This is a genomic window from Pseudoalteromonas sp. SCQQ13 (assembly GCF_015864415.1).
Taxonomy (GTDB): Bacteria; Pseudomonadota; Gammaproteobacteria; order Enterobacterales; family Alteromonadaceae; genus Pseudoalteromonas; species Pseudoalteromonas nigrifaciens.
In genome coordinates this window covers 115,344-230,686 of record NZ_JADYXG010000003.1, presented here as the reverse complement: position 1 = coordinate 230,686, position 115,343 = coordinate 115,344, and the positions used below count along the sequence as shown (strand labels likewise).

The window sequence follows — 115,343 nt, the reverse complement described above, 5'->3', positions numbered from 1 at the left end:
AATGATAAGCAAAAATTAGACACAGGAGTACCGGCTCGAATGAGCGAGCAGGATCAAGATTTAGCGCTAGTAAAAAGGGTTCAGCAAGGAGATAAAAACGCCTTCAACCTATTAGTAAAGAAGTATCAAAACAAAATTGCCGGTTTGATCTCACGTTATGTGTCAAATCAGGGTGATATTGCAGATGTAGCACAAGAAGCGTTTATAAAAGCTTATCGTGCGCTTCCTAACTTCAGGGGCGATAGTGCCTTTTATACTTGGTTGTACCGTATTGCAGTAAATTGTGCTAAAAATTATTTAGTAGCTCAGGGGCGTAAACCGCCAGCAAGTGATATAGACGCACAAGATGCCGAATTTTATGACTGCGCGGACTCAATGCGTTCTAACGCATCTCCTGAAAATTTACTGCTGAGCGAAGAAGTACGCGCTGTTATTTTTAATACGATTGATAGTTTGCCTGAAGATCTTAAAACCGCAATCACCCTCAGAGAAATTGAAGGGATGAGCTATGAAGAAATAGCTGTGGTAATGGATTGCCCAGTCGGGACGGTACGTTCGCGTATATTTCGTGCCCGTGAGGCAATTGATAACAAATTAAACCCATTAATAGGCGAGTCTTAGTATGATAAAAGCACACGTTAACAGGTTAGATGACGAATCGTTATCTGCATTACTTGACGGCGAGCAACAACTAGCAGATGCAAAAATTGCAGAGCAAGACGTTGCTATCTTTGGCCGTTATGCGTTAATTGGTGATGCAATGCGAGCTCAAAAAGATCACAGCGATATTCATATTGATATTAGCAAGCGTGTTGCGTTAGCACTCGAAAGCGAACCAGTATATGCAGATTTCAGTCAGTCTAAAGCGCAATCTGCGCCGCAAAGTGATACTATAAACGACAATAAAGTTGTGGCATTTAATTGGCGCAAGCCAGTGGCACAACTTGCGATTGCAGCAAGTGTTGCTATGTTTGCTATTGTAGGCGTAAATATGTTGCCACAGGGCGATGGCGCGCAACAAAGCGAAATTCCATTGCTGCAAACAACACCTTTTACAGGTACTGCATCACCAGTGAGTTATTCATCGGAGCCCGCGCTTAAAAACGCAGAAAATGGTTTGCGTGAATTGCAGCAGCAACGTATTGGCGCACTTGTTTTAGAGCATCAACGCCAAGCTCGTGTTGCACATTCATTAGAGGCTGCGCAAACGGATGCAAAAAAACCAGAGGAAAACAACTAATTAAATGAAAGTAATTACTTTTATTCTGTCGCTGGCAATCAGCTTTAATACCTTTGCCAGCGACACCAATCCTGCCAAAGATTTACTGCTTAAAATGGCTAATGCCGTTCATACCCGTAACTTTGACGCCTCGTTTGTGGTTGTTAAAGGTAAAACCATGGAACCCTACCGTTGGTTACATGCAAAACAAGATGACATTGAGATAGAACACTTAAGTTTACTCAATGGCGCGGGCCTAGAAATGGTACGCGTTGACAACCAAGTTACTTATTTTGAGCCGCAATCAGAGCCTTATTCACTTACAACTGATTCAATTGCAGGGCCAATTCCTGAAGTACTGTTTAAAAACGTTGAGCGTTTAAGTGGCCATTATGACTTTGTACTTGGTGGAAAAGGGCGTATATCAGGACGAGCAGCTCAGTTAGTACGTATAGAATCTAAAGATGAAGACAAATATAACTACTGGATTTGGCTTGATATGGAATCCTCTTTATTACTAAAAGCGGCCTATGTTAATCATCAAGGCGAAGCTTTAGAGCAACTGCAACTTACCCACATAAGTGTTACAGAGCAGCCTGCTAGTATGTTGCTGGAAATACTTAATCGCAACTTTCCAACCCCGTTACCAAATAACTCACTCGAAACATTGGACAGTAATACGGCAAAAACGTGGAAAATAGACTGGTTGCCAGCAGGCTTTGAATTATTAAAATCAGACCGCCATAAATTAGATTTAAATAATGAATTAACCGACTACTATTTATTTTCAGATGGCTTTGTAGAAGTGTCGGTATTTATACAAAGACCTTTGCCGGGTAAGCGCTTAAGTGGCTCACTCACCTCTGGGGCAACCACAGTTTATGTGCACAACGGAGGTAATTTTGATGTTTCGGTGGTGGGTAATATTCCTAGTTTAACGGCCAAAAAAATTGCAGAGTCGGTGACCCGCGCATTATAAACGATTTATAAAGAGTTGTTATGATAGAACAAACCTTAAAAGTTGTGGCCCTTAGTGGCCACATTGCACATTTAGAGGCACAACAAAAACAAGCATGCGAAGGCTGTAATGGTCGTTGTGGATCGCAGGTGTTTAGTAAGTTATTTGGCAGTGCTAAAAAAACCTTTCCCTATAAATTTGACACGCCCGTAGTGGTGGGACAAAAAATTACCTTGTCGCTCGATGACAGCCACGTTGTTAAACACGCATTTACTGTATATATGTTGCCGCTATTTTTAAGCCTAGGCTTTGCGCTAGTTGCCGCTGAATTACTGTTAGTTACCGAAGGATGGCAAATTTTAGCTGCTGCTTTGGGTGGCGGTATTGGCTTTTTAATGGCTAAAATGTGGGTTAAATCATTCAGGCATGATATCAAAGTGATAAAAATTCATCCAATTAGCCTTCCTTTAACTCAAATAGATGGTGATTGATGCCAATTAAATGTAAAATTGCCCGCTTACGCCACAACAACTTGAAAATATAAAAACAAATATTTTCAAGTTGTTTAGGTATATCTACTTAGTCCATTAAAATAGAGTTTAGAATCCATTTTATGAAGCATATCCGTAATTTTTCGATCATCGCCCACATTGACCATGGTAAATCGACCCTTTCAGATCGTTTGATCCAAGTTTGTGGTGGTTTAACCGACCGTGAAATGCAAAAACAGGTTTTGGATTCAATGGATATTGAGCGCGAACGTGGTATTACCATTAAAGCGCAAAGTGTAACCTTGAATTATAAAGCCAATGACGGCGAGATCTACCAGCTTAACTTTATCGACACCCCAGGGCATGTTGATTTTACTTATGAAGTATCACGCTCATTAGCAGCATGTGAAGGTGCGTTACTCGTTGTAGATGCTGGTCAAGGTGTTGAAGCACAAACACTGGCAAATTGTTACACTGCCATTGAAATGAACTTAGAAGTTATTCCTGTACTTAATAAAATAGATTTACCACAAGCCGATCCGCTTCGTGTGGCTGAAGAAATCGAAGATATTATTGGTATTGATGCCCTAGATGCAGTGCAATGTAGCGCTAAAACTGGCGTTGGTATTGCCGAAGTACTTGAAATGATAGTTAAAGATGTACCGCCACCGGTTGGCGATAAAGATGCTCCTCTTCAAGCACTTATAATTGACTCATGGTTTGACCCATACCAAGGTGTTGTATCATTAGTGCGCATTAAGCACGGTGAACTGCGCGCGGGCGACAAAATTAAAATCATGTCGAACGATCACGTACACACAGCCGATCAGGTAGGTGTATTTACACCAAAGCAAACTAACACAGGTATTTTAAGAACCGGTGAAGTAGGCTTTGTAATTGCTGGTATTAAAGAAATACATGGTGCACCTGTTGGCGATACTATTACTCATCAAAAAAATGCGGCACCATTGCGTTTACCTGGTTTTCAAAAAATAAAACCACAAGTGTATGCAGGTATGTTCCCAATTGCTTCTGATGAATATGAATCGTTTCGTGATGCGCTTAATAAATTAAGCTTAAACGATGCGTCGTTATTTTTCGAACCAGAGAACTCAACAGCACTTGGTTTTGGTTTTCGTTGTGGCTTTTTAGGCATGCTACACATGGAAATTATTCAAGAGCGTTTAGAACGTGAATACGATATTGATTTAATTACCACAGCACCAACCGTAATTTATGAAGTAGTGACTAAAAAAGACGGGACTTTCCAAATTGATAACCCATCTGATTTACCTGCGGTAAACGATATTTTAGAAATTCGTGAACCGATTGTAGAAGCCAATATTTTAGTGCCGCAAGAATACTTAGGCAGTGTTATTACCTTGTGTGTTGATAAGCGTGGCATGCAAACTAAAATGTCATATCATGGTAAGCAAGTTGCGGTAACTTACGAACTGCCTATGGCAGAAGTAGTTATGGACTTTTTTGATAAGTTAAAATCAACCAGTCGTGGCTTTGCATCGCTTGATTACAACTTTAAGCATTTCCAAACATCAGATATGGTACGTGTTGATATTTTAATCAACTCAGAGCGCGTCGACGCGCTGGCGATCATTGCTCACCGCGATAGTGCGCAATCACGTGGTCGCCAATTAGCCGATGCACTAAAAGAGCTAATTCCACGTCAAATGTTTGATATTGCGATTCAAGCAGCTATTGGCGGACATGTTATTGCCCGTACTACGATAAAACAGATGCGTAAAAACGTAATTGCTAAGTGTTACGGCGGTGACGTGAGTCGTAAGAAAAAGCTACTTAAAAAGCAAAAAGATGGTAAAAAACGCATGAAGCAAGTAGGTAACGTTGAAGTGCCTCAAGAAGCGTTTTTAGCTATTTTAAAAGTTGGTAAATAAAAACAAAGGATTATAAATGGCTGGCTATTTTTCAGTTTTATTGGTGCTATTAACCTTAGGCTCAGGTCTAATATGGTTAATAGACCACTTAATGTTTGCGCCGAAACGAAATGCGCATTTGGCTATGGCAGAGGCTTCTGCTGGTGGTAAATTAGATGAAGAAACTGCCGCATTAATCGCACCAGAGCCTATGCTTACTGAAACAGCAAAGTCGATTTTTCCGATGATTGCTGCTATCACTATATTTAGATCGTTTATGTTTGAACCGTTTCAAATACCTTCAGGTTCAATGATGCCTACTTTATTAGTAGGAGATTTTATTTTAGTGCAAAAGTATTCGTACGGGATTAAAGACCCTGTATGGCGCAGCCAATTAGTTGATGTAGGTGAGCCTGAGCGTGGTGATATTATTGTTTTTAAATACCCGCTAGACGAAAAGGTCGATTTTATTAAACGCACAATAGGCTTGCCTGGCGATAAAATTGTTTATCGTGATAAGCGTTTATATATTCAACCAAATTGTAAAGCTGGTGAAACCCAGCAGGGTGAGCTGCTTTGTAATGAATTTAATAAAATTGATTTTAAATTAATTAATGATGACGAATTTAAGCAAGGCTCAATGGCATTAGCGCGTTTAAATGAAAACTTAACTACGTTAAACCATGATATTTTAATTAACCCTCAGGCGCCTGAACGTAAAGGGCGTTATTATCAGCAACCAGGTACACCTACCGATGAATGGGTTGTTCCTGCTGATCATTATTTTATGATGGGTGATAATCGCGATAACAGCCAAGATAGTCGCTTTTGGGGTTTTGTGCCAAAAGAAAACTTGGTGGGTAAAGCTGTCTTTATATGGATGAGTTTTGAATTTGATAATGGCCCAGATGACATTTTACCAGGATGGGTTCCAACTGGTGTTCGTTTTGAACGCCTAGGTAATATTCAATAGCAATGAAAAAAAATGTAACAGAACTATACAAAACAATAGACTACATATTTGCAGATCAAGGCTTGCTTGAGCAAGCAATGACGCATCGTAGTCATAAAGGTCAGCATAACGAGCGACTAGAATTTTTAGGCGATTCAATTTTAAGCTTTGTGATTGCAAATGCGCTGTATGCTAAATTTCCTAAAGCGCGTGAAGGCGATTTAAGCCGTATGCGCTCTACCTTAGTGCGTGGTCAAACATTGGCTGAATTTGGCTTAGAGTTTGGCTTAGGGGATTATTTACGCTTAGGTCCAGGCGAGCTAAAAAGTGGCGGCTTTCGTCGCGAGTCAACACTTGCCGATGCCGTAGAGGCGATTATTGGCGCTGTGTTTTTAGATTCGGATATTGAACGCTGTGGCGAATTAATTTTATCTTGGTATGAAGAGCGTTTAAATGCTATTTCACCAGGGCTTAATCAAAAAGATCCTAAGACCCTGCTGCAAGAGCATTTGCAAGCTCGTAAACTATCGTTACCGGGCTATACAGTTGTTGATACAAAAGGCCAGGCACACAATCAAACATTCACGGTTGAATGTATTGTTGATGGCATGGATAGCATTATTTCTGTTGGTAGCTCGCGTCGTAAAGCCGAACAAAAAGCTGCTGAAAAAGCATTGAAGATACTTAAAAATGAACCTTGATACCTTAATACAACCACACGATGGCGATATAGATACGTTTTGTGGCATGATCGCAATAGTAGGGCGCCCTAACGTAGGTAAATCTACTTTACTTAATAAAATTATTGAGCAAAAGGTTAGTATTACCTCACGTAAGCCACAAACCACACGCCACCGTATTATGGGTATTCATACCGAAGGTAAGCATCAAGCTGTTTACGTTGATACACCTGGGCTACACGTTGAAGAAAAACGTGCTATTAACCGCTTAATGAACCGCGCAGCATCTAGTTCAATTGGTGATGTAGAGCTTATTATATTTGTAGTTGAAGGCACCCACTGGAATGCCGATGACGACATGGTACTTAATAAAGTATCGCAAAGTGGTAAGCCGGTATTATTGGTGATCAATAAAATAGATTTAGTAAAAGATCGCGACCTAGTACTGCCTCATATGAAGTGGTTAGGCGACAAGTTTGACTTTATTGGTATTATGCCAGTGTCGGCTGAGCAAGGTAAAAATATCGACTTGATCAAAGCTGAAGTAACTAAACGCCTTCAGCCAAGTGAATTTTATTTTCCAGAAGACTACGTAACCGACCGTTCAATGCGCTTTATGGCAGCAGAAACCATTCGTGAAAAGCTAATGCGTTTTATGGGCGAGGAGCTACCGTATTCTGTTACTGTTGAAATAGAGCAGTTTAAATGGCAAGAAAACGGTATTTGGCATATCAATGGTTTAATACTCGTTGAGCGCGAAACACAAAAGCGTATGGTGATTGGTAATAAAGGCGAAAAGCTAAAAACCATTGGTCGCGAAGCACGTAAAGATCTTGAAGAAATGCTCGATAATAAAGTGTTTTTAGAGCTTTGGGTTAAAGTTAAATCGGGTTGGGCTGATGACGAGCGCGCATTAAGAAGCCTAGGTTATGGTGAAGACTAATAATCTGCTAGCAGTTTAAATTATGGATAGCGACTTCTACAGAGCGTATTTATTACATCGGCGTCCTTATAGTGACTCCCAAGTAATGCTTGATATGCTAGTAGAAGGCGTTGGCCAACTTAGAATGCTAGCCCGTATTAGTGGCCGCCAGGCCACTAAACATAAAGCGCAATTACAACCTTTCCAAGCCTTGTTGGTACATTACAACGGCAAGTACGATTTAAAATACATCAACAAATTTGAACTGCACGGAACGCCACTTTTTTTAAAAGGTGATGAGCTTTATTGCGGCTTTTATTTAAATGAATTAACTAATCGAATTGTGCCAATTAATGAACCGATTGATCAGGTTTTTCAGCTTTATAATACGCACTTAAAAAACCTTAATAGCGGTGCTAATTTACAAGCAGTACTGCGTTCTTACGAATTTCAACTATTAGAACTATTAGGTTATGGCGTCGATTTTAGTTTTGACGCCAGCGGTGAACCCATAGATGAAAAGCGAACGTATAGCTATTTTGCAGAAGTTGGCTTTTTAGTACAAGACGATCCGCGCTCTGGATTTAGCGGTTTGCAACTTAATGCCATAGCTAATCATGACTTTAGCCAAGCAGATGTGCTATATATGGCAAAGCAATTAAGCCGCTACTTATTAAAGCCACTACTTGGTAATAAACCATTAAAAAGTCGTGAGTTATTTGCGGCCTCTCAATAAACGTAATTTTACAGGTAAAATAATGAAAGATATTCTTTTGGGTGTAAACGTTGATCATATTGCAACACTTCGCCAAGCACGTGGCACTAGCTACCCTGATCCAGCACATGCAGCAAGTGTAGCTGAGCATGCAGGAGCCGACGGTATCACTATTCATTTACGTGAAGATCGCCGTCATATTCAAGACCGTGACGTGTATGTAATGGCTAAAACCATACAAACACGCATGAACCTTGAAACAGCCGTAACCGATGAAATGATCAATATTGCACTTGAGGTAAAACCTGAGTACGTATGCCTAGTGCCAGAAAAACGCGAAGAGCTAACCACCGAAGGCGGACTTGATGTGGCGGGTAATCTTGAAAAAATTACCGCAGCAACAAAAACCTTGAGCGACGCAGGTATTAAAGTTTCGTTATTTATTGATGCCGATAAAGCGCAGCTAGATGCAGCTAAAGCAACAGGCGCTCCGTATGTTGAAATTCATACCGGTGCTTATGCAGATGCTACAACCGATGAGGCAATAAGCAAAGAGCTTGAACATATTCGCCAAGGCGTTAAATACGCAGCCAGTATTGGCTTAATTGTCAATGCGGGCCATGGTTTGCATTACCATAATGTAAAACCAATTGCCGCAATGGAAGAAATTTATGAGCTTAATATTGGTCACGCCATTATTGCTCGTGCCGCCATTGATGGGCTAGATAAAGCCGTACGCGATATGAAACGCTTAATGCTTGAAGCGCGTGCCTAAAGCCTCGCTTTAAATAAGCTACTTGAAGCTTCTTGCTACTTAGTTATATTAGGTGCATGGAGCTTCTAATTTTGAGCCCGGCTGTTATGCAAGTTAGCAACTAGCTTGGGTGAGTACAATTAAAGCCACTAAAAGTTAAGAATACACTGCCAAAATAGCGCCACTTGGATCGCGAATAATAAAATAGCTTTCGCCACCATATTCAGTCGGCCCTTTAATAATTTCGCCTCCTAACTCCAGCGTTTTTTGTGCGCTAAGCTGAGCATTTTCTACGCGAACATACATTAACCACTGTGCTGGTAAATCGGCGTTATCGCCCTTAGCATGGCAAATGCCTGCTATTGTCCCTTGTGCGTTATTCATATTAAAATCATTGTAACTGCCCATATCTACAGGCTCTTTTTGCCAACCAACAACGTGTGCATAAAAGTCGCTGATTTGCTGTGCATCAGCCACAGTAAGATCGCGCCATTCAATACTACCAATTACTTTGTTATTGCTCATAAAGTCTCTTCCTGTTTATTGTACTGATGGCGCAATAGCTATCGTTTTATAGTTTCGAGCCTTTAATCTTTAGCATCAAGTAGTAAGTTCTCTAGCTCGTCTTGTAGTTCAAATAACTCAGGTTCAATAGTGGCTAATACGCAGTTACTTTTTAACGCGGTTTCGATTGTTTCGGCCAGCGACTTTAATTTAGGTACGCCAGTGTAGCAACACGCACCATGTAACTTATGAATAATGCTCAGTACTTGTTTGCAGTCTTCATCGGCAATAGCTTGTGCTAATAGGCTAAGTGTTTCGGGCACGCTGAGTAATAACATATTGAGCATTTCTAATGCCAGCTCACTTTTACCGCCAGCATGTTGCAGTGCTATGCCCCAATCAAGGCGCACACTCTTAAAAGGGGGCGGGCTTTGTGGCATGTTTTTTAGTTTATCGCGGCTAACCGGTAGTTGCGGGCTGTGATCGCAAATAATTTGATTGAGCATGTCCTCATCAATCGGTTTAGTTAAATAGCCTTCAAAACCGTCTTTTAATAACTGCTCTTTTTCGCTGTGCAGTGCATGTGCGGTTACGGCAATGATGGGCGTATCTTCGTTTAATGATGATTCTTTAATTAACTTACAGGCAGTAATACCATCCATAATTGGCATTTGTATGTCCATAAATATTACGTCGTACTTATGGCTTTTACTTAAACTGTAAGCTTGCGAGCCATTGTGCGCTGTGTCTATTAGCTCAACCTGCTCATTAAGTAAGGTGTAAATTAATTTTAAGTTAGCGTCATTATCGTCAACTACTAATACTTTTAACGGCAAGAGTGTTTGCTCATTTTGCTCAATGTTGTGCACCGGGTGATCTAATCGATACGGCGCGGCAAGTAGTTCACACAATTTACGATGGTTAAGTGGTTTACTTAAGCAGGCATCAGCGCCACTGCCAATAAAGGCTTCACGCATACTATGCGATACCGTGTTGAGCATTAAATATAAATAGTCGGTTGATTCACGCACCGCTTTTACATGAGCCTTTAAACGCTGCATATCGTTAACCGAGGCCATATCACCAATGATACAAATATCATATTGCTGCTCTTTATTGTCGATTGCAGCTAAAAATTCTGCATCGCTAAAGCAGCCGGTCACACTTATTTGCCATTCGTTAAGCAAAGATAAAACAGCATGATGGGTGTGCTCGTGTGGCTCTAAATATAAAACATGCTTACCGAGCAAAGGTTTAGTTGGTAAGTCACTGGCAAACACATGATTAGGCAGTCTAAATACGCCATTAAAGGTAAAGCAGGTGCCATTACCAGGGGCTGAGTTAAGTGTAATTTTACCACTCATGGCCTCTACAATATGCTTGGTGATAATTAGCCCCAAGCCAGTGCCACCAAATTTACGGGTAATACTTGAATCGGCTTGGCCAAAGGCGGTAAATAATGCATCTTGCTTATCAACAGGAATACCTACGCCTGTATCGGCCACTGAAACTAAAATTGAGGTGCGCTCATCATCGAGTAGTCTATGGCTAATGTCGACTTTTATAGCGCCTTTTTCGGTAAACTTAATTGCGTTACTTAATAAATTAATTAAAACTTGTTTTAATCGCGTAGGATCACCGGTTAGGTGATCGGGCACTTGCGGGCTAATATAAATAGACAGCTCAAGCTGCTTATCATGGGCGCTTGGGGCTAACAGCGTCATTACTTCGTTAACGGTATCGCGCAACTGAAACTGAATAGACTCAAGTTCCATAGCGCCCGCTTCTAATTTTGAAAAGTCTAATATATCGCTAATAATGGTCATTAAACTATTAGCCGACAGTTCAATGGTATCTAAGTAATCTTTTTGGTTTTTATTTAATGGCGTTTTATGCAGCTGACGCGTAAAACCAATCACGCCATTTAAAGGGGTGCGTAGCTCATGACTCATTTTTGCCAAAAAGTCAGATTTAACTCGGTTGGCATCTTGAGCTTCTTTTTTTGCCATAGTGAGCTGAATATTTTGCGTTTCGTACTGCTCTAATGTTTCGCGGTAATCACTGGTGGCTTGATCAATGTTTTTTTGCATTTCATCTTTTTGCATCACCATAGAGTAAGAAATAGTATTTAACCCTTCGCGGAGTAACTCAAACTCACCAATCATGGACTCGTTTAAACCAGTTTCTCTTTTACCTTCTACGAGCCTATCGGTTGCCAGTACTAATTTATTAAGAGGGGTCATAAACATATGGCTAAGTTTAAGTGCTAAAATAGCAGCCAGTACTAGGGCTAGTATAATAACAATACCACTGACCAGTAAGGCTCTTTGCTGGCCAATAACCGCTTGATCTCTATTTAACTGTAATACCACAGTTCCTAGTGAGGTTTGAAATATCGATTTATCCCATTTTGTATCAGGACTTGTGTGATTAATAATGGGTGTAAAAAAGGTAATTAAATCATCTGTTTTATGGACTTGAGTGGCATTAAGATTATTTAGTTGCTCGTTGTTGAGCAAGTCATCAAACGAGCGATGATAGTTACTGGTTATTATTAGCTTATTATTGTCGTCAAATAATGCAATCGCCTTTACTACCGGGGAGTGCTTATTGTGTGTATAGCTAATGACACGATTTAGTAATTGTTTGTTTTTTTCAAGTAATGGCTGCTCAAGCGCAATAGCAAGGGGCTCTGAAATAGTCGTCCCTTGTTGATATAAAATTTCATCAAGCTCAATGTAACGATTTATTGTAAAATAACCACCGAGTAACAATCCAATGATCACCGTGGGGATCAGAGTGAGTGTTAAAACAGAATCGCGTAAGCCTAATTTAGTCATATTGGGAGCGTTATTATTGTTATTAGCATGCTCAGAGTATATACGGATAATGAGGTATTCTGCAATTGGAGTCGATTCATCAAATGTTTAAGGTAATGCCTAATGGCGCAAATATTTAAAGCAACAAAAAAACCGCTAAAACAACAGTCTTTAGTGCTCGATATCACCGCCATGGATCACCATGGTCGCGGCATAGCTAAACATAATAATAAAGTGTGCTTTGTAAGTAATGCTTTGCCAAACGAGCAAGTAAAAGCCACCATTATCGCCGACAAAGCGCGTTATAGCGAAGCGCAAACGCATAAAGTATTACAGGCGAGTGAATATCGCGTAGCGCCGTTTTGTGAGCATTATAATCAATGTGGTGGTTGTCAGTTGCAGCATTTAGATAGCAGCCAACAGGTAGTCGAAAAGCAAATAGCAGTGAGCAAATTATTTGAAAAGTTTGCCAAGCTTGATGAATTAAACTGGCAAGCACCCTTATTAAGTAAAGCCACTCATTACCGACGAAGTGCTCGTTTAGCGGTAATGTTTGATAAAAAAGCAAAAAAAATGCATGTAGGCTATAGAGCAAGTGGCTCTAAAAGTATTATTAGTATTAATGAGTGCCCAGTACTAAGTGAAGTATTTGCAAATGTATTTACTGTATTTGATAACTTAATTAATCAACACAAGGCATTGCACAGTGTATCTCACTTGCAATTGTGCCAAGGCGATGAGCAAAACTTTGTTATTATTCGCCACACAAAACCTATTTCAGAGGATATAAAAGCACTGGTAGCACAAAGTGCCGCTGAGCAACAATGGCAATTAGTGTGGCAAAGCGAAAGTGAAGTGATTGAACACTCACATTTAGCCATGCCATTTTATGCACTTGAAGAGTTAGGGTTAAAGTTTGAATTTGGCTTAAATAACTTTATCCAAGTTAATGCTAGCGTTAATCAAGCAATGCTTAAACAAGCACAAAATTGGCTGGCACTAAAAGGCGACGAAAACGTATTGGATTTATTTTGTGGTATTGGTAACTTTTCACTAGTGCTGGCAAAACAAGCAAAAACAGTAATTGGTGTAGAAGGGGTTGCTTCAGCGGTTGCAATGGCAACGCAAAATGCGCACACTAACTCAATCACTAATGCTCAATTTAATTGCTTTGATTTAACAAATAAAATTGAAACGGCTTCGTGGTTTAATAAAAATTTAGATGTACTGGTGTTAGACCCCTCACGTACTGGGGCAATAACGGTATTAGAACAACTTCCTTTAAAGCAGTTTAAAACTATTTTATACGTCTCATGCGACCCTGTTACTTTAGCCCGTGACAGCGCTATTATTTCGCAAGCAGGCTTTGAACTGCATAAAATTGGGCTAATGAATATGTTTCCGCACACCGGACATATTGAAACTATGGCGTTATTTCAACGGAGGTAAAGCGCATTATGGTAGCTACACGTCAATCACATCAACAGGATGAAACCGGGGACTTTGCTAGTCGCTTAAAGTTGCTTGCTCTGTCGGCAGAAAAAGTAGAGCTGCTTAATAAAGCACAGGCACTTTGTTTAGCGTGTGACAATACCACCCGACAAAGCACTGCCATTGAAATGGTCGAAATTTTAGCCGAGCTTAATCTTGATGCAGACTCATTAGCTACTGCTTATTTAACGCCGTATTTTATAAATAACTTAGTCACCCTTGAAACTGTTGAAGAGCAGCTAGGTAGCAGTATTGCGGTATTGCTAAACGGGGTCGCACAAATGGCGACTATTAGCACTTTGGCGCATCAAGGAAAAGGCACGGTACAGGTTGATAATATTCGCCGTATGTTACTTGCTATGGTAGAGGATGTGCGCGCGGTTGTTATTAAGTTAGCAGAGCAAGTATGTCATTTACGCAATGTAAAAAATGCCGCAGAAGAAGAGCGCGTTATTGCCGCCAAAGAAACCGCCGACATTTTTGCACCACTGGCAAACCGCTTAGGTATAGGGCAATTAAAGTGGGAGCTTGAAGACTTATCGTTTAGGTATTTACACCCCAATATTTATAAAAACATTGCCAAACAGCTTGATGACAAACGCTTAGCGCGTGAAGCCTACATGGAAGACATGGTAGCGCAAGTTAAAAGGCGCTTAAGCGAGGCGGGCATAGAAGCTGAGGTTTACGGGCGACCAAAGCATATTTACAGCATTTATAAAAAAATGGCGCAAAAAAACTACGAGTTTGATCAACTGTTTGATATTCGTGCAATGCGTATTGTGGTGCAGCGCCTGCAAGATTGTTACGGCGCACTGGGCATAGTGCACACTAACTGGCGTCATTTGCATAAAGAGTTTGACGACTACGTAGCCACGCCAAAGCAAAATGGCTATCAGTCTATTCATACCGTGGTATTTGGCCCCGAAGGCAAAACGGTAGAGATTCAAATTCGCACTAGCGATATGCACCAAGATGCCGAGTTGGGTGTTGCTGCGCATTGGATGTATAAAGAAGGCGCATTGCCAGGGCGAGGCTCAGGTTATGAGCAAAAAATTAGCTGGTTGCGTAAACTATTACAATGGCAAGAAGAAGTGGTTGATGGTAGCGACCTAGCGCAAGAGCTTAAAAACCAAGTGGTAGAAGACCGTGTATACGTATTTACCCCCCGCGGCGATATTTTTGATTTACCACTGGGAGCAACACCATTAGATTTTGCTTATTATATTCACTCTAATGTGGGGCATCGTTGTATTGGCGCTAAAGTATTTGGCAAAATTGTGCCATTTACCCATCAGTTAAGCACCGGCGATCAGGTAGAGATTCTTACCCAAAAACAGCCAAACCCCAGCCGCGATTGGTTAAACCCGTCATTAGGCTATATAAAATCATCGCGTGCTAGAGCAAAAATACACCATTGGTTTAAACAGCTCGATCGCGACAAAAATCTTAGTGCCGGTAAAGAAATACTTGATAACGAACTGCAAAAGCTCGATTTAAATTATAGAGACTTAGCACCCGCTATTAAGCGTTTTAACTTTAAAGAGCTCGACGATTTAATGGTCGCCATTGGCGCAGGCGATATTCGCCTTAATCAAATGCTTAACTTTGTTACCGATCGCCCCGAAGAAGAGCCGGTAATACGCTTTAAAACCCCAACAAAAGTAACCGGCGATAATAACGGTATTGTGGTTGACGGCGTAGGCAGTTTAATGAGTCATGTTGCTAAATGTTGTCGTCCGGTTCCGGGGGATGAAATTATTGGCTATATAACGCAAGGGCGCGGTATTGGTGTACATCGTGATGATTGCGACTCGTTTGATAATTTAAAAACTCAGCACCCAGAGCGGGTTATTTCTGTAAGCTGGTCAGACGATATTCATAACTCCTATGCGCTAAGTATTAGAATAGAAGCCAGCGACCGCTCAGGTTTAATTCGCGACATAAGTGTAGTGTTAGCCAACGAAAAAGTGAATGTGCTAAATATGAATGTAAATACCGTTGATGATAATCAAATTGCTATATTTACTATGCAAATAGAGGTACACGATCTGTCGGGTACTAATAGAGTGCTTTCTAAGTTACACCAAATTGAAGGTGTACACAGTGCAAAGCGAGGGCAATAAATATGGCAGATAACGCCGCGCTTGCGCAACTACTAAATATAATGAAAACGCTAAGAGATCCTGAGCTTGGTTGCCCCTGGGATCGTAAGCAAACTTTTAGCTCAATAGTGCCGCACACTATTGAGGAAGCGTTTGAAGTGGCCGATTGCATTGAATCGGGCAATTTAGGTGAGCTTAAAAATGAACTTGGCGATTTACTCTTTCAAATTGTGTTTTATGCTCAACTTGCAAATGAGCAAAAACTATTTGATTTTAACGATATAGTGACACAATTAAACGCTAAACTTACGCGCCGCCATCCTCATGTGTTCGACAAGCAAACAGCGCTAAGCGATGCTGAGCTTGCAGCGCAGTGGCAAGCAATTAAGGCACAAGAGCGCAGCGCTAAAACTGCAAGCGCTACATCTTCGCTGTGGCAAGATATTCCCGTTAATATGCCAAGCTTAAGCAAAGCTAAAAAAATTCAGCAGCGGGTAGCAGCTCTTGGTTTTGATTGGCCAAGTTACCATGGTGCATTGGATAAAGTGAGCGAAGAAGTAGACGAAGTAAAAGAAGCACTCGCTCACAATCCGTATTCAGATCATAGTGCAGAAGAGCTGGGCGATTTACTGTTTGCTACAGTAAACGTTGCGCGCCATATAAAGCGCGACCCAGAGCAATTACTGCGCAGCGCCAGCGACAAGTTTTCAACTCGCTTTGAAAAAGTCCAAGCTTATTTAAATGCCCAAGGTAAATGTTTAGAGTCTGCCACACTTGATGAGATGGATGCAGCATGGGATGAGATCAAAAAAGTCAAATAGTTTGTAGTAAAATTATGGCTGTTTTTTGTGCTTACAATTTCTAATTTTAGCTGGATTGATTGGCTATGCTTTGGTACAATTTCTCCCCGTCCTGTTTATATTCCAAAATCACTTGTTTGGGTATTATATTCCTTTTAATTCCTGATATTCTAGGGTTCGCATGAGTACAAAATTTATCTTCGTTACCGGCGGGGTTGTTTCTTCGTTGGGTAAAGGTATTGCAGCAGCATCATTGGCAGCTATTTTAGAGGCCCGTGGCTTAAATGTTACTATCTTAAAGCTGGATCCTTACATCAACGTTGATCCAGGCACAATGAGCCCAATTCAACATGGTGAAGTATACGTTACAGAAGACGGCGCAGAGACCGATCTAGACTTAGGTCACTATGAGCGCTTTATTCGCACCAAAATGACAAGTCGCAATAATTTTACACAAGGTCGTGTATACAAAGATGTATTACATCGTGAGCGACGTGGCGAGTACCTTGGAGCAACAATTCAGGTAATTCCACATATTACCAACGATATTAAGCAACGTGTTTATTCTGGCGCTGAAGGTTATGATATAGCACTTGTTGAAATTGGCGGTACAGTGGGTGACATAGAGTCACAACCATTTTTAGAAGCAATTCGTCAAATGGGTACAGAAATAGGCCGTGAGCGTGCGTTATTTATTCACTTAACGCTAGTACCATTTTTAGGCCCTGCAGGCGAAGTGAAAACTAAGCCAACGCAGCACTCGGTTAAAGAACTACGTTCAATTGGTATTCAACCAGATATTCTTATTTGTCGCTCAGATCGTAAGCTGCCAAGTAACGAACGTGCAAAAATTGCATTGTTTACCAACGTAGAAGAAAAAGCGGTTATATCACTACCAGATGTAGACAGTATTTATAAAATTCCTGCGCTATTAAAGTCGCAAGATTTAGATTACTTTGTATGTCGTCGTTTTCATTTAGATGTCCCTGAAGCTGACCTTGTTGAATGGGAACAAGTACTTTATCAAGAGTCTAACCCTACAGGTGAAGTAACTATTGGTATGGTAGGTAAATACATTGAATTACCAGATGCGTATAAATCTGTAAACGAAGCATTAAAACATGCCGGTCTGAAAAATCGTTTAACGGTAAATATTCAATACATTGACTCACAAGACTTAGAAACCAAAGGCGTTGATTCGTTAGCTCATCTAGATGCTATTTTAGTGCCTGGTGGTTTTGGTGGTCGTGGCGTTGAAGGTAAAATATTAGCGGCTAAATACGCGCGTGAAAACAAAGTGCCTTACTTAGGTATTTGTTTAGGTATGCAAGTGGCGTTAATTGAATACGCTCGTAACGTAGCCGGCCTTGTTGATGCAAACTCAACTGAATTTAACGCACAATCTGCAAGCCCTGTAGTTGGCTTAATTACCGAATGGCTAGATGCTGAAGGTAAAGTAGAGCAGCGTGATGAAAAATCAGACTTAGGTGGCACTATGCGTTTAGGCGCACAAAAATGTCATTTAACACCGGGTTCTAAAGTGCATGCAGTATACGGTAGCGATGAAATAGTAGAACGTCATCGTCATCGCTACGAAGTTAATAATAACTTTGTAGAGCAGCTAGAAAAAGCAGGTTTAAGCTTTACTGGTTTATCAGAAGATAAAAAACTAGTAGAAATTATTGAAAACAAAGATCACCCTTGGTTTATTGCAGCGCAATTCCACCCGGAATTCACTTCAACACCACGCGATGGTCACCCGCTATTTGAAGGGTTTGTAGCTGCGGCTCACATCCACCAAAAAGCGTCTTCGTAATATTAATAGGCCGTGCATATTGCACGGCTTATTTGTTTTAAATGCCAACCAAATTAGTTTAAATTAAGTTGGCAGTAATTCACCATTTTGGGAATATAGAGGAATCAAGATGTCAGTAATCGTAAAAGTAATTGGTCGCGAAATTATGGATTCGCGTGGTAACCCAACTGTTGAAGCTGATGTACATTTAGCTGATGGTTCATGGGGCCGTGCTGCGGCGCCGTCTGGCGCATCTACAGGGACTCGCGAAGCATTAGAATTACGCGATGGTGATAAATCTCGTTATTTAGGTAAAGGCGTATTAAAAGCTGTAGGTTTTATTAATAATGAAATCGCAACCGCTTTAGCAGGCCAAAATGCACTTGAGCAAAGCACTGTTGATCAAGTAATGCTAGATTTAGATGGTACCGAAAACAAAGAAAAACTAGGTGCTAACGCAATCTTAGCAGTATCGCTAGCAACGGCTAAAGCTGCTGCACAATCTAAAAAAGTTGAGCTTTATGAACATATCGCTGACTTAAACGGTACTCCGGGTGTTTACTCTATGCCATTGCCAATGATGAACATTATCAACGGTGGCGAACATGCAGATAACTCTGTAGATATTCAAGAGTTTATGATCCAACCAATTGGCGCTAAAAACTTCCGTGAAGCTCTACGCATGGGCGCAGAAATATTTCACAGCCTAGCTAAAGTACTAAAAGCAGACGGTCACTCAACAGCGGTAGGTGATGAAGGTGGTTTTGCACCAAACCTTGCATCTAACGAAGCGGCACTAGCTGCAATTAAAGTAGCTGTTGCAAATGCAGGCTACGAGCTAGGTAAAGACATTACATTAGCGCTTGATTGTGCTGCCTCTGAGTTTTACGACAAAGAAGCAAATATTTACAATCTTAAAGGTGAAGGCAAAAAGTTCACCTCTGAAGAATTTAACTTCTTCTTACAAGATTTAACTCAGCAGTACCCAATCGTGTCTATCGAAGATGGCCTTGATGAGTCTGACTGGGATGGCTTTGCACACCAAACTAAACTAATGGGTGATAAAATCCAATTAGTGGGTGACGATTTATTTGTAACCAATACTAAGATTTTAAAACGTGGTATCGACAACGGTATTGCTAACTCAATCTTAATTAAGTTTAACCAAATTGGTTCTTTAACTGAGACATTAGCTGCAATTAAAATGGCTAAAGATGCTGGTTTTACAGTTGTTATTTCTCATCGCTCAGGCGAAACAGAAGATTCAACCATTGCAGATTTAGCCGTAGGTACAGCCGCAGGTCAAATTAAAACAGGTTCATTAAGCCGCTCTGATCGTGTTGCTAAGTACAACCAATTGCTTCGTATTGAAGAGCAATTAGGCGATAAAGCACCGTACAACGGTTTAAAAGAAGTTAAAGGTCAGTAATTCTTTAATTAGAATATGATGTTTAAGCTTATAAATCCTCACTTTGGTGGGGATTTTTTTTGCCTAGGTAAAAAGTAAAACAGTAACCAGAAAATCAGAAGTGAGATAACTGTCAGTAACAGTTTAAATACGATTTTTAGGTGGGGTTTTCTATCTCTCTTTTTAGTTTAAATATGTTAAAAGTAGTGTGAAAAGACTTTAAGTGAATATATGCACAAAGAGGTTATGAGGCGCTACGCTTTAGAGAAGCTAAAAAGACTAAATAATATGTCTTGTCACTGCTCATTTACTCTCATTTTTTCTCTTTGTGCAAAAATTTTAAATGATTTACTCACAACGGAGTTTTTCAAGTTAGTTGCCGCCTCAAGTTAAATTTTATGCCGCCCTAATTTACTTCTATTTGTACAAATTAAAGTTGAAACTGCTGTTTTAAAATCTCGCCGGTAAAGCTGGTTTTTAAATAAAAGCCACGGGGCAGGGTTTTAATAATTTTACCATTAGGGCCAATAGCATCGGTTACTATTTTACTGTGCGCGGCTTTAGGGCGAATTTGAATTGCGTCACCTAAATGCCCCGATATTTCATCAATACGCCCTAGCGCAATAAGCTCCATTTGTTCTTCCCAATCGCGTTGCAGTAAAGCGTCTTGCTCAGGTGTGGGTTGCCATAAAAAGCCGCTGCCGATGATCCTATCAAACGGGGCTATGTCGCGCTCGCTGAGTATAGGTAACCAAAGTACATGGTTTAGTTTTTTACGCACGCTGCTTGCGTGCCAGGTCATGCCAGTAACGTTAATGAGTGGGGTTACCGACACAAAGGTGGTTTCTAGCGGCTTGCCTTTATAAGAAATTGGCAATGTTTTTAGCTCTATGCCTAAATCTTCAAAATCGGGCAGTGGTTTTGAGCCAGCAGTTGCGCCTAATACATATTCAATTAATTGCCCCGTCCAGCCTTTTTCACGGAGTAAATCGTCAGGCGTTTTAAAGTTATACTCATTGGCTAATTGGCCAAGGGTAAGCCCAGCAATATTATTAACACGCTGCATTAAGTCATTAATTGAATGTGGTTTTATAGGTCGCATACTGTTTATTTAAGTTGAATAAATACCATCGCCATGATAGCAAATCAGTCCAGCCGTGGATATCTTTGCCTTTGAGTGTTTTTTGTGCACCTTGGGTTTGGTGCAATTTCGCACACTTTAATAAACAGTTAAATAAATATAAGCCCATGAATTATAATGAAATTTAAAAATAAACTGTTCAGTTTTCATTAAGTGACACTAAGGTTGTTTGAATGAGTACACATATATAAACATGTTTATCCACAGAATCTGTGGAGAAATCCAGTTTTGCGATCTTATATTGTGGATTTGTTTGCTAAATGAGCGTGTTTTACAAAAGTTATGCACAAGCTGTGAGTAACCACAGTAAATATTCCAATATTGTTTGCCGTAAAGCAGGTAATGTGGAACAATCATTAAAAATCGACTTACAAATGAGGCACTAAGGTGATTGATGCCGAAGGTTTTCGTGCCAATGTCGGAATTGTAATTTGCAATAACCAAGGACAAGTGTTTTGGGCTAGACGTTATGGTCAACATTCTTGGCAATTTCCCCAAGGCGGTGTTGACGATGGTGAAACGCCAGAACAAACCATGTACCGCGAATTACACGAAGAAGTAGGCTTGCGACCAGAAGATGTAGAGATAGTCGCAAGTTCTAAACATTGGTTACGTTATAAGTTACCCAAACGATTAATACGCCGTGACTCAAGTCCGGTATGTATTGGGCAAAAACAAAAATGGTTTTTACTAAAACTACGCTGTAAAGATGAGGACGTAAATTTACTTAAAACCCACCATCCTGAATTTGATGATTGGCGCTGGGTAAGTTATTGGTATCCGGTAAGGCAGGTGGTGTCGTTTAAACGCGATGTTTATCGGCGTGTAATGAAAGAGTTTGCTCCTTTTGCTATGCCTTTTAATAAACGCGAACAGCAAAAAGATCATTGGCGAAATAAAAGGTAGTTAGTTTAGTAAATTAAAGGAGCAGGACATGCTGGCAACACTTAGGTCTATTGCAGAGTCGGTTTCGCAACAAGCGAATTTAGACAGTGCTTTAGCGTGCTTTGTGACAATGGTTAAAGAAGCCATGCAAACCCAGTGCTGCTCTATTTATTTTGCTGACTACAGCCAAGATAACTTTGTACTTATGGCCACCGAAGGGTTAAACCCCGATGCGGTGGGTAAGTTTAGAATTGGCTTTACCGAAGGCCTAGTAGGGCTGGTGGCACAGCGCGAGGAGGCAATTAATATTGCCTTTGCCAAATCTCATCCCCGCTTTAAGCTCTCCCCAGAAGTTAACGAAGAAGGCTATAACGCATTTTTGTCTGTGCCTGTGGTGCATCAAAAAAAAGTACTGGGTGTTATTGTAGTACAACAAAAAATGGCACGTGTATTTAGCCAAGATGAAGAATCGTTTTTAATTACTTTGTCGGCGCAACTTGCCTCACAATTAGCGCATGCTGAAATAAAAGAAGTATTGCGTCAAGATGAGTCTTCTCATCAAACCTCGGTATTAAAAGGGGTGTCGAGTGCTCCGGGTATTAGTATTGGCCATGCATTTGTAGTTATTCCTAAAGTTAACTTTAAATCAATTGAGCTTGAAAAAGAAAGCGATGTAAATGAGCAACGACGCTTATTTACCCAAGCCGTAGCGGCAACCCGAAAAGAATTTAATACACTATCAATGACACTAAGTGATTCTATTCCGCATGAGGCTTTGGCTGTTTTTGATGTTTATCAGCAATTACTCGATGCTAAAAGCTTAGGTCATAACGTTGAGATGGAGTTGCAACAAGGTTGGTGTGCAAAAAGCGCCTTAAAAATAGTAATTGAGCGTTTAATCGCTCAGTTTAATGCCATGCAAGACCCATACATAAAAGAGCGCGCGGTTGATGTTAAAGACATTGGCCTGCGAGTGTTGCACCACCTTGTTAATACCGAATTCGCAATAAAAGATTATCCACCCAATACCATACTTATAGCGCATACACTTACTCCAGCCATGCTGGCTGAGGTGCCTAACGATCGCTTAGTGGGGGTGGTGAGCATAAATGGCTCGGCAAACAGTCATGCGTCAATATTAACCCGTGCTATGGGCGTGCCTGCTATTTGGGGCATCGAAGATATTCCATTACTGCAATTAAATAGTAAACCAATGATTTTGGATGCGTTTTCGGGGCGGTTATATATTTCCCCATCGCAAATGCTAATTGATGAATACACAGAATTACAACACCAAGACAACTTACTTAATAATCGTTTTTTAGCCGAGCAAAACTTTACAGCGGTCACCCTTGATGGTGAACACATAAGTTTACTACTCAATGCGGGGTTGGAGTTAAACACGCAGCAAAACAGTGCCCATATTTGTGACGGCGTTGGCTTGTACCGCACCGAAGCCTGGTTTATGCAAAAAGGGCAGTTTCCATCGCAATCAGAGCAAGAAACCTGGTACCGAGAAGTACTTAACAGTTATTACCCTAATCCGGTAGTAATGCGAACGTTAGATATTGGTGGCGATAAAGTTCTCGATTATTTTAATATTACCGAAGAAAACCCCTTTTTAGGTTGGCGCGGTATTCGTATTAGTTTAGATCACCCTGAGCTATTTTTAGATCAGCTCAAAGCCATGCTTAAAGCAAATATAGGCTTAGGTAATTTAAAAATAATGCTGCCGATGATAAGTGGTACAGAAGAAGTAGACGAATCATTAGCTCTTTTTGAGCAAGCGTATTTTGAGCTGAACGAGCAATACCCAGAGCAAACAATTGAACGACCCGATATAGGTATTATGCTTGAAGTACCGTCGAGTGTATTTATGCTGGCAGACTGGTCTAAAAAAGTCGATTTTTGCTCAGTGGGCAGTAACGATTTAACGCAATACCTGCTTGCTGTAGACAGATCAAACGCGCGGGTTGCAGAGCTGTTTAACCCGTATCACCCTGCAGTGCTCAGAGTATTAAATAATGTGGCTCGTGAGTGCCAGCAATACGAGCTACCGTTTAGTTTATGCGGCGAGCTTGGCGGCGATCCTGAAGGCGCAATATTACTTATTGCCATGGGGTATCGTCGTTTAAGTATGAACTTATCATCATTAAATAAAGTTAAATGGGTGCTTAGGCGCTTACATGTCAGCGAAATGGAAGCATTACTTAAAGAGTGCTTAGCGCAATCGTCGGCTAAGCAAGTATTGCGTTTAACTCGCAGCTTTATGATAGAGCATGAGTTAGGCAACTTATTTTACACCCCAAAATAAATTCTCGTGTTAACTGTAATCAGAATCCATTAAGATACGCGCATAATAAAAGGTATATGGGATAACTATGTATGATCTAGGATTATTGGTTGCAAGTTGCGCGCTACTAGGCTGTGTTGTCGGATTTTTAGCCGGATTACTCGGAATTGGTGGTGGCTTAATTATTGTTCCCGTATTAAGTGCCTTATTACTCGCTTTTAATGTAACGGCTGTTGAAAACGTATTAGTTATTGCCATTGCAACATCGCTTGCTTCTATTTTGTTTACCTCTACATCTTCAGCGCTGGCTCATCATAAAAATGATAACGTGCCTTGGGTTATTGCACCTTGGGTTATGTCGGGCGTAGCTGTTGGCGCGCTAATTAGTGGCTTTGCTGCAAGCTTAATACCCGAGCAAATATTACGCACAGTATTTGCTGTAAGCGTGGTATTTATTGCTTTAAGAATGGTGTTATCAGCTCGCAATAAACCTTTGTCAGAAAAACCTTTACCGTCGGGTCCTATTCTAGGCAGCTTATGCGCCATTATGGGGGCACTATCTGGATTAATAGGTATAGGTGGTGGCGCACTAATAGTGCCTTTACTGCATTATTTTTCGGTTGATATTAAAAAGGCCATAGGCTGCGCTGCAGCATGCGGAATTGTTATCGCCTTTTTTGGCTCTATTGGTTATATCAGTGCCGGATGGCAGGTTACCGATTTAGAACACGGTTTTGCAGGGTTTGTATACTTACCCGCATTATTTGGGATTGTAATTACCTCGTGGTTTATAGCGCCTATTGGCGCTAAAGCAACCCACTATTTACCGGTTAATACAATAAAGAAAGTTTTCGCGGTGTTACTTGTTATCATCGCAATTAAAATGGTTTTTAGCTAAAGGTTTATTTTTATGGCACTGGAATTTCCTGTAATCGATCCGATCATATTTTCTGTCGGGCCACTGAGCGTACGTTGGTACGGATTAATGTATTTAATAGGTTTTGCATTTGCAATGTGGTTTGCAAATCGCCAAGCGGCAAAACCAAATTCAGGTTGGACTAAAGACCAAGTAGGCGACTTCCTATTTTACGGCATGCTAGGGGTAATTCTTGGTGGGCGTATTGGTTATGTATTATTTTATCAATTTAGCTATTTTATAGAAAACCCCCTATATTTGTTCAGGATAGATCAAGGTGGAATGTCGTTTCATGGTGGCACCTTAGGAGTGATAACCGCGGTTGTTATTTTTGCTTGGACACGTAAAAAGTCAATACTGCAAGTAGGCGACTTTGTTGCACCGCTTGTACCGGTAGGTTTATTAGCTGGACGTATAGGTAACTTTATAAATGGTGAGCTTTGGGGTCGAGTAAGCGATGTACCATGGGCTATGGTGTTTCCAACCGGCGGGCCGTTAGCACGCCATCCATCGCAGCTATACGAAGCATTTTTTGAAGGCTTAGTATTATTTTTAATTTTACAGTGGTTTATTAAAAAGCCTCGCCCTGCTGGTAGTGTAGCGGGTGTATTTTTACTAGGTTACGGCACATTTAGATTTTGTATTGAGTACTTTCGCCAACCAGATGCACAGCTGGGTTTATTTGCTGATTTTATCTCGATGGGGCAAATACTCTCGCTGCCTATGATAGTAGGCGGGTTAGGCTTATTAATTTGGGCTTATAAGCAAGCACCACAAAAAACAGCGGTAAAGGGTTAGAATAAATACCATGAAACAATATTTACAATTATGTCAGCGTATTGTTGATGAAGGCCAGTGGGTAGAAAACAAACGTACGGGCACACGCTGTTTAACCGTGATCAACGCCGATTTAGAGTACGATGTGGCGAATAATCAGTTTCCTATGATCACCACACGTAAAAGCTATTACAAAGCAGCTATTGCCGAATTACTCGGTTACTTGCGTGGCTACGATAGCGCGGCACAGTTTCGCGAAATAGGCTGTAAAACCTGGGATGCAAACGCAAACGAAAATAGCGCTTGGCTTAATAATCCGCACCGTAAAGGTGAGGACGACATGGGCCGTGTTTACGGCGTACAAGGGCGTGCTTGGCAGCGCCCAGATGGCTCAACGCTAGACCAACTAGCAAAAGTAATTAATAACTTAAAAAATGGTATAGACGATCGCGGTGAAATAATTAGTTTTTATAACCCAGGCGAATTTGAGCTTGGCTGTTTACGCCCGTGTATGCACACCCACACGTTTTCATTATTAGGTGACACACTTTATTTAACGTCAATTCAGCGTAGCTGCGACGTACCGCTAGGGCTTAATTTTAATCAAATTCAGTGTTTTGTATTACTGGCATTAGTGGCGCAAATTACTGGGCATAAAGCGGGTAAGGCGTATCATAAAATTACCAACGCGCATATTTATGAAAACCAGCTTGAGCTAATGCGCGATGTGCAGTTAAAACGCGAGCCATTTGCATCGCCGCAGTTAAAAATTAATCCAAACATTAAATCACTAAACGATATAGAAACCTGGGTAACACGCGATGACTTTGAAGTGACAGGTTATGAGTGTCACGAAGCTATTCAATACCCATTTTCGGTATAACAAAACAGATTAAGGAAAACACCATGAAAGCAGTGATCCCCGTAGCGGGCCTCGGAACTCGCATGTTACCAGCCACCAAAGCAATTCCAAAAGAAATGCTGCCGGTTGTTGACCGTCCACTAATTCAGTACGTAGTTAACGAAGCCGTTGCCGCAGGTATTAAAGAAATAGTACTGGTAACGCATTCAAGTAAAAACTCAATCGAAAACCACTTCGACACCAGTTTTGAGCTTGAAGCCACACTAGAAAAACGAGTAAAACGACAGCTACTTGCCGAAATACAGTCTATTTGTCCTAAAGATGTAACCATTATTCAAGTACGCCAAGGCGAGGCCAAAGGCCTAGGGCATGCAATTAACTGTGCAGCGCCAATTATAGGTAACGAACCATTTGTGGTTATTTTACCCGATGTAATAATTGATGATATGGAAAGCGATCTTAGTAAAGATAACTTGGCCGAAATGATCAGCCGCTTTGAGCAAACTCAACATAGCCAAATAATGGTAGAGCCAGTTCCAATGGCTGAAGTTGATCAATTTGGTGTTGTTGACTTAGGCAGTGTTGAGCTAAAACAAGGCGAAAGTTCGCCAATTCATAACATGGTAGAAAAGCCACCAGTTAATGAAGCACCATCAAACCTTGCAGTAGTAGGGCGCTATGTATTAAGTAAAAATATTTGGCCATTACTCGCTAAAACCCCGCAAGGAGCTGGTAACGAAATTCAGCTTACTGACGCTATTGCCATGCTAATGCAGCACGAAACTGTTGATGCATACGCAATTAAAGGGCGCAGCCACGATTGTGGTAGTAAAATTGGTTATCTTAAAGCAACTATTGAGTTTGCACTGCGTCGTGAAGAATTTGCTGACGAGTTAAAAACGTTTATTAAAACATTAATTTAACATACCTACTTTTTATAAAAGTAACTAAAAGACGCCTATATGGCGTCTTTTTTGTTTTATAGTCGTTAATATCGTAGTCTTTGGCGATAAAAACATTATAACTGCAGACACGCTGCAAAATATAATGTAACATTTGTGTTAATTGCTGTTTGATTTGTTGACTACTAAGCTAAAAAGTACATTAATTGCTTCAGTAATCATTGATATAAAATAAACTCAGTTATATATCCAAGCACAATTAATAAAGTTAAACGCTTACTTATAAGAATGTTTAACTGAAATGTAAGTGTACTTACACTACTTTCAGGGCAGCGAATGCATGTTTAAATATAAAAAAAATAATACTTTAATATTGAGTTTGCTTATACTCTTGTTTAGCACTGCTTGTGCAACTGCGCCCAACAAAACGCTATTAGCAGAGCCAATAAACGACTCGCCTGAATATGTGTCTATTACTGCATTAGAGCTGGCGCAATTAAAAGATGCTGCAATGCAATGGCAGCAAGCCCGCTCTGGGATTGAACGACTTTTAAAGCTAGAAAAAGATATTACCTATTTGGTAAACCATATAGATATTATAAATAGCAAAGCAATTGCGCAGTCTAATCAAAAAAATCACAACCAATATAATCGCCCCACGCGCAAACAACGCTACTCAAGTAAAGCTCAGCAAGCAATTAAACCAGCTTATAATACAAAGCCAACGGTAAAATTAAACACCCCAAAGCAAGTTTTTGCATTGCAAGTTGCGTCGCTCGATTCCGAAAAAGACTTAGTTAAAGCATGGCAAGAAATCAATGAGCAAGCTGCGCCGTTATTTAGAGATAAAATTCGCACCAATGTTGAAACAGCAAATGTTAATAATAAAACCTACTATCGATTAAAGTTAGGCGTGTATCAAAACTTTAAAAATGCCCAAGCCGATTGCAACGTGTTTAAACTTTATAAACTCGACTGCATAGTAAGTAACTACACAGATAAACCGGTAAAGCTGTAGTTATACCAACTAGCTTTAAATATAAAGTTGCTTATGCTTTATTTATCAATAGAATATGCAGCTTACCTAAGCTGCTTTTTATAAATTAATTATAAAAAAATAAACAAAAAAGGTTAATAATCCTAATGCTTTTAAAATGGAACTTTAAGCGCATTACACTAATACTAGGATTGTCATTAGTTATAAGTGCATGCAATACAACTAAGCAAAATGAAAGCGCAGAACCGCTTGTAAAACAAGGCGCAGTAAATGCGCCGCAAAGTATACTTATTAAAAAAGCAGATTTAGTTTTACTACAAGACTCTGCAAAACAGTGGAAAAATGCTCAAACTAATGTTGACAAAATAAGCCAGCTAGAACACAAATTAACGCAGCTAACAGCCACTCTTATGCAACAAATAGAGCAGTCAGAACCCCCCTTAAGCGAACCTAAAGAAACAATATTTAATTTAAATACTCGGTTAGATAAATCCCTAGCATTATTTTCTATACAAGTCGGTGCTTTTAAAAATCAGCCCGCACTTCATAGCGCATTAGCGCAATTAAAGTTAAAAGTCCCAAACATAATACATACTGAAACAGTCGTTAATATCGAGCCTGTAGTAGCTAACAAAGTTACTTTGTATCGATTAAAGCTAGGCTCTTATAAAAATAAAGCTGCAGCACAAAGCGATTGTAAAACCTTAATACAGCAGCAAGTAGCTTGTTTTGTGGGCAATTACACCCAAAAAATTTAGCGAAGTATGTTTTAGGTATTTAAAGCTGATTAGTTATAACGTTGAAACTCAATTTACCTGTGTGCTAACACATACCTATAAGTCGAGCTAAAATTAATACAGCAGTTAAAACCCAGCAATGCAGTTTGTAAGTTCAATGCTAATTTAATAGCCAAGTAAAAATTTAAAAGGCAAATAATATGATAAAACAACAGCTAATGAGATTGTTAAGTATTAGCCTAATTGTACTTTGTGGATGCAGTAGTAAAGTTAATGAAGCTCAAAACAATGTTACTACCACAAATAAGGTTAGTAATGAGGTTACTATTTCGGCAGAAGAATTAGCGCAATTAAGAGCATCATCTCAACAATGGCAACAAGCCAAAGCAGGCGTTAGACGTTTGCTTGTTATTGAACACGATTTAAAGTTACTTATTAGCCAATTAAATGAAGTAGCGCAACGAGAGTCGACAACACAAAGTAATCTAAAGCAAGAGGGGAGCAACCTAAATCAAGACACTACAGCGCCAGAAGAGGCTGTTAATGTGCAAGCCAAAGCAACCGTACAACCTAAAGTAATACAGCCATTGTTTGCCCTGCAGGTCGCATCTGTTACCGATTGGATACGATTAACCCAAAGTTATAATGAAGTGAAATCTAAGGCTACAAAACTATTAGCAAGTCCATTTATTGCCAACGTAGAAACCGCAAAGGTTAAAGGGGTTACTTTTTATCGCTTAAAAATTGGCGCTTATAAACTTCAAAAAAATGCAACGGCAGATTGCGATATACTAAAGCAGCATCAAGTGGGTTGTATTGTTAGTAATTACACAGAACAACCATTAAAATTATAAATAGGCATAGTAATTGCTTTGTTATTGTCATGTTTTTTGAGGATGGCAACTATGCGCCTTTTATTACCGTTATTATTAGTAAACTTAACAGCATGTAGCTTAACACCACAGCCTGAGCCAAGTGTGAGCACGCCTGCGCGTATAGCAACCATGGCACCTTATACGGTTAACGACTACGTAAATAACTTAACTTATCAGCTTAGTCACTTTAAAGGGCCTTTAAGCGGTAACTCTCGCATTGGGGTAAGCAGCTTTTATTACGCAAACGCGCTAGATTCAAAGCTTCCCAGCGGCCAAGCTGAGGGTTTAAGCCAGCAAATTCAAGAAAGCCTGCTAACACAATTCACTCAATTGGGATATAACACCGTTGAGTACCGTTTAAGTAATAATATAAATTTAGCATCTAACGCCGATAGCGCGCTTAGCAGAGATATAACTAAACTGCGCGAACGTCAGAATATTGACTTAATTATTACCGGCACAGTTACGCGCCAGCAACATGCTTACATTGTTAATGCCCGATTGGTTAATATTAATAATAAACACGTTTTATCAGCTGGCAGTACCGAAATCCCGATTAATGTAATGTGGGGCAGTGAAAAAGTTCAGCAACGCGATAATAATTTATATCGCAGCGAATACTAATTAGGAGCACAAAATGAAAAAGCTATTACTTACATTATGTTTGCCATTGGGCTTTGGGTGCTCACAAATGCTAACAGGCATGAACTCAGACACCACACAAAAAAATCAAAACAACTCAGTACAATTGGCTAATGGCGAGCGTGCAGTGGCAGCCCCAATGACCGACAATCAGGTATATCAGTCGGGGTTAGGGCAACATACTAATTATTCAAAATCGAGCACGCCATCACGTAAAAACATTAATCATTATGTGCGTGGCATAATGCAAAGCATGGTAGAAAACCTACAATATGTGAACGAAAAAACTCCACTGGCCGTTTCAAGTTTTGTGTTTTTAGATGATGATTACAACGACGCAAGTTTGTTAGGAAATCAAATTGCCGAAAGTTTCATGCATGAACTACACAGCTTTGGCATACCTGTTATCGACTTTAAAACTACCGATTATATGCGCGTAACCCCAAGCGGCGACTTTGTATTTAGCCGCGACTACCTTGAACTAAACCAAGATCAAAACTTTAACTATGTTTTAGCCGGTACTTTAGTAAGCCATCAAGGTGGTGTGCTTGTAAATGCACGTATTATTGGCTTAGCTAGTAAAGCCGTAGTAGGAACAGCGCAAGGCTTTATTCCTCAGTCAGTGGTTGATGCACTTAATAGTAGCTACAGAACCGATGGCATTATGCTTAAACAAGCCACTAAATGAGCGAGGCAATAATGGGTTACAAATTAAATAGCGTTACCGCATTATTTATCCTGCTAGGATTAGCAGGGTGCTCTACTGCGGGTAATAATAAGCAGGTTAAAACTAATAATGCAGACACTCATTTTGATGTGAATGCTCGTTATGAGCATGCACAAGGGCTGCAAACGCAGAGCGAATACGACTCGTCGCGACAATTTATGCCGTTAAAACATCATAAAACCTTGGTTAATTATGTAGAGCAAATGGCGCTTGATTTAGTCGACACCTTAGAGTCTGGTAGTGAGCTTGATGAGAGCATAAATATAGCGGTGACAAGCATAGTCGATTTAGATGCCACCCTAAATAACAGCAACCAGCTGGGTAACCAAATATCAGAAACACTCATTCATCAACTACAAAAGTTTGGTTATGGGGTGGTTGATTTTAAAACGAGTGATGCAATAAACGTAAATCGCCGTGGCGACTTTGTTTTTTCACGAGACATAAAAAACCTTAGCAAAAAGCATATGGCAAGCCATGTACTCGGTGGTACGTTAATATACCGCGCTAATGGCGTTACAGTGAATACCCGAGTTATAAACGTAAATAATAAACAAGTCGTTGCCAGTAGCCGAAAATTTATACCAATATACGTTTTAAACAAAGAAGATATCTACTTATCAAGTAATTAAACACAGTTTGCACTTGATCCAAAAAAGACAATGCCGTTATAATTTTAGCCTCAGTTTAGGCCTCTTAGTTAAATGGATATAACGGCCCCCTCCTAAGGGGCAGTTGCAAGTTCGATTCTTGCAGGGGCTACCAGTAAAATCAATGAGTTATGGGGTTGGTGCTTTGAAGTTCAAACTTTATCTAGCACATATGTAGCTGTGCTAACTCAGGCATTCATTTTCAAAAAAAGATTATTAATACTTCTGTATTTTAAACATCTAATTCAATTTATCACTTCAGTCGAATAAATATTACAGCACTAAGTTAAAGCTAGGCCGTGATATAAAAAACTTTATTCAGGTTTTGTCGCGCTGGCGAGTCGTGTTAAACGTAACATGGGTGGTTAATTTTTACGTAGGTTGGGTTGATCAAAGCGAAACCCAACGAAAAAGTATGTTATCAATTAATATCGCTGTTTTGCATTATCGATTGGCTGTCACTCGCTTTAAGTTGAGCATAAAAAAGCGAGTAAATAAATTTACTCGCTGATTATTTTTATTTGACCTTGTAAGCCCTAAGCCTATGCCCCTGGGCCACATTCCATACATGAATTTACAATATCTGGGCCAAATTTAAGTTTGGCGTTTAAGTCGCGCAGCGCTGTGCGTAGCCCTTCTTCGATCACTGGGTGGTAATAAGGCATTTCTAACATTTGTGGTACGGTCATTTTGTTTTGTACCGCCCATGCTAGTAGGTGAGCTAAATGCTCGGCTTGTGGGCCGATAAACTCTGCCCCTAAAAATAACCCTGTGCCTTGCTCTGCGTAAACACGCATGTGCCCTTTGTTTTTAAGCATGACGCGGCTGCGGCCTTGGTTTTCAAAGCTTACTTCGCCTATTTCAAAACAGTCGCAGCTGCCTAAGCGAGTGGTGATCTCTTTATAACTTTCGCCAACCATGGCTATTTGCGGGTCGCTAAATACGGCGGCAATTTTTGCTCTGCGTAATCCTGGTTGTACATCGGGGAAGCGTCCAGCATTTTGGCCAGCTATTAGGCCTTGATCGGATGCTTCGTGTAATAGTGGCAGCATATTACTGGCGTCGCCTGCGATAAATATATTTGAATCGCCACATTGCATTGTTTTAGCATTAGCAACAGGTACGCCGCGCTCATCAAGTTCAATACCGGTGTTTTCTAAGCCGAGTTTATCTGTGTTTGGGACGCGCCCCGTTGCGGCAAGTACGTAGTCAAATTGCTCGGTGTGTTTAGCACCTTGTTTGTCGGTGTAAGTAAGCTGCGCTTTGTTGTTTACTTGCATCATGTCGGATACGTTTGAGTCGGTATCAACAAAAAATTCTTCGGCAAATACGGTGTTTGCGTAGTCTTTTACTACTGGGTCGGTAAGGGGGCCAATTGCACCACCAACACCAAATAATTTTACTTTAACGCCTAAACGGTGCAGTGCTTGGCCAATTTCAAGGCCTATAACACCTGGGCCAAATACGGCTACCGATTCTGGAAGGTCGTCCCAGTCAAATACGTCGTCGTTTATAATTAATTTGTCGCCAAAATTATTAAATACGCCAGGGTATGAAGGGCGTGAGCCGGTTGCTATAACAAAGCGTTTAGCAGTAATTATGGTGTGATCATCTATTTGTATGCGGTTTGCGTCTAAAAATTTAGCATAGCCACGAATTTTGTCATCGCTTGGAAGCTCATCTACAGCTTCTACTACAAATCCGGCAAAGCGGTCGCGTTCGCTTTTAACGCGTGCCATCACTTCTTTACCATTAATACGTGGTGCAGAGCTATGTACACCAAATGCAGGTGCCATTGTGATTGAGTGCGCAGCTTCAGCAGCTGCAATTAATAATTTACTCGGCATGCAACCAACTCGTGCGCAGGTAGTGCCGTAAGGGCCTGATTCGATCATAAGTACGTTATTTGTAAATTGTTTAGCATTACGATAAGCACTTAAACCCGCAGTACCCGCACCAATAACAACAACGTCGGTTTGCAATTCTTTCATTATTTTTTCCTTATAAAATAGGGGCAACCAGTGCCCCTATTTATATTTACTAATTGAGCAAAATTATTAATTAAGCAAAGTATTTTTCTAAATCGTCTGAGCCACCAATGTGCTTACCGCCAATAAATACTTGTGGAACGGTTTCACGGCCAGATACTGCTTTAAGGCTTGTTAGTGATGCGCCTGAGCCCATAACAATTTCTTCAAATGCAAAGCCTTTTTCTGTAAGAAGCGCTTTAGCTTTTGAACAGAACGGACAACCAGGTTTAGTAAATACAGTTACTGGCTCTGGTTTAGCTTGCTTAGGGTTGATGTAATCAAGCATTGTATCTGCGTCAGATACTTCAAACGGGTCGCCTGGTAAATCTGGTTCGATGAACATTTTGTCGATCACGCCATCTTTTACAAGCATAGAGTATCTCCAGCTGCGCTTACCAAAACCTAGGTCGTTTTTGTCTACCAACATGCCCATGCCGTCAGTAAATTCGCCGTTACCGTCTGGTAGTAAAGTAATGTTTTGCGCTTCTTGATGCTCAGCCCATGCGTTCATTACAAAGGTGTCGTTTACCGATAAACATACAATTTCGTCAACGCCGTTTTGCTTAAGTACGCCAGCCAGTTCGTTGTAACGTGGTAAATGAGTAGACGAACACGTTGGTGTAAATGCACCCGGTAGTGAAAATACAACAACCGTTTTACCTTTAAAAATGTCGTCTGTTGTTACTGATTTCCATTCATCGTTTTGACGAGTTGCAAATGTAACGCTTGGGATTTTTTTGCCTTCAATATTGTTTAACATAATTTTTGTTCCTCTTGATTTGTTGATAGCCATTATGGCGGTGATTTAAATATAGTTCCAATCGTTTGTTTGTATTAAAGTGATAGGTATAAGCTATCAGCCTGGTAATGAATATGAACTTAAAAGATTTAGAGTATGTAAAAGCCATAGCGCACTTTAAGCACTTTCGTAAAGCGGCCGATGCGTGCTTTGTAAGCCAGCCTACCTTAAGTGGCCAAGTAAAAAAACTTGAACAGGAGCTAGGTGTTACTTTATTTGATCGCTCTACTAAGCAGGTAACATTAACCGCTAAAGGCGAGCGTTTATTAACACAAATTAATGTTATTTTAGAACAAACACAAATACTTAAAGAGCTTGCTGCTACGTCAAACGAGCCGCTACAGGGTAAGTTAACTATTGGTATTATTCCAACCATTGCGCCTTATTTACTGCCGGTATTACTCACTTCAATGAAAGAGGCGTTTATTAATAGTCGCTTTTCGTTTATTGAAATGCAAACCGCTACAATTTTAGAAGCGCTAGATAACGGTGAGCTCGACTTTGCAATTTTGGCTGATGTACCCGAGCTCAAAAAGTACCATAGCGTTAATTTATACAAAGAAGATTTTTTAGTGGCTGTATCACACGATAATTCATTAGCTCAGCAAAAAAAAGTAGCGCTGCGCGAATTACAAGGATGCAGCCTATTAATGTTAAGTGATGGCCATTGCTTTAAAGATCAAGCCCAACAGTTTTGTTTTTCGGCAGGAGTTAATGTGTCGAGCCAGTATCAGGGTAATAGTTTAGAAACATTACTGGCGCTGGTGGCTATGGATGACGGGGTTACATTTGTGCCTAAATTGGCTTGTACTGAGCGCGTAGGGGTTAATTATTTAGCTATTTATCCTAATCAGCAGCGCAATATAGTATTTGCATGTAGAAAGCATTACCCGCATTTATCGGGGGTTGAGCAATTGGGTGAATGGTTGTCGGCTCACCCTAATTTAAAGGCTAAATTAACTAAATCGTTGAATTAAAGGTTTTGGCTAACTATTTCGACTATATCGTTAATTTGCACGCCCGGAAGTGGTGCATTATTAATGCTTACCGCAATGGCACTTTGTTGATATAACTGCTCAACACGAATGCTATTAAGGGTAATTACTTTATGCGGCATAGTATTGCCTAAAGCGTCTGTTAGGTAATTGTGGTGTGCTATGCTAAGTAGTTGACCTTTTTTAAGGCCATGTGCTTTACCTAAGTTAATCACTATGTTGCCCTGATCAAGGTGCATAATTTTTCCTTGAGTAGGCAAGCAGGCCATAGCTGATTGTAAATCGTAACTTAGCGTTTGGTTTATATCGTTTATGCTTTGCCCATAGGGTGATTGCCAAAACATACTACTGTTAACATCAACAATAGCGGTTTTTTCAAATGGCCAAATAGCTTGGTTTTTATAGCTATTTTGCCAAAGCTGTTCATAAGTAGTGCCATCAAAAAGGGTAAACTCTATTTGGTAACTACGTTGATAGCTTTCGTCTTGCCAAAAGGCATAGTCGCTATTGAGCTTATCGCTAGTTGATAGGTTGGTTATTTGGCTTAATAAAACGTACTGCGCGTTACTACGCGAGGAAATATCTTCTAGTTGCGCATTAGAGTAGTCGTGTTGCTGTGAAAAATACTTATCGACCTTTATAGCGTTATTGTAATAAGCGATTGGTACAGCGCTCATTTTTGACTTTTGCAATGCGGTATAAATATTTTTGCTAACCGCTTTATCTATGTCAAATATTTGACCCATGCGGGCTTGTTCACGATGATTAAGCTGGCTTTGGGTAACGGCCACAAACTTTTTAAAACTACTTTGTGGGCATTGCTCTGTTTGCGCAAAAATATCTAAGCGTAGTGTAATAGCTAGCTGATTATTATGACGCTCTTCGCTCACAAGTTCTATTTTTTGAATTTCGCCATGGCTGCTTATTTTAAGCTGATCTTGCATTAGCACGCCGTCTACTAAGGTTTGTACCGAGCTTACCCGCGCACCAGAGAACACTAACGCTTGTGTAATGGCATCTTTAATTGCTGCAGATTTAGCTGCGCCTACATCGCTACTTTTAACTTGTGCATGGCCGGTCGATTCATACCACTGCGCTGCAGTAAAAGGCGAAAACGTTAATAAAGCAGTTGCGCTTAATCCTGCAAATACCGATGATAAAAACGAATTCATACATTTACTCCAGTTAAATTTTAGCTATTAGCATAAGTTATACAGCAAGGAGCGTACCAATATTATTTGTGAGTAAATACCACTTAAGTGTCAATGGCATTAAACCTGCATAAGTATCGTATAATTATTTAATTTGTTTTTTAGGGCTAGGTACTATGCGAGTAATGCCATTACTTATCACGTTAGGATGCATAACCTTAAGCGGTTGTAGCAATATGTTTGATAAGCACGTTGAATACAAATATGTAGAGCCAAACAACTACCCGGTATTAAAAGCCGTGGGTTATGCACCTATTAGCCTGCAATCGGGTGTTAATAAGTCGCAAAAGCAGTTAATGGCTATTAAAGCTTCTAAGCTAGAAGCGTATCGAGAGCTTGCAGAGCAAGTGTATGGGCAACAAATTACCGCAGGTACTACAGTTGCAGGTTCAATAGCACAAGACGATTACCTACAAAGCAAAGTGCAGGGCATTATTAAAGGCGCACAAGTTATAAAAGCCTACGCGGTAGACGACACCTATATAACTGAGCTTGAACTAAATATGAAGCGCGTGCACGACCTGTACATAGGCGAAATTAAACCCCGAGAAGTTAAAAAAGTAACTTATTACTAGGGTCTGTTGACCTTTGCGGATTAAAATTTGTTCAAGCTAGGGGCGATTTAATCGCGGCGCGAGATTTGTAACCTAGTGGGCTAAGTAAAAACCGAGCAACAAAGAGTCAATCGCTCCTAGGCAGAACCCTTCGGGCAGCGCATGTTTGGCATTAATGCTGCGTTATCGCCTATTTATGGGGAATAACCACACCACATAGGCTCTGCCTTGCCTTAATACCAAACACACTGCTGCAAAGACCCTAGTCCCCCTAAAAACGTTAGTAACTCTAAAAACAAAAAAGCCTTAGCTGATCAACAGTTAAGGCTTTTTTATTATGTAGGACGTTATTTTTAATTAAGTTTTTAAATTAAGCTTTTAAATTAAGCTTTTAAATTAAGCTTTTAAATTACGTACCAAATTATTATCGGTGTTTATTACACTACCGGCTTGGTCGTAGGTCATAGAAGAGGGGGCACCAATTAAAATATCTTTTAATTGTTTAACGCTTAATTGTGCTTGATGCGCTGCGTGGGCATTTACTTCATTTTGCTTTTGGCATTGCTCAAGCTTGCTGCGTATTAGTTTAATTAAATCGGTGATCTCGGTTGTTTGCTCATCGTTATTGGCAATCAACTTGTTGAGCTCTTTATCGAGGTTGCTTAGCGTGGTTAAAAAAGACATTTTTTGTTGGGCAATTTCTTTTAAACCTTCACCACGGCGCGAGGCAATAGATGTTAGCTCGTCATTTAATAAAATATTAAGTGATTCTAAGCAATTGTGTTGCTCATTTAGTTTAATGGTAATTAAACTATTGTGATCAGCCATAAACGTTAAACTCAAATTCAGCTAGGTTTTTTGCAAGTTTTTCGCTGTCTATTTGGTATTTACCCTCAGTGATTGCTTTTTTAAGCTCTGCCACTTTATCGGTATCAAAACCAGGAGACTGCTGCGCTTTATCTTGCAGGGTTTTTAGCTGTTTAGCTTGCGGGGTTAAGCTTACAGAGTCGCTGGCAGCTTTAGGCGCCGAAGACTGTGCAGCTTGCGTATTTGCATTATCTCTTTGTATATCAACTTTTTGCTGCTTAGTGTTAGTTAACACATTTGCTTGTTGATTACCTTTATTAACTTGACCGACCATAATAATAAACCTGTATATTACCCAACTAATGCCAAGTTATCGGCATATACATAAGATACTTTAGTATAAATTTAAATTATATATTAACTTGTACAGACTCTACACCATCTACGCGTGCATTTAAAACTTTACCGGTTTTTTTGTTTTTCACTTTAACTTGCTCGCCAAGGCTACCATCTTCAAGTGCAATACCGGTTGTTTTAACTTTTAAGCCCTTAATATTAGCATTAATATTTACAGCATCGCCTTTGCACACCATGCATATTTGGCTCAATAAAAGTGGCATTCCGCTGCGTATATTTCGTTTACTTCGGCTGCCTATTAATAATGCTGGGTTATCTAAATATTGTACTCTGATAAAGTGAGTTGAGCGCATTTCAATACTTAAATGCGCCGCAGTTATTACTTCGCCGCGAGCTAAATTTACATTAGCAACTACAACAGGAGCCGTTTCGGTTACTCTTACGTGTACATACTGGGCCCAGTTGTTAGTGTCGTTACATTTTATTTGTAATGTTACTTGGCGATTAAAAGGCGGATCGCTGGGGAGTAATAACTCAGGCTCTGATTCGCAACTGCGATCGGGAGTGCGGGGGTCGAGCGGTAACGCACTAAGCTGTATTTTATTTTCATCAAGGTTGTTAATTTGCGCAGCAACATGAGTTATAGCCATTTGTTGTAATATGTCTTTGCTAAATACTTTTGCCTCTAAAGGCAAAGTTAAACAGAGGCTAGTAAGAACATAAAAAACACTGTATCTTCTGATTTTTTTTAACAAACTCATAATGTTTCGGCTATGCTTATAGGTTAAAACAGGGTATAAATATTTAGCGTCAAAAAGTAGACGCTCCCGTTGTATTATGTGACTTTATAGATTCAAAGCAATTATCGTTCCGTATAGTTTGTTTTTTAGGAGATTTGAATGGCAGGTATTTTAGACTCAGTAAACCAACGAACCCAGTTGGTGGGGCAAAACCGCTTAGAGCTACTACTATTTAAACTCAGAGGGCGTCAGCGTTTTGGGATTAATGTGTTTAAAGTGAGAGAAGTACTGCAATGTCCTCCTCTTACCAATATGCCAAAATCAAATGCTTACATTCGTGGTGTTGCCCATATTCGCGGCCAAACTATTTCGGTTATCGACCTTTCTATGGCTGTGGGTGGGCGTCCAATTGAAAATATTAAAGACAGTTTTATAATTATTGCTGAATATAATCGTACCGTTCAAGGCTTTTTAGTTGGCGGTGTAGAGCGTATTGTAAATATGAACTGGGAAAAAATAATGCCGCCACCGCCAGGTGCAGGCCGGTATTCTTACTTAACTGCTGTAACTGAAATAGAAAACGAATTAGTTGAAATTTTAGATGTAGAAAAAATATTAAACGAAATTTGCCCAGTTAATACCGAAGTAAGTGCCGATGTTGCGGCTACACAAGGTGACATTAAAAAAGATTTAGGCGAGCGAATTGTTTTTATTGCCGATGACTCAGCAGTAGCACGAAACCAAGTTAAGCGAGCATTAGAGCCACTTGGCGTTCAAACTGAGCTTGCCAAAAATGGTAAAGAAGCACTTAAGCGATTAAAAGAAATAGCCGAACATGACTGCGTAAACGATATTACAGAACGTGTAGGGTTACTTATTTCGGATGTAGAAATGCCTGAAATGGATGGCTATACATTAACCGCCGAAATAAAAGCCGATCCTAAATTGGCACCATTACATGTTATTTTACATACCTCGTTAAGTGGCGTGTTTAATCAGGCCATGGTTGAAAAAGTAGGTGCAGATGACTTTATTGCAAAATTTAATCCCGACGAACTCGCAACAGCAGTAAGAAAATGGGTTCATTGTGATTAATAAATATAGGTGTTATTGATTTGAATAGTAAAGATTTACAGCAAAGTGAATACGATCAATTTCGCTTATTTTTAGAACAACAGTGCGGTATTGTATTAGGCGAAAACAAACAATACTTGGTTAAAAGCCGTTTAGCGCCGTTAATGAAGCGATTTAATGTTGAGTCTTTGTCACAGCTAGTAAATAAAACCTTGGGTTTGCATGAGCGCCAATTACGCGCTGCAGTGGTTGATGCAATGACCACCAATGAAACCCTATGGTTTAGAGATCAATATCCGTTTGAGTTATTAAAAACTAAACTGTTTCCAGAGTTTAAAGGGCTTAACAGACCATTAAAAATATGGTCTGCGGCAAGCTCTTCTGGTCAAGAACCATATTCAATTGCTATGTCGGTTGCTGAGTTTCAGACAAGTTCTCCTGGGGTTTTACGCATGGGAGCGCAAATAGTGGCTACCGATATATCAAATACTATGCTGGATATGTGTAAACACGCCGAGTATGACGCGTTAGCACTAGCAAGAGGGCTCTCGGCCGAACGCCGCAAAAAGTTTTTTAAAGACAGCGGCAATGGTATGGCTCAGGTTATCGATCCAATAAAAAAGCAGGTTAACTTTAGACACCTTAATTTACTCGACTCATACGCGCTTTTAGGCAAGTTTGATATTATATTTTGCCGCAATGTGTTGATTTACTTTGCACCAGAAGTAAAAGCAAAAATTATTGCTAAATTTTCTCAAGCACTTAATCCTAAAGGTTATTTACTTTTAGGTGCGTCGGAATCAATGAGCGGTTTAAGTAATGATTTTGATATGGTTAGATGTAACCCTGGTATCATTTATCAAAAGAAATAACTGCAAGTGTGGTGAAGTGCGAGCAGTTTGCACATTTTAAGCATTATTTTAAACGACGCATTTAGCGTCGTTTTTCGTTTTAGCGATAAGCAAGTAATTAGCCAAGCTTTGTGTATTACCAAGCACTGCGTATAAGTTATAGCTTCGCACCTCCCCTTATTTTAAGCGCATTGTGCCAATATGTTTAAGCGAACATACATATCCACAAAAAGGATATGAAGTGCTGCACTTTAGAGAGGTAAAACCACTAGATTATATGTTTAAGTTACTCCTCATTTCCCCTCATTGTTTTCTCTTTGTGCAAAATAATATTTAAATGCTTTATTCACAAAGAGGCTAAGAGGGCGCAGCGCTTTAGAGAAGAAAAAATAGATAAATTATCTGTTTAAATCACTGCTCATTTAGTCCCATTCGCATCCATTGTGCAAATGTGCTTTAGAGTTTTTAACTGCTGGCATTTTTTATAATAACTGTATTGGCTCATATCAATTTACTTATTGCCTTAAAATCTCCCTAAAATCTGCACTTTAAATAGCTATGTTTAATCAGCTTAGTAAATAACTTTAAACAAAAATTAGTTAAATGGCTTATTTCTTGCTTTGTTCAAGCTAAGTCAATTTTTTGGAGATGGTTATGGCTATCAGTTTTGATAAAGCGCTTGGTGTGCACCCGCACGCTATGTTGATCCGTTCGCAAAGAGCCGAAATGCTCGCTACCAATATCGCTAATGCTGATACGCCGGGCTATAAAGCAAAAGATATAGACTTTGCCTCTGCACTAAAAACGGCAAAGTCACACCAACAAGGCGGCAATAGTATGGTTAGAACCAACAGTAAACACATTGCCGGTGGTAGTAAAGAAGTAGGTGGTTCAGAAATGTTTCGTAATGCAAATCAACCAGATACAGGTGATGGCAACTCAGTTGATATACAGGTGGAACGAAACTTGTATGCACAGAATGCTATGGAGTATCAGGCCAGCTTGCAATTTTTAAGCGGCAGATTTAAAGGTCTGAAAAAAGCACTCGGTAGCCAAGGATAATAATTATGAGTTTATATAATGTTTTTGATATTGCTGGTTCTGGTATGAGCGCACAAAATGTGCGTTTAAACACCACCGCAAGTAATATTTCTAATGCGAATACTATTAGTTCTTCTCAGGATAAAACTTACCGAGCGCGACAACCTGTATTTGCTGCTGAGCTTACTAAAGCTTCAGCATCAGCAAGTAATCCACAGGGCTCCGCTGTTGGCGTTAAAGTATTAGGGATTGTTGAGAGCAACAAACCATTACAAATTGAATATAACCCAAACCATCCAAGTGCGGATGAAAATGGCTATATCTATAAACCCAACGTTAATGTTGTTGAGGAGATGGCAAACATGATTTCTGCCTCTCGTTCGTATCAAACAAATGTGCAAGTTGCCGATGCAGCAAAGCAAATGTTAAGTAAAACACTGCTGCTAGGCCAGCGGTAACAGAGGGTAGGTTATGAGTAACGATATTAGTACATCTTCATCCTATTTAGACTCTTTACGGTGGCAAGAAAAACAAGCAGCCAGTAAAGACAAGAGTGATGCGTTAACCCAAGAAGATTTTTTCTCATTACTAACGCAGCAACTGTCGTTTCAAGATCCGAGTAAACCGGCTGATAACGATCAGATGATTGCGCAAATGACTAGCTTTACTATGGCTGAGGGAATTTCAAATTTAAATTCAAACTTTGAATCTTTAGCTGCATCAATGACATCAAACTCAGCACTACAAGCTTCTACATTAGTAGGCAAGCAGGCGCTTTTAGAGTCTGACACGCTAGATTTAAATGCAGCAGGTGATGCACGAGGCTCAGTTGTTGCCGAAAAGCCAGTTGAAAGCTTAAAGCTTAGAATTGAAGACGAGTCTGGGCAGTTAGTTAGAACTATAGATTTAGGCTCGCAACCAGCAGGTGCAGTGCGTTTTGCATGGGATGGTAAAAATGAAGCAGGTGAGCGCCTACCCCCTGGTGAATATAAAATTAAAGCCGAGGGGAGTACTAATGGTGAGTTTTCGAGCCTGCCAATTGCTACCTTTAAAAATATTGAGAGTGTGAATATTAATGGTGCAAATGGCATCATTATTAACACTAAAGAAGGTGCGGTTAGGCTGACAGATGTTGCAGAAATCGCGTAAAAGATTCATTAGCCAGCGGGCTAAAAATTAAATAGTTTAGAGGTCAATTATGAGCTTCAATATTGCATTATCCGGCCTTGCTGCCGCACAAAAAGATTTAAACGTTACGGCAAATAATATAGCCAACGTAAATACTACGGGTTTTAAAGAGTCGCGCGCAGAATTTGCTGACGTGTATGCATCGTCGGTATTTAGTTCGGGTAAAACAAAAAATGGTGACGGCGTGCAAACGACTATGGTTGCACAACAATTTCATCAAGGATCATTACAGTTTACCAATAACTCGTTAGATTTAGCGATTACCGGTGAAGGTTACTTTGCAACCAGCCAAGACCTAGGCGCGCAAGATTTTACTTACACACGTGCCGGCGCATTTAAGTTAAACAAAGACAACTTTGTGGTAGATGCAAATGGCAGCTTTTTACAAGGCTTTCCGGTTGACCCTTCAACAGGCGATACTACATCAGTGAGTTTAAGTACTTCATCGGCTTTACAAATACCTGACTCGTCAGGATCGCCGCGTGCTACTTCGAGTGTGTATAGCTCGTTTAATTTAGATTCACGATCAATTGCACCTACAATTGCGTTTAACCCTTCAGAAAGTGCAACTTATAATTCATCAACCTCAACAACCGTATATGACTCACTCGGTGAGCCACATGTATTGCAGCTGTTTTTTGTAAAAAAAGAAGCCGAAGAATCTACGGATCCTGATGAAGACGCTAATAAGTGGGAAGTTCATGCAACACTAGACGGTAAATCATTTGGTAAAGATGGTGTTAAACAAGATGGTTCTGAAGACTTACCCTATACAGCTCTTAGTACACTTCAGTTTAGTGCTAATGGCTTACCATTGAAAACAGATGGTGAAGATAATCTAAGTAATACGTTTAATCCTATAGGAATAGAGTCTGGGGATGATGTTGCTGGTGGTCTTTCGGATTTATTAGGTAATGGCGCTACTTTCCCATCCGACATAGCTATAAATTGGCGCGATCAGACCGGTACAGCTAATAAAGTACCTACTCAATACGCGAGTCGCTTTGAAGTAAAAGCACTTGAGCAAGACGGTGCAACGGTTGGCCGTTTAGCGGGTATTGATATTGGCGCCGACGGTAAAGTTGTGGCTTCGTACAGTAATGGCGACTCAACATTTTTAGGCCAAGTGGCTATGGTGCGTTTTTCAAACTCGCAAGGTTTACAACAAGTGGGCAGCACAGGTTGGAAAGCGAGTATAGCGTCAGGCGAGCCTATTGCTGGTGAACCAGGTTCTGGCACCTTAGGTAATATCAACTCATCAGCGCTTGAGCAGTCAAACGTAAACTTAACTAACGAACTAGTTGATTTAATTAGCGCACAGCGTAATTTCCAAGCAAACTCGCGAGCGCTGGAAGTTAACTCAACAATTCAGCAAAGTATTCTACAAATTAGATAAAGCACAATTTATTAATTTGAATATTCAAGGCTGCTTAATTGCAGCCTTTTTTGTTTATAAGATCAGGTTTGAGGCGTCAGGTATCAGGTTTTAGGCAGAAATTTAAAGAGCAGGTTTGAGGCATCAGGTATCAGGTTTTAGGTAGAAATTTAAAGAGCAGATTTTAGGCGTCAGGTATCAGGTTTTAGGTAGAAATTTAAAGAGCAGGTTTGAGGCGTCAGGTATCAACCTAGAACCTAGCCCCTAGAACCTCATCCCTATAATTTCTGCAGCTACCGGCGGTATACCACATTGCTTGGCGGTGCAGTTTTACTGCTGTATTTAACAATGGCGCATATATTGCATTTGTTCTTACAGAGATTTTTAAGTGAGTCGATGTTATGGATAAAATGGTCTACATTGCCGCGTCTGGCGCTAAGCAAAGCTTAATGGGGCTTGCCCTTAAAGCCAATAATTTGGCGAACGCAAATACCACAGGTTTTAAAGCCGACTTTGCCCAAGCTCGATCTATGCAAGCGTTTGGTGAAGGTTTGCCATCGCGGGTGTTTTCTATGGAAGAGCGCCCAGGTTCAAACATGACATCGGGTGGCATACAGCAAACCGGTCGCGAGCTCGACATTGCCATGAGCGATAATGCCTGGCTGAGTGTACAAGACGCCTCCGGCAACGAAGCTTATACAAAAGTAGGTACGCTTAACATTACCGCCGAAGGCATGTTAGTCACCAGCGGTGGTCGTCAAGTAATTGGCGAAGGCGGCCCTATTATTTTGCCAGTCCCGATTGAAAAAATAGAATTTAGTAAAGACGGTGCCATACAAGTACGCCCACAAGGCGCGCCGGCTAACTTTTTAGAAGAGGTTGATCGTTTAAAAGTGGTTGAGGCAAATAACTCAACACTTGAAAAAGGTAACGATGGTTTATTTAGACCAAAACCAAATCAAACGGTTGAAACCTCAGCTAACGTACAAGTGATAAGCGGCGCATTAGAAATGTCGAACGTTAATCCGGTACACGAAATGGTCGATATGATCAGCCATCAACGCCAATTTGAATTACAAGTAAAGCTAATGAAAACAGCAGAAGAAATAGATCAATCGCAAGATCAGCTGTTGCGCATAGTTTAACTTTAAAATGAGGACACGATTATGAATCCAGCATTGTGGATCAGTAAAACAGGGCTTGACGCCCAACAAACCGACATTTCGGTTATTTCAAATAACTTAGCCAACGCCAGTACAGTTGGTTATAAAAAAAGCCGCGCCGTTTTTGAAGATTTACTATACCAAAACATTAATCAACCAGGCGGTCGCTCATCGCAAGATACCGAAATGCCATCAGGTTTAATGCTAGGTGCTGGTGCCAAAGTGGTAGCTAACCAAAAAAACTTTTCGCAAGGTAATATGCTAACTACTGAAAACTCACTAGATTGGATGATTTCTGGTTCAGGCTTTTTTGAAGTACTACAGCCAGATGGCAATATTGCTTATTCGCGCAACGGGCAATTTACTACCGATGGCGACGGGCGAGTTGTAACCTCGGGTGCCGGTTATGTAGTTCAACCAGAAATGAACGTACCCGACGACGCGCAATCAATAACTGTATCGCAAGACGGTGAAGTGTCTGTACGTGTTGCAGGGCAGGCCGATAACGTGGTTATTGGGCAAATTACCATTAGTGACTTTATTAATCCGTCGGGCCTTGAGCCTATAGGGCAAAACCTTTACACCGAAACTGCAGTAAGTGGTGCGCCGGTGCAGGGTAACCCTGGGGTTGATGGGCTAGGCACTATTATTCAAGGCTCACTAGAAACGTCAAACGTAAACGTAACCGAAGAGTTGGTAAACCTAATAGAAACCCAGCGTGTTTACGAAATGAACTCAAAAGTAATTTCGGCAGTTGATGAAATGATGAGCTACATCAATCAGCAATTATAATATTTTAGAGGTTATTATGCGCAATATTATATTATTTGCAGCGGGTACTTTATTGTTAAGTGGCTGTGTGTCTACACAAAATAGTGATGTAGTACAAGACGACCCTTACTACGCACCCATGTACCCAGAACCCAATGTTGAACCGGCAGTTGCTAATGGCTCACTGTTTAATACGTATTTATCGAACGACTTATACGCCGATAAAAAAGCACTGCGTACTGGCGATATAATTACAGTTAAATTGCAAGAATCTACGCAAGCCTCTAAAGCGGCAAAAACAGAAACTGATAAGCAGTCAGACGCAAAACTCGACCCCGTTATTGGTTTAGGCGGATTGCCGGTAAATATTGGCGGCGACAGCATTCAATTTGGTATTGGCAGTGACGCGTCATTTAAAGGCGACTCAAAATCAAATCAGTCAAATAGTTTAGCCGGTGATATATCGGTAAACGTAATGCGTGTTTTACCTAATGGTAATTTAGTTATTCGCGGCGAAAAATGGCTAACGTTAAACTCGGGCGAAGAATTTATTCGTTTAGAGGGATTAGTAAGGCCAGAAGATGTAACTGCAGACAATACCGTACAGTCAAATAGAATTGCTAATGCACGAATTCAATATTCGGGCAAAGGGCAAACTCAAGAAGCGCAAAGTGCCGGTTGGCTAACACGCTTTTTTAGTAGCTCACTTTTTCCTTTTTAGAGGACATTCATTATGAATGTATTTAAAGTTTTTTGTTTAATGGTGTTACTTGGCTGGCAACTTCCTGCCATGGCCGAGCGCATTAAAGATGTGTCTATGGTTGAGGGCGTACGCTCAAACCAATTAGTAGGCTATGGCCTAGTTGTTGGCTTACCTGGTACGGGCGAGCAAAGCCGATTTACCGAGCAAAGCTTTAAAGGCATGTTAAACAGCTTTGGCATTACGCTACCGGCAAGCTTAAAACCAAAAATTAAAAACGTGGCTGCGGTTGCTGTGCATGCAGAGCTACCGCCTTTTAGAAAGCCCGGGCAAACTATAGATATTACCGTATCATCTATTGGTAGTGCAGGTAGTTTACGCGGTGGTACTTTACTACAAACCTTTTTAAAGGGGGTCGACGGCAACGTATACGCTATTGGCCAAGGTAGTTTAATTGTAGGTGGTTTAGGCGCAGAAGGGCTTGATGGCAGTAAAGTCGTTATAAACACGCCAACAGTGGGGCGTATTCCAAATGGCGCAACCGTCGAGCGTGCAGTTAAAAGCCCATTTATGCAAAACGACTATATTACTTTTAACTTAAATCGCCCAGACTTTACTACCGCCAAGCGATTAGAAAAAACCATAAACGATTTAGTAGGCCCAAATAGCGCCCAAGCACTCGATGCAGCGTCTATTAGAGTGATTGCCCCAAGAGACGCCTCGCAGCGCGTGTCTTACTTATCAACGCTCGAAAACCTAGAGTTTACCCCAGCAGATACAGCGGCAAAAATTATCGTTAACTCGCGTACCGGTACTATTGTTATTGGTAAAAATGTAAAGTTGCAACCAGCTGCTATTACTCACGGTGGCTTAACAGTAACGATTGCAGAGCAGCTAAACGTATCGCAGCCTAATGCTTTTAGCGATGGCGATACCGTTGTTACCCAGCAAAGTATTATAGATATAAAACAAGACGACTCACGGGCATTTGTATTTAACCCCGGAGTGAGCTTAGATGACCTAGTACGCGCTATAAACGAAGTAGGCGCCGCGCCTGGCGATTTAATGGCAATACTAGAAGCCCTAAAAGAAGCCGGCGCAATAAACGGCCAGCTAGTTGTAATTTAAAACAACGTAATGCTATCGGTGGTCAGTTTTAAAAGCTGGTAACCGATGGCATCTTGCTTAATACCTTCCCCTCTGGCTCAATTTTTGCATTGCTTTATACATTATTCATTATTGTGTCAAAAAGCTGATGGAAACAAATCACCTCGATAAGCAAAACTTTTTTGATTTAGGTAACTTAAACGCTTTGCGTAAAGACGCCCTAAACAGTGGCGACGCGTCTAGTGATGCCTCAAAAGCGGCTCTCAAAAAAGCAGCGGCACAATTTGAAGCCATATTTACGCAAATGTTGCTTAAAAGTATGCGCAAAGCCAGCGAAGCCTTCGAAGACAAAGAAAGCCCATTAAATTCAAGTAGCGTAAAGTTTTTTGAAGAAATGCACGATCAGCAACTTTCATCAGAGCTCTCGTCTAATGGTTCATTAGGGCTTGCCGACTTAATAGTGCAGCAACTCTCTCCTACGGCAAAAAATTACACCCCAGCTTCAGTACTCAGAACCAGTAACGATCTTTTAAGCGATCAGCGTGCTGGCATAGAGTTGCCGCAGCAACAGCGTAAAAAAGCCGTAACCGAGCCTGTAGATAAAAGCGCTATGAATACCGAAAATCCAGAAGTAGCTAAGCCAAACTTTGAAACGGCCGAAGAGTTTGTAAGTTCGGTATGGGAGCATGCTAAAACAGCGGCTAAAAAAATTGGTTTAAACCCTGCCGTTATGGTGGCTCAAGCAGCGCTTGAAACCGGTTGGGGTAAGCATATTATTAATAAAAGCGACGGTAACAGCTCAAATAACTTATTTAATATTAAGTCAGATAAAAGCTGGCAGGGCGAAAAAGCCAACAAAGTAACTTTAGAGTTTGAACAAGGCGCTGCAGTTAAAAAACAAGCCAGTTTTAGGGCTTACGACTCAATAAAAGACAGCGTAAACGACTTTGTTGATTTTTTAACTCAAAACCCACGCTATCAACAAGCATTACAAAATACCGGCAAACCGGCAGCGTTTTTAGACTCATTACAACAAGCCGGTTATGCAACAGACCCAAATTATGCGGATAAAATAAAGCGCGTACTTAACAGTAGCGAGCTTAAAAATATTGCAACAAACGTGATCCGCCAAGGAGTAAAGTAACATGTCGTTTAATTTATTAAACATTGCTAATTCAGGAATAAGAGCAAACACTGATCTGTTGCAAACAACCAGTAAAAATATTGCCAATGTAAATACCGACGGCTATGTGCGCGAGCGTACAGAGCATGGCACCATGATCGACAATCAAGTTGGCAAAGGTAATACCTACAGGTTACTTAATGAATTTGCACAAAAACAATTAAACCGAGACACCTCAAATAAAACGTTTTTTGATCAGTTTGTAAGTGAAGCAAACCGGGTAGACACGTTATTTTCGCAAGAAGCGAATAGCTTATCGACTGGTATTAACTCGTTATTTAATAACGTGCAAGAAGCGCTTAATCAGCCATCGTCAACGGTTGCACGTTCGTTAGTAATGACTAACGCCGACAGCTTAATAAGCCAAATGGATAGATTGTCGGGAATAGTGCTGGATCAAAAAAATGTTGTAAATGAACAGCTCGAAATATTCTCCGATGAAGCCAACACCTTAATTCAAAAAATAGGATCGTTAAACCAACAAATTGCTGGTGTTAATGGTACTAACAACGCATCTGCTGCAAGCGGCACATATAACGAGCGCGACAAAGCGATTCGCGATTTATCAGAGTTAATCGACATTGAAACGCTTGACGGCCCCAATGGTGAAAAGCTCGTTTTTATGGGTAGCGGTGAAGCGGTTGTAATGCAAAACGGCTCGTTTAACTTGTTTTCGATGCGCGGCGACCCGGATCCAAATTTTAAAGAACTGCGCTTAGATGTAAATGGCGGCAAAGCTGTGCCGCTTGAAGTTGATGCCAGTAAATTAAAAGGCAAAATAGGTGGTTTACTTGCCTTCAGAGACGATATTTTAGTACCTGCGCAAAATCAAATAGGCCAAATGGGTTTAGCGTTAGCAGATGCATTTAACCAGCAAAACCGTTTGGGAATGGATGCTAACGGTAAATTGGGCGGCGATATATTCAATATACCTACGGCAAAAGGGTTTGCCTATCAAGCTAACACCGGCGGTGCGGGTGTTAGTGCAACAGTAGAACCCGGTAAAGGTAGTAATTTACCAGCCAGTGATTTTATTGTGACTTATACCGCAAACCCAAACGAAGTGAGTATTCAGCCAGTAGATAATAAAGGCGAGCCATTAGGCGCCGCTACAACAGCAACATTTGTAGGCGGTGAAATTAACTCGGCAAATAACCCAGGTGTTGATTTATTTGGTTTGCAGTTAACTATGGCTGGTGCAGGTAATGAAGGCGATAAATTTCAAATTAAGCTCAATTCAGAAGCCGCAGCAAATATATCGCTAACAACTGGGCGCGGTGAAGACCTAGCGTTAGCATCGCCAATACGCACCGCCGATGACATAAATAATACCGGTAGTGGCGCTATTTCTGCAGGCAGTGTGAGTAGTGTTACCGCTGGTGGCTTTACAACTACCACTCCACCTGCACTCGCTAATGGAGATATAACCATTGTTAAAGCAGCGGGTACAAATGATTACTTAATTAGCGATGGAAACGGCGCTAATGTGCCAATTGCTATTGCACCACCAGGCAAAAATGTTTTGGCTGGCCTTGGTGCTCCTTATGACGGTTATGGTTTTGACTTTGATATTGAAGGCTCGCCAGCCACAGGCGATAGCTTTACGTTAGAGTTTAACAAAGGCGGCTTTGACGATAACCGCAATGGCTTAAAGTTAGCCGAGTTACAAAACGGTGACTTGGTGCGTCAAAATGTTGTTTCAAGCTCAGATGCCGATAACCATAAAACGTTTAACCAAGCGTATGCCGGATTAGTAACCGACATTGGCGTGGTAACAGGCCAAGCTAAAACAAACGGCGCAGCATTCGACGCACTCGCACAGCAGTCAGAGGCATGGTACGAGTCGTTATCTGGGGTAAACCTTGACGAAGAAGCAGCTAATTTGCTGCGCTTTCAACAATCTTACGCGGCTTCAGCTCAGGTGCTTTCTGCTGCACGTTCTATTTTTGACACTTTACTTAGTGCCACGAGGTAATTATGCGTTTATCAAATAACTTAATGTATCAAAATAGCATTAATAAAATACTACAAAATCAAAATGGCGTAGCAAACGCACAAGAGCGAGTAAATACTGGGCAAAAGTATTTATCTACCTCAGAAGCGCCTGCCGATATATCGCAAGCTATGCTGTATACCAATAAAATACAAAGCAATGAGCAATATACAAAAAACATTAACCAGCTCAATGGCCGACTCAAAACCGAAGAAAGCGTACTGCAAGGTATTAACGAAAGTATTCAAGCAGCTAAAGATATTGCCTTAAAAGCAGGTAATGGCGCATACAGTAAAGACGACTTAAAGTCGTTAGCGTCGGAGCTAACCGAAATACAAAAAACGTTAGCTAATTTAATGAACACCCGTTCAGAAGACGGTAAATACATATTTTCAGGCTACCAAGACAGCACGCAACCGTATCAGTTTGATGCCGCTAGCGGCAAGTACAATTACCAAGGCGATCAAGGCCAGCATAAAATTACTATTGCCGAAGGTGTGTCGATTAAATCTAGCGACAACGGCTACGACACCTTTGAAAAAACCAATGCACGCCTCGATGTAGCATCTAACACAGGCGATGCATCAAGTACGCTTACGGGTTCTGTTTATGTAGATAAACAAGGTGTTTTCGATCAGTTTCATAAAGAGCAATATAACCCTGATCCAGACCCTTTAGTGTCAGCCACAGCAAATACTTTTAATGTAATGGTTACTGCTGGTACTAACCCAGGCGATCCACAGCAGTATGAAATTTTACGTGATGGAGTAGCGCAAGTACCACCTGTTAGCGGAAATGTAACCGACGAGCCAATTGAGTTTGCCGGAATGAAAATTCAGCTAACCGGCGCTGCACCTGGGCAGCAGCTCGATTTTAGCCTAGAAAAACCCCACAAAGAAAATGCACTTAATACGCTACAGGGCTTAATTACAGGTTTAAATAATGGCACGCTTGCGGGGGATGATTTTCAGCAAGTCCTTAACGATGGCGTAACGCAGTTACAAAATGCCAGCGAACAAGTTGTGTTTACCCAAGCGAGTTTAGGTGGGCGGATGAATGTACTAGAAAGAGTAACCGACTCTAACTCTGCGTTAGACATTCAAAATCAAAGTAATCGTTCAAGCCTTCTTGAAGTAGATATGGCCGCTGCAATTAGCGAACTCACTCAGCAAGAAACCGCACTCCAAGCATCGCAAGCCACCTTTGGCCGCTTAGCTAAACTTTCGTTATTTGATTATATTTAAAGGTTAAGAGCAGGTTTGAGGTGTCAGGTGTCAGGTATCAGGTTTTAGGCAAAAATTAACCAAGAACGGTGTGAAAGAGCAGGTTTGAGGTGTTAGGTATCAGGTTTTAGGTAGAAATTAGCCAAGCACGGTGTGAAAGAGCAGGTTTTAGGTGTCAGGTTTTAGGCAAAAACAAGCCAAGCTAGGCGTTTTTGTTGATGGAAGCGCGGTTTTATACCGCGCTTTTTGGTTTTCGACTATCTGAAATTTACTGTTCTTTGTGCAAATGGGTTTAGTAAATTTATTCACAAAAAGGTTATGAGGCGCTGCGCTCTTAGAAGCTAAATACACTAAAGTAAAAACATGTTATACCCCGGTAATCGCCCCCCGAATATCCCCACTAAACCAAGCGGCAAAAAACTGTCACTATTTATTAACCTTCCATTATAAAGCTCACTTTCGCTCTAAAACTAAGTTTAATATTTATATTTTGCTTTTAAAACAATGGGTTGGTTTTGTTGAGTTAGTTGGCACAAAACCTGCTTTATTAACAGCATCTAATAGTGGTTCCTGCAAAAGCATTTTGAACCACATCCTGTTCAACACTCGGAGATGGTAAAATGGCATTAACAGTAAATACTAATGTGTCGTCACTAAACGCACAACGTAACTTAACTAAATCAGGTCAGGGTTTAGCCACTTCAATGGAGCGACTGTCTTCTGGTATGCGTATTAATAGCGCAAAGGATGATGCAGCAGGTCTACAAATTTCAAACCGCTTAACATCGCAAATAAATGGTTTAGCGGTTGCTCAGCGAAATGCCAACGATGGTATTTCAATGGCACAAACAGCAGAAGGCGCGATGCAGACTTCGACTGATATCCTACAACGCATGCGTGAGCTAGCACTGCAATCAGCTAATGGCTCAAATTCGTCAGATGATAGAGAAGCGCTACAAAAAGAAGTCGGTGCACTACAGGAAGAATTAACTCGAATTGCTACGACTACTTCCTTCGGTGGGCAGCAGTTATTAAATGGTGACTTTGGTACTAAAGCTTTTCAAGTTGGTGCAAATGCGAATGAAACTATTAGTATTTCGTTAGGAAATATTGCAGCGGATACTATAGGTCAAGATGCTATAAAAACGGCTGGTACTACTTATACTAATACACAAAAATCAGGAACGAGCTTTACAGCAAACACTGAAGGTACTGCTACATTATCTGGCCCACTGGGGAATTCAGGTTCAATTAGTTTAGCTGCGGCGGATGCACAAGCAACAGCAGTTTTAATTAATGATAAAGGTACTGGTATCAAAGCTCAAACTAGTGTGACAGCCACAATTGCAGGCTTATCGTCTGGTGATACCGGAACATTAACCGTTGGTGAAGATACCTTTGATTTATCCTCATATAAAGGGGATTTAAAGGAGCTTGCATCAGATCTTGGGAAGTCAGGTGTTAATGCAACATATGATAAAGATACTAATAGTGTTAAAATTGAAGAAAACGATGTAGCGGGAGTGATGATTGTTGGAGGGGCTACGAATACGGTTACATTAAACGGTGACGTAGCACAAGCTGGTGGAGTTGTTATTGATTCTCAAATTAACCTAACAGCATCGGATAATTTTAATGTAACTGGAATGGGTCAGATTGTTGGTTCAACAACATCTACTTTGGATAGTGTTGCTAAGGTAAATGTAGGCACACCTGAAAGGTCTCAAAATGCACTAGCAGTTATAGATGCAGCCTTAGCTGGTATTGATTCACAACGAGCTGACTTAGGTGCGGCTCAAAACCGCTTTGGGCATACAATTAGTAACCTTGCTAATATTCAAGAAAACGTATCGGCGTCACGTAGTCGTATTCAAGATACTGATTTTGCTACTGAAACTGCACAAATGACGAAAAACCAAATATTGCAACAAGCGGGTACGTCAATACTTTCGCAAGCAAACCAAATACCGCAAGCAGCCATTAGCTTATTAGGTGGCTAATTATTTAGTTTACTAGTAACTGTTTATATAAACGCACTTCAATTTGAAGTGCGTTTTTTTGTTTTTTGGGATAGGAAAAATTATTTTAAACGTAACTTTATGCGTTATAAAAATTAATAAAAAACTATTTTTATTTTAAAACAGCTAGTTATGTTTTATTAAACAAATAAACTAATTTATTTTCAAAATACTTCTAAAGATAATTTACCTCCTGCCGTTAACTTAATCAGTACGGAGCTGAGCATACAATTTGTGACAGCTCTTGGTTAAATTAAAATAGCAACATTACGAAAGTAATCAGGAGTTTTATTATGATTTCAGTAAACACAAATGTATCTTCACTAAACGCTCAGCGTAACCTATCGCAATCAGGTTCTAATTTAGCAACATCAATGGAGCGTCTATCATCAGGTATGCGCATCAACAGCGCAAAAGATGACGCGGCAGGTATGCAAATTTCAAACCGTTTAACATCGCAAATTAATGGTTTGGGTGTAGCGCAGCGTAATGCTAACGACGGTATTTCAATGGCTCAAACCGCTGAAGGCGCTATGAGTGAGTCAACCAATATACTTCAACGTATGCGTGAACTAGCATTACAATCTGCAAATGGTTCAAACTCTACAGAAGACCGTGAATCACTGCAAAAAGAAGTATCAGCATTACAGTCTGAATTAACCCGTATTTCTGACACTACTTCGTTTGGTGGTCAGCAGTTACTAGATGGCACTTTTGGTTCTAGAGACTTCCAAGTTGGATCAAACGCTAACGAAATAATTAAAGTTAGCTTAAGTAGTACTGCAGCAGACAAAATAGGTTCGAATGTAGCTAGTACTGAACTTGCTGATGCTCGTACAGGTAATGTTGTTATAGGTGGTACGACAATAACAGTAGCCGCTAATGCTGACGGAGATACTGCTGTCGATGCTATAAATGCTGCAACCGCTGTACATGGCGTTACAGCTTCACTAACTTCAGCAGATGAAACTACTGCAACACTAAGCGCACTTGCTGATGGAGGTACTTTCAAATTAGACGATAAGACGGTGACTGCAGGTGTTGATGTTGATGCAACAGTTACTGCTATTAATGCAGCATTTGGTGATGGGAGTATAATAGCAACCAATGACGCTGGTACGCTTACATTAACTAAAGCTGATGGTACTGATATTAAATTCAGCGATTATGATGATGGAGATGGCACAACTACTGGTGCTACAGCAGAAACGGTTACATTTACTAATGCAAATGGTGTTGCAACTATAGTTACAGAATCTGACGCAACAACACCAACTCTTAGTGCGACGGGAGCTGCAAAAGAAACTATTACATTATCATCTGATACTGACTTTACCGTAACAGACGGTACTGAAACCGCTGTAACAGCTCAAGCGGTATTCACAAGTGTTGAAACAGTTAACTTAGAAACACAAGCTGGATCACAAAGCGCTATTGATATCATAGATGGTGCACTCGCCCAGATTGATGAGCAACGTGCTGACCTTGGTGCTGTACAAAACCGTTTTGGTCACACAATCAGTAACCTTGCTAATATTCAAGAAAATGTATCTGCATCACGTAGCCGTATTCAAGACACAGACTTTGCAACAGAAACAGCGCAAATGACTAAAAACCAAATATTGCAACAAGCGGGTACGTCTATCTTGTCGCAAGCGAACCAGTTGCCACAAGCAGCACTTAGCTTATTAGGTTAATAGCTAACTAATACCAAAAGTCAGTATTAGTAATTTAAAAAAGGAGATGGCTTTGTTCATCTCCTTTTGTCGTTTAACTTGCTAAATTAAGCTAATTTATAAATAGTGTACAATGTTTAAAACTATTTAGGAGGCGTTATGAATACAATTACCTCAGGCGCAGAAGCTTTAGTAACAGCAAGTAACGCAGGGCAAGCTAGCGAAAGTAAAGCAGGGCAAGTCAGTGCAGTATTAACTGCTGGCGCTATTGACGATGTTAAAAAAAGTGCTTCACAAGCACAGCAGTATCAAAGTAATGCAGACACTGCTACGCAGCAGCAACAACCGCTAGAGCGTGAACAGCTTGAAAAAGTGGCGCAGCAATTGCAGGATTTTATGGGCGAAATGAACCGTAGTTTGCAGTTTAAAGTTGATGAAGATTCAGGCCGCGATGTAATTAAAGTGCTCGATAAAGCCACTGGCGATGTAATTAAACAATACCCTTCGGAAGAAGTGTTAAGTTTAGTGTCTAAGTTGTCTGAAACTGCGGGTTTATTAATTGACCAAACGGTATAGGTATATAACTAAATAGCAGCTGCGTTTTTTAAGTTTTTTGTTTTTTATTTAATAGTGTAAAGGGGTATAAACATGGCTATTTCGTTTACTGGCTTAGGTTCAGGCTTACAAGTATCTGAAATTGTAGGTGCATTGGTTAATGCCGAAAAAGCGCCTTTTGAATCACGTTTAAATAGAAAAGAAGCTAACTTAACTACCGATATTTCCGCTGTGGGTGCGCTTAAAGCTGCCCTTGAAAAAGTACAAGAGTCGATGAGTGCATTAGGCGACGTTGATAACTATCAAAAACGTACGACATCGGGTAGTGATGATTTTATATCGCTTAGCTCAGATAAAGACGCCCAACCAGGTGGCTACTCAGTAAAAGTAAATAATTTAGCCACTGAGCATAAAATAATGTCGAGTGCATTTGATGCCACCAACCCTGTTGGCGCTGGCACCATGACATTAAGCTCGGGCGATAATAGTTTTGATATTGCAGTATCAAACACTGCAACACTTAGCGAAGTGCGCGATGCAATAAACAACAGTAAAGATAACAAAAGCATTAACGCCACCATAATTACCGATGATACTGGCCAGCGCTTAGTGTTTTCGGCTCAAAACAGTGGGCTTGAAAACCAAATTAAAATAGCAGTGGCCGATGACGATGCTAATAACACCGATACCCTAGGCCTTTCGCGTTTAGCGTTTGATCCTGCACCTGCAGGAATAAAAAATGTGAGCGAAGTAGTTGCCGCTGTTGATGCGTCAATAACTATTGACGGCACAGTAACAGTAACTAGTAGTACTAACGAATTTAAAAACGTGATTGATGGCGTGACTATTACCGCTAAAAAAGCACAAGGTGTTGACGATGACCTAAGTAAGCTAACCGTTAAAGAAAATAACAATAATATTAAAGCAGGGCTAGATAGCTTTATTAAAAGCTATAACGAGCTGTTAGAACTAAGTAAAAACTTAGGTAAATCTGGCGAAGATGGTGCTGGCGTAATGGCGGGTGATTCTCTGCTACGTGGTGTTATGTCAAAGTTAAGGCAAGAAATTACCAACAGTGTTGACTTAGGCGATGGTAACTCTTTATCGCTATCGCAGTTAGGTGTCGAGGCCGACCGCTATGGTAAATTAAGCTTAGATAGCGAACGCTTAGATGAGCAAGTAAAAAATGATGTTGATTTAGTGCAGCAGTTTTTTATTGGTGAAAATAAAGACGAAGGCGGCTTTGCCCAATCGTTTGATGAGTTAATGAACTTTTATACTAAGTCTGATGGTTTAATTCAAAACAGAATAGAGAGTAAAGAAGGTCAGCTTCGTGGGATTGATGACGAACGGGTATCGTTTGCACGTAAAATGGAGTCGTTAGAGTCGCGCCTTTATGCGCAGTACAACAGCATGGATTTATTGGTAGCAGGTTTAAACTCAACCAGTAGTTATCTTCAATCTCAGTTAGATAATATGCCAGGCGTAGTTAGAAAGTCTAAGTAGTTAAGGGTTAGGCTTTAGGGAATATACTGGGCTTTAGGCTAAGGCAAATACTGAGCTTGCGAAAAGGCAGTTTTTAGTTTTATAAGTGCGGTTTTATTTAATCACAACAATACCGCACTTTTTGCGTTAAAAATTATTATTTGCTTCACATTCCCCCCTTATTCGCATCCACTGTGCATATTTGATTTAAGTAAATATATTCACAAAAAGGCTAAGAGGCGCTGCGCTTTAGAGAAGAAAAGGCACTAAATTACTTGTTTAACTCACTTCTCATTCCCCGCGTCCTCTCCTCGCTATGCATATTTGATTTAAGTAAATATATTCACAAAGAGGCTAAGAGGGCGCTGCGCTTTAGAGAAGAAAAGGCACTAAATTACTTGTTTAACTCACTTCTCATTCCCCGCGTCCTCTCCTCGCTATGCATATTTGATTTAAGTAAATATATTCACAAAGAGGTTAAGAGGGCGCTGCGCTTTAGAGAAGAAAAGGCATTAAATTACTTGTTTAACTCACTTCTCATTTACTCTCATTGTTTTCTCTTTGTGAAAAATGATCTTTAAATAACTTATTCACAAAAAGAGATTAAGAGGCGCTGCGCTTTAGAGAAGAAAAAACAGATAAATTACCTGTTTAAGTTACTTCTCATTTACTCTCATTGTTTTCTCTTTGTGCAAAATGATCTTTAAATAACTTATTCACAAAAAGGTTAAGAGGCGCTGCGCTTTAGAGAAGAAAAGTATAAAACCATCGTTTAATTTACTTCTTATTATGCTAACTGTCTTTTTAAGTGCTTTTGTAAGCGCTGATCGCTTTGTCTGACTTTTTATGCTTTAACAAGGCTTTAAACGAGTCGTCTTTATGGATATTAGCTTGAGTTAAAATAGCATTAATATGCGCTTGTGTTGTTATAAGCTCGTCACTACTTGGCTGCTCAGCGCTTTCACACCAGCTTTTTAAACACGTATTTAACGCTTCAAGCTGTAAAGCTGCTGCGTCAGCATCGTTGTTATTTACCAGTGTTTCAAGCTCGCAGAGCAATTGTTTAATTTGCTCTGCTGGCTGTTGGTCAGTTATTAAAGGCATAATAAATTAAACTGCAGGAGAGCGTTCGCTAGCAGGAATATTATCCCACCCTTCTTTTATTTCTTTCACTATGCTAGAAACTTCCATAATTGCTGCTGTATCGTTATTTAAGTTAGCTTTAGTTAGTGTACGCTGGCAATAGTCGTATAACGCTAATAAGTTGTCTGAAATTTCTGAGCCTTGCTCAATGTCAAAATTAAGTGCGTCTTGTAATGCGCCAAAAAGTAAAATGCAGGCTGAAATGTTTTCGCCCTTTTTTTCAATTTCTTTGCGTTCAATAAAACCTTTGGTTGCAGCTAAGCGCCCAATAATGTTACTAAAAATTAGGTTTATTTGTTCGTAAGGTGTCATTTCGCTAATACTGCTTGCACGAACTTGACCGTATTTTTTAATTGATGCATGTGCCATGAGAAGATCCTAAATTTTGATAACTAAAAATATTAATACAATGCCAGCAATTATAATGCCAAGCATTTTATATATACTTACTTATCGGCATTTAAGGCAGCAACTTAAGTAAATATTAGTGAATATTTTTATTATAAAGTGACTTTATTCTCTAATTTAAGTATTAAGCTTTGCGATTAACTTATTATGCGAATGTAGGGGGCCTTTATAACCTTAATACTTAATGGTTAATCCTTAAGTATTGTTGCTTTAATTAAAGTGTCTGTTTTTTGGCGTTAATGTCAAAAAGTCGCCACTAGTGCTTGCATACAATTTCAACTGGCTTACAATTTGATTAACAAAATAAATTAGTGAAATGAATGGCCCGCTAAATATGATCTTAATTTTAGATAATAATAACAATCGCTCGATAGGATTATATGCCTCACTTACTTTTATTGGTGAAGCGGTGCAATTACAAACGGAAGCCGACTTTGAGCAAGCGTGTAGTAAGTATCAAAGTAAAGAATGTATTGTAATATTAGGTGCACTGCAGGCGCTCGATCACGAAAGTTTAATTAAACGCTACCCTACGTTTCCTTTTTTGCTAATTGGCGAAACACTCAAGCCTTTACTGAGTATTGCTAATGTAGTGGGGCTGATTTGTGAGCCATTTAGCCACGAAATAACCACGCAGTTATTACATGATTGCCAACAATATCAGCGCATGCTGCCTATTGAGCACAAACACAGTAAACCACACAATACTTTTGATGGCTTAGTGGGTGAAACATCGGCGGTTAAAGACCTGCGCTTTTTAATTGAACAAGTAGCCAAAACCGATGCTAATGTACTTATTTTAGGTGAGTCGGGCACAGGTAAAGAGGTAGTGGCGCGTAACGTACATTTATTATCTAAACGCCTTAAAGGGCCTTTTGTACCAGTTAACTGTGGTGCTATTCCGGGGGAATTGCTCGAAAGTGAATTGTTTGGCCATGAAAAAGGCGCATTTACAGGGGCTATTTCTGCTCGTAAAGGGCGTTTTGAACTGGCGCAAGGCGGTACGCTATTTTTAGATGAAATAGGCGATATGCCGCTGCAAATGCAAGTTAAGTTACTGCGCGTATTGCAAGAGCGCAGTTATGAGCGAGTAGGTGGTACAAAAGCGATTCAGGCTGATGTGCGCATTATTGCTGCAACCCATCGCAACCTCGAAACTATGATAGAGCAAGGCACGTTTCGTGAAGATTTATACTACCGATTAAACGTATTCCCTATTGAAAGCCCGTCGCTTACTCAGCGCGCCGATGACATACCGCTGTTATTAAAAGAGTTAATGCGCCGCGTTAATGAGCAAAGTGGCTCAACCGCTAAGTTTACTGAGCGCGCGGTCGAGAGTTTAAAAGAGCATAGTTGGCCGGGTAATATTCGCGAGCTTGCAAACTTAGTTGAGCGAATGGTGATAATGTTCCCAGAAAAAGTGGTCGATGTTCCCGATTTACCGGCTAAGTATCGCTATATTGAAGTTGAAGCCTATGAGCCGCAGTACCCAGAAGAGTTAATGGAGCGCGATGCTTTTAACGACATATTTAGCACCGACTTTAGCGATTATGACGATGAACCCGAACACTCTACAGCAGCAGATTCAGGCTTGTTACCCAGCGAAGGGATTGAGCTTAAAGAATATTTAGCCGAGCTAGAAATTAACTTAATTACTCAAGCATTAGAGCGCTTTGATTATGTAGTTGCCCGCGCTGCTGAAATACTCGGAGTACGCCGCACTACTTTGGTCGAAAAAATGAAAAAATATAACTTGTCGAGAGACTAAAAATTAAGGCAGCTATCAGGTTTTAGGTTTTAGGTGTCAGGGTTCAGGCTTTAGGTAAAAAATAACCAAGCACAGCGTTTAGCTTGCTGACGCGCGTACGTAGTGCGACTTAGTCTTAGTAACAATATTCGTTAAGAGGGTTAGAGACGCTGAGCTATAGAGACTTATAAATAGGTGTACTGTTCTTTTTTTGTGTTGTTATGCACAGCTCTTGGTGAAAATAAATTTCACTAAATGTAATAATTACAGAGGCTTGATTAAAAGCCTGAAATCAGACTGTTTGCCTAGCCCCTAGCCCCTAGCCCCTAGCCCCTAGCTTTTTAACTTCTTCTTTTCTAAAACAGTTATTACTGTGATCGTTAACCATACCGCAGGCTTGCATATGGGCGTATACGGTTGTTGGCCCTAAAAACTTAAAACCACGCTTTTTTAAATCTTTAGCAAATGCGCTTGAGGTAGGGGTAATTGCTGGGGTGCCATCAGCAGAATTTAAATTACTTACTTGCGGCTTATTGCCAACAAACTGCCATTGATAGTTACTGAAACTGCCAAACTCTTGCTGAATTTTAATAAAGCATTTGGCGTTATTTACAGTAGCAGCAATTTTTAAGCGATTGCGCACAATACCCGCATCAAGCATTAGTCGCTCAATATCTTGCTCGGTAAATGCTGCTACTTTGCGTACATCAAAATCGGCAAAAGCATTTTTATAACCATTACGCTTTTTTAAAATAGTGTACCAACTCAAGCCTGCTTGCGCCGACTCCAGCGTTAAAAATTCAAACAGTTTTTTATCGTCATACACAGGCACTCCCCATTCGTTATCGTGGTATGCAACGTAGTCGGGTTTGCTGGTGTCGAGCCATGAGCAGCGAGATTGCTTGGTCATTATAGTTCCTTAGTTGCGGTGCTTTTATTTGCGCGTCATTTTAATGTCGCGTATTTTTACTGTGTAACTCAATGATATACATGGTAATAAAAGGTGGTATAAATTGTGCATTTAAAGTTATATCTGCATCAATTAGAGATTTGATTATGGCACTTGCTAGTGTGTTAAAACCACAGTTTATTTCTGCAAATCAGTATAACCCATGTTTACTTCAAGAGGAGTATATAGGGGAGTTAAGCGATCTGCGTAAACAGGCTAGTTGGCTTTCGCATTTAGTAGATACTATGCCCGCAGGAGTAATTGTGCTTGATGGTAAAGGCATGATAGCGAAAGCGAATCAAATTGCGATTGATATGCTTGGCGAGCCGCTAGAAGGCGAAAAGTGGTTTAGTGTTATTCAGCGCTCTTTTCGGCCTCAGCAAGATGATGGCCACGAGGTGTCTTTAAAAGACGGGCGCTTAATAAAACTTGATATTACCGCACTTGCCCCAGAGCCTGGGCAACTTATCTTAATGACAGACTTGAGTGAAACCCGCCGCTTACAAAAGCGGGTTGCACATATGCAGCGTTTAAGTGCGCTGGGTAAAATGGTGGCATCTTTGGCGCACCAAGTACGTACGCCGCTGTCGGCGGCTATGCTTTATGCTGCTAATTTAGGTTCAAAACGCTTACCCGAAGCGTCGCGCGATAACTTTCAAACTAAATTAATGTCGCGCTTAAAAGATTTAGAAAACCAAGTAAACGACATGCTGCTATTTGCCAAAAGTGGCGATCAGCATGTGGTTGAGCAGGTGTCTATGCAGCAATTATTAAGCGAAGTAAAAACCGGTGCAGATGCCATGGTAACGCTTAATAACAGTGAGCTTGATGTAAGCTTACCTGAGCCCGACATTACTATTTTAGGGAATAAAACCGCGCTTGCCAGTGCGATTCAAAACCTGATTCATAACAGTATTCAAATTATAGGCGCTGGGGCACAAGTGCAAATAAGTGCAATGCGCGATTTGCAAACCTCAGATTTTGTACGCATTAGCGTGAGTGATAATGGCCCAGGTGTTGATCTACAGCAGGTAGATAAACTGTTTGAACCATTTTTTACCACTAGCAGCCAAGGCACAGGCTTAGGGTTGGCGGTTGTAAGCTCTGTTGTTAATGCGCACCAAGGGCGTATTGAGGTGACTAATAATGTACATGGCGGCGCTTGTTTTAACTTGTTATTGCCAATTAGCGCAGCATCTAAATTAGAGGAATCGTTATGAGTAATACTATTTTAGTTGTAGAGGACGACGCAGGGCTTCGCGAAGCATTAATAGATACCCTAGAAATGTCGGGTATTGAATGCGTTGCTGCCGACAGTGCAGAGCAGGCGATGTTACTACTTAAAAAAGAATCCTTTTCGTTAGTGGTGAGCGATGTGCAAATGGGCGCTATGAGTGGCCTAGATTTACTGCGCAGTATTAAATTAAATTACCCCGATTTACCGGTATTAATGATGACCGCCTACGCAACTATTGACGATGCGGTAGAGGCAATGCGCTTAGGTGCGATTGATTATATGGCCAAACCATTTGCACCTGAGGTGCTATTAAATATGGTGAGCCGCTATTTGCCCGAAAAACCCAAAGAAACCGACGGCCCTATTGTTGCCGACCCAACGAGTATTCAGTTGCTGGAGCTTGCAAGCAGGGTAGCTAAATCAGACGCCAGTGTTATGGTGCTGGGGCCAAGTGGCTCGGGTAAAGAAGTATTAGCGCGGTTTATTCATGATAAATCAGCGCGTGCTGCTAAGCCCTTTGTGGCTATTAACTGTGCGGCGATTCCTGAAAATATGCTCGAAGCCACGTTATTTGGCTACGAAAAAGGCGCTTTTACTGGTGCGATTCAGGCATGCCCAGGTAAGTTTGAGCAAGCACAGGGCGGTACTATTTTACTAGATGAAATTACCGAAATGGATTTGGGCTTACAAGTTAAACTACTGCGTGTATTACAAGAGCGCGAAGTTGAGCGCTTAGGGAGTCGTAAAACCATTGCGCTAGATGTACGCATACTCGCAACCAGTAACCGCGATTTAAAACAAGCGGTAGCGAATAATCAGTTTAGGGAAGATTTATATTATCGCCTTAACGTTTTTCCGCTAATGTGGCGGCCATTGTGCGAGCGCCCTGGCGATATAATTGTGTTGGCGAAGCACTTAATTGAACGCCATTTAATAAAAGCTAAGCAGCCGCTGGCTATTTTAGATAAGCAAGCTGAGCAAAAGCTGCTTAGCCATACATGGCCAGGTAATGTGCGTGAGCTTGATAACGTAATTCAGCGTGCGCTTATACTGCGCAGTGGTAACAGCATAGGTGAGCAAGCTATTTTTATTGAAAATTTAGCCCCAAGTAACTTTGTAGTAGAGCCAGCAATTAGTGAAAGTGCGTTAACTAGCGCCTATTACGATAGTAAAACAACAGCCGTTATTAATGACGAAAAGTCGGGTGATGAAAAGCTTGATGATCAAACACCGAATGAGCAAAAATCAGATTTATTCGCTCAAGATACAGGCAGTTATAAAGATGAGCTTAAAGATAAAGAGCATCGAATTATTTTAGAAACACTTGCGCGTTGCCAAGGCAAGCGTAAAGACGTAGCTGAAACTTTGGGTATTAGCCCGCGAACTTTACGTTATAAACTAGCGCAAATGCGCGACTTAGGTATTTCACTTCCTGCATAACCTTCAAAAAAGCCCTAAATTCAACACCTTGAATTTAGGGCTGTCAAAACTCTGACTAAGTAAAAACCAACTGTAACACCATGTATTTAAAGCTTTATTTATGTGGCACGTTTTGTGCTTTATTAACCTTAAGAGTTAACTGCATTGTTAGAGACAAATAATGAAAATTCAAAATAGCGCTGTATTTCAAGAAATGCAATCAATGGCCTTAGAAGCGGGCCGTAATAATCAAATTAATAAATTGCCTACGCAAGTTCAGTCTACGTCATCAGCACAATTTGGCGATATGCTTAGCAATGCGCTCAATACTGTGCATGAGTTACAGCAAGACACAGGTCAAAAAGTAAAAGCGGTTGAAATGGGCGACAGAAGCGTATCGCTTGCTGAGGCAATGATTGCTTCGCAAAAGTCTTCTGTTGCATTTGAAGCGACCGTACAAGTGCGTAATAAACTTGTTGAAGCTTACAAAGAAATCATGAATATGCCTGTTTAATCAGGTAGTGGAGAATAATTGTGGCGCAATCTAATCAATCTACAGATCTTGCACTTGCTAGTGGCGGTATTGAGCAAAGCGATAGTGACGATCAACAAGAACAAAAGTCGGGCTATTTAAGTGCGTTAAGCGGTGTTGATGTATTGCGTCAAGTTACCCTTATTATTGCACTGGCGATTTGTTTGGCAATTGCCATTTTTGTGATTATTTGGGCACGTCAGCCAGATATGCGCCCATTAGGTAAAATGCCCACCGAAGAGCTAATTCAAACGCTTGATTTTTTAGATGCGCAAAAAATAGACTATCAACTAGATGGCAACGTAGTGTCGGTTGATGAAAGCGAATACCAAAATATAAAATTACTAATGACTCGCGAAGGCTTGGATCAAGGTCCTACTTCTGGCTCAGACATAATAATGCAAGACATGGGCTTTGGTGTAAGCCAACGCTTAGAGCGCGAGCGCCTAAAGCATGGCCGAGAGCAGCAACTTGCCCGCACTATAGAAGAGCTTAATAACATCACTCGCGCCAAGGTGCTGTTAGCTATTCCAAAAGAAAACGTATTTGCTCGCAGAGAGAAAAAGCCATCAGCAACTGTGGTGCTTACGCTTAAACGCGGACGCTCGCTTAACAGCGAAGAAGTAGACTCTGTGGTGGATATGATAGCCTCAGCAGTGCAAGGGCTTGAGCCTGCACGCGTAACGGTTACCGATCAAAATGGCCGTTTATTAAATTCGGGCTCACAAAGCTCACTTTCTGCGCGCTCTCGTAAAGAGTACGACCTAGAGCGTAAGCGCGAGCAAGAATACCTAGAAAAAATTGATAGCATTTTAATCCCTATTGTTGGTTTGAGTAATTACACTGCGCAAGTTGATTTGAGCATGGACTTTAGCTCATTAGAAGAAACGCAAAAACGTTATAACCCAGACCTACCAGCGGTAAGAAGCGAAACCACGTTTGAGGAAAACAACATAGGCGGCTTAGCTGTGGGTATTCCTGGCGCGTTAAGTAATCAGCCTCCGGTAAATTCAGATATTCCAGAAGTGGCAGGCCAAGGCGGCGCAGGAAGTGCTACTTCACCGAGCCGCACGCATAAAGAAGCCACGCGTAACTATGAGCTCGATACTACTATTTCGCATAAGCGCCAACAAAGCGGCACGATTCGCAGAATTAGTGTATCGGTGGCGGTTGATTATTTGCCAACAGTGGGCGAAAACGGTGAAACCACCATGACCCCGCGCTCGGTTGAGGCACTGTCAAATATTCGACGTTTATTACAAGGTGGTGTTGGCTTTGATATACAGCGCGGCGATGCCCTAGAAGTAGTAACAGTTCCCTTTGTACGAGAAGCCGTAGATATGAGTTTTGAAGTACCTTTATGGGAACAAGACTGGTTTATGAAAATAGTACGCTTAGTACTGGCTGCATTGGTTATTATTGTGTTGATTATGGCTGTAGTTAAACCTATGCTAAAACGCTTAATTTACCCAGACAGCACGCTTGATGAGTACGATGAAGATGCACTTAGCTCAGGGGTTGATATTGGCGATAATAGCTTAGATATGCTAAATAAAGACTTTGATTCTGCTTCAGTTGGCTTCTCAAGCGATGGTACACTGCAGCTACCCGATTTACATGGTGACGAAGACTTACTTAAAGCCGTACGTGCCCTTGTAGCTAATGAACCAGAACTATCATCACAAGTAGTGAAAGCGTGGTTAACCGAAGATGACTGATCAAAACCAAAAACAACTCCCAGCAGCTTTCGATGTTGATAAGCTAGATGGCGTAGATAAAGCGGCCATACTGCTATTAAGTTTATCTGAAGAAGATGCAGCGCAAATACTCAAACACTTAGAGCCCAAACAGGTACAAAAAGTGGGTATGGCGATGGCCGGTTTGCAGGATCTATCGCAAGCTAAAATAAGCGCAGTACATAATTTATTTATAGAGCAAATTCAAAGCTTTAGTACAATTGGTTTTCAATCAGAAGACTTTATTAAAAAAGCACTTACCGCTGCATTAGGTGAAGATAAAGCCGCCAGCTTAATTGACCAAATAGTAATGGGATCGGGCGCTAAAGGGCTAGATTCGTTAAAGTGGATGGACTCGAAGCAAGTAGCTAACATTATTCGTAATGAGCATCCGCAAATTCAAACCATTGTATTATCTTATTTAGAGCCTGAGCAATCTGCCGAAATACTGGCGCAGTTTCCTGATAAAGTGCGCCTGGATTTAACCATGCGTATTGCTAACCTTGAAGAAGTGCAGCCAGCTGCCTTGCAAGAGCTTAACGAAATTATGGAAAAACAGTTTGCTGGCCAAGCGGGTGCGCAAGCTGCGAAAATGGGCGGCTTAAAAGCGGCTGCCGATATTATGAACTACCTAGATACCAACGTAGAAGGGCAGTTAATGGACTCTATTCGTGAGCATGACGAAGAAATGTCGCAACAAATTCAAGATCTTATGTTTGTGTTTGAAAACTTAATGGACGTAGACGACCGTGGTATTCAAGCAATTTTACGCGAAGTACAACAAGACGTACTAATGAAAGCGATTAAAGGCACAGACGATGCGCTTAAAGAAAAAATACTCGGTAATATGTCTAAACGTGCTGCCGAAATGCTTGCCGATGACTTAGAGGCAATGGCACCAGTGCGTATTAGTGAAGTAGAAGCAGCGCAAAAAGAAATACTCTCTACGGCGCGTCGATTGTCTGACTCGGGCGAAATACAGCTTGGCGGCGGCGGCGGCGAGGAGTTTTTATAAACCATGACTAAATCGTCAATGCACAAAGGGCGTCCACTGCACGCCGATGAAGCCGATGAACTATTAAAGCATTGGGATGTTCCTGATGTAGCACCCGATGAAAAAAGCTTTGGTAATCGCTCTACTGCCTTTGGTACACCGCTTGCTGAGTTGTATCGAAAAGAAATGGCTGAAGAGTCGCTAATTGAAGAGCCGCAAGAACCTGAGTTACCTGCGCTTACTATGGCCGAACTTGAGCGCATTAGACAAGATGCGTTTGAAGAAGGTGTAAAACAAGGACACGAGCAAGGTTACATAGACGGTTTTGATAAAGGTGTTACCGAAGGTAAAGAAGCTGGCTACAAAGAAGGCCTAGAGCTGGGGAAAACCCAAGGCCAAGAAGATGTAAAACCACTAATAGAAGAGCAGTTAACTGGCCTACGTAGTATTTTAGAGGGGTTAACCGCGCCGCTAAGTAAAGTAGATGAGCTAGCTGAAAAGCAATTAGTGCAATTAGCCGTTATGCTTGCAGAAGCTATTATTTATCAAGAAGTAAAAACCTCTCCTGATGTTATTTTACACACCCTTAAACACAGTATTGATGCGCTTAATACCGAGCAAGAAAAAGTACGCATTCATTTACACCCCGAAGATTTAGAGCTAATAAAGCAAAGTTATGGCGAGCAAACAGTGACAGATAATAACTGGCAGTTGATTGCAGAGCCAACGTTAGAGCGAGGCGGCTGCGAAGTTAAAACGGCGCAATCATCGCTTGATATGACACTTAAAACGCGTGTCAAAGAAACATTGGATAGTTTTTTGCATAGCAGTAGTATCTAACTATTTTATTGGTCTGTTATGTCTGCTTTAGATGTTTCATTAAGCGAACGCTTATCTCAATACAAACAGCATATTAAACCGCCAACACTTGCTGTAGCGGGTATTTTAACGCGAGTAGTTGGCCTTACCCTTGAGGCCAAAGGCTTACGTGCGCCTGTAGGTAGCCAATGTAAAATAGAAACCATGAACGGCTTTGTTGACGCCGAAATAGTTGGTTTTAACGACCAAACCTTATATTTAATGCCAAACGATCATATATCGGGGGTGCTCCCTGGTGCTCGGGTGATCCCCCAACTTAACGACACAGGTTTACCTGTAGGCATGAGTTTGCTGGGCCGCGTAGTTGATGGTTTAGGCCGCCCCCTTGATGGTTTAGGTAAAATTAATGCTGAGCACTATCTTAAGTTTGCCCAAAAACCGATAAACCCTCTTTCAAGACGACCCATAAGCCAGCCTATGGATGTAGGTGTGCGTGCTATAAATTCAGTAATAACAGTAGGACAAGGCCAGCGAATGGGCTTGTTTGCAGGCTCGGGTGTAGGTAAGTCGGTACTGCTTGGTATGATGACTCGTGGTAGTGAAGCCGATGTTATTGTGGTGGGGCTGGTGGGCGAGCGTGGCCGCGAAGTAAAAGAATTTATTGAAGAAATACTTGGTGTAGAGGGGCGTAAACGCTCGGTGGTTGTAGCAGCACCGGCAGATTCTTCACCATTAATGCGTTTAAAAGGCTGCGAAAGTGCGGTGACTATTGCAGAGTACTTTCGCGATCAAGGGTTAAACGTTTTGTTATTGCTCGATTCGGTAACGCGCTATGCCATGGCGCAGCGTGAAATAGCACTTGCAGTAGGCGAGCCACCGGCGACTAAAGGCTACCCGCCTTCGGTGTTTGCAAAACTACCAGCGCTGGTGGAGCGTGCCGGTAACGGCGGAGAAGGGCAAGGCTCTATTACTGCCTTTTTTACCGTATTAAGTGAAGGCGATGATATGCAAGATCCCATTGCCGATGCGGCGCGCGCCATACTCGACGGCCATATTGTACTTTCGCGGGAACTGGCCGACAGCGGTCATTATCCGGCAATTGATATAGAAAAATCTATTTCACGAGTAATGCCACAAGTGGTATCTGAGACGCATATGCAACAAGCGCGAGTGCTTAAGCAGGTATATTCTATGTACCAGCAAAATAAAGACATGATCACTTTAGGTGCGTATCAAAAAGGGACAGATCAAATGCTTGATCAAGCCATAAATATGATGCCAAGAGTAAATGCCTTTTTACAGCAAGGCATTCGCGATGTAATTAGTTACGACGACGGCCTGCAAGGGCTAGCGCAGTTATTAGGGCAAGCATAATGGCTAAAAACAAACTGCATTTATTACTAAAAATTGAAAACGATAAAGAAGAAACGCTGCGGATGAGCTATTTGCAGGCGAATAAAAATTTGCAGGCAAACCAGCAAAAACTCCAAGGTTTAAATAACTTTAGATTGGAATACACCCAGCAATTACACATTAAAGGGCAGTCGGGCTTATCAAGTGCTGGGTTTAGTCAGTTTCATGCATTTATTGCTAAAATAGAAGAAGCAATTCGCCAACAAGCCAATACAGTTAACACTGCAAAACAAGTGGTTAGCCAGCGTAAAACACTGTGGTTAAAGCAGCAAATTAAGGCTAAAGCAGTCGCTAAACTCATCGAAAAACAACAGTTAAAGGCTAATGTGCTAGTGGCTAAAAATGAGCAAAAAATGTTGGATGAATTTTCGGCTAATCAATTTTTTCAACGACACAACAATCGACTTTAGTAAGTAGCGAGTACTTTAACCGCTTTAACAAAAGCTTGTACCTTATAAACAAAGGCACGTTAATTGCTTTGTTGTTAAGTGAACTATAATTCTAGGCATTATTGGGTGGTTTGTTGCCGCTTTATATTAGGTGATTTATGACGATTAATGATATTTCAATGTTAGCGGTATCTGAGCAAGACGCTTACTCTAATAAACAAACGAGTAACTCAAGACGTAATGATGACTCTGATACTGGTTTTTTTAATCAGTTAGAAGATGCCAATAAAGCGGCTTACAATAATAACAGCAAAGCTAAAGCCGGCGCTAGCAATGCTAAGGCTGAGCAGCCTGAAACACAAGACGATGCTGTTTCGGGCGATAGTATGTTGGCGCAAATAAACGCTGCGCACACTATAGACACCTCAGTTAAAAAGAACGCTGATGCTAAAGCCGAGGCTTTAGATGAAGACGCTAAGCAATTAAAAGGGAAGCCTGATGATCAGCTTGCCCCTATTGTAATTGCACCGCAAAAAGGTGTGCTTAGCGATGTTGCAGCAAGCGCTGAAGCGGCAAATGAAAAGTTAATGCCCTTATCGCAAGGTATGGCTACGGCAAATAATAAAGGCGATACAACAGCGCAAAAACAATCGGTAGATGCCGCAGTAATGAACTTGCTAAGCAAAGATAGCGAGGCAATTAAATCAGATCCGTTACTTGCTAAACTTACACCCGAGCAGCATGAGCAATTAACTACTCAGCTGCAGGCAAGTAGCAAACCCAATAGCAACGACAACCTCGCAACGTTAAAGCAAATGCTTACTCAATATGTTGTTGAAAGTGATAAAGCAAGCGCAGCAGACACGGCTAAACAGGCTTTAAATTCTCAAATAAATGCATTAACCACCCCAGAAAAACAAGCGCTACTGAGCCAGTTAAATAGCTATATTAAAAATGAGCAGCCACAAGGTGAGCAGCTAGCAAGTATTAAGCAAACAATTGCAGAGCTAAGCGCATCGATTGATAAAAAAGTATTAATATCTGCAGATGATAAAACAGCATTAAATGCGCTTAGCGATAAAGAACTCACTAAATCGTTAGAGTCATTGCAAAAAAATAACACTGAACAGTTATCACCCCGAGCAGCACAATTATTGACGCAAATTACCAGTACGGTAAATGGTTTAGGCCTATACGATAGTGTAGGGTATGAGCAAACTATAATTGATATGCAAGCGTTGCAGGCTGGGCAATTACAAAGCACAGCGCAAGTTAAACAAGCAAGCTTGGACCCAGGTGTTATGCAAGCGCTTAATATTATAAAAAGTGACGCGGCAAAAATGTTGCAAGAGCGAGTGAGCTCTATGCTTAGCATAAATAATAAAGTAGCAGAAATTCGTCTCGACCCACCAGAAATGGGCAGTATGCAAATTCGCATCAGAAGCGATGCAGAGCAAGCACAAATAAACTTTGTAGTACAAAACCAGCAAGCTAAAGAAGCGCTTGAACAATCGCTTCCGCGCTTACGCGAAATGCTTGCCCAGCAAGGTATAGATTTAGGCGAAAGTACTATTTCTTATGGTGAGCCTGGAGGGCAAGGAGCAGAGCAAAATGATGACAACGATAGTCGTCGTTTAGCTAATAATGAATTGACTACTGATGAAAACGATGAGCAAATTAATACACAAATGCCAAGTTCTCGACAACAAACGTCATCATCAATAGATTACTATGCCTAAGTACTGCTATTATAATAGCTAAAACAAGCAAGTACCTTTGCTAATAAAGGAAATGTCATGGCTGAAGAGACTAATTTAGAAATAGAAGAAACAGGTAACAGCAAAAAGAAACTCATAGTAATTATTGCAGCTGTATTGCTTGTTATTGTTGCAGCTGTTGTTGGTTATTTTTTGCTTTCGGGCTCAGACACGCCAGCGGAAACGTTAAATGATGAAGCCGCTACAGCACAGCAAGCAAGCTCTTCTACAGGTTCATCGGCCAAAATAGGCAGCGCACTTTATGTTGCGATGCCAAGACCTTTTGTATTTAACATACCGGGCTCTAGTCGCGATAGAATTGTGCAAATTAAAGTGGAATTATTAGTGCGCGGCGAAGCAAACGAAGAAACCGCTAAAAAGCATATTCCACTAATAGAAAGTACATTATTAAGTATATTTTCTATGACCACGGCTGACGAACTAAGCACCAGTGTAGGTAAAGAAAACTTACGCTTTGCAGCTCTAGAAAAAGTACAAGCTAGCTTAATGGACGTTGAAGGCAGTAAAGTAATTGAGCGGGTATTATTTACCGGCTTTGTGATGCAATAAGGGGCTAGCGTGAGCGATTTATTATCCCAAGACGAAATTGATGCGTTATTGCATGGTGTTGATGACGTTGACGAGGAAGATATACCCGAAGGTGAAGACGGTGAAGGCAATACGCTTCAGTATGACTTTTCTTCGCAAGATCGGATCGTACGTGGGCGAATGCCGACACTGGAAATTGTTAATGAACGCTTTGCTCGTCATATGCGAATTAGCCTATTTAACATGATGCGCCGCACCGCTGAGGTGTCTATAAATGGCGTACAAATGATTAAGTTTGGCGAGTATGTGCATACTTTGTTTGTGCCAACCAGTTTAAATATGGTGCGTTTTAGACCTTTAAAAGGCACCGGCCTTATTACCATGGAAGCACGTTTAGTGTTTATTTTGGTTGATAATTTTTTTGGTGGTGATGGCCGCTACCATGCAAAAATTGAAGGGCGTGAATTTACCCCTACAGAGCGACGCATTGTGCAAATGTTACTAAAAATAATCTTTGAAGATTATAAAGAAGCATGGGCACCGGTAATGGATGTATCGTTTGAATACTTAGATTCTGAAGTAAACCCTGCTATGGCTAACATTGTAAGCCCAACCGAAGTGGTGGTTATTAGCTCTTTTCATATTGAATTGGATGGCGGTGGAGGAGACTTTCATATTGCTCTGCCTTATTCTATGCTGGAGCCAATTAGAGAGCTGCTTGACGCGGGTGTGCAATCGGATACCGAAGACACCGATTTACGTTGGAGTAAGGCACTACGCGATGAAATAATGGACGTAGAGGTTGAGCTATCTACTCAGTTATTGGAAGTGGATTTAACGCTAAAACAAATAATGGAACTTAAAGCGGGTGATATTATTCCGGTAGAAATGCCTGAGCATATAACTGTATTTGTTGAAGAGTTACCGACATTTAGAGCTAAAATGGGCCGCTCACGCGATAGTGTTGCGCTGCAAATTAGTGAAAAAATTAAACGACCTGATTCAGTTAAATCTGAGCTGCATGTATTTACCAAAGGCGGCAAGAAAATTGATTCAGATGCAGAATTAGCAGAACTAGAAGATGATTTACACCTCTCTGACGGTGTAGACTTAGACTGGTAATTGATTAAAAGGTTAAACGTATGAGCGATGATCAAGACACTATGGATGAATGGGCAGCAGCTTTAGCCGAAGCTGAGGGCACTGATGACAGTGGCCAAGCAAAAGTAACTGAACTCGATGAATTAAGCGATGCAAAACACGAGATCAGTGGCGATGAAAAGCGCAAGCTCGATACAATTTTAGATATACCTGTGACTATTTCTATGGAAGTAGGGCGCTCTAAAATTAATATTCGTAACTTATTACAATTAAACCAAGGCTCGGTGGTAGAGCTTGACCGTGTTGCAGGTGAGCCGTTAGATGTACTGGTTAATGGTACTTTAATTGCCCATGGCGAAGTGGTGGTAGTAAACGATAAGTTTGGTATTCGTTTAACCGACGTAATTAGCCAAGTAGAACGGATCAAAAAATTACGATGAGTATGGTTGTTGCTTTAACCAGCTCGGTATTTACAAAAGCAGAGCAGGTAACACCCACAGGCGATATTCTCTCTATGGTGTTATCGCTTGTTATGGTGCTGGTGCTAATTATAGTACTGGCATTTTTTGTGAAAAAGTTTAATCCAAATTTAGCAAATAGTGATGAGTTTAAAGTAGTGCGTAGTTTACCGCTGGGCTCGCGTGAGCGTTTAATGGTGGTAGAAATAGATAACGCACAACATTTATTAGGGGTTACCCCGCACAGCATTAACTATTTACATAAATTAGATACACCTTTGAGTGAAAAAGAGCTACCAGAATTAGCAAAACGCTTTAGTAAGCTTTTAAACCCACAAGCAAATCAAAATAAAAAGAATTAAAATTATGACTAAATGGCTGCTTCTTATTTTTGTCATGCTGTTTGTACCAAATGTTAGTGCAGAAGGAATAGACGCACTAACCATTACCACAAATGCAGATGGCACCCAAGACTACTCGGTAACGCTGCAAGTATTGGCTATTATGACCGCGCTGAGCTTTATTCCAGCGGCTATAATCATGATGACCTCGTTTACCCGTATAATTGTAGTGCTGGCTATTTTGCGCCAAGCCATAGGTTTACAACAAACCCCATCAAATCAAGTATTGCTAGGCATGTCGTTATTTTTAAGTATTTTTATTATGGCGCCTATTTATCAGCAAGTGAACGAACGCGCTATAGAGCCCTACCTAAGCGAGCAAGTCACTTCAATGGAAGCATTGGAGCTGGCAAAAGAGCCAATGAAAGCCTTTATGCTGTCGCAAGTGCGTATTAAAGATTTAGAAACCTTTGCCAAAATAGCGGGATACGATCAGTTAGACTCGCCAGAAGCCACTCCTTTAATTGTACTTATTCCGGCGTTTGTAACCAGTGAGCTGCAAACTGCTTTTATTATTGGTTTTATGTTTTTTATTCCTTTTTTAATCGTGGATTTAGTGGTGGCGTCGGTATTAATGGCCATGGGTATGATGATGTTATCGCCAATGATAGTGTCTTTGCCGTTTAAAATAATGCTGTTTGTGTTGGTTGATGGCTGGAGCTTAGTGATGGGAACCTTGGCAAAAAGCTTTGGTTTAGGCACATGACCTTACTTAACACTAAGCTAATTACGCACTAGGAGTATGCCGTGGAACCAGAAGTATTTGTTGATATTTTAAGTAGCGCGCTGTTTTTAGTAATTAAATTGGTTTCTGCTATTGTAGTGCCGGGCTTAATTGTGGGTTTAGTGGTTGCCGTGTTTCAGGCTGCAACTTCAATTAACGAGCAAACTTTGAGTTTTTTACCACGCTTACTAATTACTATAAGTGCGCTTATTGTTGGCGGCCACTGGTTTACCCAAGAGTTAATGGACTTTTTTACCCGCCTAGTATTACTTATTCCTGAAATTGCAGGCTAAGTATGGAATTACCGTTTGCTGTCGTTATTCAATGGTTGAGTGACTTTTTACTGCCATTAGTGCGTATTAGTTCAATGATTATGGTAATGGCTGGCCTTGGCGCTAAAAACGTACCCACACGTATAAAAATGGGCTTAGCAATTGTTATTACTTTTGTTGCAGTGCCTATGCTGCCGCCTGCTACCTTTACTAATTTGTTTTCGTTTGAAATGATTTTAGTGGTTATTCAGCAAATGCTAATAGGCATTGCGATTGGCTTTGCATCTACCTTATTGTTAAATACCTTTGTGTTAGCCGGGCAAATATTGGCTATGCAAACGGGTCTTGGTTTTGCCTCTGTAGTTGACCCCTCCAATGGTTTAAGTGTGCCTGCAGTAGGGCAGTTTTACCTTATTTTAGCGACCTTATTATTTTTTGTATTTAATGGTCACTTAATGATGATTCAAATGGTGGTACACAGCTTTGAAGTGCTGCCAATTGATGGTAATTGGTGGTCGGTGGATCATTACTGGGACATAGTAACTTGGGGCGGCTGGATGTTTACTACAGCGCTGGTGCTATCACTGGCACCGCTTACCGCTATGCTGGTAATTAATATGTCGTTTGGCATTATGACCCGTGCCGCGCCACAGCTAAATATTTTTTCTATTGGTTTTCCGTTTACTTTAGTTGCTGGGCTTATCATTATTTGGGCGACCTTAGGTAACTTTGTATCGCAGTTTGAGTTTCAGTGGCTAAAAATGGTCGAGTTAATGTGCTCATTAGTGGGCTGCTCGCCTTAGGAGGTTATTGTGTCTGAAGATTCTGGACAAGAAAAAACCGAAGAACCCACATCCAAAAAAATAGAGGATGCCAAAAAGAAAGGCCAAATAGCGCGATCCAAAGAGTTGGGTACTATGTTTGTGCTTATTTTTTCGGCTATTTCGTTGCTCATGTACGGTCCCGAAATTGGTAAAGGTTTGTATAACGTAATGGGTAGAATGCTTAGCCTAAACCGTAACGAAACCTACGATACCACCAAAATGTTTGCTGTATGGGGCGAAGTGGCCGATGCGCTGATGTTTCCTATGGCAATGTTTGTATTAATTATTGTATTAGCTGCTTTTATTGGTAACACCATGTTAGGTGGCTTTAATTTTAGCTGGCAAGCCGCTGCGCCTAAAGCCAGTAAAATGTCGCCTGCTAAAGGCTTTAAACGTATGTTTGGCCCACAAGCTGGGGTGGAGCTGTTAAAGTCGCTGTTAAAGTTTGGTTTAGTTGCCAGTTTTGCAGTGTTTTTAATTAATACCTTTTTTGATGAAATACTGCACTTAAGTGTAGAAAGCGCCCCAGGTAATATTATTCATGCCTTAGAAATATTGGCTTGGATGTTTTTAGGCTTGTCTTGTACCGTAATTATTATTGCTGCGATTGATGCGCCATTTCAAAGCTATAACCACAATAAACAACTTAAAATGACCCTTCAAGAAGTAAAAGACGAGTATAAAAACTCAGAGGGTGACCCACAAATAAAAGCGCGCATAAGGCAAACCCAGCGGCAAATGTCGCAAAAACGTATGATGCAAGATGTGCCCGATGCCGATGTTATTGTAACTAACCCTACCCATTACTCTGTGGCTTTAAAGTACGACACCGAACGCGCCGGAGCACCTATAGTAGTTGCCAAAGGAATTGATGAAATGGCAATGCAAATTCGTAAAATAGCGATTGGTAATGAAGTGCCTATTTTAGAATCGCCGTCGCTTACTCGAGCACTTTATCATACTGCAGAAGTGGGGGAGCAAATCCCGGATCAATTATTTACCGCAGTTGCGCAAGTATTAGCTTATGTGTTTCAGCTTAAGCGCTTTAATAAAGGGCGCGGAAAACGCCCCACCAAACTTAATAAAAAACTGCCTATTCCTGACGATTATCAGTATTAATTTAAATAACCTATAACTTGGAATAGTTATTGCAATTTCACAGTAGTGTCAATTTTTTGAAATTGTAGGGTTATGGGATTTAAAGCGGTATTACAACAACTTAACAAAGATAAAAAAGAGTATGCCAAAGGCGTAGGTACACCATTAATGGTACTTGCTGCGCTGGGTATGGTCATTTTACCTCTTCCTCCGTTCCTGCTTGATATATTATTTTCTTTTAATATTGCCCTTGCTTTGGTGGTGTTACTGGTAACTGTATACACCATGAAACCACTTGAATTTGGTATGTTTCCTGCTGTGTTACTAATCGCCACTATTATGCGTTTGGCACTTAACGTTGCCAGCACCCGAGTAGTATTACTTGAGGGCCACAATGGTGGTGACTCTGCCGGTAAAGTAATTGAAGCCTTTGGCTCTGTGGTTATTGGTGGTAACTATGCGGTAGGTTTAGTGGTGTTTTTAATCTTGATTATCATAAACTTTGTGGTAATTACTAAAGGTGCTGGGCGTATTTCTGAAGTGTCGGCGCGCTTTACCCTTGACGCTATGCCGGGTAAACAAATGGCAATTGATGCCGACATGAATGCGGGCTTTATTAGCGCCGAGCAAGCCCGAGAGCGCCGCGAAGAAGTTACCCGCGAAGCCGACTTTTATGGTTCTATGGATGGTGCCAGTAAATTTGTTAAAGGCGATGCTATTGCCGGTATTGTTATATTAATTATTAATATTGTTGGTGGCTTATTTGTTGGCATGATCCAACACGATTTAAGCTTTGGCAATGCCATGGAAATTTATACCTTGCTCACTATAGGTGATGGCTTAGTTGCACAACTTCCCTCATTATTACTCTCTATTGGTACTGCTATTGTTGTAACGCGTCAAAATGAGTCGCACAACATGGGCGATCAATTTAAGAAACAACTCGGTAACGAAAAGTCGTTATTTATTGCTTCAGGCATTTTAATTATTATGGGTTTAGTACCTGGTATGCCACACGTAGCGTTTTTAAGCTTGGGCGCACTATTAGGTTATTTAGCTTACTACACTCAACAAAATAAATTAAAAGCGGCAGCAGCACTTGCTGAGGAAACCGCTAATGGCAGCGCAGTAGGTACAGGCATTGCCAATAAGCAAGAACAAAAAGAGTTAGGCTGGGACGATGTGCAGCAAGTTGATGTAATTGGTTTAGAGGTAGGTTACCGACTTATTCCATTGGTTGATCAATCCCAAGGTGGTGAATTGCTAAACCGTATTAAAGGCGTGCGTAAAAAGCTCTCTCAAGAATTAGGCTTTTTAGTGCCCCCGGTACATATACGCGACAACTTAGAGCTAGACCCAAATGCATACCGAATTACCTTAATGGGCGTATCAAGTGGCGAAGGCGAACTAAAACACGGCGATGAATTGGCAATTAATCCGGGGCAAGTATTTGGTCCTATAAAAGGGATTGAAACTAAAGATCCGGCTTTTGGTTTAGATGCGGTGTGGATCAAGCCTGATCAAAAAGATGAAGCGCAATCGCTTGGTTATACCGTGGTTGATTCGGCGACTGTGGTTGCCACTCATATTAGCCAATTACTCACCAATAATGCGGCGTTATTATTAGGCCACGAAGAAGTACAAAACCTATTAGATATGCTAGCAAAAAGTCACCCAAGGTTAGTAGAAGGCTTGGTGCCTGATGTATTGCCATTAACTACCATAGTTAAAGTTTTACAAAATTTATTAAACGAAGGTGTAGCTATTCGTGATATGCGTTCAATAGTGCAAACCCTTGTAGAGTATGGCTCACGTAGCCAAGACCCAGATGTTTTAACCGCTGCGGTACGTATTTCACTGCGTCGATTAATAGTTCAAGATGCAGTGGGTATGTCTTCAGAAATCCCTGTCATAACCTTGGCGCCTGAGTTGGAACAGATGTTGCATCAGTCATTACAAAATGCAGGCGACGAAGGTGCCGGAATAGAGCCAGGACTTGCAGAGCGACTTCAAGTGTCATTAAACGAAGCGCATCAAAATCAAGAAATGGCCGGTGAACCTTCAATACTGTTAACGTCAGGAATGTTACGCACTGTGTTATCTCGTTTTGTAAAGTACACCATTCCAGGATTGCGAGTGATGTCTTATCAAGAGATACCAGACGAAAGGCAGATCAAGATTGTTAGCTCAGTAGGCCAACAATAAGATTTTAAAGGGGTTGAACCATGAAGATTAAACGTTTTTTTGCTAAAGATATGCGCACAGCACTTAAAGAAGTTAAAGATGAGCTAGGTGTTGATGCGGTTATTATGTCTAATAAAAAACTCGCAAACGGCGTAGAAATTGTCGCAGCGGTTGATTATGACAAAGCAGCCCCTAAAGCCGCCGCGCCACAACAAAGTGCGCCGCTGCAGCAGCGTACGGCACATTCTGCCCACTCGCAAAGCATGCATAACTTTGTAAAACCAGAGCCACAGCGTGCTAGACCTGAGCCACAAGCAAAGGTAGCCGACAGCTTACAAGCATTATTAGAGCGCCAGTCGCCGCGTCCACGTTCAGCAGAATTGGCCTCAATGTTTTCGCAATCAGGTATAGACACCTCAGAGCATTATCAAGAGCCGGTCGCTAAACAACGCCCTACAAATATGTTTGCGCGTGAAGAAGCTGCGCAAGCACGCCCACAAACGCAAGCTGACAGCTTAGGTTTTGATGACCTAGACCGTGATTTTGATGAATTAGACACGCCAGTTGCGCAAACACACACGACTAAAAATACCGAAAGTGAAGCAATGAGCACAATGCGTGAAGAAATGAACGCAATTCGCCAGTTATTAGAGCACCAAGTGTCGGGTTTAATGCAGCAAGATATGGCGCGCCGTGACCCAACGCGCGCATGCATGATTGACCGCTTAGTAGGCATGGGAATCGATAAAGAAGTTGCTGAGCAAATGGCTTGTTTTGTACCTGAAGATGTTCCGCGTCAGCAGGGCTGGAAAGCGCTGTTAACTATGGTTGAAGATCAGATGCAAACCACGAATAACGAAATTTTGCGCCAAGGTGGTGTTTACGCATTAGTTGGCCCAACCGGTGTGGGTAAAACCACTACAGTGGCTAAGCTCGCGGCATTAGGTGCACAAAAATATGGTGCTGATAAAGTAGCGCTAATTACTACCGATACTTACAGAATTGGTGCTTACGAGCAGCTTGCAACATATGGCCGTATTATTGGCTGTGGGGTTAAACAAGTTAAAGATGCGAACGAACTGGCTGAAGTGTTATATCATTTACGTAACAAGCGCTTAGTACTTATAGATACCGCAGGTATGAGCCAACGTGATTTACGTTTAACTGAGCAGTTAAATACATTAATGCGTAATCAGCGTGTGGATATTCGTAATTACTTAGTATTAAGTGCCACTGCGCAAATAAATGTGTTACAAGAAACCGTAAGACACTTTAAAAAAGTACAGTTAAGCGGTTGTATTTTCACTAAACTCGACGAATCATTAAGTTTAGGCGAGATAATTAGTATTGCGATTCAAAATCGCCTGCCAATAGGGTATCTTACTAATGGTCAACGAGTACCTGAAGATATTCGAGTTGCAAATGCAGAAAAACTAGTGAAAAAAGCTGAGCAATTATATTTAAAGAGAACAAAAGTACAACATTCACGACACCAATCAGTGGCGTCGAGCACAGTAGAGATGTATGATTAACACAGTATTAGATCAAGCAAGCGGCCTGCGTAAAATGAGCAAAAATAATAATAACGGCGTTAAGGTTATCGCCGTCACTGGCGGTAAAGGTGGCGTTGGAAAAACAAATGTATCGTTAAATACTGCGATCGCTTTAGGTCAGCAAGGCAATAGAGTGTTAGTGCTTGATGCCGATTTGGGTTTAGCCAATTGTGATGTAATGCTTGGACTACGTGTTGAGCGTAATTTATCGCATGTGTTATCTGGCGAATGTGAGCTTGATGAAATACTAGTAGAAGGCCCCGCTGGGATAAAAATAGTACCAGCGACTTCGGGTTCACAAAGTATGGTTGAGTTGTCGCCTGCAGAACATGCTGGGCTTATTCGTGCTTTTAGCGAACTCAATACTGATTTTGATATATTAGTTGTTGATACCGCTGCCGGTATATCGGATATGGTGCTGAGTTTTTCTCGCGCTGCACAAGATGTTTTGGTTGTGGTATGTGACGAGCCTACTTCAATAACCGATGCCTATGCACTGATCAAAGTATTAAGCCGCGAACATGGCGTGTATAAATTTAAAATTGTTGCCAACATGGTGCGTTCATTACGCGAAGGGCAAGAGTTATTTGCAAAGCTATCAAAGGTTACAGACCGATTTTTAGATATATCAATGGAGCTGGTTGCAACCGTTCCTTATGATGAAAATATGCGCAAAGCAACACGTCGTCAAAAAGTAATTGTTGAACTGTTTCCTAGTTCTCCTGCTGCACTTGCCTTTAAAACATTAGCAACAAGAATAACAAAGTGGCCAATACCGAACCAGCCTTCGGGTCATTTAGAATTTTTCATTGAGAAACTCGTTAACGGCTAACTATGACTACATTGGTGAATAGAGCTATGGGATATGAATCAACACAAAATTTAAATATGATTGTTGAAAAGCATGCTTCATTAGTAAAAAAAGTAGCATGTCATTTAATTGCTCGTTTACCCCCTAGTGTACAACTCGATGATTTAATTCAATCAGGAATGATAGGATTAATAGAGGCGTCAAAAAACTTTGATGCCACTAAAGGCGCTAGTTTTGAAACCTTTGCGGGTATTCGTATTCGGGGCGCTATGCTTGATGAAATGCGCCGTGGAGACTGGGCTCCTCGCTCAGTACATCGTAAAAGCCGCCAAGTTATAGAAGCTATTTCAGCATTAGAAAGCAGCCTGAATCGTGAACCTACAGACAGTGAAGTTGCCCAAAAGCTTGAAATTACACTAGAGCAATATCATCATATTTTAACCGATGTTAATTCCAGTAAAATCTTAGGAATAGAAGATTTAGGTATTGATGAGGATGTTATAACACCTGTTGGGCACGATTTAGCACTAGACAAACCCTTTAATAATGTTAAAAATGAAAGGTTTAATGAATCTTTATTAAGTGCAATTAACTCCCTACCAGAGCGAGATGCAATGGTGCTTTCGTTGTACTATAACGATGAAATGAATTTAAAAGAAATTGGACAGATACTCGATGTAAGTGAGTCGCGTGTAAGTCAGATACATGGTCAGGCGATGATTAAGCTAAAAGCAAAAATCAATGACTGGATAAATTAGAAGTAAGTAAATACAGGTTTAGGCCTCACTGGAGGATGTTTTGGATAAAAACATAAAAATTCTTGTTGTTGATGACTTTTCAACGATGAGACGTATTATTAAAAACCTATTGCGTGATTTAGGGTTTACCAATGTTTTAGAAGCAGATGATGGCTCAACTGCTTTACCTATGTTGCAAAATCAATCATTTGACTTTGTAGTAACAGATTGGAATATGCCGGGCATGCAAGGTATTGACTTGTTAAGAGCAATACGCGCAGATGACAAATTAAAGCATCTTCCGGTTTTAATGGTTACTGCAGAAGCTAAAAAAGAGCAAATTATTGCAGCAGCCCAAGCAGGTGTTAATGGTTATATTGTTAAGCCATTTACTGCGGGTACATTAAAAACTAAATTAGAAAAAGTGTTCGAACGCTTAGGTTAATAAGGGGAGAGGCTTATGTCAGCACCTGCTGCGCCTCAGATTACTTTAGAGCAAGCACGTCAGCTGGTCACTTTTTTAGAAAACGGTGAGCAACATAAAGCTGATCAGTTAATTTTAGAAACTGCTTCTCAAGAACAATCATATTTGTTTGCAGAAGTAGGTAAATTAACGCGCCAGTTGCACGAGTCTTTAAAGGGTTTTGAGCTTGACACCCGCATAACAGATTTAACCACTGATGCCATTCCGGATGCTAAAAAGCGACTTAATTATGTCATAGAAATGACAGAAAATGCCGCCAACAAAACCATGGATGCGGTTGAAGCGAGCCTGCCTTTAGCCCAGCAATTAGCTGATGATATTTCGCATATCAAGCCAACCTGGGATCGGTTAATGAGCCGCGATCTTGAACTTGGTGAATTTAAAACATTGTGTCATAGCATTGATAAATTTATGAACAGCTCGCATCTTAAAACCGATGAGTTGCAAGTATTAATGACTAATGTGTTAATGGCTCAAGATTATCAGGATTTAACCGGGCAAGTAATTCGCCGTGTTATTGAGCTGGTACGCGAAGTTGAAGAAAGTTTAATTCATCTGTTAACTGCGTTTGCAGCACAAGATGAAAACGATAACCAAGAGCAACAAAAAACAGAAAACTCGATTGCCGCACAAGCATTAGCAGGCCCAGAAGGCCCTATTATTGATAAAGAATCGCGTGATGATGTTGTATCTGATCAAGACGAAGTTGATGATCTTTTATCAAGTTTGGGCTTCTAATAGGAGAGTAACTGCATGAGCTTTGAAGTCGATGAAGATATATTACAAGATTTTTTAGTTGAAGCTGGAGAAATCCTTGAGCTTTTATCTGAACAATTAGTTGAACTGGAAAATAACCCAGAAGATACTGAATTATTGAACGCTATTTTTAGAGGCTTTCACACTGTTAAAGGTGGCGCGGGCTTTTTAGCGATGTCAGAGCTGGTAGATGCCTGTCATGGCGCAGAAAACGTGTTTGACTTACTGCGTCAAAAAGTGCGAACAGTTAACTCTGAGTTAATGGATGTTATACTTCAAGCACTTGATACTATTAACGAAATGTTTGCTACGATTAAAAATCGTGAGCAACCAGAGCCTGCCGATCCTCAGTTACTCGAAATATTACATAAATTAGGTTTACCCCCCACAGAAGAAGAGCTTGGTGGTGACACTATTGCGCCAGTAATAACGCAAGATGCTAATTTAGATGATGACCCTTTTGCATTTGATGAGTTGTTTGATGCACCCAGTGCAGCAACAAACGCTACAGCAAACGATGCGCACATTGATGAAATTAGCGAAGATGAATTCGAAAACTTACTTGATGAACTTCATGGCAAAGGTAAAGGCCCTGCAATAAAAGAGTCATTAAGTAATAGCAGCGACTTAAGTGGCGATATTACCGACGATGAATTTGATAGCTTATTAGATGAGCTTCATGGAGTAGGAAGTTTTGGTGCGGTAAATAAAACCCCAAAACCTCAAGCAGCTCAAAGTCCGGCTGCTAGCACTAACGATGATGAAATAAGTGACGATGAGTTTGAAGCTTTACTAGATGAGCTACATGGCAAGGGAGCGGCGCCAAAATCTAAAGAAAGCGCGGCAACACCTGCACCTGTAAATAAAGTTACGGCTCCTAAAGCAGCTGTAGTTAAAGCCTCACCAGTAGCAGTTGATAAAGTTAAGCAGCCACAAGCGGCTGTTGTAGCAGCAAGTGCTAATACCAATACCGCTGCGCCAGTTGCTAAAAAAGCGCCGCCTGCACAAGCTGAAACGACAGTAAGGGTTGATACTAAACGCCTTGATCAAATTATGAATATGGTGGGCGAGCTTGTATTAGTACGTAATCGTTTAGTGAGTTTAGCCACCAGTTCAGAAAGTGAATCTATGAGTAAAGCAATATCTAACTTAGATGTTGTTACAGCTGATTTGCAAGGCGCGGTAATGAAAACGCGAATGCAGCCAATCAAAAAAGTATTTGGCCGTTTTCCGCGTGTTGTTCGCGACTTAGCACGTACCTTAAATAAAGATATTAATTTATTGCTGGTTGGCGAAGAAACCGATTTAGATAAAAACCTAGTTGAGGCACTGGCCGATCCATTAGTGCATTTAGTACGTAACTCGGTTGATCATGGTATAGAAATGCCAGATGATCGTGAAGCTGCGGGTAAACCGAGAACAGGTACAGTTACGCTTTCTGCTTCGCAGCAGGGGGATCATATTTTGCTTACCATTAAAGATGATGGCGCAGGTATGGATGCTGAAAAACTAAAACAAATAGCAATTAAAAAAGGTGTGCTTGATCAAGAGCAAGCAAGCCGTTTGTCTAACACCGAAGCTTACAATCTGATATTTGCGCCAGGGTTTTCTACCAAAGAAGCAATATCTGATATTTCTGGTCGTGGTGTTGGCATGGATGTGGTTAAAACTAAAATCACCCAGTTAAATGGCTCGGTTAGCATAGAGTCAGAACTAGGTGTGGGCACTATACTTGAAATTAAAGTACCGTTAACTTTGGCTATTTTACCTACCTTAATGGTGGTAGTGAGTGAGCAAACATTTGCACTACCATTGGCAGGAGTAAGTGAAATATTTAACTTAGACCTTACTAAAACGAATGTGGTTGATGGTCAGTTAACTATTATTGTTCGTAAAAAAGCAGTGCCTTTATTTTATTTAGAGCATTGGCTAGTGAAAGGTGCCGATCGTACAAGCCGTAAAGCGCAAGGGCATGTGGTTATTGTGCAAATAGGTACACAACAAGTTGGCTTTGTGGTTGATTCGTTAATTGGTCAAGAAGAAGTGGTTATTAAGCCGTTAGACGCTTTATTACAAGGTACGCCTGGAATGGCAGGTGCCACTATTACTTCGGATGGTGGTATTGCACTTATATTAGATGTACCGAGTATGTTAAAACACTACGCAGGTAAATAATAAAGTAGACGTATACTTTATACGTCTACATAATAAAAATAAGAGAGCAAAATGGCCGTTAAAGTTTTAGTTGTTGATGATTCGAGCTTTTTTCGCCGTCGAGTGAGTGAGATTCTTGAATTAGATAGCGAGATTGAAGTAATTGGCTTTGCCGTAAATGGCCGAGATGCTGTAGAAAAAGCAGCTAGTTTACGTCCTGATATGATCACTATGGATGTAGAAATGCCGGTGTTGGATGGTATAAGTGCTGTAAAAGAAATTATGGCCAGTAACCCGACGCCAATTTTAATGTTTTCTTCGTTAACTCGCTCCGGTGCAACTGCAACTTTAGATGCACTTGATGCTGGTGCTATGGATTTTTTACCGAAAAAATTTGAAGACATTGCTCGCAATAACGAAGATGCCATTAAGCTGCTGCAAAGCAAAGTAAAAGAAATTGGCCGCCAACGTATTAGACGTGTTGCTAGCCCTAGACCCTCCAGTATAAACAAACCTTTATTTACACCTACTTCAGCGCCAAGCGCATTAGCAGCAAGGTTTGCACAAACAAATAAAACAGCAACAACAGTATTACAACCAGAGCGAAGCTTTAATAATTCGCCAGTAACTAGTCGCAGTGCAATAGTAACAAAGCGCGCGAGTGGCAAGCACTATCAACTAGTTGCAATTGGCACATCAACCGGTGGACCTGTTGCGCTGCAAACTATATTAACTCAGCTTCCTGCTAACTTTCCGCACCCTATATTATTAATTCAGCATATGCCTGCTGCGTTTACTCCGGCTTTTGCGGCACGCTTAAATAGTTTGTGTAAAATTCAGGTAAAAGAAGCGCAGCAAGGAGATCGACTGCAAGCAGGTGTGGCTTACTTAGCACCGGGTGGCCAGCAAATGATGATTGATGGTCGTGGGGCAAGTAGAACACTACGAGTTTTTGAAGATAACAGCGAGCGCATTAGTTACAAACCAAGCGTTGATGTAACCTTCGCCAGTGCCGCTAAAGCGTATCAAGGTGATGTATTAGCTATAGTATTAACTGGTATGGGCGCAGATGGGCGTGAAGGCGCTCGTATGCTTAAACAATCAGGGGCAACCATTTGGGCACAAGATGAAAAAAGTTGTGTTGTTTATGGTATGCCACAAGCAATTGCTAATGCTGGTTTAGCGAGCGAAAGTTTGCCATTAGATGAAGTAGCAATACGTTTAAAGACAGAGGTGGGCTGTGGATAAGCTTTCCGTACTAGGTTTACTTATTGGCTTAGGCGCCATTGCAATAGGTTACTCGTTAGAGGGCGGTGTGGTATCGGCATTATTTAACGGACCTGCGTTGATCATTGTACTGGGCGGCACATTGGGTGCTGTAATGTTACAAACATCAGCCAGTACTTTTAAAAAGATGCTAGAAATTACGCACTGGGTTTTTGTATCGCCTAAATACAATATTGAAGATGCCATAGAGCAAGTAAAAGGATGGTCACATAAAGCACGTCAAGAAGGTTATTTAGCCCTTGAAAACGAAGCGCTTACCCACCCAGATGCCTATGCTGCAAAAGGGCTTGGATTATTAGTTGATGGTTGCTCAGATCAAAAACTGCGCGATACGTTAGAAATAGATTTACTGTTAGAGCGCGAACGTCTGCTAGAGGCAAGTCGTGTTTATGAAGCTATGGGCGGTTATAGTCCTACCATAGGTATTTTAGGGGCCGTGCTTGGTCTTATTCAGGCAATGTCGTTTATTACAGATCCGCAAAAGCTTGGAGCCGGTGTTGCCACTGCCTTTATAGCAACTATTTATGGCGTGGGTTTAGCTAATTTATTATTTTTACCTATGGCTAATAAGTTAAAGCAACGGGTTGAGCAAAAAATGCTTTATCACGAAATGCTTGCCGAGGGCGTAATTGCAATAAGCCAAGGCGAAAGCCCAGTAAGTATTGAATTAAAGCTTGAAGCCTATCGGGTTGACCGCCCAAATGTCGTGGTTGAGTAGCAGCTATTATGTTACGTCGTCGCTTGCGCAACACCACTACTAAAAGTCAACACACAGAACGTTGGCTGGTGTCTTATGCTGATTATATGACGATTATGTTTGCCTTTTTTGTGGTTTTGTACGCAATAGCAATTAACAAAGAAGAGAAATTTCAAGTGCTGTCCGATTCGATTGGTTATGTATTTGATAAGTCAGCCCGTCAACATTCGCAGCAAGGAACTGGGGTTAATGGCGACGCAATATTGACAGACAGAGTAACCCCAGAGCAAGAAGTGCTCTACGGCGAAAGTATTTTAAAAGAAGAACACGGGCCAAAGCTGCTGGACGGACAAAGCGATACCAGTAATATTGATCAAAAACACCTTGGCAAACCACTCGATAGTTTGTTGGCTAAGCTGCAATCGTCATTAATAGATGAAATACGCGATGGTGAAGCAAGTTTAGAACTCAGCCAAGATTGGCTGATCATTGAGCTTAGTTCTGGCATGCTATTTTCAAGTGGCAGTAGTGTAGCGCAAGTTCGAGCTAAGCAAGTTGTTAAAATAATTAAAGATATTATTGCTCCGGTAGATAACTATATTAGAGTACGCGGCTATACTGACAACCAAAGCATAGGTAATGAAATGTACCGCTCGAATTGGGAGTTGTCGGTGGCGCGTGCAACAGCCGTTTTAGTTGAGCTTGAAAGCCTAGGTATAAATTCAGCGCGAATGGCGATTGAAGGATATGGTCAATATTCTCCTTTTGCCACTAACGATACTAAGCAAGGGCGTGCTGAAAATCGCAAAGTAGTTATTGCCCTATCTAAATATGGGTTGCCACCAACAGCAGAAGTAGTAAGCGTTGAGCCGCAACAAGTAGTCGTTAAACCTGAGCCTGAAGCAGAATTACCCTCTGACGATAATACAATAAAAATAATTCGTTTACCCCATGGCGGTATTCGTATATCGACTCGAAATGAACTGTAATTAGGATGCAATGTGAAGATTTGGACTGTAGCAAATCAAAAAGGTGGAGTAGGGAAAACCACAACCGCGGTTAGCCTTGCAGGTATTTTAGCATCTCAAGGTAAGCGCGTATTATTGATTGATACCGATCCTCATGCCTCATTAACCTATTACTTTGGCATTGATTCCGAGGATTTAGAGGTTAGCGTATACGATATTTTTGTACGCGGAACTAGCATGCAAAGCGAAGAAATACTCCAAGCATTATGTCCATCTAGTATTGAAAACTTAGATATATTACCCGCCACTATGGCTATTGCTACTCTAGATAGAAGTATGGGCAATAAAACCGGCATGGGATTAATATTAAAAAAAGCGCTTGCAAAAATAAGCGAATATTACGACTATGCAATCCTCGATTGCCCCCCAGTACTTGGCGTATTAATGGTTAATGCGCTAGCTGCGAGTGAACGCATTTTAGTGCCGGTACAAACCGAGTTTTTAGCGCTAAAGGGGCTCGACAGAATGATGCGTACTATGCAGTTAATGCAAACATCTCAAGCTAAAAGCTATGAATATACTATAATTGCCACCATGTACGATAAGCGCACGAAAGCCTCGTTAGAGGCATATAAAACACTGCAAAATACTTATACTGATAAAGTGTGGCCGGGCGTTGTTCCGGTAGATACCAAATTTAGAGACGCCAGTTTAGCGCAACAAGTTCCAAGTGAATTTTGCCCACGGTCTCGCGGGGTGTATGCCTACAAGGCATTGCTCGATTATTTAATAGAACAAGGTTAATCAATGAGTAAGCAATTATTTGCTAATGAAAAAGTAATGACTCAATATCTAGGCGCGTTATTGTGCGAAGACGAGCCTGTAGATAATCTTGAACCCGTTGCAAAATTACTTGAGCAAGTAACGGATAAAAAAACTGAACACCCAGATTTAGAAGCGCAGAGCACACAAAGTACGCCAGTATTTGAGCAAGCTGTGCCAGAAGTTATTAAAAAGCCGATAGCGCAAGAAGTCAAAGCTCTAGTTACCTCTGCTGAGCAAACACTGTCGGCCGAGCAAATATTAGCCGCACAAAGCCAAGCTGATTATTTTGACGGGCAGTTTCAAGCCTTATTTTTTGAAGTGGCAGGATTAACGCTAGCTGTGCCGCTTAAAGCGTTAGGCGGTATACATGAATTAAGTGAAGTAAATCATTTATTTGGTAAACCAAAGTGGTTTAAAGGCGTTATGCTCAATAGAGATGAAAAACTTAATGTGGTTGATACCGCACGTTGGGTTATGCCAGAAAAGTATGACGAAAAGTTAGAGGCGTCACTTAACTACAAGTATTTAATTACACTAGGCGACAGTCAGTGGGGATTATTGGCAGAAAAGCTAATAAATAACATTACATTGAGTAAAGAAGATGTAAAATGGCGTACAAACCAAAGTAAGCGCCCATGGCTTGCCGGTGTTATTAAAGAAAAAATGTGCGCTTTAATAGATGTAAATAATTTAAATGCATTATTAGAGAAAGGCCTAGACAGCCGTCAGTAGTAATGACCATTACGGGGAAACAGCATGAACCAAGATAAGTTACTGTCAGCAAATAAAAATGCAGATAATAATGATGAAATACTACAGTGGGTAACGTTTAAGTTAGAAGACGAAACTTACGGTGTTAACGTAATGCAAGTGCAAGAAATATTACGCTACACTGAAATAGCCCCTGTACCTGGTGCACCTTCGTACGTGATTGGTATTATTAACTTACGTGGCAATGTGGTTACGGTTATTGATACTCGTGCCCGTTTTGGTTTAGCCGGTACGGATGCAACAGATAATTCGCGAATTTTAATTATTGAAGCTGAAGAGCAAGTTATTGGTATTTTAGCCGACAGCGTATCTGAAGTGGTTTATTTGCGCAGCTCAGAAATAGACAGTGCGCCTAATGTAGGCACAGAAGAAAGCGCTAAGTTTATTCAGGGTGTGTGTAATCGCGAAAACGAGTTACTTATTTTAGTTGATTTAAATAAGCTACTTAGTGACGACGAATGGGATGAGTTGAGCGATTTATAAGCTTTACCACTAAAAATTATGTTATTACTCAGTTTAGCAATTATAGCGTTAGCTGTTGCCCTTATAGCATTGGCGATGATCATTCTATTTAAAAGCAGCTATGCAAGTGAGCTTACCTCTCAGCTGCAGCAATTTAAAGACTCGGCTGAGCAAATTAATATTTTACGCAGTGAGGTACAAGAGTTGCGCACTGGGTTATTAAGTATTGGTAAGCGAGTACTTGAAGTTGAACAGCAAAATGAAGAGCTAACTCAACAACAAGCAGCGCAAAAGTATGACGATCCAGATGCAAAAATTTATTCTCGTGCTGTAAAAATGGTCGAACTTGGAGCTGATTTAGAAGAAGTAATTCGTGAATGCGAATTACCTAGAGCAGAAGCAGAACTGCTGTTTTCATTGCATAAACAAAAAGGCGCTTAGCGTCTTTTTGCTTTTTAATGCTGTTAAAGCTACGCCTTAATATTTAACTTACCTTGAAAGTCTTGCCAGCCTGGCGGAAATTGCCCTCTTAATACATACGAAAATGCAATTAGCTCAGCAATTACATAATACAACTCTTTAGGTATTTCTTCCCCAAGCTCTAAGTGTGATAACGTTTTGGCTAATGCTTCATCTTGATGGATCATAATGCCTTTTTTTTCAGCCGCTGCTATTATTTCATCAGCTAATTTACCAAAGCCCTTGGTACTTACCATTGGCGAGTTTCCGGCTGCATATAAAAGCCCAATCGCAGATTTGTTGTTGGCTGAGTCACTCATTTTTATACCTTAATATTAATAATGGCATGCGATTTATAAAAAGCTTGATGGCTTGCATCGCCTTGCTTTAAAGTAAGATCACCTACTTGCAAACCATGCTTGGCTAATTTTGATCTTAAATTATCAAGATGCGGATGAGCCATAGCGGTCACTTCTTGGCTTGATGCAAATAACTGGCAATCAAGTGCTTTATCCATTAATTCGGCAGTAATTTGTAACTGACCAAGCTGTGCATAATCAAAGTTTAATCTAACAAACCAGACATTTTTTCCTGCTAGCTTATCGCCACTGGGCTTTTTATATTGGCCTAATGTTATTTCTGTTTGCGCCGCTTCTGGCGGTAATTTCATTGGTAATAAAAAGTTTACCAAGGGGTTTGAGTCGGCTAGCTGATTAGCAGGGGTAACATTTACTTGGCCAAGGGTATTTTTAACTTGTGTTAACTCCCCCGCAAGTGCTTGCACTTGGCTTTGTTGCAGTTGCTCAAGTAATTTAGCACCAGAGTTGCCGGTTTTAAATGTGGGTAATAACACCTGCAGTAGTGCATCTAAGCCGGTTTGATTATTAATGCTAATAGGTGTAGTTGTTTGGCTAATAATAGGCGCGGCTAAAATGCTTACTGCAAGTTGCTCTAATCCCTTACTAAAACTGCTTTGCAGCGTGTCGTTTGTCAGTTGCGTTGGTTGTAATGTGGCAAGAATTTCGCGCTGTATAGCTGTTGGGTGTAAATTATTACTAGAAACCATCCGATTAAATGCCTGATTTACGAGGCGCGTTAAGTCGGCTGGTTGCTGCGATAACTGCTGTGCAATATCTGCTATTTTGCTGCTTAAAAGCGGCGTGTTATTGGGTGTATTTATTGCGCTAGCTGCACTGAGTTGGTTTAGCAGTGGAGCGAGTAATTTAGCTTCTAAAGGATGTAATTGATTTTGCGAACTTAGTTTGCCATTGCTCGTTGTTGCAAAGAGCATGCTTGTTGGCAACTGCCATAGGCTAACACTTGATTTTATTAATTGGGTTAACTGCACTAAAGGTGGCAACTGGTTAGGTTGCTGGTTTAACTGCTCGGTGACATTTAGTTTATTAATACCTGTTACCGTTTGATTTATAGCGGCAAAAGGTTTGTTTTCGAAGTACTTTACTGCATCACTTATACGCGTTTTTAGTTCACCAAAACTACTTTTTAACCAAGAATCAATAGGGCTGTTATTAGCCGCTATTAATGGACTAGTAGGGTTATTTAAATTGCTTGTTGATACGCTGCTTTGCTGCGCCGAAATTAGTTGATTAAACGGTTTTGTGAACGAGTTTTTAAGTATGACAGTGGTACTGTTTATATTAGTTTGAATTAACAGTTTGTTGGCTTGGCTGCTCAAGTTTACGTTTGTTACGGTATGCGAAAGTTGGTTAAGTTGATTATTGTTTATATTAAGCTTAAATGAACCTGCTTGTTGTGCATGCGTTAAAATTGCAAATTTAGGGGTTGCTTGTAGCTGTGCATTTGGCAAATTTTGCGCAAGTAAACTTGCTAGTTTTGCTTGAGTTATGGGTTGTGTATGCACGGATTCAGCAAAGCGATTGATAACGTCTAGCTGCGCGCCTTTATTATTAGTGCTAATTATTATTTTTAATGGTTGCTCGGCGGCCAGTAGTTGCGCTACTTCTTTATTAATTGCAATGCTGGCATTAAGCTTTTCAATTACCAGCTTGGGTGTAGGCGTTAATACGACCTGCGCCGGCATAGGATTATTTTGTAACTCGCTTCCGGTATTTATATAATTTAAAAATTGCTGTAATTGCACCGGTTGATTAAGTGTAAGCCTTGTATTGTTGGGGGTAATTGCAAGTGACTTGCCCTCGTTACTGAGCTGTATGCTCGCACTGGCTATTTTGTCTAAGTTTTTTGGCGCAGTTGTAATACCAAGCCTGAGAGTTTGCCAGTGCTTATTTATTAATACATCTAGGGTAATCGATTCTTTAGAAAACTGAATGTTTTTTGCCGCAAGCATCTCGCCAGGAAGCGAGGTTAAGTTATGCTTAGGCGCATTAGAGGTTAGGTTATTAACCAATGAATTAGATAATGTAATTTGCGTAGGTGTATTCATTATTTTAAATCAAGTTTTCTTTATTTTTAGTGAATCGATTTTAAAGCAATATTCGTATTACCCTATCATTATGATAGACTAACGCCTAATTTTTGGCAGAGAGAATCGTCATCTTGTTACACATTAAGTCCGTCACCTGCATCAAGCAAGAACGTTGTTTGTTTGCGGATCTTAATTTTAGCCTTAATAGCGGCCAAATCATGCAATTAGCAGGTGCTAATGGTGCTGGTAAAACGTCTTTATTACGTATTATAGCGGGCTTTTCTATGCCTGATGAAGGCGATATTTTGTACCTTAATCAGTCGATTAAAAAGTACTATGAAGAGTACGCCAGAGATCTATTATTTATAGGCCATAAAACCGGGGTTAATGTGCAGCTCAGTGCGCTTGAAAACGTTAAGCATTGGCTGGCAATTAATGGCTACACTAATGAAGGTGATTTATACCCTTTATTAAGTAAGCTTGGCTTAGTAGGCCTTGAAGATGTACCGGTTAGAACGCTCTCTGCTGGGCAGCAACGCCGTGTCGCGTTAGCTCGATTATGGTTAAGTGAAGCTAAGTTATGGATTTTAGATGAGCCATTTACAGCACTTGATAAAAGTGGTGTTGCCTTTTTACAGCAACGTTTTGTTGAGCATTTAAAAATTGGCGGAGCTATATTGCTAACCACGCATCAAGATTTAACGGCTCATTTTAGCAACCTACAAACACTCACTTTGGAGTATCGTCACTAATGACCCGACAACACTCCTATTGGTTACTTTTTAAAGCCGTGTTTAGTAAAGATGTTAAACTTGCTTTTCGTCAGCGCGCTGAAATTATCAATCCTATTTTGTTCTTTTTAATTGTTATTTCATTATTTCCGTTAGCTATTGGGCCAGAGCCCGGTCTACTGGCAAGAATGGCGCCGGGTATAATTTGGGTGGCTGCTTTACTCTCAACTATGTTGGGGTTAGATAAGCTGTTTAGAGATGATTATAACGATGGCTCACTTGAACAACTTATTGCATCGTCGTATCCGTTATCGTTAACTGTGTTGGCTAAAGTAGCCGCGCATTGGGTGATCACTGGGCTTCCTTTAGTATTAATGACCCCACTGTTTGCACTACTATTGAATTTAGATAACACAGCATTAATGGCTACGTTACTAACGCTATTATTAGGTACGCCTTTGTTGAGCTTTATTGGCGCAATTGGGGCTGGGCTTACTGTAGGATTACAAAAAGGCGGTATTTTAATGAGTTTATTGGTGTTGCCTTTGTATATTCCGGTTTTAATTTTTGCAACGTCAGCTATCGATACCAGTACTATGTCGCTGGATTATAGTGGGCAGCTTGCCATTCTTGGCGCTATGTTAGTTATTGCTATTATTAGTGCGCCAATCGCCATATCGTCAGCATTAAAAGTGAGTGTAAGTTAATATGTGGAAGTGGTTACATCCCTATGCTAAAGCAGAGCGTGCATATAAGTTATGCAATACGTTATTGCCTTATTTTGCCGTAGTTACGGTTATTAGTATGTTAGTTGGTTGGGTATGGGGGCTTGGTTTTGCGCCTGCCGATTACCAACAAAAAGACAGCTACCGTATCATTTTTATTCATGTGCCTTCGGCTATTCTATCTATGGGTGCTTATTCATCAATGGCAATTGCGGCCATTATTGCACTGGTTTGGCAGTTACGAAACGCTGAACTTGCAGTTATTGCAATTGCGCCTGTAGGGGCGTGCATTACTGCGGTTGCACTTATAACCGGTGCTGCATGGGGTAAACCTATGTGGGGCGCTTGGTGGGTGTGGGATGCGCGCTTAACCTCAGAGCTAATTTTATTATTTTTATATTTGGGTGTGTTGTCTTTGTACCATGCCTTTGAAGATAAAAAGGCAGCGGGTCGTGCCGCTTCTATATTGGCTATTGTAGGGGTTATTAATTTACCTATTATTCATTACTCTGTTGAGTGGTGGAATACCCTACACCAAGGAGCCTCAATAACTAAGCTAGATACCAAAGCAATTGATCCCAGTATGTTTTGGCCATTAATGGTAAACATTTTGGCGTTTGCGGCTTTTGTTGGCACTGTTACTTTAATTCGTCTTAAAAATGAAATATTACAACGTGAAAAGCATCGCCCATGGGTGCGCCAGTTGTTAACTAAGAGGTAGTTATGCAGTTTGACTCATTTTCTGATTTTATTGCAATGGGAGGCTATGGATTTTATGTGTGGCTTTCTTTTGGTACATGCGCACTTATTTTATTAGGTATTTTATTTAGTTCACTCAGAGAGACTAAACATATTATGGCATCGGTAGAGCAACAAATAGCGCGAGAAGTTCGTATTAAAAATGCTAAGCAGGAGCAAATATAATGAACCCAAGACGTAAAAAACGCCTTTTAGTTATTGTTGCAGTGCTGTTTGGCATTGGTGCCTCAATAGGCTTGGTACTGTATGCATTACAAGAAAACATTAATTTATTTTATACCCCAAGTGAGCTTATTGACGGTAAAGGCCCCAATAAAGAAAAACCACAAATAGGCCAAAAGCTACGCATTGGTGGCATGGTTGTACCAGGTTCGGTAGAGCGCAATGAGCAAAGTTTAAAAGTAAGCTTTACTTTAGTTGATACAGGCCCAACCGTGGTAGTGCGTTATCAGGGGATTTTGCCTGACCTATTTCGCGAAGGCCAAGGCATAGTTGCACAAGGTGTACTTGTGGAGCCCAATGTAATAGAAGCATTTGAAGTACTTGCTAAGCATGATGAAGAATACATGCCTGCTGAAGTGGCAGAAGCGTTAAAAGGAATTAAACACGAGAAACCTAAATACAACCTAGATAGTGGTAATTAATAATGATCCCAGAACTTGGTTATTTTTCTTTAACGCTTGCCATGGTGCTAAGCGTTTTATTATGTGTTTTTCCGCTGTGGGGGGCACATACCGGTAATTTACGCTTAATGCGTGCTGCTCCTTCGTTAGCGGTAGGGCAATTTGTATTTGTATTTATTTCGTTTGCCGCCCTTATTTATGCCAGCCTTACAAATGACTTTACAGTTGCGTATGTGGCGTATCACTCAAGTAGCTCTTTGCCTTGGTATTATCAAATAACCTCGACCTGGGGTGGGCATGAAGGCGCTATTTTATTGTGGTTATTGATGCAAGCTGGTTGGACAGCTGTTGTTGCACTGCGCTCTAAAGCACTACCTTGGGTATTGCGTGCTCGTGTACTTGGTGTGCTTGGCTTTTTAGGTGTTGGCTTTATGATGTACACCTTATTGCTTTCAAGCCCATTTGAGCGTTTATTACCTTATTTTCCGGTAGAGGGGCGCGACTTAAATCCGCTGCTACAAGATCCGGGTATGATCATACACCCGCCGTTACTTTATATGGGTTATGTAGGACTATCTGTAGCGTTTGCTTTTGCAATTGCGGCACTTTTAACTGGCAAGCTAGATAATACTTGGGCCAAATGGTCTCGTCCTTGGACTATGACCGCGTGGGGCTTTTTAACTTTAGGTATTACCATAGGAAGTTGGTGGGCGTATTCAGAACTTGGCTGGGGCGGCTGGTGGTTTTGGGATCCAGTAGAAAATGCATCTTTAATGCCTTGGTTAGTAGCAACAGCACTTTTACATTCATTGAGTGTGACAGAAAAACGTGGTGTATTTAAATCATGGACAGTACTGTTAGCAATTGCAGCATTTTCACTTAGCTTACTGGGCACCTTTATTGTGCGCTCAGGTATTATTGTATCTGTGCATGCTTTTGCAACAGACCCTGATAGAGGCTTATTTATACTGGCCTTTTTAGCTATTGTTGTTGGCGGTGCATTAGCACTTTATGGCATGCGCGTATCGCAAGTGCGAAGCGAAGGGCGTTACAAGTTAGTATCGCGCGAAGTAGCACTGTGGCTAAATAATATATTCTTAGTGGTTGCTACTTTAATTGTATTACTAGGTACTTTATTGCCTATGGTACACAAAGAAATGGGCTTAGGCAGTATTTCAATTGGCGAACCATTTTTTAATAAGATGTTTGCAATACTGTTAGTGCCATTTGCTATTTTAATGGGTATTGGGCCGTTTTTACGCTGGAAGCAAAATAAATGGGCGTTTTTACAAAACAAAATACTAATGGGTGTATTAGTCAGTATTATTATTACCTTTGCTTGGTTATTTTCTAGCTATGATGTGATTGCACCGCTTACCTTATTAGCAACCACGTTAGCTGTATGGATTGTAATTACAACAGGTATTGATTTGTATAGTAAAGTTACCGTACATAGCACCTTTAAAGAAGGCTTTAAGCGCTTAGGTTTAGGTTATTGGGCTATGGTACTTGGCCATATAGGTATTGCCTTTGTAATTGCTGGCGTAACTCTTACTTCGGCATACTCGGTTGAGCGCGACGTATCAATGAAACCAGGTGATACGGTGCAGCTTAATCAGTATCAATACCGCTTTGAAGGAGTGAAAAATGTTCGCGGAGCTAATTACAGTGGCCATGCGGGTGTTGTATCGGTATTAAAAAATGACAAGCTAGTCACTCAGTTACATGCCGAAAAACGCCGTTACGATATTGGCATGCAGTTTATGACAGAAGCAGCAATTGATGCAGGCTTCACACGCGATTTATACCTAGCGTTAGGTGAGCAATTAAGCGAAGGCGCGTGGTCATTACGAATTTATCATAAGCCATTTGTGCGTTGGATGTGGATTGGCGGTATATTAATTTCGTTAGCAGGGTTTGTAATTTTATTTGATAAACGCTATCGCACCTCATCGCCTCAATCAACAAAAGAAACAGCGGAGAGCGAAGCATGAATCGTAAGCTTTTAGCTATAGCACCGTTACTGGTTTTTGCTTTTATTTGTGTGTTTTTATTCCAAGGGTTATTTGCTAACCCAAGGGAAATACAAACAGGGCGATTAGGGCAATCTATGCCAGAATTTAGCCTGCCAGATCTAATGCAAGATAATAAGCAGTGGAGCAATGAGCAGTTAAAAGGTGAGGTTTATTTATTAAATGTATGGGGTACCTGGTGCCCTACATGTTTAGCAGAGCTAGGCTACTTAACTAAATTGCGCGAGCAAGGCGTTAAAATTATAGGCTTGTACTATGTGCAAGGTTACGATGCCGATTTTGACGGGCCATTTGATATGCAAGCACTGCGTAGTGACGTAACCAATATGCTAACGCGTGCTGGCGACCCATATCAGTTTAATATTTTAGATTTACATCGCACACTGTCGTTAGATTTAGGTGTGTCGGGTGCGCCAGAGACTTTTTTAGTTGATAAAAGCGGCACCATTTTGTTGCACCATACCGGTGATATAAATCCGCGAGTGTGGCGTGCTAAGTTTGCACCAATTATGCAGGAGCTCAAATAATGAAGTGGTTGTTATTAACCCTTAGCCTTTTTGTCAGTATGGGGGCGCTTGCTCAGCAAGACCGTTACCAATTTGACAGTAACGAGCAAGCGGTTCGCTTTGAAGAGCTAACCAAAGAGTTACGTTGCCCTAAGTGTCAAAATCAAAATATTGCCGACTCTGATGCGGTAGTAGCAAAAGATTTACGCGAGCGAGTATTAGCTTTAGTAAAAGATGGTAAAACGAAAGACGAAGTAATAGATTATATGATCGATCGTTATGGCTACTTTGTACATTACGATCCACCAGTAACCCCTGCAACTTTAGTGCTGTGGGTTTTACCGGTATTGATTGTAATTTTTGGTTTTGGTTTTATTGTTATTCGCCAACGCAAAGCATCGGTAAAACAAAGCTGGAGCAACAACGACGAAGCAATGTTAGTTAAATTAATTGCTAAAAATAAACGTCAGGAGCAAAGTTAAATGATTTTAATGTGGGCGTCTTTTGCTTTACTCACACTTATTGCACTGTTGTTTGTGATGTTGCCTTTTTTAAAAAAAGAGCGTGTTAAAACCATTACGCACAATGCGAACGCAGAACTTATTAGTATTTATGAACAGCGTTTAGTTGAGCTACAAAACGACTTAGAAAACCAGCGAATTGATGCACAAAATCACAGTGAGTCAGTGATCGAGCTCAAACGTCGCTTACTCAATGAGCTCTCTCCAGAAAAGTCACTTAATAGCCGTGGTAATAATCGTATTTTTGCCTTAACAGGCGGTGCGTTTGTGATTGCCCTAACCGGTGTTTTTTACTCTATGACCGGTAATCAGCAGCAAATATCGGCTTGGCACGATGCTATGGATAACTTGGCAGAGTACGGTGAGCGAGCTGTTATGCAAAAAGGCGAGCCGCTGAGTGAAAACGAGCTGCAAGCATTTGCATTGGCACTGCGAACTAAGCTTAGCCAAACGGGGGATGACGAAATTGCTTGGATGTTACTGGGCCGTGTGGCTATGTCATTGAACGAATTTGATATGGCGCAGCAGTCGTTTGATAAAGCGTTGCAAATGAATCCTGCCAATATGCAGGTGCTTATTAGTTACAGCCAAGTGCTGTTACTTGAGGGCAGTGAAGCAAGCATGACACGTGCTGCAGGTATGCTTTCAAAAGTACTGCAAGAAGAGCCGCAAAATTTAGATGCTATTTCTTTATTGGCACTCATTGCTTACGAACGTAAAGATTGGGTACAAGCAAAAGCGGCGTTTGAAGTATTACTTGCCAGTATGGATAAAGCAGATACCCGCTATAATATGATTGCGCAGCGTATTAGTGAGATAGAACAACAGCAAGCACAAAATGTTGACGTTACAAAGAGTGCAGCAATTAAAGTGACAGTAAATATAAGTACAGAGCTTAAAAATAAACAACCTGAAAACGGAATTTTATTTGTTTTTGCAAAAGCGTTAAATGGCTCTCCAATGCCAATAGCGGTTGTTAAGCTTAACGAGTATCAATTTCCTATTACAGTTGAACTAAGTGATGCAAACTCTATGGTTGCAGGATTAAACTTGTCAAGCGCAGAAGATATAGTTATTACTGCACGTATCTCTAATGATGATTCAGTAATGCCAAGTAGCGGTGAGTTAGAAGGGCATTCAGCAGCATTAAAACGTGAAAGTACCCGTCAGTTGCAACTGCAAATAGACACATTAATACCTTAAGGATACGCGATGTTAAAACATGGTTTAATTTATATATTTTTGTTAGTGCTGGCCGGGTGTGCACAAGTACCTGATAGCCAAAAGGACGAACGCGATCCACTACAAAATATTAACCGCCCAATATACGACTTTAATATGGATGTTTTAGACACATACATACTAAGACCGGCCGCCGTAGGGTATATCACGGTGACCCCTGTACCAGTGCGTCAAAGCTTAGTGCATTTTACTAATAATATTAGTGCACCGGTAGATATGATCAACGCAGGCTTACAGGGTAAACCAGGTAATGCCAGTGTTAGCTTAGCACGTTTTTTAGTTAACTCGACCGTAGGTGTTTTTGGTATATTTGATGTGGCCAGCTCATTAGGGCTAGAACATGTAGATGAGGATTTTGGGCAAACATTAGGTGTATGGGGTGCAGGTGATGGTGCTTACTTGATGCTACCTGCTATGGGGCCTTCTACAGCGCGTAACTTAACCGGCGATGTAGTTGATAACTTTGTTTTACCTGAAATAGCGTTAACTACACCACAAACAATTTTAGTGTTTGCGTTAAAAGCTGTTGAGGCCCGTGCATCACTAATTGCGCAAGAAGGTTTATTGAACGATTCACTAGACCCTTACTTATTTATTAAAGATATTTATTTTCAACGCCAATTATACGAACTTTACGACGGTAACCCGCCAATCAAAGAAGAGCCTGATGACTTTGATGAAGATTTTTTAGAAAGTTTGTAAACCTATTAAAAACGCCAGCAATGCTGGCGTTTTATTTTCTTATTAGTGATTAGAAAGTTGTTATTAAACATTACTCATTAACTGCATTTGCTCGTTCACCCAGCTAATTGCTTCGTGGTAAGCATCGGGTACTTTATCATCTAAACCAAGTTGTTGGCTGATCTGATTAGCTGCCTGCCAGTTGCCTTGCTCATAAAACTTAACCAAGTTTAAGTAGCTTGCAAGCAAGCCCTCGTCATTAAGTAAAGCGGCTTTAATCTCATTAGATAATGGCAGCTTTTGCATCACACTTTGCATACTCTCATCTAATATAGCATCCATAAGCGACATCATGCCGGTTAAAAAAACCATTCCTGTGTCTTTAAACTTACCATGCGAAATAGCCAGTAACTCACTAAAACGCGCCCGAGTGAGCGATAACCTAATTAGCTCCATAGGCTTATCTGTTGAAACTTGCGCTGCAAATAATAAAGATAAAAGCTTTTTAATTTCATTGGCTCCAAGGGTGATAAGCGCTTGTTTTATTGTGCTTATTTTTGCACGTCTAGCAAATGCTGCAGAGTTTGAATAACGCAGTAACTTATAAGATAGATTTACATCTCGCTCAAATATATCGGTGATCTTTTTTAGATCCATATCAAGCGTTGAGGTCTCATAAAGTAGTTCGGCTAATGTCATACCAGAGGGGGGAAGCGCTTTACTTTGGATCATCTCTGGTTTTGAAAAGAAAAACCCTTGAAAATAATCAAAGCCAAGTTCCAATGCTTGGTTATACACCTCATGGGTTTCAACTTTTTCAGCAAGTAATTTTAGATGTGGATAAGGTTTTAAATCATCAATAATTGTTTTAATTGTTTCTATATTACAGGTTAAAAAGTCAATTTTTATAATATCAATAAATGGATAAAAGTGACGCCACACAGGTTGATGAATGTAGTCGTCTAAGGCTAATGTATAACCTTTTTCTTTTAAGTCTTTAACAATAGCAAGTAAACGCTTACCAGGTTGCACCGTTTCGAGAATTTCTACCACCACAGCGTCTTTACTCAGTAAAGTAGGGTAGCCTTTTAGTAAAGTTTCTAGGGTAAAGTTGATATATGCTGGTTTATTGTCGGTTAAATCCTCAAGGCCAAAATTAAACTGGCTGCCTTCTATTAGGCGTGTTGTTGCCTCATCTCCATCTATATCGGGGAACACATTATTTACACCATCACGAAATAGTAATTCATAGCCAATAAGCTTTTTATCGCGATCTAAGATAGGTTGGCGTGCAGCATAAAAGTACATAAAAAATTCCGTATAGATAAAAATAACTATTCATTGTAACAATATATGGCAAAACATTAAAAATAGCATGATGTAAATAAGCTTATCTTAGATTAATAACATATTTTTAATAAGTTACAGAGGTTTTGATTTAAATATATACGCTTTGTTTGTTTTTAATTCACTAAAGTTGACATGTTGGAATTTTAACTATTACCCATGCTATAGTGACAGAGAATGGTTTTTATCCCAATACTGTCTTAACTATAATATTTTAAGAGTCATTATTTGGATCAAAAGCCTGTTGCAATTTATTAGTGGAGGCGAGTTTGGAAACAGGAATGATTATTTCACTAGCATTATACTTTGTTGTAATGCTAGGTATAGGATTGTATGCATTTAAGCAATCAACCAGCGATGTTTCAGGTTACATGTTAGGGGGCCGTAATTTATCACCAAGTGTTGCTGCGCTATCTGCAGGTGCATCTGATATGAGCGGTTGGTTACTTATGGGCCTTCCCGGCGCTATGTATCTTTTTGGTTTGAGTAAGGTTTGGATTGCGATTGGTTTAGTACTTGGTGCTTGGGCAAATTACTTCTTAGTTGCACCTAGGCTTCGTGTTTACACTGAAAAAGCGAATGATTCAATTACGATCCCGGATTATTTTGCAAATCGCTTTGCGGACAATAAGAATATATTACGTGTTATTTCAGCTATTGTTATTATTGTTTTCTTCACACTTTATACCTCATCTGGCGTGGTCGCTGGTGGTAAGTTATTTGAAAATTCATTTGGAATGAGCTATGAAGTTGGCCTTTATGTTACTACTGGCGTTGTAGTACTTTATACGCTTTTTGGTGGTTTTTTAGCGGTAAGTTTGACCGACTTTGTACAAGGTTGCATTATGCTTATTGCGCTATTAGTAGTACCAATAGTAACGTTTACTATGCTTGATCACCCAGTAATGGAAACGCTCGCTAATGCAAGATATGACCTGTTACTTATCTCGCCAAAGGCCAGTGAAGTTCATTCTCTAAATATGCTAGATTGGTTTGCTGGTGGCTCTACCATCGCAATTATTTCTGCGTTAGCTTGGGGCTTTGGTTACTTTGGTCAGCCTCATATTATAGTACGCTTTATGTCGGTACGTTCAGTTAAAGATATTCCAGCAATGCGACGCATTGGTATGTCTTGGATGACATTATCTGCAATAGGCGCAGTACTAACTGGTTTATTTGGGGCAGCCTTCATACTAGAAAATGAAATGCCGATAAATGATAAAGAAACAATATTTTTAGTGCTATCTGAATTGGTTTTTCATCCATTGATTGCTGGCTTTTTATTAGCAGCTATTTTAGCGGCTGTAATGAGTACTATCTCTTCACAATTGCTAGTGTGTTCAAGCTCGTTAACTGAAGACTTTTATAAAATATACCTGCATCGCGAAGCCTCTCAAAAAGAGCTGGTTTTTGTTGGGCGTATTAGTGTGGCATTAGTTGCTATGTTTGCTATTTACTTAGCTTACGATAGAGATAGTTCTATTTTAGACTTAGTGAGTAATGCGTGGGCAGGCTTTGGCGCTGCATTTGGACCACTCGTATTGTTTAGCCTTTACTGGAGAAGAATGAACTTTGCTGGCGCCTTAGCAGGCATGTTAGTGGGGGCTTCAACAGTACTTATATGGATATACGCACCAATTACCATTAATGGTGCGAGTTTAAGTAGCGTTATTTATGAAATAGTCCCAGGCTTTATTTTATCAAGTATTGCGATTGTATTAGTTAGCTTAATGACCAATGAGCCAGCTAAAGAAATTACAACCTTATTTGATGAAGTAGAACAAGAACTATAAAAAGTTATAAACAAAAAAAGGGAGTAACTTAGGTTACTCCCTTTTTTTATGCAAAATTTATTAACTCGCTTTTTTGTCGCTATTTTCTTCTATGGGTGCAACATTATCTGCTTTTTTGCCTTTTACAGCAGCTTTAGGGGCTATAGGCTCTTTACCACCTTTTAATATTGTCATGAAGTCATCTTTACTTTTTGCCATTTCTAAAGCGAGTGACTCTACTTGTTGCTCACTTAATGGTACATCAACTTTTTCTAGCAAAATTTCAAGCGACTCTGCAATATCGAGCATTTTATCATAGGCATCAGCTTCTTTTTTGGTAGTAAACGTCATGCGCTCGACTCCGTTTCGTTCTACAACATATTTAACAACAACAGCCATGATTTCTCCTGCTTACTTGCGTGGCATATAGTATATATAAACCATTAGATTACTGTTTTTATGTACAGTACAAGTTTGTGCCTAAATTTGCAAGTCCCCTAATTAATATTAAGTGATAATAGTTGACAACAAAGATTAACTTTACTTTATTTAACTTAATCACTTTTGTGTACCGTTGCAGTTAAGGATCTCACAGGGAGTGAATGTTAGGTTTAAGTATTTAATAAAGTGCAGGTGTAAAAGCCTTTTGCGTTATGACTTAAACATATAAACAACAAAGTAAATGTTCATGTATGAACAAAAAAGGAAGAAAGATGAAAAAACTAAAATATAGTATTTTAGCTGCAGCTTTTTGTATGTTGCCAGTAACTCTTACCTACGCAAATGTTGATACCTCAGCAATAACTCAGCAAGTAAAACAGGCGGCTTTAAATATTAATACTGCTGATGTTAGCCAGCTATCTAAGCTCCCTGGTATTGGTAAGAAAAAAGCACAAGCTATTATAGATTATCGCGAAGCAAAGGGTAACTTTACATCGTTAGAGGATTTGAAAATGGTAAAAGGTATAGGTAAAAAATTAGCTGCAAAGCTTGAAGGTAAGGTTTCGTTTTAAGTTAAAAAGGGCGCGTTAAGCGCCCTTAGTATATTGGGTTAATGCTTCACATAAATGCTTTTTAGCAAAGTTAATCTCAATTGGAGTCGTTAGTAGTGGGTAACACAACCCACCGAGTAGTAAAAAAGGGATGAGTAACCAGCCTTCAAATACGGCAAATATTAAAAACAGCGGACTGAGTAATAATAATTTTATAATACGAAGTAGTACTTTATTAACAGGTGAAAGCATACTTAAAGAAATCGCTATAACAGCTTGTCTGTCACGTATTTTTAAATGTTTTAGAGCATTAATTTGGCTTGAAAAAAACACAAGCATTACAGCGACCTTTTAGTCATTAAGCGACTCGTTACCAGTAAAAATAAAGTGGCTGCAAACAGCGCAAATATTACTTCCATCCATGCCGGCATACTTAGCCCCGCAAATTGCCAGTCAATGTTTCCGCAATCACCAGTGGCTGCAAAAAAGCTTGGGATCCACTCATGTAATGGCATAAAGGCAGGAAAGTTAGGTTCAAACTCACAGCTAAATGCAAAAGGATCAGTGGTTGTTTGCATTTCGATATGCTCGCGGGCAATTATAAATCCCCAAACACTAGAAACAGCCCATACACTATAGGCGAGCAAGCGAACCCCTCTATGCTCTGGATTACTTGTACCAATAATACCTGCAATAAGTAAACCTAATACCGCAGTACGCTGATATATGCACATGATACATGGCGCCAATCCCATTTTATATTGAAAAAACAGTGCCGTTATTTCAAGCAGAAAAACAATACCACTAAACAAAAGCCAAGGAGTACGTTGGGTGGGTAATTGTGCAAGCCAGTTCATAATAAATCCGTATTTAAATAAGACGTTAGATTATGACGTAGGATAAAGTTAGGGGCAAGCAAAACGACTTAAAGCCTACCCATATGCATTTATGATGATTAAAGTTAAGGTTATAATTCTAAAAGCCAATAAAAATCCAATAATGTGAATAAAGAGGTAGCCCTTTAAACGAGTAAAGTATGTGTGTGAGGTGACTTTACGTAATAAGTTAATAAGGCAAGGCGCGAACTTAAAGTAAATAACTACTTAAAATGTATCTAGGGTGAATATATAAGTGCTTGCGACAAGTGTTAGTAAAAAATATAAAACATTTTATAGACACAAATATTTTAATCGCATACTGGCAGTAATATGGCGTACTTTACTTGTTACTTGAGCGTCGTCTGGTACAATCAGTCGGTTAATCGTATGTAGTAGTGTGAATTAATTCGAGTGGGAATTGGATGAGAATTTTTAAAGCGAAAAGCCCAGCAGGATTTGCTGAAGAATACATAGTAGAGTCTATCTGGAATGGCGATTTCCCTCCTGGATCTATTCTACCTGCTGAGCGTGAACTCTCAGAGTTAATAGGTGTTACCCGAACGACGTTACGTGAAGTATTACAGCGATTGGCTCGAGATGGCTGGTTAACTATTAAACATGGTAAGCCAACAAAAGTGAATAACTTTTGGGAAACGTCAGGACTAAATATTCTTGAAACGTTAGCACGTCTTGATGAAGATAAAATGCCAGAGTTAACCGACCAGTTACTCTCTGCACGCACTAATATAAGCGCAATTTATACGCGTGCAGCTATAAAGTTAAATCCAGAACGTGTGATTGAAATTCTCTCACAAAGCGATGAGTTAGAAGACAGTGCGCAAGCATTTGCTGATTACGATTATAAAGTGCATCACGAGTTAGCTGTTGCAGGTAATAATCGTATTTACGTGCTTATACTCAATGGCTTTAAAGGATTTTATTCAAAAATAGGTTGTCATTATTTTTCAGATCCGGGGACGCGTGAGTTGGCTCGCCAGTTTTATAAAGACTTAACTAAATTGGCTGAAAACAGAGAACACGACGGTGCGATCATGATGATGCGTAAATATGGTCATCAAACCGGTGAAATTTGGCAACAAATTCGTGGCGATATGCCCAGCGACATAATGGATTAAACCTATTTTAAAAGCCTGCATTTGCAGGTTTTTTTGTGTCTTCATTTTATTAATACTTTATAACCAAGAAACTGAGCTAATAAAATAAACCCCATCACTTTTTAGCGTTCAGTATTATCGATGGGAGGAATCGTTAAATACGATTGTCATTTCGCACCAGTTCTCTCTAGAATAATAATAATTATATGTGCGCTATTGGTTTTTAAGTTTTAGAGCCCATATAACTATCAGCATTGCATAAGCAATTGACAACAAACTCAAAATATTTGGAGAATAAAATGGGTGTATTAGTAGGCCGCCAGGCACCAGACTTTACCGCTGCAGCAGTTCTTGGTAACGGTGAAATTGTAGATAGCTATAACCTTCATGAAAAAATTAAAGGTAAAAAAGCAGTTATTTTCTTTTACCCACTAGATTTCACGTTTGTATGTCCTTCTGAACTTATTGCATTTGATAAGCGTTATGAAGAATTCCAAAAACGTGGCGTTGAAGTAATTGGTGTTTCTATCGATTCACAATTCTCACACAACGCATGGCGTAACACTGCTGTTGCAGATGGCGGTATCGGTAAAGTTAAATATGCACTAGTTGCAGATATTAAACATGAAATTTGTAAAGCATACGACGTTGAGCATCCTGAAGCGGGTGTTGCGTTTCGTGGTTCTTTCCTAATTGATGAAGAAGGCAATGTACGCCACCAAGTAGTGAACGACTTACCACTAGGTCGTAACATTGATGAAATGCTACGTATGGTTGACGCGCTAGCGTTCCACACTGAGCACGGTGAAGTATGTCCTGCTGGTTGGACTGAAGGTAAAAAAGGTATGGATGCAAGCCCTGAAGGCGTTGCTAAGTTCCTATCTGAAAACGAAGGCGATCTATAATTTAGCTCTCGTTTTAAATAAAAAAACCGCCAATTGGCGGTTTTTTTGTTGCTTCTAATTTAGAACGAGAAGCTTACTTTAGTATAAATATAACGACCGCGTGGGTTATGAACCCCAGACGCATAACCGTAAAGGTCAGAATCGCCATCACCAATTGCAAAAGGAGGCTCTTCGTCAAACAAGTTATTAATACCTAGTGATAATTTAGCTGACTCAGTGATACGGTACGACGTTTGTAAGTCAACCAACACTTGTGAATCAATCATACGTGATGTATTGCTATCAAAATCTAAGTTACCGTCAAAGTCGATATCAGGTGTGTCTTCAAACTCACCAACATAACTTAAGTTAACATTAGTATTAAAGTCGCCCACTTCCCAGTTAGTTGAGAAAATCCAACGATGCTCAGGGTAACCATATTCACCAGAGTAATCACGGCCATCTTTTTCAAATTTGTTTTGGTAAGCCCACTCTAAATTGAATTTCAATAAACCTAAATCATCCAATGAATGATTGTAATTTGCTGAAAAGTCGATGCCAGATACTTCTTGTGAAGAGACGTTTTCAAATGTGCTATAGATTTTTTGAATTGAACCTAAGCTTTCACCATTAGTAGGCGGTAAGCGAACACATACAGTACTGTTTTGGTTACCACACTCGGCAGCATAAATTGGACCAAACTCTTGTTCGTCAATTTTATTATCCTGTGTAATGCTCCACACATCAACACTTAAACCAAACTCTGCGCTAGGGGCCCAAATGAAGCCGACGTTCCAAGATTCAGACTCTTCAGGTTGTAAGTCTGCATTACCAGAGAATTGAATGTTGTAATCAAGTGCCTGACAGTCTAAGCCCGTTTGTTGACAGCGTTGAGTATCAATAAAGAACTGACTTTTTTCTGATGGACCTAGGCCAACTTGTGCTAAAGAGGGGGCTCTAAATCCTTGTGCCCATGAGCCACGAACCGTGATTTCATCACTAGGTGCCCAGCGAAGTGCAACTTTTGGATTGGTAGTTGTGCCAAAATCGCTATAGTCATCGTGACGTCCAGCAAGTTGCAATTCTAATGTATCAGCTAGTGGAATTGAAAATTCAACATAAGCAGCATATTGATCGCGCGATGCTGCGGCTGATACAGCTTCAGTACCAAAAATTAAACCGCGACGGAACTGATCATCAGGGATATCTGTAACGTCTTCTTCGCGGTACTCAATACCGGCTGCCATCATCACCACATCGTCGCCAAAGCTAAATGCTTCACCGCTAATGTTTGCGTCAAATGAGGTCATATGTGACTCACCTTGACGTACTAAGCTAGTAGTGATTCTGTCGATTACTGCAGGATCGTTATAAGTGCCGCCAAATGGGTTGTAATTACCGGCATCTATTTCTTGTTGTAAAAAGTCGGTACGCACCCAGCCTTGTGAGCGATCGCCAGTTTGCATTGATTTACTACGACCTTTTTGTACCGCTGTCTCCCAGCTCCAGTCGTTAAATTCGCCTCGTAAACCCGCTACAAAACGCATCGTATCTGATTCAATATCCCATTGGCGAGCACCGGCATCAACCGTTCTGTAACGGCCAATATCTATATCTTTACCAAATGGGTTATTAGGATGATTTGCTGGCACAGTAAGCCCTGCATCTTCATCTAGCGGGGTTGGCGCACCCATAGCCACAGAGCTATTGTGTTGTACTGCCATTTCTAAAAATGCGGTAATACCATTATCAAAATTATACTCAAACTGCGAAATAGCCCCAATACGTTCAGATGCTGGTGCAATATAGCCGTATGGGCCGTAATCGAACAAACAGCTGCCACTGGCAGTTGCGCTATCGGCTGGACAAGCAGGGTCAATGGTTTTTACACCATCAACGTAAAAGTAACCAGGGAAGCCACGTGATGAACGAAAGTCCTCACCACCTAAAGCTCTTTGATCTGCAGTGCCTAAACTGCCCATTTCACTTGACGATAAAGAGGTGTTTTTAAAGTAGTCAATAATAACGGAAGCACTGCTTTTTTCGTTACTTGTACCCCAAACGATGCTGGCTGATGTTTCTTCGTAATTAGGACCGTCAGTGCCACCGTAGCCTAAGTTTACTTCAATACCATCAATATCTTTTTTCAAGATAACGTTAACTACACCCGCAACAGCATCAGAGCCATAAATAGCCGATGCACCATCTTTTAAAATGTCGATACGTTCAATCGCTGAAACAGGAATACTGTTAATATCAACAAATGAGTTAGTAATACCTTCAGCGAATGCACTAATAGCAACACGGCGGCCATTAATAAGTACTAAAGTTGCGTCAGCGCCTAGGCCACGTAAACTTACCGCTGCAGAACCATTTGCAGTAGAGTCTTGGTTATTACCACGGGTAGAGAAAGTACCGCTACCTGCAACAGGCATTCTTTCAAGCAACTGCTGTAGGTTGTCATAACCCATGTTATCAATATCGGCTCTACTGATAGATTGAACCGGAGAAGGGCCTTCCATATCAGAACGTTTAATACGAGAGCCCGTTACTTCAATGCGTTCTACTTTTTTCACTTCATCAGCGGCGTATGTTGTTGTTGTAAAGCCAGCTGTTAATGCCAAAGTAGCCCCTGCAATTAAGCTAGGGGTAAATGCAAATTGCTTCATCCTTAAGTCCTTGTTAGTTTTGTTGAATTTGGTAGCTAAAAAAGCCTCCATATTAATATCATGTAACAAAGGTGTTAGCAATTGCGGTGTGGTGTGACTTTAGTCTGGGTGTTGCTGGTAAAATAGTCAGTGTGTTTTATTTACTTGGAGATAGAAGTTCGACGTAAAGCGGGGTTTTAATATAAATCTTGCGTTGCAATTAGTGGTAAGAATTAAATAGTTTAGTGAGCACTTATTTTGTAATAATTTATTCTTTTATTAACAGCCACTAAGTTGCAGTATATTTATGCAGTTTGGTTTAAAATTGTGCGTTAAATTATTTTAAAATAAATAAAAAAACGCCTAATAAATTAGGCGTTTTTATTTATGCTTTATGCTTCATTAAGCGTTCTTTTTCACGCGACCAGTCTTTATCTTTACCGTCTTCGCGTTTGTCGTGTAATTTTTTACCTTTTGCTAAATGAAACTCAAGTTTCACCCAGCAATTCTTCCAATACATAGCAGTAGCAATTAATGAATAGCCATCGCGTTCAGTCGCGCCTACTAAGCGATCTAGCTCGCGTCTGCTTAATAGTAACTTACGATAACGTAAAGGATCACAAATTACATGGGTAGATGCACTGTTAAGAGGCTGAATTTGGGCGCCTAATAAAAATGCTTCACCGTTTTTAAGATGGATATAAGTTTCAGTGATGTTAACTTTGCCAGCTCGGATGCTTTTTACTTCCCAGCCTTGGAGCTCTACACCCGCTTCAAACTTATCGTGTAAAAAATACTCATGTCGCGCTTTTTTGTTAAGCGCGATGGTATTGCTTGTCGATTTTGATGATTTATTCTTAGCCATAGTGCCCTATATTATACGTAATACGAGATGTTTTACATCGATTTTTTAATAATGCATTTAAAAGCTTAGTAATTAATTTAAGCAGCGTGAAAGTTTGGGGAAACGCGTAAAGCTTGCTAAAATTCCACCACACAGTTGGGAGTGAGTATGCCACAAATAAAAAAAAGTGCGCTGGTTATGTACAGCACTAAAGAGATGTTTGACCTTATTAATGATGTAGAAGCCTATCCTCAGTTTTTACCTAATTGCTCAGACTCAAAAATTATTAAGCAACACAATAATAGCATGACCGCGAGTTTAGAAATATCAAAAGCAGGTATAAAAAAGTGGTTTACCACAGAAAATACCTTTGTTGATGAGCAAACCGTGGTATTAAATCTTGTAGATGGTCCGTTTAAAATGTTGCAGGGGCGTTGGCACTTTCAACAACTTGACGCAAATGCTTGCAAAGTAGAGTTACAATTAGACTTTGAGTTTTCGAGTAAGTTGATTGAGTTAGCGTTTGGTAAAATATTTAATGATGTTGCAAAAAATATGGTGAGTGCGTTTACTCAGCGCGCGAAACAGGTTTATGGAGCGAGAGTATGATTGATGTTGAAGTTGTATTTGCACTACCCGAAACAGCAACAAGCTTAACAATAGAAGTTGTTAAGGGAACAACGGTAGAACAAGCTGTTATTCAATCAGGAATTATCGAAAAACACCCAGAAATAGATGCTACAGCACTAACACTCGGTGTTTGGAATAGAACTGTAAAGCCTAATCAAGAGCTAAAAGAGGGGGATAGAATTGAAATTTATCGTCCTTTAATTGCCGATCCTAAAGATGCGCGTAGAAAACGAGCTGAAAAAGCGAAAGAAGAAGGGCGAGCAAATAAAGTAACCGGTGGCCGTCCTATAGAGCGATAGCATAAGGTTTTAGCTATTATAAAGGTGAGCTTAACTCACCTTTATAATTTTATAAGCGAGGGTGCTTATTGTTCGAGTGGAGTAGTAAAGTTTTCTGGCTGTTCGTAATCACCTGAAATAGAAGCAAGCTTTTCATTTTCAAAGTTAATAACCAGTGATTTGTACTGCTCGTTACTACGGCCTTTATTAAAGCTATATACATAACGCCAAGTGTTATTATCAAATGCATTTTCGGCGATAGGCTTGCCTAATACATAAACAACTTGCTCACGAGTCATGTTTACACGCAGTTTATCAACATCAGATTGTTCTAAAAAGTTACCTTGAGGGATGTTGATTCTGTATACCCAGCTAGAACACCCAGCTGCTGAACTAAGCGTTAAAGCAACGATAAGCCAAAGAGAAAAAGTTTTTAACGACTGCATTGTTAGTTGTGATCCTTATTTTTTATAATCTGCATGATACCGATTAGTCACTGAAGGTAAAACCCTTTTAAGCAATTGTTTTTTGTTAAGGGCATTAAGTTAAGGTAGCGATTTGACCACTGATAATCAAAAAAGTTTAAAATGCAGTGATCAGAGCTGCTTAAAAAAGCCATCTATCTGGTATTTGTATATAGTACAAACCCGCTACGGCCATTGGTATACGGGTATAACGACCAATGTTGAGCAACGTCTTGCTACGCACCAAGCGGGTAATGGTGCAAAAAACCTTAAAGGTAAAGGCCCACTTTTACTTATTCATCAGCACAGTGTTGGCAATAAAAGTGCAGCAAGTAAATTAGAA

Annotated in this window: 116 protein-coding genes, 1 tRNA gene and 1 pseudogene (1 of these 118 only partly in view); 97 read left to right on the top strand and 21 right to left on the bottom strand. The window is 40.5% G+C overall.

Features of this window, described 5'->3' with window-relative positions; genetic code table 11:
* Nucleotides 1-39: 39 nt before the first annotated feature.
* The 10 genes from rpoE (at nt 40) to pdxJ (ending at nt 8,604) form a co-directional block, all read left to right on the top strand.
* On the top strand, nt 40-621 hold the full coding sequence (rpoE, locus tag I6F41_RS04425; RefSeq protein WP_011327422.1) for an RNA polymerase sigma factor RpoE: 582 nt from the start codon (nt 40-42) through the stop codon (nt 619-621).
* A gap of 1 nt (nt 622) precedes the next feature.
* The gene (locus tag I6F41_RS04420) at nt 623-1,240 is read left to right on the top strand and encodes a sigma-E factor negative regulatory protein (RefSeq protein ID WP_197107750.1); all 618 of its coding nucleotides are present in this window, start codon (nt 623-625) and stop codon (nt 1,238-1,240) included.
* Between the two features lie 4 nt (nt 1,241-1,244).
* Nucleotides 1,245-2,198, top strand: a complete 954-nt coding sequence (locus I6F41_RS04415; RefSeq protein ID WP_011327424.1) for a MucB/RseB C-terminal domain-containing protein — start codon at nt 1,245-1,247, stop codon at nt 2,196-2,198.
* A 20-nt stretch (nt 2,199-2,218) separates the two neighbouring features.
* Complete coding sequence (locus I6F41_RS04410) at nt 2,219-2,668, top strand: SoxR reducing system RseC family protein (RefSeq protein ID WP_011327425.1); 450 nt, start codon at nt 2,219-2,221, stop codon at nt 2,666-2,668.
* A gap of 122 nt (nt 2,669-2,790) precedes the next feature.
* Entirely contained in the window at nt 2,791-4,581 is a 1,791-nt protein-coding gene (gene lepA / locus I6F41_RS04405; protein WP_011327426.1) for a translation elongation factor 4, read from the top strand.
* 16 nt (nt 4,582-4,597) lie between these two features.
* Nucleotides 4,598-5,533 carry a signal peptidase I gene (gene lepB / locus I6F41_RS04400; protein WP_011327427.1) on the top strand — a complete coding sequence of 312 codons (936 nt, stop codon included), beginning with the start codon at nt 4,598-4,600 and terminating at the stop codon, nt 5,531-5,533.
* A 2-nt stretch (nt 5,534-5,535) separates the two neighbouring features.
* The gene (gene rnc / locus I6F41_RS04395) at nt 5,536-6,213 is read left to right on the top strand and encodes a ribonuclease III (protein ID WP_041454353.1); all 678 of its coding nucleotides are present in this window, start codon (nt 5,536-5,538) and stop codon (nt 6,211-6,213) included.
* Nucleotides 6,203-7,135 (top strand): GTPase Era, encoded by a 933-nt coding sequence (gene era, locus I6F41_RS04390; RefSeq protein ID WP_011327429.1) that lies wholly within the window; start codon nt 6,203-6,205, stop codon nt 7,133-7,135. The genes rnc and era overlap by 11 nt, the downstream gene beginning before the upstream one ends.
* Nucleotides 7,136-7,157: 22 nt before the next feature.
* Nucleotides 7,158-7,850, top strand: coding sequence for a DNA repair protein RecO (gene recO / locus I6F41_RS04385; RefSeq protein WP_011327430.1), 693 nt, complete (start codon nt 7,158-7,160; stop codon nt 7,848-7,850).
* A 22-nt stretch (nt 7,851-7,872) separates the two neighbouring features.
* Nucleotides 7,873-8,604 (top strand): pyridoxine 5'-phosphate synthase, encoded by a 732-nt coding sequence (pdxJ, locus tag I6F41_RS04380; RefSeq protein WP_011327431.1) that lies wholly within the window; start codon nt 7,873-7,875, stop codon nt 8,602-8,604.
* Between the two features lie 135 nt (nt 8,605-8,739).
* Here the strand turns inward: pdxJ and I6F41_RS04375 are convergent, their stop codons facing one another.
* Together I6F41_RS04375 and barA are read right to left on the bottom strand one after the other, a co-directional pair.
* On the bottom strand, nt 8,740-9,108 hold the full coding sequence (locus I6F41_RS04375; protein ID WP_086995046.1) for a VOC family protein: 369 nt from the start codon (nt 9,106-9,108) through the stop codon (nt 8,740-8,742).
* Between the two features lie 62 nt (nt 9,109-9,170).
* Nucleotides 9,171-11,927, bottom strand: coding sequence for a two-component sensor histidine kinase BarA (gene barA / locus I6F41_RS04370; RefSeq protein WP_197107748.1), 2,757 nt, complete (start codon nt 11,925-11,927; stop codon nt 9,171-9,173).
* Nucleotides 11,928-12,029: 102 nt separating this feature from the next.
* Here barA and rlmD point away from each other — a divergent pair, with 102 nt between their 5' ends.
* The 5 genes from rlmD (at nt 12,030) to eno (ending at nt 19,523) form a co-directional block, all read left to right on the top strand.
* Nucleotides 12,030-13,355 (top strand): 23S rRNA (uracil(1939)-C(5))-methyltransferase RlmD, encoded by a 1,326-nt coding sequence (rlmD, locus tag I6F41_RS04365; protein ID WP_011327434.1) that lies wholly within the window; start codon nt 12,030-12,032, stop codon nt 13,353-13,355.
* An 8-nt stretch (nt 13,356-13,363) separates the two neighbouring features.
* Nucleotides 13,364-15,520 (top strand): GTP diphosphokinase, encoded by a 2,157-nt coding sequence (gene relA, locus I6F41_RS04360; protein ID WP_197107747.1) that lies wholly within the window; start codon nt 13,364-13,366, stop codon nt 15,518-15,520.
* A gap of 2 nt (nt 15,521-15,522) precedes the next feature.
* Nucleotides 15,523-16,320 (top strand): nucleoside triphosphate pyrophosphohydrolase, encoded by a 798-nt coding sequence (mazG, locus tag I6F41_RS04355; protein WP_197107746.1) that lies wholly within the window; start codon nt 15,523-15,525, stop codon nt 16,318-16,320.
* A 160-nt stretch (nt 16,321-16,480) separates the two neighbouring features.
* Nucleotides 16,481-18,115 (top strand): CTP synthase, encoded by a 1,635-nt coding sequence (locus I6F41_RS04350; protein ID WP_011327437.1) that lies wholly within the window; start codon nt 16,481-16,483, stop codon nt 18,113-18,115.
* A 109-nt stretch (nt 18,116-18,224) separates the two neighbouring features.
* Nucleotides 18,225-19,523 (top strand): phosphopyruvate hydratase, encoded by a 1,299-nt coding sequence (eno, locus tag I6F41_RS04345; RefSeq protein ID WP_011327438.1) that lies wholly within the window; start codon nt 18,225-18,227, stop codon nt 19,521-19,523.
* A gap of 409 nt (nt 19,524-19,932) precedes the next feature.
* On the opposite strand, the gene mutH is transcribed toward eno, so the two are convergent.
* Entirely contained in the window at nt 19,933-20,604 is a 672-nt protein-coding gene (gene mutH, locus I6F41_RS04340; protein ID WP_192531827.1) for a DNA mismatch repair endonuclease MutH, read from the bottom strand.
* Between the two features lie 426 nt (nt 20,605-21,030).
* Between mutH and rppH the strand changes: the two genes are divergently transcribed.
* The 13 genes from rppH to I6F41_RS04275 all read left to right on the top strand — a co-directional run bounded on the left by rppH (nt 21,031) and on the right by I6F41_RS04275 (nt 32,021).
* Nucleotides 21,031-21,549 carry an RNA pyrophosphohydrolase gene (gene rppH / locus I6F41_RS04335; protein WP_008111786.1) on the top strand — a complete coding sequence of 173 codons (519 nt, stop codon included), beginning with the start codon at nt 21,031-21,033 and terminating at the stop codon, nt 21,547-21,549.
* Between the two features lie 28 nt (nt 21,550-21,577).
* Nucleotides 21,578-23,842, top strand: coding sequence for a phosphoenolpyruvate--protein phosphotransferase (ptsP, locus tag I6F41_RS04330; RefSeq protein ID WP_089367852.1), 2,265 nt, complete (start codon nt 21,578-21,580; stop codon nt 23,840-23,842).
* A 67-nt stretch (nt 23,843-23,909) separates the two neighbouring features.
* A complete protein-coding gene (locus tag I6F41_RS04325) occupies nt 23,910-24,719 on the top strand; it encodes a sulfite exporter TauE/SafE family protein (RefSeq protein ID WP_089367853.1) in 810 nt (269 codons plus the stop codon).
* A 12-nt stretch (nt 24,720-24,731) separates the two neighbouring features.
* Nucleotides 24,732-25,535: a prolipoprotein diacylglyceryl transferase gene (gene lgt, locus I6F41_RS04320; RefSeq protein WP_089367854.1), complete on the top strand. Its 804-nt coding sequence runs from the start codon at nt 24,732-24,734 to the stop codon at nt 25,533-25,535.
* A gap of 10 nt (nt 25,536-25,545) precedes the next feature.
* Nucleotides 25,546-26,397 carry a thymidylate synthase gene (locus I6F41_RS04315; RefSeq protein WP_011327444.1) on the top strand — a complete coding sequence of 284 codons (852 nt, stop codon included), beginning with the start codon at nt 25,546-25,548 and terminating at the stop codon, nt 26,395-26,397.
* 23 nt (nt 26,398-26,420) lie between these two features.
* Nucleotides 26,421-27,299 (top strand): UTP--glucose-1-phosphate uridylyltransferase GalU, encoded by an 879-nt coding sequence (gene galU / locus I6F41_RS04310; RefSeq protein ID WP_011327445.1) that lies wholly within the window; start codon nt 26,421-26,423, stop codon nt 27,297-27,299.
* 319 nt (nt 27,300-27,618) lie between these two features.
* Nucleotides 27,619-28,296 (top strand): SPOR domain-containing protein, encoded by a 678-nt coding sequence (locus tag I6F41_RS04305; RefSeq protein ID WP_197107745.1) that lies wholly within the window; start codon nt 27,619-27,621, stop codon nt 28,294-28,296.
* A gap of 125 nt (nt 28,297-28,421) precedes the next feature.
* Nucleotides 28,422-29,033 carry an SPOR domain-containing protein gene (locus tag I6F41_RS04300; RefSeq protein ID WP_197107744.1) on the top strand — a complete coding sequence of 204 codons (612 nt, stop codon included), beginning with the start codon at nt 28,422-28,424 and terminating at the stop codon, nt 29,031-29,033.
* A gap of 179 nt (nt 29,034-29,212) precedes the next feature.
* The gene (locus I6F41_RS04295; protein ID WP_011327448.1) at nt 29,213-29,866 is read left to right on the top strand and encodes an SPOR domain-containing protein; all 654 of its coding nucleotides are present in this window, start codon (nt 29,213-29,215) and stop codon (nt 29,864-29,866) included.
* Nucleotides 29,867-29,917: 51 nt separating this feature from the next.
* Nucleotides 29,918-30,511, top strand: a complete 594-nt coding sequence (lptE, locus tag I6F41_RS04290; protein ID WP_197107743.1) for an LPS assembly lipoprotein LptE — start codon at nt 29,918-29,920, stop codon at nt 30,509-30,511.
* A 13-nt stretch (nt 30,512-30,524) separates the two neighbouring features.
* On the top strand, nt 30,525-31,217 hold the full coding sequence (locus I6F41_RS04285; protein WP_197107742.1) for a FlgO family outer membrane protein: 693 nt from the start codon (nt 30,525-30,527) through the stop codon (nt 31,215-31,217).
* 11 nt (nt 31,218-31,228) lie between these two features.
* The gene (locus tag I6F41_RS04280; protein ID WP_193038488.1) at nt 31,229-31,888 is read left to right on the top strand and encodes a FlgO family outer membrane protein; all 660 of its coding nucleotides are present in this window, start codon (nt 31,229-31,231) and stop codon (nt 31,886-31,888) included.
* Between the two features lie 58 nt (nt 31,889-31,946).
* Nucleotides 31,947-32,021, top strand: a tRNA-Arg gene (locus tag I6F41_RS04275).
* Nucleotides 32,022-32,448: 427 nt separating this feature from the next.
* Here I6F41_RS04275 and I6F41_RS04270 read toward each other — a convergent pair.
* Nucleotides 32,449-33,897, bottom strand: coding sequence for a dihydrolipoyl dehydrogenase (locus tag I6F41_RS04270; protein ID WP_197107741.1), 1,449 nt, complete (start codon nt 33,895-33,897; stop codon nt 32,449-32,451).
* Between the two features lie 70 nt (nt 33,898-33,967).
* Entirely contained in the window at nt 33,968-34,696 is a 729-nt protein-coding gene (locus I6F41_RS04265) for a glutathione peroxidase (RefSeq protein WP_179807089.1), read from the bottom strand.
* 113 nt (nt 34,697-34,809) lie between these two features.
* On the opposite strand from I6F41_RS04265, the gene I6F41_RS04260 reads away from it, so the two are divergent.
* Entirely contained in the window at nt 34,810-35,712 is a 903-nt protein-coding gene (locus tag I6F41_RS04260; RefSeq protein ID WP_041454354.1) for a LysR substrate-binding domain-containing protein, read from the top strand.
* Here the strand turns inward: I6F41_RS04260 and I6F41_RS04255 are convergent.
* On the bottom strand, nt 35,709-36,902 hold the full coding sequence (locus I6F41_RS04255; protein WP_011327455.1) for a flagellar assembly protein FlgT: 1,194 nt from the start codon (nt 36,900-36,902) through the stop codon (nt 35,709-35,711). The genes I6F41_RS04260 and I6F41_RS04255 overlap by 4 nt on opposite strands.
* Before the next feature lie 155 nt (nt 36,903-37,057).
* Between I6F41_RS04255 and I6F41_RS04250 the strand changes: the two genes are divergently transcribed.
* On the top strand, nt 37,058-37,516 hold the full coding sequence (locus tag I6F41_RS04250) for an LPP20 family lipoprotein (RefSeq protein ID WP_011327456.1): 459 nt from the start codon (nt 37,058-37,060) through the stop codon (nt 37,514-37,516).
* 375 nt (nt 37,517-37,891) lie between these two features.
* Here I6F41_RS04250 and flgN read toward each other — a convergent pair whose 3' ends face one another.
* The 3 genes from flgN to flgA all read right to left on the bottom strand — a co-directional run bounded on the left by flgN (nt 37,892) and on the right by flgA (nt 39,420).
* Nucleotides 37,892-38,323, bottom strand: coding sequence for a flagellar export chaperone FlgN (flgN, locus tag I6F41_RS04245; RefSeq protein ID WP_011327457.1), 432 nt, complete (start codon nt 38,321-38,323; stop codon nt 37,892-37,894).
* Nucleotides 38,316-38,636, bottom strand: coding sequence for a flagellar biosynthesis anti-sigma factor FlgM (flgM, locus tag I6F41_RS04240; protein ID WP_011327458.1), 321 nt, complete (start codon nt 38,634-38,636; stop codon nt 38,316-38,318). The genes flgN and flgM overlap by 8 nt, the downstream gene beginning before the upstream one ends.
* A gap of 76 nt (nt 38,637-38,712) precedes the next feature.
* Entirely contained in the window at nt 38,713-39,420 is a 708-nt protein-coding gene (gene flgA / locus I6F41_RS04235; protein ID WP_011327459.1) for a flagellar basal body P-ring formation chaperone FlgA, read from the bottom strand.
* A 138-nt stretch (nt 39,421-39,558) separates the two neighbouring features.
* Between flgA and I6F41_RS04230 the strand changes: the two genes are divergently transcribed.
* From I6F41_RS04230 to fliD, 18 genes and pseudogenes are all read left to right on the top strand, one after another.
* Nucleotides 39,559-40,494, top strand: coding sequence for a chemotaxis protein CheV (locus I6F41_RS04230; protein WP_011327460.1), 936 nt, complete (start codon nt 39,559-39,561; stop codon nt 40,492-40,494).
* Between the two features lie 20 nt (nt 40,495-40,514).
* The gene (locus tag I6F41_RS04225) at nt 40,515-41,345 is read left to right on the top strand and encodes a CheR family methyltransferase (protein WP_011327461.1); all 831 of its coding nucleotides are present in this window, start codon (nt 40,515-40,517) and stop codon (nt 41,343-41,345) included.
* A gap of 633 nt (nt 41,346-41,978) precedes the next feature.
* A complete protein-coding gene (gene flgB, locus I6F41_RS04220) occupies nt 41,979-42,386 on the top strand; it encodes a flagellar basal body rod protein FlgB (RefSeq protein WP_041454356.1) in 408 nt (135 codons plus the stop codon).
* Nucleotides 42,387-42,391: 5 nt separating this feature from the next.
* Nucleotides 42,392-42,823 carry a flagellar basal body rod protein FlgC gene (flgC, locus tag I6F41_RS04215; RefSeq protein ID WP_011327464.1) on the top strand — a complete coding sequence of 144 codons (432 nt, stop codon included), beginning with the start codon at nt 42,392-42,394 and terminating at the stop codon, nt 42,821-42,823.
* 13 nt (nt 42,824-42,836) lie between these two features.
* Nucleotides 42,837-43,514, top strand: coding sequence for a flagellar hook assembly protein FlgD (locus I6F41_RS04210; protein WP_197107739.1), 678 nt, complete (start codon nt 42,837-42,839; stop codon nt 43,512-43,514).
* Nucleotides 43,515-43,563: 49 nt separating this feature from the next.
* Complete coding sequence (gene flgE / locus I6F41_RS04205; RefSeq protein ID WP_182684556.1) at nt 43,564-44,949, top strand: flagellar hook protein FlgE; 1,386 nt, start codon at nt 43,564-43,566, stop codon at nt 44,947-44,949.
* A 380-nt stretch (nt 44,950-45,329) separates the two neighbouring features.
* A complete protein-coding gene (locus I6F41_RS04200) occupies nt 45,330-46,073 on the top strand; it encodes a flagellar basal body rod protein FlgF (RefSeq protein WP_011327467.1) in 744 nt (247 codons plus the stop codon).
* 21 nt (nt 46,074-46,094) lie between these two features.
* On the top strand, nt 46,095-46,883 hold the full coding sequence (flgG, locus tag I6F41_RS04195; RefSeq protein ID WP_011327468.1) for a flagellar basal-body rod protein FlgG: 789 nt from the start codon (nt 46,095-46,097) through the stop codon (nt 46,881-46,883).
* A gap of 16 nt (nt 46,884-46,899) precedes the next feature.
* Nucleotides 46,900-47,583 (top strand): flagellar basal body L-ring protein FlgH, encoded by a 684-nt coding sequence (gene flgH / locus I6F41_RS04190; protein ID WP_011327469.1) that lies wholly within the window; start codon nt 46,900-46,902, stop codon nt 47,581-47,583.
* 12 nt (nt 47,584-47,595) lie between these two features.
* Nucleotides 47,596-48,690, top strand: coding sequence for a flagellar basal body P-ring protein FlgI (locus I6F41_RS04185; RefSeq protein WP_011327470.1), 1,095 nt, complete (start codon nt 47,596-47,598; stop codon nt 48,688-48,690).
* 127 nt (nt 48,691-48,817) lie between these two features.
* Complete coding sequence (gene flgJ, locus I6F41_RS04180) at nt 48,818-49,813, top strand: flagellar assembly peptidoglycan hydrolase FlgJ (protein WP_197107736.1); 996 nt, start codon at nt 48,818-48,820, stop codon at nt 49,811-49,813.
* 1 nt (nt 49,814) lies between these two features.
* Nucleotides 49,815-51,827: a flagellar hook-associated protein FlgK gene (gene flgK, locus I6F41_RS04175; protein WP_197107734.1), complete on the top strand. Its 2,013-nt coding sequence runs from the start codon at nt 49,815-49,817 to the stop codon at nt 51,825-51,827.
* Nucleotides 51,828-51,829: 2 nt separating this feature from the next.
* Complete coding sequence (flgL, locus tag I6F41_RS04170; protein ID WP_197107732.1) at nt 51,830-53,089, top strand: flagellar hook-associated protein FlgL; 1,260 nt, start codon at nt 51,830-51,832, stop codon at nt 53,087-53,089.
* A gap of 599 nt (nt 53,090-53,688) precedes the next feature.
* The gene (locus I6F41_RS04165) at nt 53,689-55,068 is read left to right on the top strand and encodes a flagellin (protein ID WP_197107730.1); all 1,380 of its coding nucleotides are present in this window, start codon (nt 53,689-53,691) and stop codon (nt 55,066-55,068) included.
* 311 nt (nt 55,069-55,379) lie between these two features.
* A pseudogene (locus tag I6F41_RS18150) lies at nt 55,380-55,739 on the top strand (flagellin N-terminal helical domain-containing protein); the annotation flags it as partial.
* 375 nt (nt 55,740-56,114) lie between these two features.
* Nucleotides 56,115-56,783 carry a flagellin gene (locus tag I6F41_RS18145; RefSeq protein ID WP_442960621.1) on the top strand — a complete coding sequence of 223 codons (669 nt, stop codon included), beginning with the start codon at nt 56,115-56,117 and terminating at the stop codon, nt 56,781-56,783.
* Nucleotides 56,784-56,921: 138 nt separating this feature from the next.
* Nucleotides 56,922-57,338: a flagellar protein FlaG gene (locus I6F41_RS04155; protein WP_197107726.1), complete on the top strand. Its 417-nt coding sequence runs from the start codon at nt 56,922-56,924 to the stop codon at nt 57,336-57,338.
* A 72-nt stretch (nt 57,339-57,410) separates the two neighbouring features.
* Nucleotides 57,411-58,823 carry a flagellar filament capping protein FliD gene (gene fliD / locus I6F41_RS04150; RefSeq protein ID WP_197107724.1) on the top strand — a complete coding sequence of 471 codons (1,413 nt, stop codon included), beginning with the start codon at nt 57,411-57,413 and terminating at the stop codon, nt 58,821-58,823.
* Between the two features lie 783 nt (nt 58,824-59,606).
* On the opposite strand, the gene I6F41_RS04145 is transcribed toward fliD, so the two are convergent.
* Both I6F41_RS04145 and fliS read right to left on the bottom strand, forming a co-directional pair.
* The gene (locus I6F41_RS04145) at nt 59,607-59,906 is read right to left on the bottom strand and encodes a hypothetical protein (protein WP_011327478.1); all 300 of its coding nucleotides are present in this window, start codon (nt 59,904-59,906) and stop codon (nt 59,607-59,609) included.
* Nucleotides 59,907-59,912: 6 nt separating this feature from the next.
* Nucleotides 59,913-60,314, bottom strand: coding sequence for a flagellar export chaperone FliS (gene fliS / locus I6F41_RS04140; RefSeq protein ID WP_011327479.1), 402 nt, complete (start codon nt 60,312-60,314; stop codon nt 59,913-59,915).
* Between the two features lie 373 nt (nt 60,315-60,687).
* Here fliS and I6F41_RS04135 point away from each other — a divergent pair, with 373 nt between their 5' ends.
* Nucleotides 60,688-62,121: a sigma-54 dependent transcriptional regulator gene (locus I6F41_RS04135; RefSeq protein WP_179807102.1), complete on the top strand. Its 1,434-nt coding sequence runs from the start codon at nt 60,688-60,690 to the stop codon at nt 62,119-62,121.
* A 298-nt stretch (nt 62,122-62,419) separates the two neighbouring features.
* Here I6F41_RS04135 and I6F41_RS04130 read toward each other — a convergent pair whose 3' ends face one another.
* On the bottom strand, nt 62,420-63,010 hold the full coding sequence (locus tag I6F41_RS04130; protein WP_197107722.1) for a DNA-3-methyladenine glycosylase I: 591 nt from the start codon (nt 63,008-63,010) through the stop codon (nt 62,420-62,422).
* 146 nt (nt 63,011-63,156) lie between these two features.
* Between I6F41_RS04130 and I6F41_RS04125 the strand changes: the two genes are divergently transcribed.
* The 31 genes from I6F41_RS04125 (at nt 63,157) to I6F41_RS03975 (ending at nt 92,902) form a co-directional block, all read left to right on the top strand.
* Complete coding sequence (locus I6F41_RS04125; RefSeq protein WP_197107720.1) at nt 63,157-64,269, top strand: sensor histidine kinase; 1,113 nt, start codon at nt 63,157-63,159, stop codon at nt 64,267-64,269.
* Complete coding sequence (locus I6F41_RS04120; RefSeq protein ID WP_197107718.1) at nt 64,266-65,726, top strand: sigma-54-dependent transcriptional regulator; 1,461 nt, start codon at nt 64,266-64,268, stop codon at nt 65,724-65,726. Before I6F41_RS04125 ends, I6F41_RS04120 begins: the two co-directional genes overlap by 4 nt.
* A 160-nt stretch (nt 65,727-65,886) precedes the next feature.
* Nucleotides 65,887-66,219 (top strand): flagellar hook-basal body complex protein FliE, encoded by a 333-nt coding sequence (gene fliE, locus I6F41_RS04115; RefSeq protein ID WP_041454357.1) that lies wholly within the window; start codon nt 65,887-65,889, stop codon nt 66,217-66,219.
* Nucleotides 66,220-66,239: 20 nt separating this feature from the next.
* Nucleotides 66,240-67,955, top strand: a complete 1,716-nt coding sequence (gene fliF / locus I6F41_RS04110) for a flagellar basal-body MS-ring/collar protein FliF (protein WP_182676773.1) — start codon at nt 66,240-66,242, stop codon at nt 67,953-67,955.
* On the top strand, nt 67,948-68,988 hold the full coding sequence (gene fliG, locus I6F41_RS04105) for a flagellar motor switch protein FliG (protein ID WP_011327486.1): 1,041 nt from the start codon (nt 67,948-67,950) through the stop codon (nt 68,986-68,988). The genes fliF and fliG overlap by 8 nt, the downstream gene beginning before the upstream one ends.
* Nucleotides 68,989-68,991: 3 nt before the next feature.
* Nucleotides 68,992-69,807 (top strand): flagellar assembly protein FliH, encoded by an 816-nt coding sequence (gene fliH / locus I6F41_RS04100; RefSeq protein WP_231613365.1) that lies wholly within the window; start codon nt 68,992-68,994, stop codon nt 69,805-69,807.
* A gap of 18 nt (nt 69,808-69,825) precedes the next feature.
* Nucleotides 69,826-71,160 carry a flagellar protein export ATPase FliI gene (fliI, locus tag I6F41_RS04095; RefSeq protein ID WP_197107716.1) on the top strand — a complete coding sequence of 445 codons (1,335 nt, stop codon included), beginning with the start codon at nt 69,826-69,828 and terminating at the stop codon, nt 71,158-71,160.
* Nucleotides 71,160-71,609, top strand: a complete 450-nt coding sequence (gene fliJ / locus I6F41_RS04090; RefSeq protein WP_197107713.1) for a flagellar export protein FliJ — start codon at nt 71,160-71,162, stop codon at nt 71,607-71,609. Before fliI ends, fliJ begins: the two co-directional genes overlap by 1 nt.
* A 137-nt stretch (nt 71,610-71,746) precedes the next feature.
* On the top strand, nt 71,747-73,327 hold the full coding sequence (locus tag I6F41_RS04085; RefSeq protein ID WP_197107710.1) for a flagellar hook-length control protein FliK: 1,581 nt from the start codon (nt 71,747-71,749) through the stop codon (nt 73,325-73,327).
* A gap of 57 nt (nt 73,328-73,384) precedes the next feature.
* The gene (fliL, locus tag I6F41_RS04080; protein WP_197107708.1) at nt 73,385-73,915 is read left to right on the top strand and encodes a flagellar basal body-associated protein FliL; all 531 of its coding nucleotides are present in this window, start codon (nt 73,385-73,387) and stop codon (nt 73,913-73,915) included.
* A 9-nt stretch (nt 73,916-73,924) separates the two neighbouring features.
* Nucleotides 73,925-75,016 (top strand): flagellar motor switch protein FliM, encoded by a 1,092-nt coding sequence (fliM, locus tag I6F41_RS04075; protein ID WP_011327492.1) that lies wholly within the window; start codon nt 73,925-73,927, stop codon nt 75,014-75,016.
* Nucleotides 75,017-75,036: 20 nt separating this feature from the next.
* Entirely contained in the window at nt 75,037-75,435 is a 399-nt protein-coding gene (gene fliN, locus I6F41_RS04070) for a flagellar motor switch protein FliN (protein WP_011327493.1), read from the top strand.
* Nucleotides 75,432-75,815 carry a flagellar biosynthetic protein FliO gene (gene fliO / locus I6F41_RS04065; protein WP_041454360.1) on the top strand — a complete coding sequence of 128 codons (384 nt, stop codon included), beginning with the start codon at nt 75,432-75,434 and terminating at the stop codon, nt 75,813-75,815. Before fliN ends, fliO begins: the two co-directional genes overlap by 4 nt.
* A gap of 4 nt (nt 75,816-75,819) precedes the next feature.
* Complete coding sequence (gene fliP, locus I6F41_RS04060; RefSeq protein WP_011327495.1) at nt 75,820-76,560, top strand: flagellar type III secretion system pore protein FliP; 741 nt, start codon at nt 75,820-75,822, stop codon at nt 76,558-76,560.
* Between the two features lie 41 nt (nt 76,561-76,601).
* Nucleotides 76,602-76,871 (top strand): flagellar biosynthesis protein FliQ, encoded by a 270-nt coding sequence (fliQ, locus tag I6F41_RS04055; protein WP_011327496.1) that lies wholly within the window; start codon nt 76,602-76,604, stop codon nt 76,869-76,871.
* Between the two features lie 2 nt (nt 76,872-76,873).
* A complete protein-coding gene (gene fliR, locus I6F41_RS04050) occupies nt 76,874-77,653 on the top strand; it encodes a flagellar biosynthetic protein FliR (RefSeq protein ID WP_197107706.1) in 780 nt (259 codons plus the stop codon).
* Nucleotides 77,654-77,662: 9 nt separating this feature from the next.
* Nucleotides 77,663-78,793: a flagellar biosynthesis protein FlhB gene (flhB, locus tag I6F41_RS04045; protein ID WP_197107704.1), complete on the top strand. Its 1,131-nt coding sequence runs from the start codon at nt 77,663-77,665 to the stop codon at nt 78,791-78,793.
* Nucleotides 78,794-78,865: 72 nt separating this feature from the next.
* Nucleotides 78,866-80,977 (top strand): flagellar biosynthesis protein FlhA, encoded by a 2,112-nt coding sequence (flhA, locus tag I6F41_RS04040; protein WP_197107702.1) that lies wholly within the window; start codon nt 78,866-78,868, stop codon nt 80,975-80,977.
* Between the two features lie 20 nt (nt 80,978-80,997).
* Nucleotides 80,998-82,488, top strand: coding sequence for a flagellar biosynthesis protein FlhF (flhF, locus tag I6F41_RS04035; RefSeq protein WP_193038479.1), 1,491 nt, complete (start codon nt 80,998-81,000; stop codon nt 82,486-82,488).
* Nucleotides 82,481-83,341, top strand: a complete 861-nt coding sequence (locus I6F41_RS04030) for a MinD/ParA family ATP-binding protein (protein WP_011327501.1) — start codon at nt 82,481-82,483, stop codon at nt 83,339-83,341. Before flhF ends, I6F41_RS04030 begins: the two co-directional genes overlap by 8 nt.
* Before the next feature lie 26 nt (nt 83,342-83,367).
* Nucleotides 83,368-84,078 (top strand): RNA polymerase sigma factor FliA, encoded by a 711-nt coding sequence (locus I6F41_RS04025; RefSeq protein WP_197107757.1) that lies wholly within the window; start codon nt 83,368-83,370, stop codon nt 84,076-84,078.
* Nucleotides 84,079-84,118: 40 nt separating this feature from the next.
* On the top strand, nt 84,119-84,502 hold the full coding sequence (gene cheY, locus I6F41_RS04020) for a chemotaxis response regulator CheY (RefSeq protein WP_011327503.1): 384 nt from the start codon (nt 84,119-84,121) through the stop codon (nt 84,500-84,502).
* A gap of 15 nt (nt 84,503-84,517) precedes the next feature.
* Nucleotides 84,518-85,279: a protein phosphatase CheZ gene (locus I6F41_RS04015; RefSeq protein ID WP_011327504.1), complete on the top strand. Its 762-nt coding sequence runs from the start codon at nt 84,518-84,520 to the stop codon at nt 85,277-85,279.
* Nucleotides 85,280-85,294: 15 nt separating this feature from the next.
* Nucleotides 85,295-87,472, top strand: a complete 2,178-nt coding sequence (locus I6F41_RS04010) for a chemotaxis protein CheA (protein ID WP_182683999.1) — start codon at nt 85,295-85,297, stop codon at nt 87,470-87,472.
* 51 nt (nt 87,473-87,523) lie between these two features.
* Nucleotides 87,524-88,699, top strand: coding sequence for a protein-glutamate methylesterase/protein-glutamine glutaminase (locus tag I6F41_RS04005; RefSeq protein ID WP_197107700.1), 1,176 nt, complete (start codon nt 87,524-87,526; stop codon nt 88,697-88,699).
* On the top strand, nt 88,692-89,456 hold the full coding sequence (locus tag I6F41_RS04000; protein ID WP_058372798.1) for a flagellar motor protein: 765 nt from the start codon (nt 88,692-88,694) through the stop codon (nt 89,454-89,456). Before I6F41_RS04005 ends, I6F41_RS04000 begins: the two co-directional genes overlap by 8 nt.
* A gap of 8 nt (nt 89,457-89,464) precedes the next feature.
* Nucleotides 89,465-90,424: a flagellar motor protein MotB gene (locus I6F41_RS03995; protein WP_197107698.1), complete on the top strand. Its 960-nt coding sequence runs from the start codon at nt 89,465-89,467 to the stop codon at nt 90,422-90,424.
* A 12-nt stretch (nt 90,425-90,436) separates the two neighbouring features.
* Nucleotides 90,437-91,207 carry a ParA family protein gene (locus tag I6F41_RS03990; RefSeq protein WP_011327509.1) on the top strand — a complete coding sequence of 257 codons (771 nt, stop codon included), beginning with the start codon at nt 90,437-90,439 and terminating at the stop codon, nt 91,205-91,207.
* Nucleotides 91,208-91,210: 3 nt separating this feature from the next.
* A complete protein-coding gene (locus tag I6F41_RS03985) occupies nt 91,211-91,960 on the top strand; it encodes a chemotaxis protein CheW (RefSeq protein WP_193038482.1) in 750 nt (249 codons plus the stop codon).
* A 24-nt stretch (nt 91,961-91,984) separates the two neighbouring features.
* Nucleotides 91,985-92,482: a chemotaxis protein CheW gene (locus I6F41_RS03980; protein ID WP_011327511.1), complete on the top strand. Its 498-nt coding sequence runs from the start codon at nt 91,985-91,987 to the stop codon at nt 92,480-92,482.
* A gap of 18 nt (nt 92,483-92,500) precedes the next feature.
* The gene (locus I6F41_RS03975; protein ID WP_011327512.1) at nt 92,501-92,902 is read left to right on the top strand and encodes a DUF2802 domain-containing protein; all 402 of its coding nucleotides are present in this window, start codon (nt 92,501-92,503) and stop codon (nt 92,900-92,902) included.
* Between the two features lie 29 nt (nt 92,903-92,931).
* Here I6F41_RS03975 and I6F41_RS03970 read toward each other — a convergent pair whose 3' ends face one another.
* Both I6F41_RS03970 and fliK read right to left on the bottom strand, forming a co-directional pair.
* Nucleotides 92,932-93,240 carry an EscU/YscU/HrcU family type III secretion system export apparatus switch protein gene (locus I6F41_RS03970; RefSeq protein WP_011327513.1) on the bottom strand — a complete coding sequence of 103 codons (309 nt, stop codon included), beginning with the start codon at nt 93,238-93,240 and terminating at the stop codon, nt 92,932-92,934.
* A gap of 2 nt (nt 93,241-93,242) precedes the next feature.
* Nucleotides 93,243-95,345 carry a flagellar hook-length control protein FliK gene (fliK, locus tag I6F41_RS03965; protein ID WP_197107696.1) on the bottom strand — a complete coding sequence of 701 codons (2,103 nt, stop codon included), beginning with the start codon at nt 95,343-95,345 and terminating at the stop codon, nt 93,243-93,245.
* 113 nt (nt 95,346-95,458) lie between these two features.
* On the opposite strand from fliK, the gene ccmA reads away from it, so the two are divergent.
* Genes ccmA through I6F41_RS03915 form a run of 10 tightly spaced genes read left to right on the top strand, consistent with a single transcriptional unit; the run spans nt 95,459 to nt 103,169 of the window.
* The gene (gene ccmA, locus I6F41_RS03960; RefSeq protein WP_157863170.1) at nt 95,459-96,079 is read left to right on the top strand and encodes a cytochrome c biogenesis heme-transporting ATPase CcmA; all 621 of its coding nucleotides are present in this window, start codon (nt 95,459-95,461) and stop codon (nt 96,077-96,079) included.
* Nucleotides 96,079-96,765 carry a heme exporter protein CcmB gene (ccmB, locus tag I6F41_RS03955; RefSeq protein ID WP_011327516.1) on the top strand — a complete coding sequence of 229 codons (687 nt, stop codon included), beginning with the start codon at nt 96,079-96,081 and terminating at the stop codon, nt 96,763-96,765. Before ccmA ends, ccmB begins: the two co-directional genes overlap by 1 nt.
* 1 nt (nt 96,766) lies before the next feature.
* The gene (locus I6F41_RS03950; RefSeq protein WP_197107694.1) at nt 96,767-97,504 is read left to right on the top strand and encodes a heme ABC transporter permease; all 738 of its coding nucleotides are present in this window, start codon (nt 96,767-96,769) and stop codon (nt 97,502-97,504) included.
* 2 nt (nt 97,505-97,506) lie between these two features.
* Complete coding sequence (gene ccmD, locus I6F41_RS03945; RefSeq protein ID WP_011327518.1) at nt 97,507-97,707, top strand: heme exporter protein CcmD; 201 nt, start codon at nt 97,507-97,509, stop codon at nt 97,705-97,707.
* Nucleotides 97,707-98,186, top strand: a complete 480-nt coding sequence (ccmE, locus tag I6F41_RS03940; protein WP_182683992.1) for a cytochrome c maturation protein CcmE — start codon at nt 97,707-97,709, stop codon at nt 98,184-98,186. The genes ccmD and ccmE overlap by 1 nt, the downstream gene beginning before the upstream one ends.
* A 2-nt stretch (nt 98,187-98,188) precedes the next feature.
* A complete protein-coding gene (locus I6F41_RS03935; RefSeq protein WP_011327520.1) occupies nt 98,189-100,159 on the top strand; it encodes a heme lyase CcmF/NrfE family subunit in 1,971 nt (656 codons plus the stop codon).
* Complete coding sequence (locus tag I6F41_RS03930) at nt 100,156-100,725, top strand: redoxin family protein (protein WP_011327521.1); 570 nt, start codon at nt 100,156-100,158, stop codon at nt 100,723-100,725. The genes I6F41_RS03935 and I6F41_RS03930 overlap by 4 nt, the downstream gene beginning before the upstream one ends.
* Nucleotides 100,725-101,186 (top strand): cytochrome c-type biogenesis protein, encoded by a 462-nt coding sequence (locus tag I6F41_RS03925; RefSeq protein ID WP_011327522.1) that lies wholly within the window; start codon nt 100,725-100,727, stop codon nt 101,184-101,186. Before I6F41_RS03930 ends, I6F41_RS03925 begins: the two co-directional genes overlap by 1 nt.
* Nucleotides 101,187-102,428, top strand: a complete 1,242-nt coding sequence (gene ccmI / locus I6F41_RS03920; RefSeq protein ID WP_182683991.1) for a c-type cytochrome biogenesis protein CcmI — start codon at nt 101,187-101,189, stop codon at nt 102,426-102,428.
* Between the two features lie 9 nt (nt 102,429-102,437).
* Nucleotides 102,438-103,169 carry an MlaA family lipoprotein gene (locus I6F41_RS03915; RefSeq protein WP_182683990.1) on the top strand — a complete coding sequence of 244 codons (732 nt, stop codon included), beginning with the start codon at nt 102,438-102,440 and terminating at the stop codon, nt 103,167-103,169.
* Nucleotides 103,170-103,232: 63 nt separating this feature from the next.
* Here the strand turns inward: I6F41_RS03915 and I6F41_RS03910 are convergent, their stop codons facing one another.
* Nucleotides 103,233-104,456, bottom strand: a complete 1,224-nt coding sequence (locus I6F41_RS03910) for an EAL and HDOD domain-containing protein (protein WP_011327525.1) — start codon at nt 104,454-104,456, stop codon at nt 103,233-103,235.
* A 320-nt stretch (nt 104,457-104,776) separates the two neighbouring features.
* Between I6F41_RS03910 and putP the strand changes: the two genes are divergently transcribed.
* On the top strand, nt 104,777-106,288 hold the full coding sequence (gene putP, locus I6F41_RS03905; protein ID WP_269435033.1) for a sodium/proline symporter PutP: 1,512 nt from the start codon (nt 104,777-104,779) through the stop codon (nt 106,286-106,288).
* A 60-nt stretch (nt 106,289-106,348) separates the two neighbouring features.
* On the opposite strand, the gene I6F41_RS03900 is transcribed toward putP, so the two are convergent.
* On the bottom strand, nt 106,349-106,666 hold the full coding sequence (locus I6F41_RS03900; protein WP_182683988.1) for a YebG family protein: 318 nt from the start codon (nt 106,664-106,666) through the stop codon (nt 106,349-106,351).
* 314 nt (nt 106,667-106,980) lie between these two features.
* Between I6F41_RS03900 and I6F41_RS03895 the strand changes: the two genes are divergently transcribed.
* Nucleotides 106,981-107,280 (top strand): ComEA family DNA-binding protein, encoded by a 300-nt coding sequence (locus I6F41_RS03895; RefSeq protein ID WP_011327528.1) that lies wholly within the window; start codon nt 106,981-106,983, stop codon nt 107,278-107,280.
* A 15-nt stretch (nt 107,281-107,295) separates the two neighbouring features.
* Here I6F41_RS03895 and I6F41_RS03890 read toward each other — a convergent pair whose 3' ends face one another.
* Entirely contained in the window at nt 107,296-107,598 is a 303-nt protein-coding gene (locus I6F41_RS03890; RefSeq protein ID WP_011327529.1) for a DUF6170 family protein, read from the bottom strand.
* Nucleotides 107,598-108,116, bottom strand: a complete 519-nt coding sequence (gene dsbB, locus I6F41_RS03885) for a disulfide bond formation protein DsbB (RefSeq protein WP_011327530.1) — start codon at nt 108,114-108,116, stop codon at nt 107,598-107,600. Before dsbB ends, I6F41_RS03890 begins: the two co-directional genes overlap by 1 nt.
* 443 nt (nt 108,117-108,559) lie before the next feature.
* On the opposite strand from dsbB, the gene fadR reads away from it, so the two are divergent.
* On the top strand, nt 108,560-109,273 hold the full coding sequence (gene fadR / locus I6F41_RS03880; RefSeq protein ID WP_011327531.1) for a fatty acid metabolism transcriptional regulator FadR: 714 nt from the start codon (nt 108,560-108,562) through the stop codon (nt 109,271-109,273).
* 278 nt (nt 109,274-109,551) lie between these two features.
* On the top strand, nt 109,552-110,157 hold the full coding sequence (locus tag I6F41_RS03875) for a peroxiredoxin (RefSeq protein ID WP_011327532.1): 606 nt from the start codon (nt 109,552-109,554) through the stop codon (nt 110,155-110,157).
* A 59-nt stretch (nt 110,158-110,216) separates the two neighbouring features.
* Here the strand turns inward: I6F41_RS03875 and I6F41_RS03870 are convergent, their stop codons facing one another.
* Both I6F41_RS03870 and smpB read right to left on the bottom strand, forming a co-directional pair.
* A complete protein-coding gene (locus I6F41_RS03870; RefSeq protein ID WP_182683987.1) occupies nt 110,217-112,805 on the bottom strand; it encodes a TonB-dependent receptor in 2,589 nt (862 codons plus the stop codon).
* Between the two features lie 364 nt (nt 112,806-113,169).
* Nucleotides 113,170-113,649: an SsrA-binding protein SmpB gene (gene smpB / locus I6F41_RS03865; RefSeq protein ID WP_011327534.1), complete on the bottom strand. Its 480-nt coding sequence runs from the start codon at nt 113,647-113,649 to the stop codon at nt 113,170-113,172.
* Nucleotides 113,650-113,796: 147 nt separating this feature from the next.
* On the opposite strand from smpB, the gene I6F41_RS03860 reads away from it, so the two are divergent.
* Together I6F41_RS03860 and I6F41_RS03855 are read left to right on the top strand one after the other, a co-directional pair.
* Complete coding sequence (locus I6F41_RS03860) at nt 113,797-114,237, top strand: type II toxin-antitoxin system RatA family toxin (protein ID WP_011327535.1); 441 nt, start codon at nt 113,797-113,799, stop codon at nt 114,235-114,237.
* Nucleotides 114,234-114,557 carry an RnfH family protein gene (locus I6F41_RS03855; RefSeq protein WP_011327536.1) on the top strand — a complete coding sequence of 108 codons (324 nt, stop codon included), beginning with the start codon at nt 114,234-114,236 and terminating at the stop codon, nt 114,555-114,557. Before I6F41_RS03860 ends, I6F41_RS03855 begins: the two co-directional genes overlap by 4 nt.
* A 65-nt stretch (nt 114,558-114,622) precedes the next feature.
* Here I6F41_RS03855 and I6F41_RS03850 read toward each other — a convergent pair whose 3' ends face one another.
* Nucleotides 114,623-114,982, bottom strand: a complete 360-nt coding sequence (locus I6F41_RS03850; RefSeq protein WP_086993523.1) for an outer membrane protein assembly factor BamE — start codon at nt 114,980-114,982, stop codon at nt 114,623-114,625.
* A gap of 112 nt (nt 114,983-115,094) precedes the next feature.
* Here I6F41_RS03850 and I6F41_RS03845 point away from each other — a divergent pair, with 112 nt between their 5' ends.
* Nucleotides 115,095-115,343: the 5' portion of a GIY-YIG nuclease family protein gene (locus tag I6F41_RS03845; protein WP_089367892.1), read on the top strand. Its footprint extends 66 nt past the window's final position; the window shows 249 of its 315 coding nt (coding positions 1-249); its start codon is at nt 115,095-115,097; the stop codon falls past the right edge of the window.

Coding starts and splice junctions, on each gene's coding strand:
- I6F41_RS03950 (WP_197107694.1), top strand. CDS start 96,767: ATGTGGAAGTGGTTACATCCCTATGCTAAAGCAGAGCGTGCATATAAG.
- I6F41_RS03925 (WP_011327522.1), top strand. CDS start 100,725: ATGAAGTGGTTGTTATTAACCCTTAGCCTTTTTGTCAGTATGGGGGCG.
- I6F41_RS04280 (WP_193038488.1), top strand. CDS start 31,229: ATGGGTTACAAATTAAATAGCGTTACCGCATTATTTATCCTGCTAGGA.
- I6F41_RS04315 (WP_011327444.1), top strand. CDS start 25,546: ATGAAACAATATTTACAATTATGTCAGCGTATTGTTGATGAAGGCCAG.
- ccmE (WP_182683992.1), top strand. CDS start 97,707: ATGAACCCAAGACGTAAAAAACGCCTTTTAGTTATTGTTGCAGTGCTG.
- flhF (WP_193038479.1), top strand. CDS start 80,998: ATGAAGATTAAACGTTTTTTTGCTAAAGATATGCGCACAGCACTTAAA.
- ccmB (WP_011327516.1), top strand. CDS start 96,079: ATGACCCGACAACACTCCTATTGGTTACTTTTTAAAGCCGTGTTTAGT.
- I6F41_RS04305 (WP_197107745.1), top strand. CDS start 27,619: ATGTTTAAATATAAAAAAAATAATACTTTAATATTGAGTTTGCTTATA.
- flgM (WP_011327458.1), bottom strand. CDS start 38,636: ATGGTCGGTCAAGTTAATAAAGGTAATCAACAAGCAAATGTGTTAACT.
- I6F41_RS04155 (WP_197107726.1), top strand. CDS start 56,922: ATGAATACAATTACCTCAGGCGCAGAAGCTTTAGTAACAGCAAGTAAC.
- mazG (WP_197107746.1), top strand. CDS start 15,523: ATGGCAGATAACGCCGCGCTTGCGCAACTACTAAATATAATGAAAACG.
- I6F41_RS04325 (WP_089367853.1), top strand. CDS start 23,910: ATGTATGATCTAGGATTATTGGTTGCAAGTTGCGCGCTACTAGGCTGT.
- I6F41_RS03995 (WP_197107698.1), top strand. CDS start 89,465: ATGTTACGTCGTCGCTTGCGCAACACCACTACTAAAAGTCAACACACA.
- rnc (WP_041454353.1), top strand. CDS start 5,536: ATGAAAAAAAATGTAACAGAACTATACAAAACAATAGACTACATATTT.
- I6F41_RS04295 (WP_011327448.1), top strand. CDS start 29,213: ATGATAAAACAACAGCTAATGAGATTGTTAAGTATTAGCCTAATTGTA.
- flgE (WP_182684556.1), top strand. CDS start 43,564: ATGAGCTTCAATATTGCATTATCCGGCCTTGCTGCCGCACAAAAAGAT.
- flgB (WP_041454356.1), top strand. CDS start 41,979: ATGGCTATCAGTTTTGATAAAGCGCTTGGTGTGCACCCGCACGCTATG.
- fliP (WP_011327495.1), top strand. CDS start 75,820: ATGACTAAATGGCTGCTTCTTATTTTTGTCATGCTGTTTGTACCAAAT.
- fliS (WP_011327479.1), bottom strand. CDS start 60,314: ATGGCACATGCATCAATTAAAAAATACGGTCAAGTTCGTGCAAGCAGT.
- flgA (WP_011327459.1), bottom strand. CDS start 39,420: ATGAGTTTGTTAAAAAAAATCAGAAGATACAGTGTTTTTTATGTTCTT.
- I6F41_RS03860 (WP_011327535.1), top strand. CDS start 113,797: ATGCCACAAATAAAAAAAAGTGCGCTGGTTATGTACAGCACTAAAGAG.
- I6F41_RS04015 (WP_011327504.1), top strand. CDS start 84,518: ATGTCAGCACCTGCTGCGCCTCAGATTACTTTAGAGCAAGCACGTCAG.
- I6F41_RS04030 (WP_011327501.1), top strand. CDS start 82,481: ATGATTAACACAGTATTAGATCAAGCAAGCGGCCTGCGTAAAATGAGC.
- I6F41_RS04285 (WP_197107742.1), top strand. CDS start 30,525: ATGAAAAAGCTATTACTTACATTATGTTTGCCATTGGGCTTTGGGTGC.
- I6F41_RS04260 (WP_041454354.1), top strand. CDS start 34,810: ATGAACTTAAAAGATTTAGAGTATGTAAAAGCCATAGCGCACTTTAAG.
- I6F41_RS04085 (WP_197107710.1), top strand. CDS start 71,747: ATGACGATTAATGATATTTCAATGTTAGCGGTATCTGAGCAAGACGCT.
- flgL (WP_197107732.1), top strand. CDS start 51,830: ATGCGTTTATCAAATAACTTAATGTATCAAAATAGCATTAATAAAATA.
- I6F41_RS04200 (WP_011327467.1), top strand. CDS start 45,330: ATGGATAAAATGGTCTACATTGCCGCGTCTGGCGCTAAGCAAAGCTTA.
- I6F41_RS04010 (WP_182683999.1), top strand. CDS start 85,295: ATGAGCTTTGAAGTCGATGAAGATATATTACAAGATTTTTTAGTTGAA.
- fadR (WP_011327531.1), top strand. CDS start 108,560: ATGAGAATTTTTAAAGCGAAAAGCCCAGCAGGATTTGCTGAAGAATAC.
- I6F41_RS04145 (WP_011327478.1), bottom strand. CDS start 59,906: ATGCCTTTAATAACTGACCAACAGCCAGCAGAGCAAATTAAACAATTG.
- flgN (WP_011327457.1), bottom strand. CDS start 38,323: ATGGCTGATCACAATAGTTTAATTACCATTAAACTAAATGAGCAACAC.
- fliI (WP_197107716.1), top strand. CDS start 69,826: ATGTCTGCTTTAGATGTTTCATTAAGCGAACGCTTATCTCAATACAAA.
- flgH (WP_011327469.1), top strand. CDS start 46,900: ATGCGCAATATTATATTATTTGCAGCGGGTACTTTATTGTTAAGTGGC.
- lepB (WP_011327427.1), top strand. CDS start 4,598: ATGGCTGGCTATTTTTCAGTTTTATTGGTGCTATTAACCTTAGGCTCA.
- I6F41_RS04005 (WP_197107700.1), top strand. CDS start 87,524: ATGGCCGTTAAAGTTTTAGTTGTTGATGATTCGAGCTTTTTTCGCCGT.
- recO (WP_011327430.1), top strand. CDS start 7,158: ATGGATAGCGACTTCTACAGAGCGTATTTATTACATCGGCGTCCTTAT.
- era (WP_011327429.1), top strand. CDS start 6,203: ATGAACCTTGATACCTTAATACAACCACACGATGGCGATATAGATACG.
- flgJ (WP_197107736.1), top strand. CDS start 48,818: ATGGAAACAAATCACCTCGATAAGCAAAACTTTTTTGATTTAGGTAAC.
- flgC (WP_011327464.1), top strand. CDS start 42,392: ATGAGTTTATATAATGTTTTTGATATTGCTGGTTCTGGTATGAGCGCA.
- fliH (WP_231613365.1), top strand. CDS start 68,992: ATGACTAAATCGTCAATGCACAAAGGGCGTCCACTGCACGCCGATGAA.
- I6F41_RS04265 (WP_179807089.1), bottom strand. CDS start 34,696: ATGTTAAACAATATTGAAGGCAAAAAAATCCCAAGCGTTACATTTGCA.
- I6F41_RS04025 (WP_197107757.1), top strand. CDS start 83,368: ATGGGATATGAATCAACACAAAATTTAAATATGATTGTTGAAAAGCAT.
- I6F41_RS04410 (WP_011327425.1), top strand. CDS start 2,219: ATGATAGAACAAACCTTAAAAGTTGTGGCCCTTAGTGGCCACATTGCA.
- I6F41_RS04270 (WP_197107741.1), bottom strand. CDS start 33,897: ATGAAAGAATTGCAAACCGACGTTGTTGTTATTGGTGCGGGTACTGCG.
- fliK (WP_197107696.1), bottom strand. CDS start 95,345: ATGAATACACCTACGCAAATTACATTATCTAATTCATTGGTTAATAAC.
- I6F41_RS04230 (WP_011327460.1), top strand. CDS start 39,559: ATGGCAGGTATTTTAGACTCAGTAAACCAACGAACCCAGTTGGTGGGG.
- I6F41_RS03850 (WP_086993523.1), bottom strand. CDS start 114,982: ATGCAGTCGTTAAAAACTTTTTCTCTTTGGCTTATCGTTGCTTTAACG.
- I6F41_RS04420 (WP_197107750.1), top strand. CDS start 623: ATGATAAAAGCACACGTTAACAGGTTAGATGACGAATCGTTATCTGCA.
- mutH (WP_192531827.1), bottom strand. CDS start 20,604: ATGCGACCTATAAAACCACATTCAATTAATGACTTAATGCAGCGTGTT.
- I6F41_RS04120 (WP_197107718.1), top strand. CDS start 64,266: ATGAGTAATACTATTTTAGTTGTAGAGGACGACGCAGGGCTTCGCGAA.
- I6F41_RS04300 (WP_197107744.1), top strand. CDS start 28,422: ATGCTTTTAAAATGGAACTTTAAGCGCATTACACTAATACTAGGATTG.
- I6F41_RS03980 (WP_011327511.1), top strand. CDS start 91,985: ATGAACCAAGATAAGTTACTGTCAGCAAATAAAAATGCAGATAATAAT.
- fliN (WP_011327493.1), top strand. CDS start 75,037: ATGAGCGATGATCAAGACACTATGGATGAATGGGCAGCAGCTTTAGCC.
- I6F41_RS04210 (WP_197107739.1), top strand. CDS start 42,837: ATGAGTAACGATATTAGTACATCTTCATCCTATTTAGACTCTTTACGG.
- I6F41_RS03910 (WP_011327525.1), bottom strand. CDS start 104,456: ATGTACTTTTATGCTGCACGCCAACCTATCTTAGATCGCGATAAAAAG.
- fliO (WP_041454360.1), top strand. CDS start 75,432: ATGAGTATGGTTGTTGCTTTAACCAGCTCGGTATTTACAAAAGCAGAG.
- I6F41_RS04125 (WP_197107720.1), top strand. CDS start 63,157: ATGGCACTTGCTAGTGTGTTAAAACCACAGTTTATTTCTGCAAATCAG.
- lptE (WP_197107743.1), top strand. CDS start 29,918: ATGCGCCTTTTATTACCGTTATTATTAGTAAACTTAACAGCATGTAGC.
- fliJ (WP_197107713.1), top strand. CDS start 71,160: ATGGCTAAAAACAAACTGCATTTATTACTAAAAATTGAAAACGATAAA.
- I6F41_RS03895 (WP_011327528.1), top strand. CDS start 106,981: ATGAAAAAACTAAAATATAGTATTTTAGCTGCAGCTTTTTGTATGTTG.
- I6F41_RS03855 (WP_011327536.1), top strand. CDS start 114,234: ATGATTGATGTTGAAGTTGTATTTGCACTACCCGAAACAGCAACAAGC.
- putP (WP_269435033.1), top strand. CDS start 104,777: ATGATTATTTCACTAGCATTATACTTTGTTGTAATGCTAGGTATAGGA.
- smpB (WP_011327534.1), bottom strand. CDS start 113,649: ATGGCTAAGAATAAATCATCAAAATCGACAAGCAATACCATCGCGCTT.
- I6F41_RS04185 (WP_011327470.1), top strand. CDS start 47,596: ATGAATGTATTTAAAGTTTTTTGTTTAATGGTGTTACTTGGCTGGCAA.
- ccmI (WP_182683991.1), top strand. CDS start 101,187: ATGATTTTAATGTGGGCGTCTTTTGCTTTACTCACACTTATTGCACTG.
- I6F41_RS04375 (WP_086995046.1), bottom strand. CDS start 9,108: ATGAGCAATAACAAAGTAATTGGTAGTATTGAATGGCGCGATCTTACT.
- I6F41_RS04165 (WP_197107730.1), top strand. CDS start 53,689: ATGGCATTAACAGTAAATACTAATGTGTCGTCACTAAACGCACAACGT.
- flhA (WP_197107702.1), top strand. CDS start 78,866: ATGGGATTTAAAGCGGTATTACAACAACTTAACAAAGATAAAAAAGAG.
- I6F41_RS03870 (WP_182683987.1), bottom strand. CDS start 112,805: ATGAAGCAATTTGCATTTACCCCTAGCTTAATTGCAGGGGCTACTTTG.
- galU (WP_011327445.1), top strand. CDS start 26,421: ATGAAAGCAGTGATCCCCGTAGCGGGCCTCGGAACTCGCATGTTACCA.
- eno (WP_011327438.1), top strand. CDS start 18,225: ATGTCAGTAATCGTAAAAGTAATTGGTCGCGAAATTATGGATTCGCGT.
- fliR (WP_197107706.1), top strand. CDS start 76,874: ATGGAATTACCGTTTGCTGTCGTTATTCAATGGTTGAGTGACTTTTTA.
- I6F41_RS04255 (WP_011327455.1), bottom strand. CDS start 36,902: ATGAATTCGTTTTTATCATCGGTATTTGCAGGATTAAGCGCAACTGCT.
- I6F41_RS04415 (WP_011327424.1), top strand. CDS start 1,245: ATGAAAGTAATTACTTTTATTCTGTCGCTGGCAATCAGCTTTAATACC.
- relA (WP_197107747.1), top strand. CDS start 13,364: ATGGTAGCTACACGTCAATCACATCAACAGGATGAAACCGGGGACTTT.
- fliD (WP_197107724.1), top strand. CDS start 57,411: ATGGCTATTTCGTTTACTGGCTTAGGTTCAGGCTTACAAGTATCTGAA.
- rlmD (WP_011327434.1), top strand. CDS start 12,030: ATGGCGCAAATATTTAAAGCAACAAAAAAACCGCTAAAACAACAGTCT.
- I6F41_RS03915 (WP_182683990.1), top strand. CDS start 102,438: ATGTTAAAACATGGTTTAATTTATATATTTTTGTTAGTGCTGGCCGGG.
- pdxJ (WP_011327431.1), top strand. CDS start 7,873: ATGAAAGATATTCTTTTGGGTGTAAACGTTGATCATATTGCAACACTT.
- I6F41_RS03930 (WP_011327521.1), top strand. CDS start 100,156: ATGAATCGTAAGCTTTTAGCTATAGCACCGTTACTGGTTTTTGCTTTT.
- I6F41_RS03900 (WP_182683988.1), bottom strand. CDS start 106,666: ATGGCTGTTGTTGTTAAATATGTTGTAGAACGAAACGGAGTCGAGCGC.
- fliE (WP_041454357.1), top strand. CDS start 65,887: ATGAAAATTCAAAATAGCGCTGTATTTCAAGAAATGCAATCAATGGCC.
- lepA (WP_011327426.1), top strand. CDS start 2,791: ATGAAGCATATCCGTAATTTTTCGATCATCGCCCACATTGACCATGGT.
- I6F41_RS03890 (WP_011327529.1), bottom strand. CDS start 107,598: ATGCTTGTGTTTTTTTCAAGCCAAATTAATGCTCTAAAACATTTAAAA.
- fliG (WP_011327486.1), top strand. CDS start 67,948: ATGACTGATCAAAACCAAAAACAACTCCCAGCAGCTTTCGATGTTGAT.
- flgK (WP_197107734.1), top strand. CDS start 49,815: ATGTCGTTTAATTTATTAAACATTGCTAATTCAGGAATAAGAGCAAAC.
- ptsP (WP_089367852.1), top strand. CDS start 21,578: ATGCTGGCAACACTTAGGTCTATTGCAGAGTCGGTTTCGCAACAAGCG.
- I6F41_RS04135 (WP_179807102.1), top strand. CDS start 60,688: ATGATCTTAATTTTAGATAATAATAACAATCGCTCGATAGGATTATAT.
- barA (WP_197107748.1), bottom strand. CDS start 11,927: ATGACTAAATTAGGCTTACGCGATTCTGTTTTAACACTCACTCTGATC.
- I6F41_RS03985 (WP_193038482.1), top strand. CDS start 91,211: ATGAGTAAGCAATTATTTGCTAATGAAAAAGTAATGACTCAATATCTA.
- dsbB (WP_011327530.1), bottom strand. CDS start 108,116: ATGAACTGGCTTGCACAATTACCCACCCAACGTACTCCTTGGCTTTTG.
- ccmD (WP_011327518.1), top strand. CDS start 97,507: ATGCAGTTTGACTCATTTTCTGATTTTATTGCAATGGGAGGCTATGGA.
- rpoE (WP_011327422.1), top strand. CDS start 40: ATGAGCGAGCAGGATCAAGATTTAGCGCTAGTAAAAAGGGTTCAGCAA.
- I6F41_RS04250 (WP_011327456.1), top strand. CDS start 37,058: ATGCGAGTAATGCCATTACTTATCACGTTAGGATGCATAACCTTAAGC.
- fliL (WP_197107708.1), top strand. CDS start 73,385: ATGGCTGAAGAGACTAATTTAGAAATAGAAGAAACAGGTAACAGCAAA.
- flgG (WP_011327468.1), top strand. CDS start 46,095: ATGAATCCAGCATTGTGGATCAGTAAAACAGGGCTTGACGCCCAACAA.
- I6F41_RS04130 (WP_197107722.1), bottom strand. CDS start 63,010: ATGACCAAGCAATCTCGCTGCTCATGGCTCGACACCAGCAAACCCGAC.
- lgt (WP_089367854.1), top strand. CDS start 24,732: ATGGCACTGGAATTTCCTGTAATCGATCCGATCATATTTTCTGTCGGG.
- I6F41_RS03970 (WP_011327513.1), bottom strand. CDS start 93,240: ATGAGTGACTCAGCCAACAACAAATCTGCGATTGGGCTTTTATATGCA.
- I6F41_RS03935 (WP_011327520.1), top strand. CDS start 98,189: ATGATCCCAGAACTTGGTTATTTTTCTTTAACGCTTGCCATGGTGCTA.
- I6F41_RS03975 (WP_011327512.1), top strand. CDS start 92,501: ATGTTATTACTCAGTTTAGCAATTATAGCGTTAGCTGTTGCCCTTATA.
- I6F41_RS04350 (WP_011327437.1), top strand. CDS start 16,481: ATGAGTACAAAATTTATCTTCGTTACCGGCGGGGTTGTTTCTTCGTTG.
- I6F41_RS03875 (WP_011327532.1), top strand. CDS start 109,552: ATGGGTGTATTAGTAGGCCGCCAGGCACCAGACTTTACCGCTGCAGCA.